Below are 112,477 nucleotides of genomic sequence, written 5' to 3'. Positions count from 1 at the left end.
AGCGATATCCCTACGAGTCTCCGTAGCGCATCCCCTGCCCCGCTTGTCACTGGCGCGCCGTATGCTTACGCGTTGCTCTCGATGAGCCGAACCGACGGGCCGAACCGACGGGCCGAACCGACGGGCCGAACGACGCGCCGAACGACGCGCCGAACGACGGGCCAAGCGATGGCGCGAACGGAGGGTGGGCGGTAAAGACGTTGGGAGGCGTGCGGCATCGCCATTTGGCGACATCGCGTCATCGGGGAAAACCCGATATCGCCCCTGGAGCGCGGGAATGCCAGATCAGGCCGGGGCCCGCGTATTGACTGTGATTTAGTGGTGATCTCAATTTTTTCTTATGAGGACCCAAGCTAAAAAATAGTTGGACGAGGCGCCCGGCTAATTTGAAGAATGCAGATGCCGGGGGACGTCCATCGATGCATGACAGGTTCCCGCAGACCGCCGCGAGTCAAGCGACATCGCCGCGGGCCACCGCGATCGCGCGCCAACTCTCCAGGCGCGCATCGGCACACCGCCGTGCCATCGCGGCCGCCAGTGCGCGGGAACCAGAACAGCGACGACGATCGTCGACCGGCCGGCAGCACCAGCGGTGCCAGCCCGCCCAATCTGCCGAGCTTTGCCGCGCATTGCCGATGCGCATTGCCGAGATTTGCCGCGATGGCCCGATTTGCACGCAATCCGCCTGCAAATGGGGACACGCGTTCTGGCCCGGATCAAGCCTGTACCGACGCACCGCGACGAGACACCACGACGAGGAACGCATGGAAACGCAGATTGGCAGCATCCAGGGGGAGCAGCAAAGCCGACCGTCGACCGGCCTCTTTGCCTGGTATCGCGATATCACGCCGGGCGAGCGCCGCACGTTCTGGAGCTGCAAGGTCGGCTACGCGCTCGACGCGATGGACACGCAGTTCCTCAGCTTCGTCATACCGACACTGATCGCGACATGGGGCATCACGCGCGGCGACGCGGGCTTCATCGGCACCGCCACGCTGCTGACCTCGGCCGCGGGCGGCTGGATCGCCGGCATCCTGTCCGATCGCATCGGCCGCGTGCGTACGCTGCAGCTGACCATCGTCTGGTTTGCCTTCTTCACCTTCCTGTGCGGCCTGGCGCAGAACTACGAGCAGCTGCTGATCGCCCGCGCGCTGATGGGCTTCGGCTTCGGCGGCGAATGGACCGCGGGCGCGGTACTGATGGGCGAGGCGATCCGCTCGCAGGACCGCGGCAAGGCGGTCGGCATGGTGCAGGCCGGATGGGCGCTGGGCTGGGGCATGTCCGCGCTGCTGTATGCGCTGGTGTTCAGCATCCTGCCGCCGGAAACCGCCTGGCGCGCGCTGTTCCTGATCGGCCTGCTGCCGGCGGTGTTCGTGATCTTCCTGCGGCGGCTGGTCAAGGAGCCCGAGGTCTACGCCGAGCACAAGGCCAGGGAAGCCGCCTCCGCCGAGAAGACCTCGTTCGCCGCGATCTTCTCGCCGAAGCTGCTGACCATCACGCTGCGCGCCGCGCTGCTGACCACGGGCGCCCAGGGCGGCTACTACGCGATCACGACTTGGCTGCCGACCTTCCTGAAAACCGAGCGCGGACTCACCGTGCTCGGCACCGGCGGCTATCTGGCGATGGTGATCGTCGGCTCGTATCTGGGCTATATCACCAGCGCGTACCTGACCGACCGCATCGGCCGCAAGCGCAATTTCATGCTGTTCGCACTGTGCTCGATGGCGATCGCGCTGATCTACACGCAGATCCCGGTCAACGACACGGTGATGCTGATCCTCGGTTTCCCGCTGGGCTTCTTCGCTTCCGGCATCTTCGCCGGCATGGGCGCGTTCCTGACCGAGCTGTTCCCCACCAGCGTGCGCGGCTCCGGCCAGGGCTTCTGCTACAACGTGGGCCGCGCCATCGGGGCGCTGTTCCCCTTCCTGATCGGCCATGTCAGCCAGACCATGCCGCTGGGACAGACCATCGGCGTGTTCGCCGCCGGCGCCTATGGCGTGCTGATCATCGCCGCGTTGACGCTGCCGGAAACGCGCGGCAAGACGCTCGAAGCATGAGGGAACAGGCAATCCATGCCGGCGGCGATAACCCTTCAAGATTTAAGGAAAGTGGCGGATATACAACATCATCGCCGCATCGCATCAACCGGCCGCAGGCCTTGCCGCGTCGCGGCCCGCGGGCATCGCGGCGGATGGCAATGCGGCCCCGCATCGCACGGTTGGAATGCGCGCTCGATGTCGTGACATCTTGCCTTGCAATAATTTGGCCGGCGCCGGATGGCAGCAGCCAGCGATGGCGCCATCACGGTATCGCACCACCACAGCATCGATATCGATAGCGATAGCGGCCGCGCAACGCAGGGCAGGCACAACACCGGGCACGCCGCACCGTGGCGCCATCCGGGTTTTCCGACGGGAATGGGTCAGCAGTATGTTGGGCTTCGCCTGAAGGCCGGGCCAGCGAGTGCCATGTCGCTCGCGGATCGGGCCGAGGCAAGCCTTCACGCTGCCGCGTCAACGCGGCGGCCATACGCATTTGTCGGAGGCGATCGATGGAAAAAGAAGTGGAAGCCGGCCTGGGCCGCGACAGCAGCCTGTCGCGGACCCTGAGTGCCGACCTGCCGCGCGCCACAAGCGGCGGCACGTCGGCCCGCGGTCCACGTGGCCTGCCGCCCGTGGTGGGCCCCCACGGCATCAAGGTATTCGGCGAACGGCATATCGTTCCCGTCCAGCGGCGCACGCGCCAGGGCGGCATGCCGGGACTGGTCGAGGCGATGCTGCGCGAAAGTTCGCATGAATCGCGCACCGCGCTGATGCAGTCGGCGATCCGGGGGATCGGTTTCGACTGGCTCGGCTATGGCACCGCCACCACCGTGGGCGGGCAGGTGCAGATGCGCACCTTCCTCGATACCTATTCGCATCCGGGCTGGCGCGATTACTACCTGCGCGAGCGCTATTACGAGGTCGATCCGCGCCAGCCGCGCCCGGGTACTTACGGGCTGCCGCTGGTGTGGGACGTCAGCGACCTGGAGCGCAGCACCTCGGGCGGCACGCAGGCGCTGCGGCTGCGCCGCTTCCTCGACGACCTGCGCGACGCCGGCATCCGCAGCGGCGTGTTTCTCAACCTGCCGATGCCGGGCACCAGCGACTTCGTCGCGATCAGCTTCGCCTCCGGCATCGAAAGCCGCCGCTGGATCGGCGACCCGGTGATCGGCCAGGCGCTGACGGTCGGCTTCGCGCTGCACGAATTCCTGACCTGCCACGCCGATATCCCGGCGCTGGGCGGCACGCAGCGCGACGGCCTGTCCGAGGTCCAGCGCGACATCCTCGCCTGCCTGGCGCAGGGGCTGTCCGACAAGCAGATCGCCAACCGCATGGAGATGTCGATCTTCAACGTCGACTACCACATGCGCCGGCTGCGCAGCCATTTCGGCGTGCGCAATCGCGTGCAGCTGGCGCATGCGGCCACGATGCAGGATCCAACCTTGATCGCCACGGCGGTGGAAAGGATGGATCGGGCCGAACGGATGGAGCGCAGTGGCGGCGGCCTTCGCGAACGGACGGCGGCGCGGTATTGCGCGGAAGAGGCGTTTCTTGACGGCTGAGGGGCTGAGGGTCTGATGCGCTGATGGCGAGGCGCGCGGTGAGTGCAAGCCATCCTCCGCCCTTCATCGCCCTGGGCCTTCTGCCCTTAGCCGCCCTTCGCCCAACGCATCAGGTCCGCCACCCGTTCGAACAGCGAGCGATCGATGAAGCGGTCCAGCGGCACCGTCAGATAGAGCCGCTGCGCCAGGTCCGAATCGAAGGCCGACGGGATCAGGTAGTCGGCCGCGGCCTGGCGGATGCGGGCCGCAACCTGGCCGCCGCCCTTGGCCACCACCTTGGGCAGCGTGCCGGGCCCGTCGTAGCGCAGGGCCACCGCGTACTGCGTGGAATACACGACCGCGGTGGACACCCGCACCCGCTCGCCGACGCCGAAGAACGCCGCCTCGAAGAACGCCGCGCGGCGGCGTCCGGCGATCATCGGGTCGCCCTGCGTGTCCTTGTACTCGCGCCGGTACTCCTCCACGCTCATGCGCTGGCGCTTCATGAACTCGTAGCGCTCGTGCACGTAGTCGATCACCGCCATGATCAGGTAGATCACCGCGGCCCAGCAGCACATCATCAGCAGGATATGGGCGATCAGCAGCAGGATCTCCGCCGGCCGCGCATAGCCGGTGCGTACGCCGTCCTCGATCGCGCGCAGCGCCAGCACATAGATCAGCCCGCCGAGCAGCGCGATCTTGATCACCGTCTTCAGCAGATTGACCAGATTGCGCACGGCGAACATCCGCTTGAGCCCCTCGGCCGGATTCAGGCGCGCCAGTTGCGGCTTGATCTGCTCGAACGCGACCAGCGGCCCGACCTGCACGAAGGCGCCGACGATGCCGCAGACCAGCGCGATCGCCGCGATCGGCAGCACGCCCATCAGCAGGAAGCGCGCCCCGGCCTCGCCAAGCGCCAGCATCTGCTGGTCGGCCAGATGCTGGTCGATCGCGCCCATCGCGCTCAGCCACAGCGCCTGGAACAGCCGCACGAAATAGCGGCCGAGCAGCCATAGCGCGATCAGCACCCCGAGAAAGACGAAGGCCGAGGTGACGTCGCTGCTGCGCGGCACCTCGCCGCGCTTGCGCGCGTCGTCGAGCTTGCGCCGTGTCGCTTCGAGGTTCTTTTCGCTATCGGCCATGGCGTGGCCTCACTGGACGCCCGCGCGTCCGCGCAGCAGGTCGATCAGCGCGTTGTCCGGCCGCAGGAAGCCCTGCAGCGTGTCCACCATCACCGACAGCATCAGCACCAGCATCAGGAAGGCGACCGTGATCTTGACCGGCTGCGCGAACTGGAACACGTCGAACTGCGGCACGAAGCGCGCGATCAGCGCGAAGCCCAACTCGACGATCACCAGCAGCAGCAGGATCGGCGCCGCCAGCTTGACGACCCACGAGAACATCGTGCCCGCATAGATATTGGCGAACTGGAACGACGACAGCGACACATCGGGGCCGAAGGACATCACCGGCCAGAAGGCAAACGATTCAACGATCACGCCGGTCATCGCGAACAGGCCGCCGAACGAGGCAAACAGCGCGATGCCCAGATGGGACAGCAGGTTCTCCATCGGCCCGTCCTCCTGCTGCGTCACCGGATCGAAGAAGGTGGCGTTGCCCGACCCGGTCTGGAAGTCGATCAGCTCGCCGATCATCTGCAGCGCGACGAAGAACAGCCCGAACGCCATGCCCAGCAGCAGGCCGATGAAGGCCTCCTTGAAGATCAGCAGCAGCCAGAGGCCGCCGGCCACCGCGTCGATGTCGACGCGGGCGCCCGGCGAGACGAACAGCGCGATCGCCAGCACGATGCCATTGCGGGCGACACCCGGGATCGACTGGTGCGACAGGAACGGCACCACGGTAAACGCCGTCAGCAGCCGCGGCATCACCATCAGGATGGGCATCACGGTCTCGCGGCCCCACTGGAAAAAGATCGCCGGATCGATCATGCCTTGATGCCTGCCCCCATGCTCCGCTGCCAGACCCGCAGCGCGGCCTCCTCGGCGGCCTCTTCCTCGCGGCGCTCGATGTCGGCGCGTGCCGCGGCCTGTTCGCGGTCGATCAGTTCGCGCGTGCCGGTCAGGCGAGCCTGCGCCTGGGCCCACAGCCGACGGCTCTGCTCGAATTCGGCGCGACGCTGGCCGGCGATATCCAGCGCCTGCGCCAGCGCGGCGTTGGCGCGCGCGATGCGGGCGTCGAACGACGCCTGCCACGCCTGGGCATCGAGCAGCCCCGAGATCGCGACCCCCTCCTGCGCGGCGCTCTCGCGGAGGCGCTGCAGGAAGGCTGCGCGCTCCGACAGCGCCGCGCGTACCGCGCCCTGTGCCGCCTCGGCGGCCCGCATGCCTTCGAGGAAGGCATCGCGCTTCTGCCGCATCTCGCGATGCGCGTCGTCGTGGCGGCGTTCGCGCACGCGTTCGAGCTGGCGCAGCGGTACCGTGGTCGATTGGCCGTTCATCGTTTGGCCTCCTGCTGAGCGGCGGCGCGCCCTGCAGCGGCCATCGTCGCCGTGGCCGCCGTCGCGGGCATCGCCGCCGGGGCCGGCGGCGTGATCGCGCGCTCCAGCGTCCGCAGCGTGGTCTCGTAGTTGTCGAGCCTGCCCGCCGGCTGGGCCAGGAAGGCGCGGATCTGGCCGATCGACGCCACCGCGGCGTCGGCCACCGCATCGGCGCCGGGACGGTACTCGCCGATCTGCAGCAGCAGCTCGAGCTCGCGGTACTTGGCCAGCAGCTCGCGCAGCCGGGCCGCGTGGCGGGCCTGCTGGTCCTCGACCACGTGCGGCATCACGCGGCTGACGCTGGCCAGCACGTCGATCGCCGGATACTGGCCGGCGCTGGCCAGCTTGCGCGACAGCACGATATGGCCGTCGAGGATCGAGCGGACCTCCTCGGCGATCGGATCGCTGTCGTCCTCGCCCTCGGTCAGCACAGTGTAGGCGGCCGTGATCGAACCGCGCGCGGCGGTGCCGGCACGCTCCAGCAATTGCGGCAGCATCGAGAAGACCGACGGCGGATAGCTGCGGCGCGTCGGCGGCTCGCCGCTGGCCAGGCCAATCTCGCGCTGCGCGCGCGCCAGCCGCGTCAGCGAATCGACCAGCAGCAGCACGCGCTTGCCCTGGTCGCGAAAATGCTCGGCGATCGCGGTCGCCGTATACGCGCACTTGACGCGCTCCATCGGCGCGCGATCGGAGGTGGCGACCACCAGCACCGTGCGCGCCAGGCCGGCGTCGCCGAGGCTGTATTCGATGAACTCGCGCACCTCGCGGCCGCGCTCGCCGACCAGCGCCACCACGTTGACATCGCTCTGCGCGCCGCGCGCCAGCATGCCGAGCAGCGTGCTCTTGCCTACGCCCGGCGGCGCGAAGATGCCGACACGCTGGCCTTCGCCCAGCGTCAGCAGGCCGTCGATCGCACGCACGCCCGTCGGCAGCGGCGTGCGGATCAGCGCGCGGGTCAGCGGATCGGGCGGCTCGTTCTCGACCGGCACCTGGCTCACGCCCACCAGCGGACCGCGGCCGTCGATCGGGCTGCCCAGCGCATCGAGTACGCGCCCAAGCAGCGCGGCACCGGCCGGGCAACGATAGCCATGCATCTGCGGCACGACCTCGGTCACCGCCGACACACCGGTGGTGCGCCCCAGCGGCGTCAACAGCGCGGTCTGCTGCTCGAAGCCGACCACCTCGGCCAGCAGCGGCGGCTCGCCCGGCGTGACCAGCTGGCAGATCTCGCCGACATGCGCCTGGATGCCGGTCGCATTGATCAGCATGCCGACCGCCTTCGAGACGCGCCCGCGCATCGCCACCGGCGTGAAGTGGTCGAAGGCGCGTTCGAGATCGAGCGCGGCGTGCTGCAGCGCGGCCTTCAGGTCGGAGGTGGGGAGCGGGTCGGCCATGGGTCGGGGAATAAAAGACGCGGCGTGATGCGATCGGTCGGGCATGGGCAGGGAATCAACCCGCCTGCACACGGCGCGCAAAGGCTTCGAGCTGGGCCTGCAGCCCCACCTCCATCGTGCCGGACGGGGTCAGGATGCGGCAGGCGTCGGGCTCCAGGCTCGGCTCGACCACGACGTTGGCGCGGCGCGGCCAGTCCAGCGTCTCGGCCATCGCGTCGAGCAGGTTGCGCACCGCCTGCTCGCGGCCCAGCGGAATCTGGATGGTGATGAAGGGCTCGCTGCGGACCAGCACGTCGATCCGCTGCAGCGCGACCTCGAGGATGATGTCCGGATCGAGCTCGCCGGCGATCTGCTGGACCGCCTTCATCACGATATTGGCCATGGTCCGCCGCATCGCGCCGAGCTGGCGCTCGGCCTCGGCCGCGGCGCTGACCTGGGCGGCGGCGTGTTCGGCCTGCGCCTTGGCCCACCCCTCGCGGTAGCCGTGCTGGCGCCGCTGCTCGGCGTCACGCTGCGCGTCGGTGGTGATGCGGTGCGCCTCGCGGCGGGCGGCCTCGATGACCTCGGCCGCGTCCATCAGGGCCGCGTACTCCGCCTCCTTGAGGACCTTGCGCTCGGACAGCAGCTGCAGGTTCTCGCTGGTAATCAGAAAAGCCAGTGCCATGTCGGAAACCGTTCGGGAATCAGATTGAGCAGCAGCAGCTCGCGCAGCTGCGCGGCCTGCGGACGGCTCAGCGCGGGCACCGGCAGTGCGGCGAGCCGGCGCGGAAACTTGCGGCGTACCGCGTTCAACAGCGCGGAGGCGACATCGCCCTGGGCCGCACCGCCTTGTACCGCGCCCCCTTGTGCCGGGCCCCTTTGTGTCGCGCCCGCCGCCAGCGGCAGCGTCTGCACCAGGCCGCACAGCAGCCGGTAGCCACGTTCGGCCATCACGCGGGCGGCGGACGACGGCCGCGCGCGGATGGGATCGAGATTCATCGGCAGGTCCGGCAGGTCGGGCACGCGCTTCAGGATGAAGGCCACCGCCTGCGGATCGAAGCGCCGCGCGGCGCGCCGCAGCCGGTAGGGCACGGTGCCGATCAGCGGCTGGGCCAGCGCCCCCAGCCTGCCGTCGAGCTGCTGCGCGAGACGGCTGCGTTCGCTGGCAAAGCCCGGCTTGTGCACGGCCATGCCGCACCAGATGGCGAGCAGCCGCAGCGCGCTGCGATCGAGCAGCACCAGACGCGCCAGCGGGTCGCCGCGTCCATCGAGCAAGGCTTGCAGCAACAGCGCGCGCGCACGCTCGTCGCCGCCGCCAAGCGCCAGCGGCCCAGCCAATACCTGCGCAGCGGCCGCGCCGAAGCGGTCAGCGCTGCGCAGCGGCAGCGGCCATTCGCGCGGCAGCCAGCTCGGATGCTGGTGCGCGAGCGGACGCTGCGCGAAATCCGCGACCGCGCGGGCCAGCGCAAGCGAGCGCACATGCGAGGACGCATGCGCGGCATGCGGCAGACCCGGCGCGGCCAGCGCGGCCATCAGGCACGGCTCCTCATCGATGACCGTGCCCCCAGGCGGCCCAGCGCCTGGCGCAGGCCGCCGCGTTTCCACGCCAGCACGCCGAGGCCGGCCAGCGCCAGCGCGGCGATCACCGCCCCGGCGATCGCGGCGAAGCGGCCCACCGGAAAGCCCTGGCTGGCGGGCGCGCGGGCGACCGGCCCGATCGGCGTAAACGGCCGCGCCTCGACCAGCGACAGCGAAACCTTGTCGTGCGTCACGCCCTCGATGCTGTGGGCGACCATGTCCTTGACCGTCGGCACCAGCAGCCGCAGATCGGTATCGGGACGATGCTTGATGAAGACCGCCGCGGAAGACGGCCGGATCTTGTCCGACAGCGGATCGGTGGCGGGGATCACCACGTGCACCCGCGCCGTGACCACGCCGTCGATATTGCGCAGCGTCTCCGACAGCTCCTGCGACAGCGCGAAGATGTAGCGCATGCGCTCTTCGGTCGGCGTCGCCACCAGGCCCTGCTTCTGGAACACCTGGCCCAGCGACGAAAAACGTTCGCCCGGCAGCCCTTCGCTGCGCAGGATTTCGAGCGCAGCCGGCAGTTGCGCCTCGTCGACGCGCACGCTCCAGCCGGTCTCGCCGGCGCGCACCTTGTCGGCGTCGATGCCCTCGGCGGTCAGCACCGCCAGCATCTGGTTCGCTTCGGCCTCGTTGAGCGAGGCGTACAGGTCGACGCGGCAGGCGGCCAGCAGCAGGGCCAGTGCCAGCGGGGCAGCACGGGCAACACGGCAAACACGGCCGACACCGGCAACATTGGCAAGCCGCGGCCGGCGCGCAGCCGGCATGGACGAAGCCGCAGGGATCGGCGTCATTGCTGGTTCTTGAGCAGGCTGTTGAACAAGTTGGTGCCCGCGCTGCCGATGCTCGACGTGACATGGATCGACGAGAACAGCTCGAGCGATTCGGTCTGAAGCATCATGGCCTGATACACCACGTCGCTGGTGCTGCCCTGCTGGATCGCGGTGAACATGCTCTCGCGCATCTCGTCGAGCCGCGCGGCCTGGCGTGCCGCCTCTTCGCCCGCCGACACATAGGTGGTGCGGATCGCGGCGCCGAGCGAGGACGTGCTCGGCTCGCTGGCCGTGGTGCCGCCGGCGGCGCCATGCTGCACCATCTCGGCGAAGGTGCGCGCATCGGCCGGATCGGCGGCCTGGTTGCCCTGCGGCGCCTGCTGGTGCGCGGACACGGTAGCCGCCTCGGCGGCAGCGCCTTGCGCGGCGATCGCGGTGGGATCCATCGCTGTTCTCCTGGACTGAAATGAGAGACAAGCCGGTCAGGGTGCGCGGCGCGCCGGACCGGCCTCGCGGCCGTCCGGCGACGCGCGCGACCCCGCCGCCGTCAGTTGGTCCTCGACGTCTGCTTGACGTCCTGCATCGCGCCCTGGACCAGGTTGGCCTTCTGGGTGTTGTGCGCCATTTCGCTGCTGACCACGGCGTTCTGACGGGTCAGCGTGTCCTGCAGGGCCATGATGTTCACCGAGAACTCCTGGGCCTTCTGCTGGATTTCCTGCATCTTGGCGTTCAGATCGACTTCACCAGCCATTTCCATCTCCTTCGTCAAGTGGTACTGCCAAACACTCCGCATCGGCGATGCGGAACCGATCTGCCGCGGCCACTTCAAGAAAACAAGGGACCACGGCGAATGCCAGCGGCGCTCAGCGCTGCGGCGGCGGCTCGCCGCCCTTGCCTTCCTTCAGCACCAGACCGTCCGCTTCGATCTTCTCGATCTCGGCGCCGTTCTTCAGCACCGCCCCTTCGAAATACCGGCTGCCGTTCGCGAGCTGCACGTAGCGCGTGCCGTCGCCGTTATCGGTGATGCTGACCACGCGCGCGGGAAACACGCCCTGCCAGTTGTCCCAGCGGCCTTCGCGCAGATGGCGCCGGCGGCTGTCCGCAGTCTCGCGGTAGTCGATGCGATCGGACACCAGCACGCCCGGGTGCAGGTCCTCGATCACGCGCTTGACCTTGTCGCGGCCGGCCACCGGGTCCGCCGTGCCGGTCAGCACCACGCGGCCGTTGCCCTGGTAGGCGATGCCCACACCGGGCTCGTCCACGTAGCGCTGGATATGCTCGATGATGTCGTCGGCCGATCTGACCTGCTGCTGCACGCCGCGCCCGAACGGCGCCAGCGCCTGCGCGATGCGCTGCCGGTCCACCCGCGAATTGACGAAGCCGCGCACGGTGACCGCGCCGTTGGGCAGCGACACCACCTCCAGTTCCGGATAGCCCGCGACGGTCTCGCGCACCGCGGCGGGGTCCACCTGCGCGGTACGGGCAAAGCCGCCGTCTTGCGACAGCGTGGCGGCGAGCCAGCCGGCGCCGATCAGCAGCGCCACCACCAGCACGCCGATGCCGCCCAGCACCCAGCGGCTGGACCGGCGCACCGGCTCGTCGCTGTCGTCGCGCGCGGCGCGGCGGCCCGATTCGGCCCAGGCGAATAGCGTGTCGGTGGTCTCTGACGCCGCCGGCGCGGCGCGCAGCAGCTCCATGTCGAGCGAGCCGACCGTCAGGATGTCGCCGCCGGCCAGCGCGATCACGCGCTGCGTGGTGTCGCGGCCGTTGACCTTGACCTGCGCCTCGCCGATGCGCTCCGCCGAGACCGCCAGCTCGCCGACATTCAGCACCAGATGGCGCGGCTGCACGTCGTCGCCTGGCACGCTGATGTCGACGTCGCTGGCGGCGCCCAGCACATTGGCGCCACGCCGCAGCGAGATCACGCGGCCGTAGACGGCGCCGCCCAGCAGCCGCAGCGTCCAGCCGCCAACGCCGGCGTCATGGTGCGGCCGATCGGCCCGCAAATCGGCGCGCGAATCGGCGCGCGGCTCGCCGTGCGAACCGGCGAGCGGATCGACTTGCGATTCGACGTGCAAGGCGGCGGCCATCAGCTCATCCCCGGCATCACCAGACGCGGTGTCAGCAGGTAGAAGCGCTCCATATTGGCCTGGCGCTTCTCCTGGTACTTGAACAGGTTGCCGATGATCGGCACGTCCTGCAGGAACGGCACGCCCGACGACGCGCGCAGCTTCTCCTCGACGGTATAGCCGGCGATCAGCAGGCTCTTACCCTCATCGACCATCGCCTGCGTGGTGATCGAGCGGCGCCGCACGATCGGGATGTTGTCGACGGTCTCGCCGGACAGGTCGCCGTCGGCGATATCGATGCTGAGCATCACGGCGCGCCCTTCCCGCTCGTCGATCACCAACGGCGTCACGCGCACCGCGGTACCGGCCACCACGTTGAACAGGCCCGCGTCCTGGAAGCCGTCGACGCGCACATAGAACTCGCGCATGTTCTCCAGCGCGGCCTCGGTGTTGTCGAGCGTCAGCACCTTGGGGCGGGCGACGAAGTTCGCCTGGCCGCGCTCGGCCAGCGCCTTGACGCGGGTCAGCAGATAACGGGTGACGTCGTTGCCGATTGCGCCGGTGAACTGCAGGCCCGAGCCGGCGGTATTGCCGGTGGTGCCGCCCTCCGAGCGGGCATTGCCGAAGGTCAGCGGCGAACCGCCGCCACCGCCGAGCTGCAGGTCGACGTGGCGCGTATGCAGGCGCCAGTCCACGCCCAGGCTGTCCAGGTTCTCCTGGCTGATGTCCATGATCGTGACCTCGATCTCGATCAGGCGCGGCTTGATGTCGAGCGACGAGATCAGGCGCTGGTACTGCGCCATCCGTTCCGGCACATCGCGCACGATCACCGCATTCAGGCGCGTGTCGGCCTGGAACTGCGGCAGGCCGCCGAAGCCCCAGTTGCCGAAGCCGGGCTGGCCGATGCCGGTGGAGCTGTCGGCCATCGACTCCAGCACCTGGCGCGGATTGGCCTGCGGCAGCGTCATGTTGTTGGCGCCGCCGCTGCGCAGCTCGGCCATGCGGCTGGCGCCGCGGCTCGGGCCCATGCTGACCGGCGTGGTGGCGGTACCGGCGCGCTGGCGTCCGTACAGGCTGCGCAGCACCGTGACCACGCCCGGCACCGTGATGTCCTTGCCCGAGCGGTTGATGCGGAAGTCCGACGCCCACGAATACTTCAGCGGAAAGATCTGCACCTCGGCGCGGTCGTCGTTGACGGCGCGGTCGTCGAAGGCGCGCACCGCGGAACGCACGGTCTCGACATAGCGCTTCGGCCCCGACACCATCACGGTGCCGTCGTCGTCGTTGATCGTGATCGGATAACGCGAGTCGATGACCTGCATGTGTTCCAGCGCATCCTGCAACCGGTCCCCCGCCCCGCGCGCGAATGGAATGACCTCGCTGCGCGCTTCGCCGGCCGGCTCGATATAGAGCAGCGAGCCGTCGTAGTAGTAGGTCAGGCCATAGCTGGCGCAGACGCTGCGCAGGATCGACAGCGGCGAATCGGAGAAGCGGCCGCTGATGGTGCCGTCCACGCGCGAATCGACCACCGCGGTGGTGCCCTGCGTCGACGCCAGTTCGCGCAGGAAATCGGCCACGCGCTTCTCGCTGGCCGAGATCTGGAACGGCTTGCCGGGCCAGTTCAGGTCGGCGGCGTGCAGCGGCGCGATGGCGCCGAACCACAGGGCCAGCAGCAGCGCCAGCGCCACCACCATGCGCAGACCGACCGCATATCGCGGCGTTAGTGGCTTCTTATCTGTCGACGGACCGCCTTGCATTGCGCCCGCCATGGCCAGACATCGAGGTCCGAACCGTTCGCTTGTCAACATATCCTCCCCGGTTTTCCACTGCATCAGTGTGCGTAACTGCCCTGCGAATCTGTCGTCGAATCTTCGTTATAAAAAGGTCAGCATCGTCTGGATCGCCCGCTGCGAGAACCGCATCACCTCGCCGCCGAGCCAGCCGCCCAGCAGCACCAGCGACACCAGCACCGCGATCAGCCGCGCCGAGGTGCCGATGCTCTGGTCCTGGATCTGGGTGACCGCCTGCAGCACTGCCACCACCAGCGCTACCAGGGTGCCGATCAGCACTACGGGCAGCGTCACCCACAGCACCACCAGCAGCGCCTCGCGCGTGATATCGAGAATGGTGTCGGCGCCCATCGCTTACTCGACCTCGGGATTGCGGATCCAGCCGACCGGCACCAGGCGCACGTCCTCGTCGACTTCCTGATAGGACAGCACCGGCAGGCGCGGCGCGACCGGCTCGATCAACCGCTTGATGTAGCGCCGCACGTCGACGCTGACGACCACCACCACGCGGGCGGCATTGGCCTTCTCCAGCAGCTGGCGCAGCTGCTCGCGGATCTCGCGCGTGACGTCGTGACTCAGCAGCAGCAGGTTGCCGCGCGCGGCCTTCTCGATCGCGCCCTGCACGCGCTGCTCCAGCGCGGGCTCGAACAGCACCGCGTCGATCGCGCGTTCGCCGCCGACATGGCGGCTGGTGATCAGGCGGCCGAGATCGACGCGGACCAGCTCGGTCAGCGCGATCGCATCGGTTTCCTTGGGCGCCCACGTCACCAGGCTCTCGAAGATCGTGCGCAGGTTGCGGATCGGCACGTCTTCCTGCAGCAGGCGCCGCAGCACCTCGGTGACGCGCTGCAGCGGCACCACGCGGGCCAGTTCCATCACCAGGTCCGGGGCCTCGGCCTGCACCACGTGCATCATCTCCTGCACGTCCTGGATGCCGAGCAGCGGCGCGGCATGCTGCTTGATCACGGCGCCGACGTGGACGGCCAGCACTTCCTCGCACGACAGCGTCCGGGGTGCGCCGGGCGCGGGCACATCACTGGCGGTTTCGCGGCCGCCGCGGCCGGCGGGCTTTTCCTGCGGAATCCAGACCGCCTCGGCGAACGGCCCGAACGGCGCGCCGACCACCGCGCGGCCCTGGTCCACCAGCGCCCGCGACCCCGGCTCGACCAGCTCCATGCCGGGCCGCAGCGCGCCGCGCGAGGCCACCACGTCCTGCACGCGGATCGCGTAGGCGTCGGGCTCGCCCAGCGGGCGGTATTCGATCCGCAGGCGCGGAAAGACCATGCCCAGGTCCGACTCGACCTGGCTCTTGGCGATCGTCATGCGCTGCTCGAACTGGCGCATGTCGAGGCGATCGCGCAGCGTCGGGTCCAGGTCCAGCGCCAGCGCGGGCGCCACGGCCGAGCGCGCGTCTTCTTCCTTGCGGTCGTCCGGCATCTCGATCCACGTGACCGTGCCGGCGGTACGCTGGCCCCGGCGCATCAGCCAGTAGCCGCACCCCGCCACCACGAGCGCCATCGTGGCAAAGGTCCATTTGGGGAAGCCCGGTACCACCAGGAACACCGCGATGGCGACGCCCGACACCAGCAGCGCCTTCGGCTGCGCCAGCAGTTGGCGGCCGATCACGGTGCCGAGGTTGGCGGCGCGGCTGTCGCTGTCGTCCGACGACACGCGCGTGATGACGACGCCGGCGGCGATCGAAACCAGCAGCGAAGGAATCTGCGACACCATGCCATCGCCGATGGTGAGGATCGCGTAGCGCTGCAGCGCGTCGCCGATGCTCATGTCCTTCATCAGCGTGCCGATCGTGATGCCGGCCAGGATATTGACCAGCGCGATGACGACGCCGGCGATCGCATCGCCCTTGACGAACTTCATCGCGCCGTCCATGGCCCCGTGCAGCTGGCATTCCTGCTCCAGCTCGCGGCGCCGCTCCTGCGCCTGCGCGGCGCTGATGGTGCCGGCGCGGACATCGGCGTCGATGCTCATCTGCTTGCCGGGCATCGCGTCCAGCGCGAAACGGGCACCGACCTCGGCCACGCGCTCCGAGCCCTTGGCGATCACGATGAACTGCACGATCGCGATGATCAGGAACACCACGCCGCCGACCACGACGTTGTTGCCGACGATCAGCCTGCCGAAGGTCTCGATGATGTGGCCCGCATTGGCGTGCAACAGGATCAGCTTGGTCGACGCGATATTGAGCGAGAGCCGCAGCAGCGTGGTGAACAGCAGCAGCGAAGGGAAGGTCGACAGCGACAGCGGCGACGGAATATAGGTGGCGACGATCAGCAGGGTCAGGCTGATGCCCAGGTTGATCGTCAGCATCAGGTCCAGCAGGAAGGTCGGCAGCGGCAGCACGAACAGCGCGATCACCGCGAACAGCAGCAGCGTCAGCGCGATGTCGGACTGGCGCGAGGCCGCCGCAGCCATCTGCTGCAGGCCTGGCGCGGGGCCGATCCCCTTGGTGAATCCCGACAGTTTTGCCATGACGCGGTATGTGGGCTGCTGCGATGGTTCGATCGGCCGTTCGCCGGGACGGGCCCGGACTGTCCGCGCTCGATGGCGCTACCTGGGTGAAGGCCACGCGGGCCACACGCGCCACGCAGGCCGTGCCGCCGCGGCGCACCCCTGGCGAACGGTGAGCGCAGTGTATGGCGGCTGCGCCACGCGACCAATACCGAGGATTCGTAGCGGCGGGGCTGCGGACGGGGCGGCCGCAGTCCCCACTACCAAGGCTCGTAGTGGACGGGGCTGCACCTGCTTCCGTATCGTTCTTCCCGTATTTCCGTCTTGTTTATTTCGGTCTCGCTTGTTTCGGCCTCACCAACTGGCTGCGACCGCCGCGGGCCTCGCCGCCGCCGGCGGGCCGTGCCATGCCTCTGCCATCCATGACGTCCATTGCGCTCAGCGAACCTCCTGCGTCGGCAGGTCCCATGTCGGCGGGCCGCCGCGGGCCTGCCCGTGCGCGCGTGCGGCTGCATCGCCCAGGCAGCGGCGAGGCGGCGATCCGCGAGCTGGACGCCGCGCCGGAGCTGCCGCACGTCGAGGCGGATGTGGCGGCCCTGGCCAATCGCCTGCTGTGCCGGACCGCGCCGCTGCGGGTACGCGTGGCCGGCGCCGACTGGCTGCTGTATTTCGAGCCGCAGGGGGGCCTGGCGGCGGGCGGGTTGGCCTCGTCCAGCGGCGGCGCCAACCTCAACACCAACGCCTACGCCAACGGCGGGGGCAACGTCAGCGCCAACGCCTACGCCTTCACCCTCGGCGAGACGCGCGGACAGTTGCTGTTCGATGTGCCGAGCGAACGCCGCCTGCTCGGCGTGGAGGGTGCGGCGGAGACGCTGCCGGCCCTGCTGCGTCAAGCCTTGATGGCCGATGCCCTGGCCCCCGTCGCCGACCTGGTGGCGGCCACGGCCCGGCAGCCGTTCGCGTGGCACGGGGACGGCGGCGGCCTCCGCTCTGGCGCGCCGTGCTTTGGGCTGACGCTGCGGCGCGTCGGGGATGGAGCCGGTGGCGCCGATGCGGGCAATGCAGGCAATGGCGGCAACGACCGCCATGTCGCGGCCGCCAGCGAGACGCTGCACGCCACCCTGCAACTGGACGAGCCCGAGCGCCTCGGCGCGCTACCGCTGCTGCAACGCGAGCCCGACGCCTCGCTGCCGCCGTGGCTGGCGCAATTGCAGGTGCCGCTCGCCGTGCGCATCGGCACCACCGCCATCGCGGTCGGCGAGATGCGCGACATCCGTCCGGGCGACATCGTCGGCATCGAACACTGGCAGACGCATGGCGGCGCGCTCGCGGTCCATTGCACGACCGGTGCCGCGGGCCTGGGCTGGCCTGCGCTGGCCGAGGGTCGCCGCATCACGATTCAACGCCCGACCGGCGCCCCCGCCGCGCCGTCGGCTCACGGAGACAGCATGGAAGACCGCAACAACGGGCAGCGCGAGCTGCCCCATCCCGACGCCGCGCCGGCCGCGCTGGACCGGCTGGAAGAACTGGAGGTCTCGCTGCGTTTCGAGGTCGGCGATGTCTCGCTGGCGCTGGCCGACCTGCGCGAGGTGCGGCCCGGCTATGTGTTCGAGCTGCCCCAGCCGCTGAAGCAGAGCGAGGTACGCATCGTCGCCGGCGGCCGCATCCTCGGCACCGGCACGCTGATCGCGGTGGGCAACCGGCTCGGCGTGCGCGTATCGAGCTTCGCCGCGGGCGACGCATGAGCGGCAATCTGTACAACCCGGTACTGATCCTCACCGTCATCCTGGCGTTCGGCATTGCGCCGTTCGTCGCGCTGATGGTGACGAGCTATACCAAGCTGGTGATCGTGTTCGGGCTGCTGCGCGCCGCGCTGGGGCTGCAGCAGGTGCCGCCCAATATGGTGCTCAACGGCATCGCGATCATCCTGACCGCGTACATCATGGCGCCGATCGGCGCCGATGCCTTCGACGCGATCGAGCGGCGCGCGCAGAGCAATGCGCCGTTCAACGTGGGGGATGTGGTCACCGTCTACGACTCGGTCAGCGGGCCGCTGAAGGAATTCCTGATCAAGCATACCGAGGAGCGCAACCGCACCTTCTTCGTGCAATCGGCCAAGCGGATCTGGCCCGAGGGCCGCGCCGACGATCTGCAGCCGGACGACATGATGGTGCTGATCCCGAGCTTCACGCTGTCGGAGCTGACGCGCGCGTTCCAGATCGGCTTCATCATCTATCTGGTCTTCGTCGTGGTCGACCTGATCGTGGCGGCGATCCTGCTGGCGCTGGGGATGTCGATGATCGCGCCAACGACGATCTCGGTGCCATTCAAGCTGCTGCTGTTCGTGATGCTGGAGGGGTGGACGCAGCTGATCCAGGGGCTGGTGCTGTCGTACCGCTAGGGCGCTGCGGCTGCGGCATCGGCGGCGACCTCGCTCTCGGCCTCGGTCGGTCACCGCCGCCTCAGTCAATCACCTCGGCCCCATCACCACCTCGGCCTCAGTCAATCCCCTCAGCCTCAGTCGATCACCTCGGCGCAGGCATCGGTCGGCAGCGCGGCGACATCGCCGATCACGGGCACGATCTTCAGGCCCGCGGAGGCGACCCGACAGGGGGCGGCAAGCACGCCGCAGCCACCCAGCGCAAAGACGGTTGCAAGGACCAGCGGCAACATCATCAGCAATCGTTTCATCGGGCACGGCCTCGTCAGCGGGAACGCGCATTGTGCACGATTCCTTGCCTGCCGGCATCCTGGGCTAGCATATGGACTGGTACGCCATTCCGGATCCCTGATGACTGTTGCCGAAACGTCCCACCTGCACGCCCTGCAATCGCCCTTCCCCGTTCTGCTCGCCCGCTGCCGGCGCTGGTATGCCGGCGCGCTGACCGCCTTGCCGATGGTCCTGCTGGCCGCCCTGCTGGCAAGCTTCGCCACCGGCGCACTGGCCCAGCCCCTGTGGTTAGCCAATGGCAAGCCGACTCCCGCCGCGCAGCAGGCGGTGGCCGCGTTGGTCAATGCACCCGCCGACGGCCTCGATGCCGAGGACTACGATGCCAACATGCTGCGCGACGCCGTCGCCAAGGCCGCCAATGGGCCCGCGCTGGCACCCGAGGCGGCCGATCGCCTCGATGGCGCCCTGACCGCGGCGATGCAGCGCTACCTGTCCGATCTGCACCGCGGCCGCGTCGACCCGCGCAAGGTCCATGCGAACTTCAATATCGCCGAGGAAAAGCCGTTCGACCCGGACAGCTATCTGCGCGCGGCGTTGGCGGCGAACCGCCTGCCGGCCGCGATCCGCGAAGCCGCGCCGACGTTCCCCCTGTATGGCACCTTGCGCGATGCGCTGGCCCGCTACCGCCAGCTCGCCACGCTGCCCCACTGGAAAACCCCGCTGCCCGCGCTGCCCGAAGGCAAGCTGACCGAGGGCAAGAGCTACGAGGGACTGGCCGCAATGGCCCAGCGCCTGACCGCGCTCGGCGATCTGCCCACGGGCACACCGGTTCCGGCGACCTATACCGGACCGCTGGTGGCCGCGGTCAAGGCGTTCCAGGGCCGTCACGGCCTCGAAGCGGACGGCGTGATCGGCCCGGCCACGCTGGCCCAGCTCAATACGCCGCCGTCGGCGCGCGTGCGGCAGATCGTGCTGACGATGGAGCGGCTGCGCTGGACCCCGCTGGCGGAGGGCTCGCGCATGATCGTCGTCAATATCCCCGAGTTCATGCTGCGCGCCTACGAGTTCCACGAGGGCAAGCTCGATATCCGGCTGGAAATGAAGGTGATCGTCGGCAAGGCGCTCGACACGCGCACGCCGCTGTTCAAGGAGGACATGCGCTATATCGAGTTCAGCCCGTACTGGAACGTGCCGCGCTCGATCGCGCAGAAGGAAATCATTCCGCGGCTGCAGCGCGATCCGGCCTATTTCAAGCGCCAGGGCTTCGAGTTCGTGGCCGGCAACGAGGTCATCAAGCAGCTGAACGCGGCCAATATGCAGGCCGTGCTGGACGGGCAGATGCGCATCCGCCAGCGGCCAGGGCCGCTGAATGCGCTCGGCGACATCAAGTTCGTGTTCCCGAACAACCAGGCCATCTACCTGCACCACACGCCGGCGCCGCAGCTGTTCAAGCGTGGCCGGCGCGACCTGAGCCATGGCTGCATCCGGGTCGAGGATCCGGTCGCGCTTGCGAAGTTCGTGCTCAAGGACATGCCGGAATGGACCGAGGAGCGGATCCGGCAGGCGATGGGCGCCGGCAAGGCCAGCACCGTCTCGCTGGTCAATCCCTTGCCGGTAACGTTGGCTTATGGCACGGCCATCGCAAGAGCCGATGGACGGGTATACTTCCTCGCTGACATTTACGGCCAGGATAAAGTGCTCGGCCAGGCGCTGCAGCAGCGCGCCGCGCGCCGAGCCTCGCATACGCCGGCCGTCAGGGCCACGCCGCCGGCCAACCGCGCGGCCAGCGCCCCACCCTCCTGAGCTCCTGAGACAAGCAACATCGAGCCAAACGAGCTAGAACATCACATCATGACGTATTCACGTGATCCGGCACGGCGCCGCTTCCTGCAACGCACTGGCGGCCTGGCGCTGAGCGCCGGCCTGACGGCCCTGGCGCCCAAATTGGCGCTGGCCAATGTGCCGGGCGCGCGCGCGCTGGCCTTCGACCACACCCACACCGGCGAGCATCTGTCGCTGGTCTACGCGATGGGCGAACAGGTCCTGCCGCAGGCCCACCTGAAGCTCAATCGCTTCCTGCGCGACCACTATTCGGGCGACGTCGGCACGATTGATCCGGAGCTGTTCGGCGTGCTGTACCAGCTGCGCACGGTGCTGGGCAGCGACAACCCGTTCCAGGTCATCTCCGGCTATCGCAGCCCCAATACCAATTCGCGCCTGCGCAAGACGCGCGGCGGCGGCGTGGCGAAGCACAGCCTGCATATGGACGGCAAGGCGATCGACATCCGCCTGCCCGGCGTGGCCCTCGACGACCTGCGCGACGCGGCCGTATCGCTGCAGGCCGGCGGCGTCGGCTTCTACCGCAGCGAGAACTTCATCCACATCGACACCGGCCGCGTGCGCCGCTGGGGTTGAACGTTACGCGGCCTTCAGCGCGGTGGTCCCGGCCCTGAAGGTTCGCTTCAGCGATCAAGACGCTGCGCCGCCTTGGCGGGCGCAACGGATCCTGGCGCGGCGGTTGAATCCCCCGTCTCCGGGAACGCCGGGACCGAGCGACCTTCCGCCTCGATCCCGACTCCCAACATCCGATCGGCAATCCGATACGCCGTATTGACCGAGTCCGTCACGCCCAGGTGGCCGTGCCCGACTGCCAGCCACAGTCCGGGGTGGCCATCCGCCGGCCCGACGATGGGCACCGAGTCCGGCATGCAGGGCCGATGGCCCATCCAGCGGGCCGGCGCCGGATCGTCCAGCCCGTCGAATGTCTCGCGCGCGATGCGCTCCAGCATCGCCGCGCGGCGCATGTCGGGCGGCCGCGACCGCCCGCCGATCTCCACCGTGCCGCCGACGCGCAGTCCCTCCTCCATCGGCGTCACGAAGACCTTGCGGTCCGCCAGCACCACCGTGCGCGTTACGGCGCGCGCGGCGTCGCGAAACTGCACGTGATAGCCGCGCTGGCTTTCCAGCCGAATTTCGAGCCCCAGCGGCGCCGTCAGCTTGCGCGACCACGCGCCCGCGGCCACCACGACCTCGTCGAAGCATTCGTCCTCGCGGCCATCCGCCTCCACCACGCACCAGCGCGGCCGGCCCGCGAAGTCCGCGCGCCGCAGCGCGCGAACCTCGGTCCTGCGCCACTGGCCGCCGCGTTGCTCGAACGCCCGCACGATGGCCTTCACATAGCGCCCCGGATTGACGATGGTCGCGTGATCCTGCAGAAAGACGCCGACCTGATAGCGCTTGCCGACATTGGGCTCCAGCGCCTCGATGCCGGCGCGGTCCAGCGTCTCGAACTCGTAGCCGAATGCCTTGCGCATGCGCCAGGAGGTGACGTCCTTGTCCAGCGCCCCGGCATCGGGGTACAGATGCAGATGCCCGCGCTGCATCAGCAGTTCGGGCGCGCCGATCTCCTGCGTCAGCTGCCGATGCCGCTGCACCGCGTTGACGTGGATGGCATGCAGCCGCTCGGCCGCTTGCTCGACGCGACGCGGCGACGCCGACGCGATAAAACGCAGCAGCCAAGGCAAGGCCCGCGGCAAATACGACAACGGCAGATACAGCGGACTGCGTTCGTCCAGCAGCATCTTCGGCAACGAGGCGAGCACGCCCGGCATCGCCAGCGGCGCGACCGAGCCCGGGCTGATCGCCCCGGAATTGCCGTAGCTGCAGGCTTGCCCCGGCTCGTCACGATCGATCAGCGTGACCTCGGCCCCGCGCTTCTGCAGTTCGTACGCGATCGCCGACCCGACGATGCCGGCTCCCACCACGGCAACGCGTGGCGGGCGGGACGGTGGGATCGGCGCGTTCTGATGTTCCATGGGAATCGGTGTATGGGTGGATGTCTTGACGGCTTCGAATGTAAGTGGCTCACTATCGCGGGCGCAATAGCGGATATCGGTATGCGATATTTGCGGCGAATCACCGCGGGAGAATGGGGAAATGGGGACGGCGAAGGCAGTGCGGGGATCGAAAGCCCGGATCGCGGCGGCGAACGGCGGTGGCAGGCATCGCGATCAGCGCAGCAATGAGCGAGGCGATGAGCGAGGCGATGAGCGGGGCAACGACAGCCGCTTCGCCAATCCGCTCTTTATCGCCTCGATCGGCAAGGCCTTCGAAGTGCTCGAGCGCCTGGCCGACATCGGCCGCCCGGTCGGCCTGACCGAGCTCTGCCAACACGCGTCGCTGAGCCGCAGCGCGTTGCAGCGCATCACCCATACGCTGACCGCGCTCGGCTACCTGCGCCAGGACCCGAAAACCCGGGCGTTTACGCTATCGGGCAAGGTGCTGCACCTGAGCCACGCGATGCTGTCCAGCGATTCGCTGCGCGACCGCGCCCTGCCCCATCTGGAAGACCTGAATCGCCGCACCGCCGAGACGGTCAACCTGATGGAGATGGAAGGCGACGAGATCGTCTATGTGGTGCGCTTTCCGGGCTTTCGTGCCGTCAGCGTCGATCTGCACGTCGGCTCCCGTCTGCCGATCCACTGCTCCGCCGCTGGGCGCGCCATCCTTGCCGAAATGGACATCGAAGACGCGATGCGGCTGCTCGCACGCGTGCCGCGCCGCGCGATGACGCCGCATACGCGCACCGAGCTGTCCGACTTGCGCACGGCCCTGCAGACCGCGCGCAAGCGCGGCTATGCGTTGAACGATCAGGAGTCCTTCATCGGCGATATCTCGATCGCCAAGGCGATCCTGAACCGGCAGCGCGAGCCGATCGGCGCGGTGAACATCGCGGTGTCGACATCGCGCTGGACGGTCGAGGAAACGCTGCGGCAATTGCTGCCGCAGTTGCTGGTCACGGCACGCGCGATCGAGCGGGACGTCAATGCGCGCTGAGGACGTTGAGGGGCACTGCCGGCGCTGAGAGCGCGTTGCGGCCGCTGCCGCCGCTGCCGCCGCTGAGGACGCTGAGGGCGCTGAGGACGCTGAGGGCACGGAGGCCACCGAGGGCACCGCGCGGGCCGAAGGCCATCCACCCCGCTGTCAAAAAACTGTCATCAACGCTGCCTACCATCCCGACTGCGCTCCGAAGAGCGGTCCCACTCGATGCCCGGCCACCCGCCGGGCATCGTCGTTTGCAGCGTCGAACTTTCAGATTGCTTTCAACAACATGAAGCCAACACCGAATCCATCTCGCCGCACCATTCTCAAATTCCTCGCCACCTCCCCGATGCTGCCGCTGGGCTCGGCCTCGGCCGCACTGCTGGCCGGCTGCGGCGGCGACGACGACGCGGACACCGCGCCGAACCCCGGCACGCCGACCGCCACCTTCACCACCGCCGAATTCATCGGCATGAGCGCCCCGACGCTGGCCGCGCCGGCGGCCATGGCCACCACCACGGTCGGCTCCGAACTGAAGGTCTCGTTCAGCGACGGCAGCAGCCAGACCTACAAGCTCGCCTATCAGCCCTTCTTCATCACCGGCGATAAGGTGCCCGACGGCAAGGGCGGCACCGTCGTGGCCGGCGGCTACTTCGACATCCACAACCAGCCGATCGTCGACCGCTCGGTGCCCGGCAGCGAGCGCCAGTTCTTCTCCGACTGCGTCGACGGAAGCTCGCTGCTGACGCTGGCGGACGCCAACGTGCCGGGCGTCAAGGGCAAACCGGTGTTCGCGGTCGTGCAGTTCGAATACACCACGCGCGACCAGGCCGGCGCCTCCACCTACGGCATGCTGCCCTCGCCGATCGCGATCCTGACGCTCGACCAGGACCCGGCCACCGGCAAGCTGACGCTCGTCAAGTACCACAACGTCGATACGTCGTCGGCGCGCGGGCTGTGGATCACCTGCGGCGCCAGCCTGTCGCCGTGGAACACGCACCTGTCGAGCGAGGAATACGAACCGGACGCCTTCACGATCGCGTCGAACACGCAGTTCCAGCGCTTCAGCAGCTACACCTTCGGCGACCCGACCGCGGCCTCGCCGTACGACTACGGCCATCTGCCCGAGGTCACGGTGAACCCCGACGGCACCGGCTCCATCGTCAAGCACTACTGCCTGGGCCGGATCTCGCATGAGCTGGTCTGCGTCGCGCCCGACGAGCGCACCGTGCTGATGGGCGACGACGCCACCAACGGCGGCGCCTTCATGTTCATCGCCGACCGCGCGCGTGACCTGTCGTCCGGCACGCTGTACGTCGGCAAGTGGAATCAAACCTCGGGCACCGGCCCGGGCTCGGCCACGCTGAGCTGGATTCCGCTGGGCCACGCCACCAGCGACGAAATCCGCGCGCTGGTGCGCGGCGGCATCCAGGCCACCGACATCTTCGACGTCAAGACCACCGATCCGGGCGATACCAGCTATACCCGCATCCCGTTCAATGGCGGCTTCCAGTGGGTCAAGCTGATGCCCGGCATGGAAAAGGCCGCGGCCTTCCTCGAGACGCACCGCTACGCGGCGCTCAAGGGCGGCAGCCTGGGATTCACCAAGTGGGAAGGCACGACGATCAACGCCCGCGACAAGGTCGCCTATATCGCGATGTCCCGCATCGAATCGTCCATGCTGAACGGCTCGGGCGGCGTCAAGGTCGAAGGCCCCTACTCCGGCGCGGTCTATGCGCAAAACTTGCGCGGCGGCCAGGCGGATACCACCGGTGCGCCCATCAATTCGGAATGGGTGCCGGTCGATATGGCCGCCGTCCCCGAACTGATCGCCGAAGACTTTGGCGGCGGCAAGCTCAAGCAGCAGGACGCGCTGGGCAATTTCGCCAACCCGGACAAGATCGCGACGCCAGACAACCTCAAGTTCTCGGAAAAGCTGCGCACGCTGTTTATCGGCGAGGACAGCAATACCCACGTCAACAACTTCCTGTGGGCTTACAACGTCGATACGAAGAAGCTGTCGCGCGTGTTGTCGACGCCGGCCGGCGCGGAATCGACCGGCCTGCATGCGGTCGACGAGATCAATGGATGGACTTACGTCATGAGTTCGTTCCAGCATCCGGGGGATTGGGAATCGCCATTGCATGACATCGTCAAGCCGACGCTCGATCCGCTGGTTCGGGCCAATTACAAGGATCGGTTCGGGGCGGCAGTGGGATACATCACGGGCGATGCCACTTCGGTGAAGTTGGCGAAGGGATAAGCCTCAGACGCGTCAAAAGAAGCCCGGGCGAGAGAAATCGCCCGGGCTTTTTTATTGACGTCCGGGTCTCACGCCGACCGCGAAGCGGATGTTGAAAGGAAAGACGACTAGACTGTCGCCCTCGGCTGCATCCCGCATGCCGTGCCCCCCGAGGGGGCCGGCCCTTTCACCTATCCCTCAATGACTGACAAGACCCGACAAATCGCCATTGCCCTGATCCTATTGGCGGTCATCGCCATGCTGTGGCTGGTGGGCAACGAGCAGAACAATGCCAGCGACACCGCCTCCTCTTCCGTTGCGGAGGCGTCGCAGGTTCCATCCGCCAGCGCGGCGGGCGGCATTTACCGCGGCGGCACACTCGAACCGTTCAGCATCGACCCAACGCGATCCGCCGATCGCCTGCAGGTGTACCAGGCGGCCGCGATCCTGCAAGACTATCGCGAAGATCGCGACAGCGCCGATCAACGTTATCGCGGGGCGTACTTCATCGTCGAGGGCGTGGCCAGCGGGATTCGACGCGAGGGCGATACGCGGGTCTATCTCGATATCCGCACCACCGACCCCGATCAGCCGGTACGCGCGAACCTGCTGGAACAGCAGAACTGCGGCGCCGCGCGGCCGGTCTGCGAAGTGGAAGCGCGCGCCACGATGGTCCGGCGCGGACAGAAGGTCGCGGTCGAGTGCTCCGGTGCGGGCATCGTGGGTACCACGCCGGTGCTCGACGGCTGTCTGCTGCGGGGCGGCGCCAATTGAGCTGAAGAGATCCGGGGCCGGCCGCCTTCCCGAACGCCTTCCTGCTGGGCCTTCCCCCAGTTTCATCCTGCTGTCATTTGCGCCGCGCACAATCGCCCCTGTTCGGCCACCGATGCCGATCGCATGACCGCGCCGGCTTTTTTGCGGCGCACCGCACCACCGGTTGTCCTTGACACCGGTTTTTTTGCGGCTTGAATGAAAACGTTTTCATTTAACCCCCCACCCCGGTTCCAGCCGAATGCCTCGTAAACCCGCAGCCCTCGCCACGTCGTCCGCGTCGCCCACGCCGTCCAATGGCGCGACCCTGATGAACGTTGCGCAGGCGGCGAGCGTGTCGCTGGCCACGGCATCGCGCGTGTTCAGCAATCCGGAACTGGTCCGCCAGGACACCGCCGAGCGCGTGTTGCGGGCGGCGGGCGAACTTGGCTTCCGCCCCAACCTGTTGGGTGCCAAGCTGCGGGCGCAGCGCACGCGCATCGTCGGCGTCATGCTGCCGACGCTGGAAAATGCGGTATTTGCCGAATGCTGGCGCGGCATCGAGGAGGCAGCGCTCGCGCAAGGCTATTCGCTGATGCTGGTGACCAGCCGCTACGACCCCGCGCGCGAACGCGAGCGGATCGAATATCTGCTGCGCCATCGGGTCGACGGCATGGTGCTGACGGTGGCCGATGCAGCCCGCAGCGCGGTGCTGGACCAACTGGATGCGGAGCGCGTGCCGTATGTGCTCGCGTACAACCAGGGGACGCGCCGCGGCAAACACTACTGGGTATCGGTGGACAACCGCGTCAGCGCACGCGCCGGCGTGGAGACGCTGATCGCCGCCGGGCATCGGCGCATCGCGGTGGTATCGGGCGCCTTCGCCGCATCGGACCGCGCCAAGCAACGCTATGCGGGGTATCAGGACGCGATGCGCGCGCATGGCCTGGAACCGCTGCCACCGCTGTCGCTGCCGGCACACACCCCCACGCATACGCCGGAGGAGGCCGAGCACATTCGGCGCCTCGTCACCGCGCCGCGCGGATCCACGGCGCTGTTCTGCACCAACGACATGCTGGCGATCGGCGTGATATCCATTCTGAAGCGCCTGGGACTGTCCGTACCCGGCGATATCTCCGTGCTCGGCTACGACGGCATCGAACTGGGCCAGCTGCTGGAGCCGCCGCTGTCCACGGTCGTGCAGCCCAACAACGAGATCGGTGCCCGCGCGCTGGCTTGCCTGCTGGCACGGCTGAACGCCGCCGGCGCCGACGCCGCACCGGACCGTGGCCCGCCACGGGCAACGCTGCTGCCGCACGCGATCCGCGCGGGCGCCACCGTCGGACCACCCGCCTAGCACCCGGCGCAGCCGAACCGGCGCGCTTCACTCGCATCGACTTATGCCGTTTTCCACCACCGTCGTACCTAGAAAAGGAGTGCATCATGCAATCGACTTCGTCCTGGCTGCGCCGCTTGCGCTGGGTGCTGCCCACGCTCGGCGCGGTCGTATTCAGCCACGCCGCGGCCGCGCAAACCGCCATCTGCTACAACTGCCCGCCGGAATGGGCGGACTGGGCTGCGCAGATCCGCGCGATCAAGGAAAAGACCGGCGTCACGGTGCCGCACGACAACAAGAACTCGGGTCAGTCGCTGGCCCAGATCGTCGCGGAAAAGGCCAACCCGGTGGCCGACGTGGTGTATTACGGCGTGACGTTCGGCATCCAGGCGCAGAAGGAAGGCGTGACGGCGCCCTACAAGCCGGCCAACTGGAATGACATCCCGGACGGCCTCAAGGACCCGCAAGGCCACTGGTTTGCGATCCATTCGGGCACGCTGGGCCTGATGGTCAACGTCGATGCGCTGCGCGGCAAGCCGGTGCCGCAATCGTGGGCCGACCTGCAGAAGCCCGAGTACAAGGGCATGGTGGGCTATCTCGATCCGGCCAGCGCCTTCGTCGGCTATGTGGGCGCGGTGGCGATCAACCAGGCCCTGGGCGGCTCGCTCGACAATTTCGGCCCGGCGCTGAAGTTCTTCAAGGACCTGCAGAAGAACCAGCCCATCGTGCCGAAGCAGACGGCGTATGCGCGCGTGCTGTCCGGTGAAATTCCCATCCTGCTGGACTACGACTTCAACGCCTATCGCGCCCGCTACAAGGATCGCGCCAATGTCGCCTTCGTGATTCCCAAGGAAGGCACGCTGGTGGTGCCCTACGTCATGAGCATGGTCAACAAGGCGCCGCATCCGGCCGAAGCGCGCAAGGTGCTGGACTTCGTGCTGTCCGACGCCGGGCAGGCGCTGTGGGCGAATGCCTATCTGCGGCCGGTACGGGCCAAGGCGGTGTCCAAGGAGGTCGAGGCGCGCTTCCTGCCCGCTTCGGACTACGCCCGCGCCAAGACCATCGACTACGGCAAGATGGCCGAAGTCCAGAAGGCCTTCAGCGACCAATACCTGAAGGAAGTGCGCTGACGCAGCGCCGGGGCGCACGTCGCTCCGGCCCGCCCTTTTTCCGGCTCACTTCGGATGGAGACACCCTCACCATGCGCCGTCGCCCCTCTTCACCCAACGCCCGCACGCTGATCGTCTTTGCATTGCCGGCGCTCATCGTTTTCCTGGCGTTCTTCTGCCTTCCAATGGCCAAGCTGCTGGCGGTCAGCGTGGCGGGCGACGACGGCGCCGGCGTCTATTGGACCGTGCTGTCCAGCCCGCGCTATCTGCACAGCCTGCTGTCCACGGTGCTGCTGTCGGCATCGGTGACGCTGGTCACGCTGGCGATTGCCGGCGTGGCAGGGACCTTCCTGCAGCGGCATCCGGTGCCCGGCAAGTCGGTACTGGTTGCCATGCTGACCTTTCCGCTGGCATTCCCCGGCGTGGTGATCGGCTTCATGGTCATCATGCTGGGCGGCCGCAACGGCCTGCTCGCTTCGATCGGCGATCTGCTTGCCGGCGAGCGCTGGACGTTCGCCTATGGCATGGCGGGACTGTTCGTCGGCTACCTGTATTTCTCCATTCCCCGCGTGATCCTGACCGTGATGGCGGCCGTGGAGAAGCTTGACGCCTCGCTGGAGGAAGCGGCCCGCTCGCTCGGTGCCAACCGGTGGCGCGTGGTGCGCGACGTGATGCTGCCCGCGCTGATGCCCGCCCTGATCTCCAGCGGCGCGATCTGTTTTGCCACCAGCATGGGCGCGTTCGGCACCGCGTTCACGCTGGCGACGCAGCTCGACGTGCTGCCGCTGACCATCTACAACGAGTTCACGAACTACGCCAACTTCGGCATGGCCGCCGCGCTGTCGATCCTGCTCGGTGCCGTGACATGGGCCCTGCTGGCGGTGGCTCGGCATCTGTCCGGCAACGCGGTTGCCGCCACCGCATAGGAGCGCCCGCATGAATTCCGTCCGTCGTGGCTACGCCTATTGGGCGCAATTGGCACTGACGCTCGCCGTTTGCGCCTTCATGACCGTACCCGTGGCGCTCTCCGTGCTGGCGGGCCTGACCAACAATATCTTCGTCGGGCTGGAGAGCGGCCTGACCACGCGGTGGGTCCAGGAGGTGTGGGGCCTGTACCGCAACACCATCTTCCTGTCGCTCGGCATTGCGCTGGCGTGCCTGGGCTGCACGCTGGTGCTCGGCGTTCCGGCCGCCTACTACATGGCGCTGCGCCGCAGCCGCCTGACCCGGCTGATCGAAGAGTTGCTGATGTTGCCGGTGGCGATCCCCGGCCTGGCGACGGCGCTCGGCCTGATCCTGCTGTATGGCGGACTGCCTTGGTTGCGCACCAGTTGGGTCTTTATCCTGATCGGGCATGTCCTGTTCACCCTGCCCTTCATGGTCCGGTCGGTATTGGCCATCATGTCCGCCATCGACATCCGCACGCTGGAAGACGCGGCCGCAAGCCTTGGCGCCACGCGCATGCAGCGATTCTTCACGGTGGTGCTGCCCAATTGCCGGCAAGGCATTCTCGCCGGCGCACTGATGGTCGTGACGCTGTCGGTCGGCGAGTTCAACCTGACCTGGATGCTCCATACCCCGACCACGCAGACGCTGCCGGTCGGACTCGCCGACAGCTATGCCTCGATGCGGCTGGAGATCGGCTCCGCCTACACCATCGTGTTTTTCCTGATGATCATCCCGCTGCTGGTGGTGATGCAAATGGTGTCCGCAATGGGTGCGCGCGCCCGGCGACATCCGGAGCAGGACACGCCCGTGCCGTTCGCCGGCACGGTCACCACTTCGCTGAATCCACCTGTCGGCCCGGATAGCGCGCCGCAGTCCCAGCCCCAGCCCCAAACGGAGGCCCCCCGCCATGCATGAGCCCACCACCATCGCACTGCGCCACTGCGGCAAGACGTTCCCCGACGGCACGCGTGCGCTCGAACCGCTGGACCTGGACATCGGCGCCGGCGAAACCGTCGTACTGCTCGGCCCATCGGGCTGCGGCAAGACCACCACGCTTCGCATGATCGCGGGCCTGGAATTTCCCGATGCGGGTGGCGAGGTGCTGTTCGGCGGTGCCCCGGTCACGCATCTGCCGATCGAGCAGCGTGGCGTCGGCATGGTGTTCCAGAACTATGCCCTCTTCCCCAATATGACAGTCGCCGAGAACATCGGCTACGGCCTGCGCGTGCGCAAGGTCGATGCGCAGACCCGCCGACGGCGCGTCGACGACATGCTGGCCATGATGCAGTTGGGCGCCTTCGCCAATCGGCGGGTCGACCAGCTTTCCGGGGGCCAGCGCCAACGCGTGGCCCTGGCGCGCGCCATTGCCGTGCAGCCGCGCGTATTGCTGCTGGACGAACCGCTGACCGCGCTCGATGCCAAGCTGCGCGACGCACTGCGCGCCGATATCAACCGCTTGCTGCGCAGCCTGCGCATCACGACCGTCTATGTCACGCACGACCAGGCGGAGGCGATGGCGCTGGGCGATCGCATCATCGTGATGGACAAGGGACGCATCGCGCAAAGCGGCACGCCGCAGGAGGTCTACCGGAATCCGGCCAACGCCTTCGTCGCGGACTTCATCGGCACCATGAACCGCTTGCCGGCAGCTGCGGCCGACCACGTGTGGCGCGTGCCGGGAGGCGCGCTGCCGCGTGAGGCGAAACACATCGAGATCGCACAGGCCGAGCTGATGTTCCGGCCGGAAGACGTGTCGCTGACCGACGCGCCCGGCGCGCCCGATGTCCATGTGACCGGCAGCGTCGTCACCGCCCTGTTCCTGGGCCATGCGACCAGGCTGCTGGTCGACGTGGGCGCCCCTGCGCCGATCGTGCTCGATACCGCGCGACGCGACCGCTGGGCGGCCGGCGACCGCGTCGGCCTGCGCATCGATACCAGCCATCTGGTGACGGTTCCCGCTGAGGCGGCACGGAGCGCGGCATGATGCAGACCGCTTCCCAGGCCACGCCCTACCTCGTCGCCCACATCACGGACCTGCATATCAAGGCCGGCGGCAAGCTGTCCTACCGCCGCGTCGATACCGCGGACGCGCTGCGCCAATGCATCGATACGCTGTTGGCGCTGCCCCAACGTCCCGACATTGCGGTGGTGACCGGAGACCTGGTCGACTTCGGCAGCGAGGACGAATATCGCTTCCTGCGGGGGATTCTGGAAGCCCTGCCAATCCCGGTGCGGCTGATGCCCGGTAACCACGACAGCCGGGACGCACTGCGTCGCGTATTCGCCGATCATGCCTATCTATTTGCTGCCGGCGATGGCGACTCACCCGTGCACTACCGCATCGACGCCGGGCCGCTGACGCTGATCGCCTTCGACTGCACCGTGCCGCGCCACAGCGGCGGACGCGTGGACCCGGATGCGCTGCCATGGCTGGAAGCCGCGCTGGCTGTCGCCCCGGAACGCCCTACGCTGCTGATGCTGCATCACCCCCCCTTCCACACGGGCATCGGCCATATGGACCAGCAGGGCCTGGAGAACGCCGCGCTGCTCGAAGCCGTGGTCCGGCGCCATCCGCAGATCGAGCGCGTGCTATGCGGCCATCTGCATCGGCATATCACCCGGCGCTTTGGCGGCACCATCGCCATGACCGCGCCCGGCCCGGCGCATCAGGTGGCACTGGACCTCGATCCGCAGGCGGCTTCGCGGTTTCGGATGGAACCGCCGGGGTTTCTGCTGCACTGGTGGCATCCGGTGCATGGGCTGGTTACCCATGCGGCGCCGATTGGGGATCATGGGCCGGTGTATCCGTTTTTTGATGAGGGGGGGAGGTTGATTGATTGAGGGGATAGGGGCAACGGAGGCGATCGGTGCAAGCGGTTTGCGGCTTCTCGGAACAACTTTTCAGGTCGCGAGCAGTACTTGGTTTGCACGGGACATTGCCCGCTATCGGCCATCAGCAGACATGGCATCCCTCTCTGTCACATTGCCGCCCTTTGCCTCGCAATCATGAGACATTACGACACTATTGAATTTATGACAAACGCACTCTCATGATCGCCGCATGCGGAATCCAGCCCTCCGAAAGTGGGGAATGCTGCTGAGACACAACATGCAGCTCGACCCTCTCGGCATAGGTCCGAGGCTTTAGGCCTGGGATTTCGCGAGAGTACAATAGCCCCGAACCAATCATGCTGGCGGTAATGGCAAAAAATTGTGCATAGAATGGAGGAGCTCGTCATCGCGCTCGCACGAGATACGCACGATCAGCAGGACCTGAGACCCTTTTCTCGTTTGTAAACTGCGACAGCACGCCTGACACGGCATTCATGTACAAAGACGCACTAACGATCCTTGTGGCCGAACGGGATATTGTCGTGCGATCGCTCGACGGCAAGGGGCGGTGCCGATCGCGGTACATCTCTGATACCGATTTGGTGTGCACACCAAATCTGTTCCACCTACACCTAAGGTGCGGTTGTGCGCAGACCGCACGGATTCAAGCCTCTACCAGCAGTAACGGACTTACAAGGCACCATGACGATCGCAGACTCCCTTTCGCAGTTGCTCAAATCACACAGTTCAGGCCCCTTTCTCTTCGCGGGCTCCGGCCTATCGCGGCGCTATCTTGGTTTGGAAGACTGGGATGGACTGCTGCGCAGGTTCTGTCAACATATCAAACCCTACGAGTATTACCTGTCTTCCGCCGACGGCAATCTCGCAACAGTGGCGGGCTTGATGGCCGATGACTTCCATGAGGTCTGGTGGAGTCATCCAGACTATCAACAGAGCCGGGAAAGGCACCAAACTAAAATTGCCGATCGTACTGGACCGCTACGCGTAGAGATTTGCGACTATCTAAAGAGCGTCAAGCTTGCTGATCACGCCAAAGGTCAGTATGGAGATGAAGTAGCAGCTCTAAGTCGCCTGAACGTAGATGGGATCATCACCACGAATTGGGATACGTTTCTGCAGTCACTATTTCCGGACTATAGGGTGTATGTCGGCCAGGACGAATTACTCTTTTCCAACCCGCAGTCGATCGGCGAAATTTACAAGATTCATGGTTGCGTCAATACGCCTCGCAGTCTAGTTCTCACGCAGCACGACTATCATGATTTCAACGAGCGAAATGCGTATCTCGCGGCGAAACTGATCACCATTTTTGTCGAGCATCCCGTGATCTTCATGGGCTACTCTCTGAACGACGACAACATCATCGCTTTGCTTCGCGCGATCTGCGCCTGCATCGGCCAGGACAAGCTCCAGCAACTTAACAACAACCTAATCTTCGTACAGCGCTCGAAAGATGGCAAGGACACGATGTCTCCGACGATGATCGCCCTGGACAAGGTACAGATACCCATCACGCTGATCCGGGCGACATCGTTCGTAGGGGTGTACGAAGCAATCGAGTCAACCAAACGGAAGATCCCGGCGCGCGTCCTGAGATATTGCAAGGAGCAGCTCTACGAACTGGTGAAGACCACCGACCCTCATGGAAAACTCGTCGTGGTGGACGTGGATAGCGTCGAAGGCAAGGAAGACATCGAATTCGTGGTCGGCATCGGAGTGGCCGCCGAAAGGCAAGAACAGGAACGTGTTCAACTGGGCGACGTCGGTTATACAGCAATTTCCACCGTCGACATCTACAGCGACTTGATACACCGGGATAAGGGGTACGAGGCAGAACGCGTATTGCGCGAAACACTGCCGCGACTTTCCAGAAGCCTAAAATTCCTGCCGATATTCTTCTTACTGCGAGCAGCCGGCGTCAACAATTCTGAACAGTATCGGGCATCGGGCTTTGATGCCGACAAGTATGTCAACCTGTCGCCGATCGACTTTCAAACCAAAGCACTGAGCAAGGGATTTCGCCGGAACTATCGCGGCCTATCTGTTCCCGAGATGATCGGAAGGCTTACGCCGGAAATCGTCGCGCAATATTTGCCTTTCGTACAATGGACACGCGACGACTATCCGGAAATTCAGAAGTTCCTGGCGGAACATTCGGACCGATTCGCCACGGGCGCCTACTCTACGGCGTTTCGCAAGCTGGCTTGTCTCTACGATCGTGCGATGTATGGTTGGGAATGAACGCTTTGCGGAAGCGCTCGACGAAGGCTTCCGCGGCGCGAATAACAGTAGCGGGAAGGGATTGGCTTCAGCGCATTGAACGACCAGATCAAATGCACGTCACCGGAGCTTGAAACACAATTCGCGCCGGCGTGCCGGAAGCATTCCTTTGTATCAAGACGCAAATGGCGAAGTACCGTCGCACGTCTATGATATTTGCTGAACGCGGTTTGCTTTTTTGGAACATCAAGCGCCCTGCCAGTTGCTCGCAGGCTCGGTCGAACTCTGGATGCGCATGGCAAAAGATGGGACGAATACAGTTCCGCCCTTGGCTGCGAAAGCCATTGACGGTCGATTGCACAAACGCTCAGTACGATGGGGTTTCCAGAAAGATCGCACTTTCTCCTGCTCTAATTGGCGTAATAATTTACTAGACAACGAGTTTTTCCCATGATCCAAAGTATAAGATGTGCTGTCGATTTTGATCGACAGACAGGTGACGCTCATTATCGTAGAGTCGGATGGGAAGAACAAAGGAAAATATTCCTGCAAATAATGCAGGACGCACTGAAAAGTCTCCATCAGACGATGCAACAAAATGAAGGAAGTGCTTCGGGTCAGGAGTCGCCGCTGACTCTGGTAGGATCAGCGGATAGTGTTGGGGTCCGCCACCAGCGTTTGCATTACCTAGAGTCTGAGAGCGACCTCGCAGCCCTCAAGATCTTGGTAGTGGTGTAACACGCGTGGGCTGAAACAGGCAATCCCGTCCGATAAGTCCAGCAGTCCCTGGTCATAGAGTGTGTGCAAGTCTCGTCGAAGCAAGATGCCGTCCGCGGCCCTATTATGCCCCGCCCGCCAATCACGGCCGACCAGGTGGGCAGCTTCAAGGGCCTCGGGAACGTCGCAACGTGAAACCGCACACCGCCCCCGAAAGGCCAAAAATACCGCCTTCCGGAATGCCGCTTGCTGTTGCCGAACCTCGACGCTCATGAACCGAGCGACACCTTCTTCAAGCCCATCGTCGTTGACTTCACCAGCTCGCAGCATGATGCCATTGTCCGCTTCGCCCTGCGGTACGGCGGGCACGGCTTTGGGCTCGGTGGACGACCAGTATGCGTAGCAGCGCTCGCGCTCGGCCTCATCGTCCGTGATACCGAAGACCTCCTTGAATTCCTTGGAGCATCGTCCGGTATCCTTGTCTACGACCAGTGCAGTGATCACCGGCTCGTTTGTGGCAACGCACGCTTGACCGAGCTTCTTCAGGCTCGTGAACAGTGTTCCGTACCACAAATCGAATCGCTGCATCAACTCGGCATATTTCACCGGCTTGCGACTCCTGGCAACGTTGATCAGCCACTCCCTCATGCACGGAAGTTTTTCGCTGACTGTGGCGGATGACAGCCCCGACTCCAGTTGCTTGTCTATGGGGAACGGGCCGCTGCACGGAGTGGTCCGGTGGGTTGCTGCATCGATCTGGAAATCGCGAGCGTCCAGAACCCTCGAGTAGCGGGCATAGAATGTACCCTCGTCATCCACCTCGAGGGAGGCGATGGCAAATAGAGCATCCCTGTACGACTTGATGGACCGATCTGGCGAACTTGGATCAACGGCTGTCGCTATCACCGTGTAGGCCGCAACATCGCCACGCCATATCGCCTTTAGATGCTGTACGCGTTCATCAAGGCCTGCCGATACGCTCTCCACTAATGTCCTTTGATGGAGCACGGCGACGCGCCGCTCACGAACGTTACACTGGTCTGCCCAAGTTCGAAGGACGATCTTGTGGTCCTTTTCAGCGCCCCATGACCAGCGTCCGTTGTAGAGAGGCATGCCGATCTCTTCGAAAAAGCGATTGATTGATCTGTTCATTCACTAGGATCCGCAGCGTGTAATCACATCGAGTAGTGCGCCTTGAGATGCGCAGGCAGATGCACAAAGTTCGCGGCCGGCCGGGGCTAGCAAACGAGACTGATGTGCTCAAATACGTCGGCCGGAGGGTAGACCGACTATGGGCTCATTACCATTGAATCGACCTCTGCGTTCCCCAACAAGCACCAACGCCTCGCCCGGCGTTTGCCGGCCAATAGCAGTAGTTTGCATACGCCAGAAGCGGAAATTCAACCATCGACCCTCCAACCTAGAAGTCATGACGGTTTTGCGACTTTTTAGCGCGATTGAGGGCTCCGTATACTTCGCGGCCGTAAATTCGGCAACTCACCAACGCATCGGAGAATCCCGCCGCCGCGCACAGCCGGCCGCGGCATTGCTTGGGGGGCTACTCGTGCGATGGCTTTTTCCAGGCCGCCCAAGAACCTGCCCTCGTCCCAGGAGTCGGAGCTCCAACGTGCTAACATCACCGCCGCGCGAAGCTTGACCCCGTATGGCCGCCCCCCAATGATCACCATGACTGCCAATTCCGTGTCGCCGCATCCGCGCGAAACCGTTCGCGCCACCGCCCTGATTGCGCCGAGGCCAGCATCGGTGACTCCGCCCCCCCTGGTGCTTCGCGACCGCGAGATTCGGGAAGCGTTGCGTCTGCACTTGGCGCGTCGCATACCCGCCCCGGCTCGGGTGATCGAAGAACTTGGCGTGCATAATGGCAACGCCAAGGCCGATCTGGTGGCCATCTATCGAGAAATGCATTGCTTTGAAATCAAAGGTGCGACCGACAGCATACGGCGCCTGATTCGGCAGGCCAGCTATTTCGATCAGACCTTTCCCAAGGTGACCCTCGTCACGACTGAGAACCACCTGACTTGGTGTCTACGTTACCTGCCGGTCTACTGGGGCATCATGGTAGCCACGCGCAAGCAGCAGGGCATCGCACTACGATATGTCCGAGCCGCACTGAGCAGCCCCCGTTTCGCGAAGCAGAAGGCGCTGATGATGCTGTGGAAGGCAGAATTGACCAGCATTGCTACGGACACCGCGAAGATCCCGGTGAAGCGCGCCTACACGCGCGAGGATCTAGCCATCCATTTAAGCCGGGCGCTAGACAAACGCCTCACTCTCGCATCAATCCAAGACGCGATCCGGAGCCGCTCAGGGGAGGAGTACATCACCGAGGTAGGTGATATGACTGGCGAGCGTTGACTTCACCCACGAGCCGGCATTGCCGGCCTTGGCTGGTCGCTTCGCACTGCTGGCGCTGCGATCGTAAATGTACTGGTCGCCAAAGGAATAAGACGCACCCCGAAAGAAGGGTTGCCGCTGGATCAGGTCGGCGATCTCGAAATACTGTCCATTCCCCAACGGATGAGCCTTGAATGAGATGCCTCGTACTGCAAGCATACTGTCGCCATGCGGATAGAAGGCGCGAGGTGTAGAGATAGTCCGCAGCAGTTCCGGCTGCAGTTCGACGTCCGAATACTCAGGACTGACGACACCGTAGTCGCCAAATCGAACGTCATGCATGGCTGCCTCCGCCACGAGATGGCGCCACAGATGGTATTCAAGCCGAGGAACCATCTTCGCACCGCCTGTTTCAATTAGCTCACTAATATTCGACGGGATTGAAGAGCCTGTTACCACAAAGGTGTGCGCGTAAAATTCGGCGCGGAAATTCTTGAGGAACTCTGCTATACGCGTCGCGGCCGTTGCATAGTCCGTCAGTACGCGCGCATCGACAATAACGTCAATACGCTGTGCTTTACAGCGCGTCAGTTCGCCCCACAAGCCCACAAGCTTTCGCTTGAGCAGAGTCCAGCTTTCGATATCCTCCAGTTGGAGGCGTACGCCGACCGGCCCTCCGACTTCCAGGAGATACTCAAAAGCGGCGGGGTTATGATCTACGTGGCGATCCAGCGCGATAATTGGTATCGCTCGAAAGGGCTTGAACGTCGCGAGGATATAGCGATACTGCGGTGTACCTTCCAACTCCAGATCATCGTCAAGATCAAAATTATCGATGTAGAATGGGAATGTACCAATGCGCTCGCATAGACTCGTCATCTTGGTCAACCCAATTCGAACGCGGTCTAGAATCTCGTCCGCATTCTGGTTCTTGCTAGTGCGCGGCACATCAAAACAAGGACAAATCTTCGCTCGCGTGTCGTCAGAGAGCGTCCCCACGCCGAGGATTTCGTTCTGTTTAAGTTTGAGGAACGGAAAATAGACACTCATCCTTGGAGCCCCAGTTCATGGGCGACGTCGATCGATTGGACCAAGTCGCTGTACATGGTGTAATTTTTTTCGCGGTACCGCAGTAGTCCCGCCGCAACCGCGACATGAACGTCGGCTTGCCTTGCGTATTCCACTAAGTGGCTACGCGAATCTCGCTGCAACACCATCTTTCGCCAGATGTTGCGCGGCACCAGAGTATCCATGGCCAGCCGATTGGCCGCGACTTCCACTTCCCCATCATCCTCTTCCTCCAAATCGTCCAGGATCGGCGTCGACAGATGATCGTAGTGCAGGCAGATGTGGGCCATCTCATGCATCAACGTGAACCAAAAGTTGTCGTAGCGGTTATAGCGCAGACTCAGGCCGATCACGGGAGTGCCGCTGTTGAGCGTCAGTACGCAGCCATCCGTACGCATCGCCGGAAACGCTCGCTCTACTACGAGGATGACCCCATATTGCTCGGCGAGAATGGTAGGCAAGCGGCGCAGATTGCGCACATCAGTGCTATAGGTAGCGAGCCGACGAAGGTCGTCGTCGCTGGGTGGACGAAATGGCTCGACCGTTCGCGTCAACGCCGCCGCGCGGGCCGTGTTCTTGACGATAGACAGCCAGGCGGCAGTGAGGAAAGGATTGGCGCGCGGATTCTGGCGAAACAGCGCGGGGCTTTCTTCGCCCGCCGTGATAGCCGTTCTTAGCAAAAAGGCCGACTCCGATTCGCTAGCGCCCTTCCGCGCGGCAATGTCCTTCGACTTGAGATGGCGTTTGAGTTGACCGTAGAGTTCAAAGATTCGATACGTTGAAGATGCGGCTGCCGGGTAAACCGAGAAATCGTCGTCAAGCATAAGCACGCTCCAGCACCGCCCTGGCGCAGACTTCGCTGGCTTCAAAATAGCGAAGTCCCTCCTTATTAGCGTCGCAATCGTATGGCGTCATGCCGAGCCGCGAATAGTAACTCTCGGCGGTGGGTAGAGCGTGCAGCGAAAAACCGGGGCGGTAACCCAATACGCGCACGGCATGGTCAACCGCATAGGTGATCAGGATGTGGCCGATGTTCGAAAACCGGCGTTTGTACCCGGGACGATTTCGGTTCCAGTACGCCGCGGCGATATAGTCAATGTAGAATATCTTTTCGCCATCTTCGCGACTAGGCTTCGGGTGAAAAATGATGCAGACACCTTGGACCTTGTCCTCGGCCATCAGATAGAACCACTGGTAATCGTTCGTCGCAGCGTGGTGGGCCTTGTTGAGCCAATTCCAGTGCAAGTCTACGAGGTTGTATTCCGCCACTGCCGAATCAAACTCGTCTTGACTGGTGAATCCGGTCGGAAAGCGCTCACACAATACGTTAAAGGCTTCAGCCTTGGCGGCCGACCAGTCCGCTTCCAGCGTCAACGTGAGCATGCGATCCAAGCCTGTCCGGATGACATAGGGCACGTTGTTGGCCGTATGGTTGCACAGTAGCTGACCGTTCCCCGAGCAAATTGGCGTCATTCGCGTGTTTTCATTCCTGCATTGCGTTCTTCAAGCACAGACATCGCCGCAGGTTTTATGGACTATTAGCGATGCCGAGCATCGCATAAAATTATGGGCAGCCGTACCCTACTTCTGTAGGAGAATAGCCTCACTGCCTTTCTCGCGGGAACCGACCACAGCGGGACCCCGCATCTGCTACTTCGCCGTCCCGCAAACATGACAGCGCCAATCGAAAACCTTAGCCTTGCGCCTTGCACCGCAGTTCGAATGTATGTAACGACAACTCCGCTAAGAAGCTGTGGTGGAGTTTGCGAGCGATGCCATGACGCGATGCGCCTGCGCAGAATTCCATGGGCCGCATGACTGCCCTTTTTGATACACGCGCAGCCGGTCATGCTCGCCTCTTGCAATGCCTCATATTTCCCCCACCCTCCCCGGCACCACCCCCACATACCGCCCCCGCGGCCGTATCACCTGCCCCACTCCCAATTGCTCCAGGCTATGCGCCAGCAGTCCAATGCTGCGCGCCGTAGCAAACATCGCGAAAGCAGCATCTTCCGGCAACCCGTAATGAATAACCATCGCCGCCAACGCGACGTCGATATTGGGCTGCAGCCCCGTCAGCCTAGTCGCCTTCTCGATAAAGCGCGCTATCGCTTCCGGCGGCTCGAACATTGCCAACAACGCTGCGGCCCGCGGATCGCCATCGGGATACAAGTGATGACCGAAACCGGGCAGAGGCAATCCCGTAGACAGATGATGTGCAATCACCTGTTCCTCGCCCTGCCGCTCCACTTCATCGAATAGCGCCTTGACGCGGCCCGAGGCGTCGCCGTGCAAGGGGCCGGAGAGCGTCGCAAGTCCCCCGAGCAGGCAGGCCGGCAGGGATGCGCCGGTGGATGCCGTGATACGGGCGGCAAAGGCCGAGCTCGTCAGCTCGTGGTCGATCAGAAGGACCATGGCCGTCCGCAAAAGCTCGGCCACGTGCGCCGGCTGTTTCCACCCTTGTGCAAAGCGCAGGTGCAACGGTTGCTGCCCCGGTTGCGCGCCGAACGCGTTGGCGAGTTGGCCGACCAGGCTTTGGCATTCGACATGCAGGACCCTTGTCATGCGCCCATGCGTGGAGTGGCCGGTGGCGGCCAGCGTGGCGAGGGTCTTGAATGCCGCTACACGTCCGGGATTGGCGACTCGGGCCGAGCATGAGAAGTCCACCGGCTGCTGCGCGTCCCACAGCAATTGCGCCACGTCCTCAAGCGTGGCCGAGCCAGCGAGGGTCACCGCGTCCTGCCCTCGGTAGTACAGCCGCTCGCGCACGAAGGTGGAAAGCGCGGTCGGGATGCTGGGTTCCGCGCCGAACAGCGTATTGGTTGCGAGGGTCTCGTGCTTGCGGCCGGCCTGCTTGCGTTTGGCAAGCCCGGCGACGTCCTCCGCGCGGTACAGGCTGCGGCGCGTGTCGGCCGGGTCGGTCATGACTTCGAGCTTGCCGCGGCTGACGTAGGCGTAGATCGTCTGCGGTCGCACGCCGAGCTGTCGGCATGCCTCGTCCATCGAAATCCAGGAGCTCATGGTCGTGGTGGGAATGTTATATGTTGATTTTATAGATCAATATTGCCATCACGATCAAGTATTACCTACTATGCCGTCAACGTTCAACGCCTCGCTCAAACACCAACACGCTGACGCACATGAAGCCGCAGATCCTGCAACTGAATCCGATCCTGATCCCCGCGATCAATGACGAGCTCGCCTCGCTATACACCGTCCACAAGTACTTCGAGATCGCCGATCAGGCGGCGTGGTTGCGGGAGTACGGGCCTTCCATTCAGGCCGTCATCACCGGCGGGCACACCGGGATTTCGCGGGCGATGCTGGAGCAGTTGCCTGCGCTGAAGGTGGTGGCCATCAATGGCGTGGGCACCGATGCGGTGGACCTCGAATATTGTCGTGGCCGCAATCTGCCCGTTACCGCGACCCTCGGTGCGCTGACCGAGGATGTCGCCGATCTCGCGATCGGTTTGCTGATCGCGGCCTGTCGCAATATCTGCGCGGGGGACCGTTTCGTGCGCGATGGCCAGTGGGAGCTGTATCCGCAGCCCAGCGCGATTCCGCTTGCCCGCCGCTTCAGCGGCATGAATGTCGGCATCGTCGGCATGGGGCGTGTCGGCCGGGCGGTGGCGACGCGGGCGGCGGCCTTTGGCTGTCCGATCCGCTACACCGACCTGCGGCGCATGGAGGACGTGCCCCACGAGTTCGTGGCGGATCTTCGCGAGCTGGCGCGCCGCAGCGATGCGCTGGTGCTTTGCGCAGCGGCGGACAAGGCGGAGGGCATTGTCGATGCCGCAGTGCTCGATGCGCTGGGACCGCGCGGCTATCTCGTCAACGTGGCGCGTGGTCGGCTGGTCAATGAAGCCGACTTGGCCGAGGCCGTGGCGGCCGGCCGCATCGCGGGCGCGGGCCTGGATGTGTTCGTCGACGAGCCGCGCGTACCGCTGGCCTTGCGGGAATCCGATCGCACGACGCTGCAAGCCCATCGCGCGAGCGCGACCTGGGAGACCCGGACCGCGATGGCGCACATGGTGCTCGAAAGCGTGGCGCAGGCGCTGGCCGGCGGCCGGCCTACGATGAGCCTGACCACCTGAGCGCGAGGCAATCGGTCCCATGCCCCACCGCCCGGGCGCAGGGGCTCACGGGCTCACGGGCTCACGGGCTCACGGGCTCACGGGCTCACGGGCTCACGGGCGCATGGGCACATGGGCGCACGAACGAACGAACGCACGAGCACGCACGAGCACGCACGAGCACGCATGAGCACGCACGAGCACGCATGAGCACGCATGAGCCTTCCAGCCTCACACCCCATTAAGGAGACCCACCCTTGAACCCTTCACGAAAAATCGCCCTCGTCACCGGTGCCGGCAGCGGCGTTGGCCGCCTCAGCGCGATGGCATTGCTGGAGGACGGATGGACGGTGGTGCTGGCCGGCCGCCGCGCCGAACCGCTGCAAGCGCTGGCCGCCGAGGCTTCCGCGCGTGGACAGCATGCGATGCCCGTGCCTGCCGATGTCACCGACCCCGCCAGCGTGCAGGCCCTGTTCGACACCATCGAACAGGAATTCGGGCGGCTGGACCTGCTGTTCAACAACGCCGGCGTCAATGCCCCTGCCGTGCCGATGGACGAGCTGCCGCTAGACGCATGGTTCAACGTGATCAACACCAACGTCACCGGCGTCTACCTTTGCGCGCGAGCCGCCTTCGGATTGATGCGCCGGCAGTCGCCGCAGGGCGGACGCATCATCAATAACGGCTCCATCTCGGCGCACACACCGCGCCCCTACACGGCGCCCTACACCGCGAGCAAGCACGCCGTCACCGGCCTGACCAAGGCACTGGCGCTGGACGGCCGCGCGTTCAACATCGTGGCTGGCCAGATCGACATCGGCAACGCGCTGACGGAACTGTCCGAGCGGATGACGCGGGGCGTGCTGCAGGCCAATGGCACGACAGCGCCTGAGCCGATGATGGACGCCACGCACGTCGCCAATGCCGTGCGTCATATGGCATCGCTGCCGCTGGAGGCTAACGTGCTGACCATGACCGTCATGGCCAGTGCCATGCCTTTCGTCGGGCGCGGCTGATATCGATTAATCCGCCCCGGCTTCCCGGCTTCCCGGCTTCCCGGCTTCCCGGCTTCCCGACTTCCCGGCTTCCCGGCTTCCCGGCTTCCCCGCGCCCCGGCGTAACTGCGCCCCCGGCGTACCGGCATTCCGGCATTCCGGACGCCGCCCCAGAGTTGACACAACAGTTGACCAGAAACAGAGGAGACAACCATGCCTTTCACCAAGCTGATCACGACGGTAGCGATCCCTGCCGCGCTGATCATGGCCCCCAGCCTGTCGTCGGCAGAGACGCCGAAATACCCGACCCGCCCCGTCACCATCATCGTGCCCGCGCCGGCCGGCGGCGGCATCGATCTGATCGCCCGCGTGGTCGGAGAAAAGCTGGCGGTCAAGCTGGGGCAGCCCTTTATCGTCGAGAACCGTCCGGGTGCATCGAACAATCTCGGCACCGCGGTGCTGGCCAATGCGAAGCCGGATGGCTACACGATCGGCATCGTCGGTGGCAGCCACAACATCAATAAATACCTCTTCAAGAATCTCGGCTGGGATCCGGAAAAGAGCTTCGAGCCGATCGTCTATACCCACGTGATTCCGCTGGTGTTCGCGGTCAATTCGAAAATCCCCGCCAAGTCGATCCCGGAACTGGTCAATTGGATGAAGGCCAATCCGGGCGAGGCGAAGATCGCGACTTCAGGACGTGGCAGCGCCCAGGAGATGGCCGCGGAAATGTTCCGCATGGTCAGCGGGGCCAACATGCTGCTGATTCCGTACAAGGGCTCGTCCGCCGCGCACCCCGACCTGGTGGCCGGGCGCACCGTCCTCTTCATCGACACGATCAGCGCGATCCAGGAGCAGGTCAAGGCCGGTAACGTCCGCGCCCTCGCCGTTTCGACGCGGAACCGTTCCAAGGCCCTGCCCAATGTCCCGACCGCGGAAGAGCAAGGACTGAAGGGCTACGACGCCAACACCAATGGCGGCTTCCTGGCGCCCGCCGGCACGCCAAAAGAAATCGTTGCCAGGCTCAATACCGAGATCAATGCAGCATTGAAGCTGCCGGAGGTACGCGCCAAGCTCGAGGCGGCCGGGATCGAGGTCCAGGGCGGCACGCCGCAGGATTACGCCGCGCTGATCAAGTCCGACCTGGCGAAATGGGGGAAGGTGGTCAAGGAGGCCGGCATCCAGCAGGAATAGCGGCCATTAAAAAATTGGGCAATTCTTTGCCCGCCGGCCCTAAAGTTTTCCACCCCTCTGCCGTCAATCCGCGTTGAGCACAAAAAACCGGACCACGCAGTCCGGCCCGGCGAAGGCGTCCGCCTTTGGGCGCCAACCCACACCAAAGGGGAGCGGAGGCAGAAATGCATATCGGAAACTGGACCATCCGAGCGCGGCTCGGGGCATGTTTTGGCGCGGTGCTGCTGGTGCTGGCAATCGCGCTGGGAATGGGTGTCACGCAGTTGCGCGCCATCGGCGAGGCGGCCCATGCGGCCGATACCGCGGCCAGGGGCGCGGCCTCCCTGACCCAGCTGGATCAACAAATCACCACTACCACCGAATGGATGGCCGGCCTGGGCATCGCCGCCCTGCTGCTGGCGGTGGCAAGCGTCCATGCACTGTCCAAGGGCATTCAGCAGCCGCTGGCCGAAGCCGAGCTGATCGCCGAAACGGTGGCGGCGGGCGACCTCAGCCAGGAATTCGAGACCGAGCGCACCGGCCCCTTCGGCGCCCTGCTCGGCGGGCTCGGCCGGATGGAGGACATGCTGACCGACCTGATTACACGGATCAAGACGTCCACCGACTCGATCACCGAGGCGTCGCACCGGATCGCGGCCGGCAACACCGACCTGTCGCAGCGCACCGAGCAGCAGGCCGCGACGCTGCAGGAAACGGCGTCCAGCATGAGCGAGCTGACCGCGATGGTGCAGCAGAACACCGAGCGCGCCCGCGAGGCGAACCGCTTTGCGCAGTCGGCGTCGGGCATCGCCGAGCGCGGCGGCGAGGTGATGACCGCCGTGGTCGACACGATGCAGGCGATCGATACCAGCTCGAAGAAGGTCGCCGACATCGTCGACGTGATCCAGGGCATCGCCTTCCAGACCAATATCCTCGCGCTCAATGCCGCGGTCGAAGCGGCGCGCGCCGGCGAGCAGGGTCGCGGCTTCGCGGTGGTGGCCGGTGAAGTCCGCACGCTGGCCCAGCGCAGCGCCGCGGCGGCCCGCGAGATCAAGGACCTGATCGACGATTCCGTGCAGCAGGTCGGCAGCGGTTCGACGCTGGTCGGCAAGGCCGGTCAGACGATGCAGGAAATCGTCGGGGCCGTCCGTCATGTGACGACGCTGCTGGGCGAGATCGGTACCGCGTCCGAGCACCAGAGCAGCGGCATTGCCCAGGTCGCCGAGGCGGTCACGCAGATGGATACCGTGACGCAGCAGAATGCCGCGCTGGTCGAACAGGCCGCCGCCGCGTCGAACGCGCTGGCCGACGAGGCGCGCGAGCTGCAAAGCGTGGTGGCGCGATTCCGGCTGGAGGCCGGCCCTGCCCCGATGCCGGCGTCGCGCGAGCCCTCCCTGCAATTGGCGGCGGCTCGGTAACCGGCGACGTCACGCTATTGGGCCAGGCCCGGGTCCGCATTGCCGACCCGGACGGCCGATAACACGCAACGTCCGGCGCGGCCCCCGGTGCCGCCGTCAGTTCAGCCGCTGGCCCGACGCCGCATCGAACAGGTGGACATGCTCGACCCGAGGCGTCAGCTTCAGCGCGGTGCCGGGGCGAGCGTCCACGCGCTCCCGGAATGCCGCCACCACCTGATGGCGTCCGAGCCTGGCAGCGATCAGCGTTTCGGCGCCGGTCGGTTCGACCACCACGACCCCGGCTTCCAGCGTGCCGCCCGCCTCGAGCGCGAAATGCTCGGGCCGCACGCCATACAGGACCTCATGGCCATCCACTGCCTCCGGCAGACGATGGAGCGGCAGCCGCAGGCCATCGTCCGTCAGCACCGCCGGCGCGCCATGGCGTTGCACGCGCCCGCGGAAGAAGTTCATGGCCGGCGAGCCGATGAAGCCCGCGACAAAGGCATTGCGCGGGCGATCGTAGAGCTCCAGCGGCACGCCGGATTGTTCGACCACCCCATCCTTGAGCACGACGATGCGATCGGCCATCGTCATCGCCTCTACCTGATCGTGCGTGACGTACAGCGTGGTGGTCCCCAGCCGCTGGTGCAGCGCCTTGATCTCGGTGCGCATCTGCACGCGCAGCTTGGCGTCGAGGTTCGACAGCGGCTCGTCGAACAGGAAGGCTTCCGGCTGGCGCACGATCGCACGACCCATGGCCACGCGCTGGCGCTGCCCACCCGACAGGCGACGCGGCGTGCGGTCGAGTACGGCGGAAAGGCCAAGCGTTTCCGCCACGGCCTGCACGCGCCGCTCGATCTCCGCCTTGGGAAGACCCTGCAGCTTCAGCGAAAAGCCCAGGTTCTGCGCCACCGTCATATGCGGATACAGCGCGTAGTTCTGGAACACCATCGCGATATTGCGGTCGCGCGGCGCCACGTCGTTGATCAGCCGGTCGCCCAGCCGGATCTCGCCCGCCGTGATCGGCTCGAGGCCTGCCACCATACGCAGCAGCGTGGATTTTCCGCAGCCCGACGGGCCAACCAGCGCGACGAACTCGCCGTCGCGGATATCGATCGACAGGTTGTGGATGACCTCGGTGCTGCCGTATGCCTTGCGCACATGTCGGAGAGAGATGGAAGCCATGAGTCCTTCGGAATGGGAATTGCGGGCCCGCCGTCAGTCCTTGACGCCGCCGGCGGTCAGCCCCCGCACCAGGTATTTGCGCACCAGCAGCGTGAACGCCACCACCGGCAGCATCACCAGCGTGCCGCCCGCCGCGATCTTGGTCCATTCCCAGCCTTCGTATTGCAGGAAATTGACGATCGCGACCGGCGCGGTGACGGCATGGGTGCGGGTCAGGATCAGCGCATAGAAGAAGTCGTTCCACGAGAAGATGAAGCACAGCACGGCGGTGGCGGCCACGCCCGGCGCCGCGAGCGGCAGCGTGACGCGCCAGAACGCACTCCAGACACCGCAGCCATCGATCCACGCGGCCTCTTCCAGTGCGGCCGGTACCGCCTCGAAGAACCCCTGCATCAGCCAGATCACCACGGCCAGGTTGAAGGTCAGATAGACCAGGGCCAGTCCCCAGACGGTGTCGAGCAAGCCGATCCAGCGGTAGGCAAGAAAGAACGGGATCGTGAAGGCGATCGGCGGCGCCATCCGCGTGATCAGGATCCACAGCGCCACCCGGCCGCGCGCGCGGAAATGCCACCGCGTCAGCGCGTAGGCGGCCGGCACGCCGATCGCCAGCGACAGCACCGTGGACAGCGAGCTGACCAGCAGGCTGTTGGCGAACGAGCGGGCGAAGTTGCCTTGCAGCAGCGCGCGGAACGCCTCGAGCGTGGGCGTAAACAGCAGGCTGTCGTCGAACGCGCCCTCGGCCGGCCTGAACGCGATCTGCACCAGCCACAGGAACGGGAACATCAGCACCAGCAGCAACACGACTGCCAGCGCGACGCGGCCGTGGCGACGCAGCCAGGCCAACGGCCTTGCCCCCGATCGCCGCAACGCCGGCATATCGTGATCGCCGGCGCTGTCGCGGGACGGCAATCGCAGCGTGTCAGTCGTGGCGTTCATTCCCATCGCTCCCCTTGAACCGGCTAATCGACCAGCTGATGGCCAACACCGCCAGCAGCATCACCACGGCAATCGCGCTCGCATAACCCCAATACGAGAAATTGAACGCCTGGATAAAGCCGTAGAAATTGGTGACCTCCGTTACCGTGCCGGGTCCGCCATTGGTCAGCACATAGATCAGCGGAAACGCCTTGAAGCTGTCGATCAACCGGAACAGCGCGCACACCACCAGCACCGGCCGGATATAGGGCAGCACGATGTAGCGGAACAACTGCCAGCGGTTCGCGCCATCGATGCGCGCCGCTTCCAGCGGCTCGTCGGGGATCATCTGCAATGCCGCCAGCACCATCAGCATCGTGAACGGGAACCACTGCCAGGTCTCGGCAATGCTGATCGCCCACAGCGCGGTATCGGGATTGGCGATCAGCGATCGCAGCGGCAGGCCGATCTGCTCCAGCGCGCGATGCAGCGGACTGACGTCGGGCGTGTACAGGATCTTCCAGATCAGCGCGACGACGATCGGGGGCAGCACCATGGGGATCAGGAAGACCGAGCGAATCGCCGCCAGCACGCGGGAGTTCGCGTTCAGCAGCAGTGCGATGGCCAGGCCCAGGGCGAGCTGCAACGTCACGCTGGACAGCGACAGCCGCACCTGCACCCACAACGAGCCGATAAAGCGTGGATCGTCCAGCAGTTGCCTGTAGTTGACGAGGGGATCGTCGAAGCGGAACGTCCCTGCCGGGTCCACCAGGTTCAGCGGCGTCAGGCTGATCAGCAGCAATGCCGCGGCGGGCACGAGCGTGATGGCGCCCAGTATCAGCAGCGAAGGCGCGAGGCCGAACAGGAAGGCGCGCCGCCGTTCGGCTTCCCAGCCGCGTGGCGACGCGGCGTGCCGGATCGAAACGGAGCCCGCCATCAGACCGCCACACCCGCCCGCTTGAGCTCGGCGATGGCCGCTGCCTGCGCCTGCTTCATCGCGCCGGCCGCACTCTGCTGACCGGAAACGATCAGCTCGATCGCCTTGTTCAGCTGCTGATCGACCTGCGGATAGACCGAGACGGTGCGGTATTTCATATGCCCCTGCTTGCCGGACAGCTCGATGGAATCGGTGCACAGCTTCGCGATGTCATAGCCGTTGACGACCTGCCGCTTGCGGAACACGTCGGCGTCGATGTCCGAGCGGCGCGACGGCGAGCCATAGCCGGCGGCGACCGCCCGCCGCGTAATCGTCTTCGAGGTGGCCCAGACGATGAACTGCCAGGCCGCATCCTTGTTCTTGCTGCCGACCGGTATGCCATAGCCGTGCACCGCCGTCCCCGGGAAACGGCCCGCCGGCCCCTTCGGCACCAGGCCCCACGCGGCCGTTTGCGCGGCCTTGCTCGAGGCAGGATCGCCTACCTGCGACAGATATATCTGGCCCAGCGTGCTGAAATTGCTGCGGCCCGCCTTGAGCGCCTGCACGGCCTGGTCCGGCGTATACGAGACGGCGCCGTCGGGGCCGAACTCGCGCAGCAGGCGCGCGAAATAATCGGCCGCGGCAATCGCCTCCGGTGTATCCAGTGTGGGATACAGGTCGTCCGGCGCCTTGCGGAAGACGTCGCCGCCAAAGGCATGCAGATACGGCGGAAAGGTCCAGCCGTAGTGGTTGTCGGTGACGAAGCCGGCGACGCGCTCCTTGCGATTGACGGCTTTCAGCGTCCTGACCAGATCGTCGGTGGTATCCGGATAGGCGAGTCCCGCTGCCCTCACCAGATCGAAGCGCGACGAGGCGCTGATGGTCACCTCGGCGGTCCACGGCACGCCGTAGAGCTTGCCATCGCGGCCCGTCTCGGGCGCGCGGGCGCCGGGCAGGAAATCGTTGATATCGAAGTCGGCTGGCGTGCGGCCGGGATCCTTGATGAAATCGTCGAGCGGCGTCAGCCAACCCGATTGGATCCAGCGGCTCGAATAGATGAACGTCACGTTCACCACGTCGAAGCCCGAGCCCTTGGTCGACAGTTCCAGATCGACGCGCTGGTTGTAGACCGGAAACGACGGCGTGTCGAAGTTGACCTTGATGCCGGTCTGCGCCTCGAACTCGGGCAGCCATTGCCGCAGCAGCTTCTGGTATGGCGCGCTGAATGCGGAAACGTTGAGCACGACGCCGGCGTACTTCTTCGCGCCTTGCGCGAATGCCGGCGCCCCAAGCACGGCACCGGCACCCAGTGCCGCGCCGGCGCGCAGCACGCGGCGGCGGCCGATGTCAGGCGCCGTCGACGGCCGGTGGTCGGTGCGCAAGACAGGCGCAGTGGCGGAATCGTCAGACTCGATTGCAGTGGTCATGTCATGTCCTGATGCATTGGCATGAATCACTGCTGCGCGGCGGCAGTCAGGTCGACACTGCTGCGGCCGTCGACCCCGACCGGCACGTCGCCGCTGACGGTCACGCGCCGCACCACGCGGTGCTGGTCGCCGTAATCGTTGAGCGCATAGTGCTGCGTGGCGCGGTTGTCCCAGATCGCCACGTCGCCGGGCGACCAGCGCCAGCGCACGGTGTTCTCCAGCCGGACCACGCGCTGTTGCAGCACCTCGAGCAGATGGCGGGATTCGCTGGTGGAAAGCCGCGACAGCCGCTTGATGAAATGGCCCAGCAGCAGCGCGCGCTCGCCGGTTTCCGGGTGGACCCGCACGACGGGATGCTCGGCCTCGATGACCGTGCGCGTGAAGACGGCACGATACTTCTTGCGCCCCTCCGCCTCCTGCTCGCTCGCGCCGTGGTCGACGCGAGTCTCGGCGTAGTCGAAGTCGTTGCCGTGGACGGCCCACAGACGATCGGCGATCGCCTTCAGTTCTTCCGGCAGCGCGTCATAGGCGGCCACCGTGTTGGCCCACACGGTATCGCCGCCTACCGGCGGCAAAACCACGGCCCGCAGGATGCAGACCTTGGGCGGCGCGACCTTGAAGGTCACGTCGGTATGCCAGGAATCGGCGCGGCCGCCATGGCGCGAGTCGAGTTCGAGGAAGGTGGTGCCGTCGGGCGCGGGCACGGTGGGGTGCGATTCGATCTCGCCCCACAGCCGGCCGAACGCCTGGTGCGTGGCGTCGTCCAGATGCTGCTGCCCGCGCAGGAACAGCACGCGATGCCGCAGCAAGGCGGCCTTCAGCGCCTCCAGCGTGCTCGGGTCGAGCGAGCCGGACAGGCGCAATCCGCGCACTTCGGCCCCGATGCGGGGCGAAACCGGAACGATGTCCAGCTCGCTGGACGTGATGGCAGGACGATCCTGGATGACGGCGCTCATCGCTTCTCCGTGGCATGAATGGGACCAGACAATGGTATGGGTCCCATTCCGCCAGGAGAACGAAGCAAAACGTATGTCGATATGCGCGCGAACTACTTCACCGGCGTCAGAATCGGCGCGCCCTGCTTCTTGATCAGGAACACCACGAACTTGGCCGGCTGCGTCTTGCTGGCGTTGCGCCCGACGGTGTGGATGTCGTTCGGGCCCTCGTGGAAGGTGTCGCCGGCCTTGAGCGTGACCTCCTTGCCGCCCTTGACGCCCATCACGATGCTGCCCTCCAGCACATAGACGAAGCCGTGTGCGTCATGGCGATGCACGGGATCGGCGCCGCCCGGCGCGTAGTCGACGACGATCATCTCGACTTCCTTGCCGGGGTACTCGGGCAACGGCTGCGTCAGCAGCGGCTTGACCGAGACGCCTTCTCCGGCCGCGGTGGCGGGCTGCCCCATCATCATGGAGGACAGCAGCAGCGTTGCGGCAAAAGCAGTGACTGGCTTCATCGCATTACTCCAGGTTGGCCTTGTCGAGGCCGAACGCCTTGTCGGACGAGCCCGGCACGGTGCGGAACGCGACGTTCAGGCGGTTCCAGGAATTGATCGTGCCGACCAGGAAGGTCAGGTCCGACAGCTCCTTCTCGCTGTACTGGGTCCGCACGCGTTCGTAGATGTCGTCGGGCACGCCGTGGGCCGGGATATGGGTCAGCACCTCGGCCCACGCCAGCGCGGCGCGCTCGCGCGGCGAGAACAGCGTCGATTCGCGCCAGACGGCCAGATGATGCAGGCGCAGTTCGCGCTCGCCGTGGATCTTCGCCATCTTGATGTGCATGTCGACGCAGAAGCCGCAGCCGTTGAGCTGCGACGTGCGGATCTCGACGAGTTCGCGGATATGGGGCTCGATCGTCGTCTTCTGGAACATCGTGCCGAGTTCGATCAGCTTCCTGGACAGTTCCGGCGATTGCTGGAAATAGTTGAGGCGTTGGGTCATGGTGGCTCCTGGTGAGCGGAAATCAGTGTTGTCTTCACCGAGGCCGCATCGCGAATCGATGCGGCTCGGCTTGGATGGCATCGTAGGGTTGGGGCCGTTACCCCGGTAGTACCGCCAAGGTGCGCACGCTGTTGCCGCTTCGGCACCAATCGCGGATTCCCGTTCTCAAACCGACACGGTAATGACGGTGCGAATGCCTTCGCGCGCCATCTTGGCGTAGGGACAGAAGCGCTCGGTATGGCGAACGAGTTCTTCGGCGACCGGCTTGTCGACCCCCGGCATGCGGATATGGATCTCGGCAATCAAGGCGTAGCCGCCGTCGCTGGGATCGCGGCCGAACGAGACCTTGGCCGCGACCGTCATCGTGGGGACATCGATCTGCTCGCGCTGCGCCAGCAGGCTCAAGGCCCCGTGGAAGCACGCCGCGAAGCCAGCGGCAAAGAGTTGCTCGGGATTGGTGCCGCCGCCCGGGCCGCCGAGCGCCGCCGGCAACCTCAGTTCGAGATGCAGGTTGCCGTCATCGGACCGCGCGATACCGGAGGCGCGGCCGTGCCCGGACTCGCCTCCCGATACCGTCACGGTGGTCGTGTACAGCGTGGCAAAGTCGCGTCCGCGATATCGGTCGAGCAGCGTCAGCGGTGGCGGTTTGAGCCCCTTGTTTTCCATCGGGCCGCCGCGCCTAGTGGGCTCGAGATTGGCGCATCCAGTCTTCGAAGCCCACGCGTCCGAGATGCGCTTCGCCCTCCGGCACCAGCGTGCCCGTCTGCAGCTCGGCGCCGAAGTAGCGCGCGGCGGGATCGACCTGCACGGTCCGTGCATCGCCGATCGCCTTCAGATAGCGCTGCACGAGGTCGCTCATCTTGAACTGCTCCGGACCGGCAATCTCGACGATGCCGTTCGCCGGCGCGGCCAGCGCGCGCTCGGCCACGGCCTGCGCGACGTCGTCCGACGAAATCGGCTGGATCAGCGCCGACGACAGCCGGATCGCGTCGCCCTGCGCCGCGGATTGCACGATGCCGCCGAGAAACTCCATGAACTGGGTCGAGCGGACGATCGTGTAAGGCACGCCGGACTGGCGGATCAGCGCCTCCTGCGCGATCTTGGCGCGGAAGTAGCCGCTCTGCTGCAGCTTGTCGGTGCCCACCACCGACAGCGCGACGTGGTGCGCCACGCCCGCTTCCTTCTCGGCAACGGCGAGATTACGCCCCGAGGTCTCGAAGAAATGCAGGACCGCCGCGTCCTCGAACGACGGCGAATTGGCGAGATCGACTACCACCTTCGCGCCCGCCAGGGCCTCCGCCAGGCCTTCGCCGGTCAGCGCGTTGACGCCGGTCTGCGGTGCGGCGGCAATCACGTCATGGCCCTGCGCCGACAGTCTCGCCACGACCTTCTTGCCGATCAGGCCGGTCCCGCCAATGACAACGATCTTCATGATGCGTCTCCCTGCTGTGTGTGGAGTGAGTGGAAATGGAACAGCTCCACCTCATGCTAGGGGTCGCGGGAGTTGAGCACCAGACCGAAGCGCGGACCACGGTGTTTCCCGTTTGGCACCAATCGCGCGGGCAGCAGGCATCCCGACCGCACTGCCTGTCGCGGCGGCGGGACGCGGGACGGAAATCGCAGGATGGCTCGAAGGCGATGCGCGGATCAGCGATTGACCCGCAGCCGGTATTCGCTGGGCGAGAGCCCGAAGTGCCTCTGGAAGGCGACCCGCATGCGCTCCTCGCTGCCGAAGCCGCATTCGCGCGCGATCTGGTCGACCGGCTTGTCCATGTCCTGCAGCAGGCCGCGCGCTGCTTCCATGCGGAAGTGCTCGACCCCCTTGGCGGGCGTGCGTCCGGTCTTTTCCTTGTAGACCCGCGCGAAGTTGCGCGGACTCATGCCGACGCGATCGGCCAGTTGCTCGACGGACAGGTCTTCGCGGGACAGATTCTGGACGATCCACAAATGCAGCGTCTCGAACAGCGGTACCTGGCGGCTCTGCGTGATCAGGATCTCGCTGAGCTGTGGCTGTGCGCCTGGGCGCTTCATATAGACCGCGAGTTCCTTGGCGACATTGAGGGCGACCTCGTGGCCGCAATCGGCCTCCACCATGGCGAGCGCCAGATCGATGCCGGTGGTGACGCCGGCCGAGGTCCACAGATTCTGCTGCTGCACGAAGATCGCATCGGCATCCAGGTCGACCGTCGGGAACATCTCGTGAAACCGCTGCAGCATCGCCCAATGCGTGGTGGCCCGCTTGCCATCGAGCAGCCCGGCGTGGGCCAGCAGGAACGCCCCGCTGCAGACAGAGGCCGTGCGACGGACCCTGGCGGAGGCCATGCCCAGCCATTCGATCAGCGATCCGGAGTCGATGGCGACCTGGAGAATGTACGGCGAGCCCGGCACGATCACGGTGTCGACCTCGCGCAGGTCCAGGGTATCGAGCGCCACGGTCTGCATCGCCGTGCCCTCCACCGCCGCGACCGCCCCGCCGGACTCGCTGGCGACATGGCAGCGATAGCCCGGCATGCCGCGCTCGTGGGCGTAATGGGATGCGGCCCAGAACACCGTCTGCGGGCCGGCGAAATCGAGCAGGCTGACCTCGGGATACAGCACGAACACGACATTGCGCGGCATGGGTTCAATGGGCGCGGAGGCGGAGGGCGAGGGATTCAATTCCATGGCAGCCGAGAAGAGGACACCGGATGTTATGTCGTGCCGGCGATGGCGTGCAAGCGCGCGCAAGCGTGTGCAACGACATGCAAGGGCGTGCGAGCAGCGTATCCATGCGGCGCCCCATGCGGCAATGCGGCAATGCGACGCCGTTTCCATTTCTGCACCAATCTCGATCGCACATGGCAAAGCGCGCGGAAACCCGATGGCAGCCTGGCAGAAAATCAGGGAACGCTGTCATTTACCGTACACCGGCGCCTGATTAGCATCCAGGCACGCCTCATTTCTTGCGGCGATGCATTCAGGGAGTGCTGAAATGAACGAACCGGAAACAGCGGAACGCGCCTTCCGCCTCAGCCTGCCCAATCGCGCCGACGCGCTTTCCGCCAGCTTTGCGGCGAGCTATGCCGGCATCATGGCGTTCATGGCCGTCGCCAGCGAGGGCAGCTTTGCCAAGGCCGGCGAGCGCCTTGGCATCGGCCGCTCCGCGGTCAGCCGCAACGTGCAGAAGCTGGAGACCCAGCTCAGTACGCGGCTGTTCCTCCGTACCACGCGCACCACGCAGCTGACGCGCGAAGGTCAGCGTTTCTTCGAAAACTGCCACCAGGGCGTGACGCATATCGTCGAGGCGATGAACGACATGCTGGAGCTCCGGGAAGGTCCGCCGCGCGGCCTGATCCGCATCAGCTCGACGGTCGGCTTCGGCAGGAAGATCGTCGCGCCGCTGCTGGAACGCTTCATGAAGGCCTATCCGGATATCGCCATCGACCTGCTGCTCGACGACCGGCCCACCGACTTCGCCTCCGAGCAAATTGACGTGGCATTCCGCAACGGTCGCATCGAAGATTCGAGCATCATCGCCAAGCGGCTGATTCCCATGCAGATGGCGTTGTGCGCATCGCCCGCTTATGTGGCCGCGCACGGATTGCCGCAGACGCTGGAACAACTCGCCGAGCACGATTGCATCAATTTCCGCTTTGCCAGCGGGCGGATATTCGAATGGGAATTCAAGGTCGATGGCGCCGTGCGCAAATACATGCCCACGGCCCGGCTGACCTTCAACGACGCCGACCTGGTGCTCGAAGCGGTGCTGCAGGGATGGGGCATCGCGCAAATGGCGGGATACCAGATCTGCGATCACATTGCGGCCAACGAGCTCGTCGTGGCGCTGGCCCGGCACGCACCGGACGATCGCGGCCACTTTATCTGCTATCTCAGCCGCCAGCACCTGCCCACCCGCATTCGCGTCTTTATCGACTTCATGACCGATCAGATCCGCGCGCTGGATCTCGATTGCCTGACGGGATTCAACGCGAAAACGCTGGAACGCCAAATGGCGGCTTGAGATCGGAGGCGGCGCGCTGAAGATCCGACGATCTGACGACCTGGCGCCCCGACGAACTTGACGGCCTACGGGCCTACCGGCCTGGCCGCCGACCGTACTATCGCCCGACAAACCTCGGCACCCGCTTTTCCTTCCAGGCGATGGCCCCCTCCTTGATGTCCTCCGATTGCACCGAGCGCTGCATATCGGCGGCCAATGCTTCGACGTCCAGCACGCCGCGCGCAATCGCATTCAGATGCTTCTTCATGCCGAACACCGAAATCGGCGCCAGCGACGCGATGGTGGACGACAGTTGCTCGACGCGTTCGCGCAGCGCCGAAGCCGGCAGCAATTCGGTCAGGAAGCCACAACGGAACATCGCCTCGGCATCGATCTTCTCGGCCGTCAGGAACAGATGCTTGGCGGCATTCAAACCCAGCCGCGAGACATAGCGCTCCATGCCGCCCTGATAGAAATGCAGGCCCAGCCGAGCGGCCGGCATGAACATCTCGGTGGCGAGTGTCCCGATGCGGAAGTCGCATGCCAGCGCGAGATCGGTGCCGCCGCCGTAGACCCCGCCGTGAATCTCGGCAATCGTCACGGGGCGGCAATCTTCCAGCGCATTGACCAGCGGCTCGAACCCGGCGCCGCGCTGACCCGCGGCCAGCTTGCCGATATCGAAGCCGCTGCAGAAATACTTGCCGCTGCCGCGGATGCGCAGCACCAGCACGTCGGCCTCATTGACCGTGTCGACATGCTGGCGCAGCGCGGCCAGGTCGTCCGGCCCCAGCCGGTTGGCAACTTCGGGCCGGCTCAGCGTGATGGTGGCGATGCGGTCTTCGATTTCCAGAATGGGGAGCGATCCGGTGTCTGACATGGGCTGGCCTTGCAATGAGAGGGAGTGGTCGAATCAAGGGGAAAGCAATCCGGCTTACGCGCTTGCCACGGCGGCATCGAAGCGATCGATCCGTGCTTCGGCAAAGGCGGGACGGGCCTGCACCCGCCGCCACCAGTCGGCCACGGCGGGCGCGGCATCCGGCGACAGCGCGTCGGCATCGAGTTCGGCCAGGCGCGCCACGAACGGCACGGCGGCGATATCGGCGAGCGTGTAGCGATCGCCGAGCAGCCATGGGCCCTCCTCCAGCATCGCCTCCATCTTCGGCACGATGGCCTTCAACTGGTCCAGCGCGGCGCGCTTCTCGTCGTCGGTATAGGGCCGTCGCGCGACGCGCAGCCACGCCTCGCGCCGCTGCGCGGTCGGCACGCGGGCCAGCCGTTCGGCCAGCTCCGCGTCGGTCCATTGCGACGCCTGCGCCTGGAATACCAGGCTCCAGTTCAGGATCAGCAGATTCGGCAGCGCGCGCTCGTCGGTCCAGCGAATGAAATTGCGCATCTCGGCGCGCCGATAGGGATCGGCCGGCCGCAGCGGCGGCTCCGGATGCGTGTCGTCGAGGTATTCGCAGATGGTGCTGCTTTCATGCAGCGCCCGGCCGTCGTCCAGCACCAGCCCGGGCACCACGCCGTTGGGATTGACGGCCAGATAGGCCGCGGAGTGATGCTCCTGCCGGCGCATGTCGACCGGCACGCTGTCATAGCAGATGCCCTTCTCGGCCAGGCACAGGCGCACGCGGCGCGACGCGCTGGACAGCCAGCTGTGATAGAGCTTCATGCCGCTTCTCCTGGTGATACGGTTTCCATCGCCGGCGGGACTACGGAATCAGCACCACGGCGCCGCTGGTCTGCCGGGCTTCGAGCTGCCGGTGGGCCTCGCGCGCGTCGGCAAAGGCAAAGCGCTGGCCGACTTCGAGCCGCACATGACCGGCACCGACCGCCTCGGACAGCGCGGCCATGCCTTGGCGCAGCGAGGCGGCATCGGCAATGAAGGTGCGCAGCGTGGGACGGCAGACCATCAGCGACTTCGCGTGCAGCAGCTGCAGGTCGAACGCCTCGACGTCGCCGGACGCGGTGCCATAGTTGATCGCCATGCCCAGCGGACGCAGGCACGACAGCGACGGCACGAACACATCCTTGCCGACGGCATCGTAGACCACCGCGACACCGCGGCCGTCCGTCAGTTCAAGCGTGCGGGCGACGAAGTCCTCGCGCCGATAGTCGATGACGTGATGGCAGCCATGGGCCAGCGCGATCTCTCGCTTGGCCTCCGAGCCGACCGTGCCGATCACCGTCGCGCCCAAGGCACGCGCCCATTGGCACAGGATCACGCCCATGCCGCCGGCCGCCGCATGTACCAGCACCGCATCGCCGGGTTGGACCGGGGAAATCCGGCGCAGCAGATATTCCGCGGTCAGGCCGCGCAGCAGCGTGGCGCCTGCCACGTCTTCGGGGATCTGCGCGGGCAATGGCACCACGCGTGCCGCGGGGACGTTGCGCACGACCTGATAGGCCCCCGGCTGGAAGCAGCCGACCGATTGCCCGACCTCCAATCCGCTGACGCCGGGCCCCACCGCTTCGATGCGGCCCGCCCCCTGCGAGCCGAGCACGATCGGGAACGAGGTCGGCTGATGCGGCCCATGGCTGCCGCGCCGTTGATAGATGTCCGCGAAATTGACGCCGATCGCGCTCTGCCGGATCTGGACCTCGCCCTCGCCAGGCGGCGGCACGGCGACTTCGATGAACTCCAGTTCGTCCGGCCCGCCGTTTTTCTGTATTTGTATTGCCGCCGATTGCATACGATTCCTTGAAGGGGGACGCACGTTCGTCGCCTGGAGGTCACTTATTGGTGCCGCACCCTGGTCGTGCGAGCGATCACGGGCGACCGCGGGCAACCGCACAGCGCAAAGTCTAGGACACAGAGCGACTCTCCGCATCCATACAACCCCCTATTCGTATACATACGATTGTTGTGCGTATACTCGACGCACCCAATCATCCTTCCCCTGCCATGGCCCAATCCGAACCCCAACTTCCATTGCACGGCATCAACGTCCTCGACCTGACCGTCGCCCGCGCCGGCCCGGCCGCGGTACGGCTGCTCTCCGACTGGGGCGCCAATGTCATCCGGCTCGAGCCGCCGCCGCCAAAGGACCACGGCTCGGTGACGGGCCAACGCCGCGGCTCGGATGAGCAGAACCTGCACCGCAACAAGCGCAGCATGTGCGTGGACCTGAAGACGCCGGAGGGCGCGCAGATCCTGGCGCGGCTGCTGGAGAACACCGACGTGGTGGTCGAGAACTTCCGCTCGGTGGTCAAGGCCAGGCTCGGGCTGACATACGAGGCGCTGAGCGCCCGCAATCCGCGCGTGATCCTCGCCAGCATCTCGGGCTTCGGCCAGGATGGCCCCTACAGCGAACGGCCCGGCGTCGACCAGATCGTGCAGGGGATGTGCGGGCTGAGCTCGGTCACCGGCGAGCCGGGGCGCGGCCCGGTCCGCGTCGGCATCGCGATCTCGGACACCACGGCGGGCATGTTCCTGGGCCAGGGGATTCTGCTGGCGCTGTTCCACCGCGAACGGACCGGTCGCGGCCAATGGGTCCATACCTCGCTGATCGAGTCGATGCTCAACAAGCTCGATTTCCAGGCGGCGCGCTACACGGTCGACGGCGAAGTGCCGACGCAGCAAGGCAACGCCCATCCGACGCTGGTGCCGATGGGCACCTATCGCGCCAGCGATGGCCTGGTCAATATCGCGGCCAGCACGCAACGGATGTGGGCCAACTTCTGCCAGGCGCTGGAGGCGCACGATCTGATCGACCACGCCGACTATCGCGACGCGCGTTCGCGTGCCCGCAATCGGGCCGCGCTCGACGAAGCGATCCAGGCCCACACCTCGCGCTTTACCTGCGCGGAATTGATGACGCGGCTCAATCCCGCTGGCGTGCCTTGCGGCCCCGTGCTCGATATCGGGCAGGCCTTCGAGGATCCGCAGGTCCGCCACCTCGGCATGACCCGTACCGCGCGCCACCCTGTTTTGGGCGAACTCGACCTGCTGCGCTCGCCGATCAACCTGTCCGCCGCGCCCCACCCCGAGCGCTTTGCGCGCGCGGCGCCGGACCCCGGCGAGCAGACCGACGAACTGCTCGGCGAGCTGGGCTTTGCGCCGGAGCTGATCGCGCAGTGGCGCGACAAGGGCGCCATCGCCTGACGATCGACGAGGAGCCGCAGAGCCCCATCGACCCATACAACATGACAAGGAGACACCGATGCACAGCCATTCCACAGCGACCTCCGCGAGCTCCGCGACCTCCGCGGCCTTCAGGGCCTCTGCCACTGTCGCGGCCCTGGCGGCCGTGGGTCTGATCGCCGCCATCGCGCCCGGCGCCGCGATGGCCGAAGGCTATCCGAACAAGCCGATCCGGCTGGTGATCGGCTACACGCCGGCCGGCGCGGCCGATTTCGTTGCGCGCGTGGTCGGCGAGGCCATGTCCAAGGAGCTGGGACAGCCGGTGGTGGTCGAGAACAAGCCCGGTGCCGGCAGCACGCTCGCATCGGCATGGCTGGCGCAGGCGCCGGCGGACGGCTATACGCTGGGGCTGGCCACGGCGACGATCTATGGCATGGACCAGCACCTGTACAAGGTCAAGTACAAGGCCGACAGCTTCACGCCGATTACGCGGCTGACCATCTCGCCGCTGATCCTGGCCGTCAACAAGGACCTCGGCATCGCCGACGTGAAAACGCTTGCGGCGAAGGCCAAGGCGAATCCCGGCAAGTTCAACTACTCGTCTTCGGGCATCGGCGGATCGCCGCATGTCGCCGGGCTGTCGTTTGCGAACGCGGTCGGTGTCGACATGACACACGTGCCGTACAAGGGCGGCGCGCCGGCCTTGCAGGCGGTGGCGGCGGGCGAAGTGGAGTTTTCCTTCGGCACGGCATCGTCGGTGCTGCCGCTCGGCACGCAGGGCGTGGTCAAGATGATCGGCGTCACGACGCCGCAGCGCTCCGCCGTGGCGCCGGGGCTGCCGACCATTGCCGAGCTCGGTTTGCCGGGCTTCGACTACACGTTCTGGTTCGGGCTGTTCGGACCGGCGGGGCTGCCGAAGGAGGTCACGGACAAGCTCTATGCCGTCGCCACCAAGGTGCTGGCCGATCCGGCCATTCGCACGCGTCTGGTCGACAACGGCAGCGAACCGGCACCGTCGCGCTCGCCGGCCGAGTTCAAGCAATGGGCGCAGCAGGATGGCAAGAACGCGCTGCAACGCACGGTGCAGGCGGGCGTGAAGATCGATTGAAACGCGCGGCGCCGGCTGGCGCGGTTGTTGGTGCGCAGGCTGGCGTGTCTTCTGTCGCGATTGCTGACTCGCTCGCTGCCGTGCTTTCTCGCGCTTGCCGGGGCGCCCCGGCTCAGCGCGCCCCCTTGGCGCCGACGGCGTCGTCCGGCATCGACGCGATCATGTCCGCATAGACGTTCCCGCCGGTCGAGATGTGCTCGACCATCGCCCGCGCCGCTGCCTCTTCATCGCCGCGCAGGATCGCCTCCATCACCGCGCCATGTTCCTCGAGCGAGGCGCGAATGCGCGCGGGCTTCTCGAAGCGGTAGTCGCGCATGCCACGCATGCGGGCCCGCATCGTGCGAATCTGCGCGCTCAGGATCTCGTTGCGGCAGGCCTCGTAGATGACCGCGTGGAAACGATCGTTGGCCTCGCGATAACGGTCGGCGCTGGCCTGCGCCGCAGCCTGCTGGCAAGCCGCATAGGCCTCCCGCAGCGCCCCCCGTTCGGCCTCGGTGATACGCCGCGCCGCCAGCTGGGCCGCCAATGCCTCGAGCTGTACCAGGATCTCGCTCATGGCAACGTATTCGCGCAGCGTGATGGCGGACACAATCGCGCCGCGGCGCGGCACCAGATCGACCAGCCCGGCCGACGCCAGCCGGATCAACGCCTCCCGCACCGGCGTACGCGATACCGAGAAACGCGACAGCAATTGCTGCTCGTCGAGTTGGGCGCCGCTGGCCAGCTTGCCGGACAGAATCTCCTGTTCGATGGTGGCGCGGATCGTTTCCGCCAGACTCGTTCGCTCTTCGGGCATGCGGCAGGGACATCGGTTTAAGTGGGGGCAATTCTACTACGGGGGCCACTCGAAACGCCGTTTTTGCATGCACTGCGCGGCGTTATGTGTACGGAGACGTGGCCGGACGTTGAACTGCCTGCCAAGCCGGCCACCGGGCCGAGCGTTTTTACCGTCGCATGCAATTTTTTCGCCGGCCTTGTCGCCGCCCTGGTCGCCGGCCATACGCCGACCGATATGCGGCGGTGTCATTGCGATGGCGCACGACATCCCAACGCCAGCCTTGTGCAGGCCCTGCACAAGCCCCAGCAAGCCCTGCGCGAGCCACGGGGCGAAGGCGGTGATCGGCGAGGCCGGCGTTGGGCGCGGATATTGCTGATTGGTCGAACCCATCCACCTTCAAGGGAGAACACGCCATGCCTATCCGTACCGCAGCACTCAGTGTCTTCAGTACCGCCGCCTGTTCCCTGCTGCTGTCCACCGCGGTGATGGCGCAAGGCACCAGCACCGCGCCGAAGAACACGGCGCCCGGCAATATGCCCGCCACGACCGCAACGGATCAGACCACCACGCGAGGCACCGCGGGCGACACCAGCAAGCTGGTGCGCGCCGACCGCAGCTTCCTGGAAAACGCCGCGCAGGGCGGCCTGGCCGAGGTCGAGGGCAGCAAGCTGGCCGAACAGAAGGCTTCCAATGCCGACGTCAAATCGTTTGCGGCCCGCATGATCAAGGACCACACCGCGGTCAACGAGGAGCTGACCAAGCTGGCCTCGAGCAAGGGCTATACCCCGCCGACCGAGCCTTCGGTCGTGCAGCGCACCGAGCTGAAGGGGCTCAGCGCGCTCGATGGCGAGCGCTTCGACAAGATGTACGCCAGCCGGATCGGCGTCGCCGCGCATGAAAAGACCGTGAAGCTGTTCCAGGAAGCCGCGAAGAACGCGAAGGACCCGGACATCAAGGCCTTCGCCGCCAAGCACGTGCCCGATCTGGAGCAGCATCTGCAGATGGCGCGCGACCTGAACAAGAAGGTCGGCAACGACAAGTAAGGGCCGCCGCGTGGCCGGGAAAGACCGCAGGGCAATGCCCGCGGTCTTTCGCCGGCTACAGCATATGCGCCAGAAACTCCCGCGTGCGCGGATGCTGCGGCGCGCGGAAGAATTCCTCGGACGGCGCGCTCTCGACGATGCGGCCCTGGTCCATGAAGACGACCCGGTGCGCGACTTCGCGCGCGAAGCCCATTTCGTGCGTGACCACCAGCATGGTCATGTGGTCATCCGCCAGCTGCCGCATCGTGCGCAGCACCTCGCCGGTCAGCTCGGGATCGAGCGCCGAGGTCGGTTCGTCGAACAGCATGATGTCCGGCTCCATCGCCAGCGCGCGGGCGATCGCCACGCGCTGCTTCTGCCCGCCCGACAGGCGCGACGGATAGTTGTCGCGCTTCTCCAGCAGGCCGACCTTGCGCAGCAGCGCATCGGCGATCGGCACGGCCGCCTCGCGCGCCATGCCCTTGACCGTCATCGGCGCCTCGATGATGTTCTGCAGCACCGTCATGTGCGGGAACAGATTGAAGGACTGGAACACCATGCCCATCTTGCGGCAGATGCGGCGTACCTCGGCGTCCGGCACGTAGCGGCTGCGCTGGTCCGCGCCGGGCTCGGCCAGCGTCTCGCCCTCGATCTCGATGCTGCCGCCGTCGATCGTCTCGAGATGGTTCAGGCAGCGCAGCAGCGTGCTTTTTCCCGAACCGGACGGCCCGATGACCGCCACCACCTCGCCCTTGCGCAGCGTCAGCGAGACGCCGTGCAGCACGCGGTTCGTGCCGAACGACTTGACGATATCGCGGGCGCGGATCATCACCGGGCGCTCCTGCCCTTCGCCGCCGCGGGCCTGCGGCTCATTGATCGTGTGCGGCATAGCGTTTTTCCAGGCTTTGGAACATCCAGGTCAGCAGCAGCGTCATTAGCAGATAGAACGCCGCGGCGACCAGGAAAGGCGTGGTGGTGAAGTCGCGCTGCACGATGCCGCGCGCGGTGCGCAGGATGTCGTTCAGCGCCAGCACGTAGATCAGCGAGGTGTCCTTGACCAGCGTGATGGTCTCGTTGCTGACCGGCGGCAGCACGCGCCGCACCATCTGCGGCAGCACCACGCGGCGCATCGTCTGCAGGTAGGTCATGCCGAGCGCCTTGCTGGCTTCGTACTGGCCGCGGTCGACGGACTGGATGCCGGCGCGGAAGATCTCGGCGAAATACGCCGCGTAGTTCAACGCGAAGGCGACCACCGCCGCGGGGAAGTCCGGCAGGCGCACGCCCACCACCGGCAGCAACGGCAGCGCGAAATAGACGAACAGCAGCTGCAGCATCAGCGGCGTGCCGCGCATCAGCCAGATATAGCCGTTGACGGCCACGCTCAGCGGCCGCCATGCCGACAGCCGCGCCAACGCGAGCGCCAGGCCCAGCGGCACCGACAGCGCCAGCGTGATGAAGAACAGCGAGAGCGTGATCCGCGCGCCCTGCGCCATCGGTCCCAGCAGGGAGAGAACGTAGTCCATGGATCGAAACCCGGCGCGCGGGATCCAGAAAAAAGCGGCGCCCCGTGAAGGGGCGCGGCGGGCTTACTTGATCAGATTCGCGCCGAACCACTGCTGCGCGATGCGGGAGGCCGTGCCGTCCTGCTTCATCTCGGCCAGCGTCTTGTCCAGCTGCGCCAGCAGTTCGGTGTCGTCCTTGCGCAGGCCGACGCCGTAGTCCTCGGTGCCGAAGTTCTCGTCGAGCACGCGGTACTCGCCGGCGCGCTTGCTGACCAGATAGCGGCCCACGACCTCATCGACCACGATGGCGTCGAGGCGGCCGGCGGCCAGGTCCATCAGCGCCGTCACGTTGTCGCCAAAGGCCTTCAGCTCCTTGATGCTGGCGGCCACCTGCGCCTCCTTGCGGATCGCGTCGACCGCGCTGCTGCCGTCCTGCGCGCCGACGATGCGGCCGGCCAGGTCGGCCTTGGCCTTGATCGGCGAGGCGCTGCCCACCACGATGATCTGGTGGTTGCTCATGTAGGGCGCGGTGAAGCTGATGTTCTTCTTGCGCTCGTCGGTGATGGTCAGGCCGTTCCACAGCACGTCGACGCGCTTGCCGTTCAGTTCGGCCTCCTTGGCGCTCCAGTCGATGGGCTTGAACTCGACCGTCATGCCGAGGCGGCGCGCGGCTTCCTTGGCCATGTCGATATCGAAGCCGACCAGTTCATTGTTGGCATCGCGAAAGCCCATCGGCGGGAAGTTGTCGTCCAGGCCGACCACGACGGTCTTGGCGGCCGCGGCCGGCGCACCGGCGGCGGGGGCTTGTTCGGACTTGCCGCAGGCGGCGAACAGGGCCACGGCGGAGACGATCAGGAGGGCTTTCAGAGTTTTCATGGTGGGAGAGGCGCAGAGGGAGATCAGGGCGTCGGAGCAGAGGGCGGGCGGTGCCCGGCAGCCGTCCGCATCCCGCGTTGGCGCGGTGACATGGCGGCAAACCCGCCATTATACGAAAGCCTGAGGCAGGCGTGCAGACGAAGCGTCGACTATTCTTTAGCAATACGCCAACCCGAAAGGTGACGACATGGCCGCACGCTCCATTGCCTCCCTCTCGCTGAGCTTCGGCTTGGTTTCCATTCCGGTCCGGGTCTTTTCCGCGACCGAAAGCAAGTCCAGCATCGGTTTCAACCTGCTGCACAAGGGCTGCGGCTCCCGGCTGCGGCAGCAGTACATCTGCCAGCGCGAGGGCGTGGTGGTCGAGCGCGCCGACATGGTCAAGGGCTACGAGTTCGAGAAGGACCGGTACGTGGTATTCACGCCCGACGAGCTCGACGCGCTGGAGACCGGCGCGCGCCACACCATCGACATCGTCGCCTTCATGCCGATGGGCGCCATCGACCCGATCTATTTCGACAAGGCCTACTATCTGGCGCCCGACAAGCGCGGCGCCAAGCCATACAGCCTGCTGACCGAGGCGATGCGCAAGACCGGCACCTGCGCGTTGGCCACCTGGGTGTGGAAGGGCAAGCAGTACATGGTGCAGGTGCGTGCCAACGACGAGGGCCTGGTGCTGCAGCAATTGCTCTATGCGGACGAGGTCCGCTCGATGGCCGACCTGAACGTCGAGCGCACCGATATCCGCCCCGCCGAACTGACGCTGGCCGAGCAGCTGATCGAGCAGAGCACCGTGGAGGCCTACGACCCGGCCGCCTATCAGGATGAGGAAAAGCAGCGTGTGCTGGCCGAGATCGACAAGAAGATCGAGGGCAAGAAGATCACGGTATCGGCGACGGCGGAGCGGCCCAGCGAGGGCGGCGAGGTGATCGACCTGATGGCGGCGCTCAAGGCGAGCCTGAGCAAGTCGCAGGCCGCCGCGAAGAAGCCTGCGCGCGAGGCGGCGCCGCGCAAGGGCGCCAAGCGCGCCACGGAGGCCGCGACCCCGATCCGACGTACTGCCAGGAAATGAGCGCGGTCGGCAAGGACAGCTTCACGCTGAAGGACATCGAAGGCACGTTCGGCGTCTCGCGCGGGACGGTGGCGAGCCTGACGCGAGCGGGTTTGCTCGAACCGATCAAGGGCAGCCGCGGCGAGCGCCAGTTCTCGTTCCAGGACGTGGTGCTGATCCGCACCGCCGATTCGCTGAAGAAGGCCAATGTGCCGCCGCGGCGCGTCACGCGGGCCTTGCAGCGATTGAAGGCGTGGTCGCAGGACCGGCCGCTGTCGGGTGTGCGGATCGCGGCGGTCGGCAATGGCGTGGTCGTCTCCGAGGCGCATCGCCAGTGGGAGGTCGAGACCGGCCAGCTGGTGATGGAATTGCAGCCGAGCCGGTCGCAGCCGGGCGCGGTGCTGTCGATCCAGTCGGCAAGGAAGGCCGACAACCGGGCCGAAAACAGCGCTGATAACTGCGCTGGCAACCGCGCTGACAACCGCGCTGACAACCGCACCGACCCCACCGAGCACCGCGCGGAGGAGCATACCGGCCACGGCCCCGACGCCGGTACATGGTTCCAGCTCGGCTGCCAGCTCGAAGCACAGGACATGCGCAAGGCCGAACAGGCCTACCGCCGCGCGATCGCGATCGCCCCCGACTACGCCGATCCCTATCTGAACCTCGGCTGCCTGCTGACCGAGGCGGGGCGCGTGCAGGAGGCCGAATCGCTGTATCGGGACGCGCTCACCGCGATCGGCGACGAACCGCTGCTCCACTTCAATCTCGGCGTCACGCTCGAAGATCTGGAGCGATACGAGGACGCGCTGCGCAGCTATCACCGCTGCATCGACATCGCGCCGGACATGGCGGATGCGCATTTCAATGCGGCCCGGCTGCATGAGCAGCTGGGCGACGCGCATCGCGCGATTCGGCATTTCAACCAGTATCGGAAGTACTGTCGCTGAGGGCTGCCGATGAGGGGCTGCCGATGAGGGGCTCCCGATGAGGGGCTGCCGATGAGGCTCGGCCGTTGAGCGTCTGCCGCTGGGGGGCTGTGGCACGGGCTCTGTCGAGGACGCATGGTGCGCCGCAGGGTTGAGACTTCTCAACGGCTATGGGATACTCGGCCTGCTTTCAGCCGTTTTTTCCCGGTTTTCCGGGCCGATGGAGCAAACGCTCCACCGAAAACACCGGCTCACTCTTCCTCTTCTTCGCGACCGAATGCAACTCGTCCTGCGCCGCTCCGCCCTTTTCCAGCATGCCCTGCATGCTGTGGCGGCACGCGCGTACGGCGACGCTTGCGGCTTTGCCGCGCGCCAGGCCATGGTCGCCCGCACATCCCATATTCCCGCCGTGCTTCTCTCAGCCGTGCGGGGAGTCCGGGACTAGCACCAACAGTCCCACACCGGTCTCCCTGGCACGGCACATTGCCCGGGGATCGCCATCGACGATCGGCGATCCACTGTTCAACGTGCAATTGGGAGAGCGCATGTCCGCCAAGACCAGAAAATCCGCCGTCGTCTATCGCCGCGCCCTGCTCGCCATGGCCGGCATTGCCGCGCTTTATCTCGCGGTTGAATTCATCGTGATGAATCCGCTGTAGGCGGTTTGAACGCGGTTTCCCTCCGCGCCTCCCTCTCCCGCGTGGGGAGAGGGAGCGCGGCATCGCGCTTGCATTCGTGCGTGCCACCGCCCAAGGCACGACAGCCCCACCCTTCACCGACTACCGAGGTCCCGATGTCCATGGAACTCACCCAGAATTTCGTCAAGGCGAAACGCCCCTGCGCGGACGGCTACAAATGGTTCCTGCGCAACCGGCATGACGGCAGCGACTACCAGCGGCTGCTCGATGCGCTGGTCGATGCCGGCCGCGTCGGCGATGCGTGCTGGCTGCTGGACCAGTTCGGCCCCACCGATGCCGTGCTGACGCTCGATGCGCTGAACGCCGGCGCGCTGGTGTTCGCCGGCACGCTGGTCGTGCGCGGCGCCATCGATGTCGATTCGGTGGTCCGGGCCGGCCGCACGATCCGCGTCGGCGGCGGCATCCGCGCGGGCACGGCGATCATCGCCGGCGAAGATATCGACTGCGCCGGCAATCTCTACAGCGGCGGCGCCATCGAGGCCGGCGGCGACATCAAGGCCGCGTGGGGCATCGACGTCGCAACCTTCCTCGATGCCAAGGGCAGCGTGCGCGCGGGCTGGGACATCAGCGCGGGCGAGCACATCCACGTCGGCCGCAATCTGCGCGCGGGCGACAGCATCGCCGCGCAGCACGCGATCCGCTGCGGCGGGACGCTGAAGGCCGACGGCGATCTGCAGGGCCACGGCATCAGCGCCGGCCAGGGCATCGAGGCCGGCGGCGCGATCCGCAGCAGCCACCATATCGAAGCCGGCTGGGGCATCAAGGCAACGGGATCCATCGTGGCGGAGAGCGCGATCAAGGCCGGCGAAGGCGTGCAGACCGACGAGGACATCGTCACCGGGCCGGGATATGGCATTCATGCGGGACTGAACGTGCGGATCGACATCTGGGACGTCAGCGCGCGCATCGTTGCCCGCCGCAAACCCGAGAACCTGGTCAGCGGCGCCTGGCAGAGCGGTTGACGACGGCCATGTCGCTCCTGCTCGCCCATGCGGCCGCCGGCCCCGCTTCATGGATGGACTCGCCGCGACAGCGGCATACAAGCCGCTCCACCCTCGCCCGCCTGCTGCGCGCCATCGAACTGCGCATCGATGTCGATCACGCCCCCGACGCGCTCGAGGCCGAATTGCAGGCGCTGTACGACCGGCTCTACCAGCCCGGCGACTGCCTGCATGGCATCGCGGCCACGCCCTCGGCCCTGCCGGGGCTGGTGGTGCGCTACCGCGAGGCGGATGGGGAGTATTACTTCTATGTCGAAGACACCGTGCGGCGCCGGCTTGCCGGCTATACCGTCTTCAACCGGCTGGTTGAACTGGACCGCCGCGCCGACCGCCATCTGCGCGCCCCGCATTCGAAGTTCGCCCCGCCCTACCAGCGCCGTGGCCTCACCTCGGCGATCTATCGCCGGTATCTCGATGCGGGACACTGCCTGATCACCGGCGCACGCCAGTCGCCGGGCGCGCATGCGCTATGGCATGCCCTGGCGACGGACTACGAACGCGGTTATGTGGAACTACGCGACAAGGCGCTGCGCGACCTGGGGCCGCAGGTTTCCGAGACCGTGCGGGACGACCTGCATACCCGCATGGTGCTGCTGGGACGGGGATGGACGATGGCGGCGCTGGGGGCCGCGACGGGAATGGTGGTGTAGATGGAACAAGGGCCCGCGCCTTGCCGTGCGCGGGCCCTTCGTTTTACTGCGCTACGCGATCAGCCCTTCGCGCTCATCACGCCGGCGATCGCCTTCGCGACCACCGCCACATTGCCGTGGTTCAGGCCGGCCACGCACATGCGGCCCGAGCGGACCAGATAGACGCCGTGCTCGGTGCGCAGCGTATCGACCTGCTCGGCGGACAGGCCGGTATAGGTGAACATGCCCCGCTGCGCCAGATAGCGCGACAGGTCCGCATCGCCGACCACGCGCTGCAGATTGTCGTGGATCGCCGTGCGCATCGCCGCGATGCGCTCGCGCATGGCGGCCAGTTCGGCCTCCCACGACTGGCGCAGCGCCGGCGTGGTCAGCACCTTGCCGACGATGCGGGCGCCGTGCGTCGGCGGGTTGCTGTAGTTGGCGCGCACCGCGCCGGTCAGCTGGCCCAGCACGCGGCCGGCTTCCTCGGCGTTCGCGCAGACCACCGACAGGCCGCCGCAGCGCTCGCCGTACAGCGAGAAGTTCTTCGAGAACGAATTGGCGACCAGGCACGGCACGCCTTCGCGCACGAGCTCGTGGATCACGAAGGCATCGTCCTGCAGGCCGGTGCCGAAGCCCTGATAGGCCATGTCGACGAAGGGCAGCAGCCCGCGCGACTTGACCACGGCGATGACTTCGCGCCATTGCGCCTCATTCAGGTCCACACCGGTCGGGTTGTGGCAGCAGGCGTGCAGCAGCACCACATGGCGCTTCGGCACCTGGCGCAGCGCGTCGATCATCGCGTCGAAGCGCAGGCCGCCGGTGGCGTCGTCATAGTACGGATAGCTGTTGACCTGGAAGCCGGCGCGCTCGAACACCACGCGATGGTTGTCCCAGCTCGGATCGCTGATCCACAGCTGCGCCTCGGGGAAATAGCGCTTAAGGAAATCGGCGCCGACGCGCAGCGCGCCCGAACCGCCCAGTGTCTGGATGGTGGCGACGCGGCCCTCGGCCAGCGCGGGGCTGTTCTCGCCGAACACCAGCTGCTGCACGGCCTGGCGATAGCCGGCGATACCGGCCATCGGCAGATACGGGCGCGGACCCTGGTCGGCGACCAGCGCGGCTTCTGCTTCGCGCACCGCGGCCATCAGTGGCAGGCGGCCTTCGTCGTCGAAGCAGACGCCGATCGTCAGATTGACCTTGTCCTGACGCGGGTCTTGCGCGAAGTTCTCGTTCAGGGACAGGATGGGGTCGCCGGGGTAGGCGTCGATATGAGCAAACATGAAAACCTCAAGCCAGATTGAGACCGATGCAAGATCGGAGATGACGCGCGGCGTCGCGGGCGGCGCCGGGCGCCGCCTCGCATTGCCGTCACTGCCTCAGCGCACCGGTGCGCCCTGCGGCAGCGCCTGCGCCGCGTCCTTGTTCCGCAGCCGGTAGCACACGGCCAGCACGCCCAGCCACACCGGGATCAGATAGACCGAGAGGCGCAGGTCCGGCGTCAGGTACATGATCACCAGGATGCCGGCCATGAAGACCAGGCACAGGTAATTGGTCAGCGGGTAGCCGAAGCTCTGGAAGCGCGTGGTCAGGCCGGCGCTGCGCTTGTGGGCGCGGAACTTCAGATGGATCACGCTGATCATCGCCCAGTTGATGATCAGGGCCGACACCACCAGGCCCATCAGCAGCTGGAAGGCCTTGCCCGGGATCAGGTAGTTGATCAGCACGCAAACCGCGGTGGCGGCGGCCGATGCGCCCAGGGCCACGACCGGGATGCCGCGCCGGTTGACCTTCAGCAGCGCCTTGGGGGCGTTGCCCTGGCGTGCCAGGCCGAACAGCATGCGGCTGTTGCAGTAAACCCCGCTATTGTAGACCGACAGCGCCGCGGTCAGCACCACCACGTTCAGCACGTTGGCGACCCAGTTGCTGTTCAGCGCGTGGAAGATCAGCACGAAGGGGCTGCCGCCGCTGGCGACGTTCTCCCACGGGTACAGCGACAGCAGCACGCCGAGCGCGCCGACATAGAAGATCAGGATGCGATAGATGACCTGGTTGGTCGCCTTGGGGATGGTCTTCTCGGGCGAATCGGCCTCGGCCGCGGTGATGCCCACCAGCTCCAGGCCGCCGAACGAGAACATGATCACCGCCATCGCCATCACCAGGCCGGACACGCCGTTCGGGAAGAAGCCGCCGTGCTGCCACAGGTTGGCGACCGAGGCCTGCGGGCCTGCCTCGCCGGACACCAGCAGATAGCCGCCGAAGCCGATCATGCCGATGATCGCCGCGACCTTGACGATCGAGAACCAGAACTCGGTCTCGCCGAAGGACTTGACGCTGGCCAGGTTGACCGCGTTGATGATCAGGAAGAAGGCCAATGCCGACACCCAGGTCGGAATCTCCGGCCACCAGTACTGGACGTAGATGCCGACCGCCGACAGCTCGGCCATGCTGACCAGGATATAGAGCACCCAGTAGTTCCAGCCCGACATGAAGCCGGCGAAATGGCCGTAGTACTTGTCGGCGAAGTAGCTGAAGGAGCCGGCCACCGGCTCGTCGACCACCATCTCGCCGAGCTGGCGCATGATGAAAAAGGCGACGATGCCGGCGACGGCATAGCCCAGCAATACCGAGGGGCCCGCCATCTTGATGGTCTGGGCAATGCCCAGGAACAGGCCCGTGCCAATGGCACCGCCCAGCGCGATCAGCTGGATGTGCCGGTTCTTCAGGCCGCGCTTGAGCGAGCGGTCCGATTGATCTGCATGCATGAAGTGTTTCCTCTACCCATTCTTTTGGAATGATAGCCGGGCGCCTCTATGGGGGCGGGCGCTTATGGCTGTGCGCTGCCGCGGCGCGGGTAGCGCCGGGCAGTCGGTGGATATGACCCTGTGAACAATCCCGACGCGAGCGGCCGGGGTCGCCGACGAGCTGACGGATCAGACGTTCAGCACGCCCCGCTCGATCTGGTCACGCTCAAGCGATTCGAACAGCGCCTTGAAGTTGCCTTCGCCGAAGCCTTCATCGCCTTCGCGCTGGATGAACTCGAAGAACACGGGACCCAGCAGCGGCTTCGAGAAGATCTGCAGCAGCAGGCGGCGCTGGCCGCCCTCGGTGGTGCCGTCGAGCAGGATGCCGCGGGCCTGCAGCTGGTCGACCGGCTGGCCATGGCCGGGCAGGCGCTTGGCCAGGTTGTCGTAGTAGTACTGGTTCGGCGCGGTGGCCAGCGGCACGCCCGACAGCTGCAGGTTGTCGATGACCTCGATCAGGTTGTCGCACAGGAAGGCGATGTGCTGGATGCCTTCGCCGTTGAACTGCATCAGGAATTCCTCGATCTGGCCGCCGCCCTTCTGCGATTCCTCGTTCAGCGGAATGCGGATCTTGCCGTCCGGCGCGGTCATCGCCTTCGAGGTCAGGCCGGTGTATTCGCCCTTGATGTCGAAGTAGCGGATCTCGCGGAAGTTGAACAGCTTCTCGTAGAAGTCCGCCCAGTACGCCATCCGGCCACGGTAGACGTTGTGCGTCAGGTGGTCGATCAGCTTCAGGCCATGGCCCACCGGGCGGCGGTCCACGCCTTCGATGAATTCGAAGTCGATGTCGTAGATGCTCTTGCCGTCCTCGAAACGGTCGATCAGGTACAGCGGCGCGCCGCCGATCCCCTTGATCGCCGGCAGGCGCAGTTCCATCGGGCCGGTCGGAATCTCGACCGGTTGCGCGCCGAGCTCGAGCGCGCGGGCATAGGCCTTGTGCGAGTCCTTGACGCGGAACGCCATGCCGCAGGCGCTGGGGCCGTGCTCGGCGGCGAAGTACGCGGCCAGGCTGTTCGGCTCGCGATTGACGATGAAATTGACGTCGCCCTGGCGATACAGCACCACGTCCTTGGAGCGGTGGCGGGCCACCAGCGTGAAGCCCATCTGTTCGAACAGGGGCTCCAGCACATTCGGCGTCGGCGAGGCGAATTCGACGAATTCAAAGCCCATCAGCTGCATCGGGTTGTCAAAGAGATCGCTCATATCGTCTTCTGGCAAGTGGGTTGTGGGTCCGGGATGCCGGGGCATCCCCCGGGAAATATTATTTCTGCTGCTCATGCGTCGAACGGCGCCGGCGGATGTCGGGTCCCAGCAGGGCCCCGGCATGTCGCCTGATGGTCGAACGCATGCAGCGATGCGATGCAGTTTATATTTCGCGGCGCCAAATTGGATTTCGTTAAAACCACAGGGAAACCCTAGGATGTGAGATAACATTTCGTCCATCCGCTCCCTGGAGAAATAAAGATGCATTCGATCGAACTGGACCGTACCGACCGCCGCCTGCTGGACGTCCTGCAGGAGCACGGCCGCGCCTCCAACCTGGAACTGGCCGAGGCCATCAACCTGTCGCCGGCCCAGACATTGCGGCGTCACCGCCGCCTGGAGGAAAGCGGCATCATCAAGCGCTACGAGGCCCGGCTCGACGGCGCCATGCTCGGCTTCGGCGTGGTGGCCTTCATCCATGTGACGATGGAGCGCGGGCATATCCGCGACCTGTCCAAGTTCAAGGGCCTGGTGACCGAGCTGGCCCAGATCCAGGAGTGCTTCTCCGTGACGGGCGATATCGACTATGTATTGAAGGTGGTCGCGCGGGACCTGAAGTCGCTGTCGGACTTCCTGCTCGATACGCTGATGCGGATTCCGGGCGTCAGCGGCGTGCGCTCCAGCGTCTGCCTCGACGAAATCAAGTGCACCAGTGCGATGCCGCTGGATTTGTAGACGACTTTTTTAGACAACTCGGGGACGCCGCCGAGGCCTCTCACGCCAGGACCGGCGCGGTGCCGCAATTTTCTGCCGCGACACAGGGTTAGCCCGAGCCGCAATCGCAACATCCTGTTGGGCGCGTCGCCATACACTGGGCGCCGGCCGCATCGGCCGACATACATCGGGACGCCGGCCGCATCCGCCGACGTCAACGGCGCGATGCAATGCATTCCAGGAGACCTGACATGGCATTCGACTTCCACGACAAGACCGTCCTCATCACCGGCGCGGCCGGCAACCTCGGCCGTGCCGTCGCCGACGCCTTCGCGCGTGCCGGCGCCCGCCTGGTGCTGGTGGACCGCCCGGGCGTCAGCCCTGCCCTTCCGGCCGGCGCGCATCTCGCGGTGGAAGCCGACCTGCTCGACGCCGGCGCGGTAAAGCGCGCGATCGAACAGGCGATCGGCAGTTGCCAGCGCATCGACGTGGTCTGCAATCTGGCGGGGGGCTTCGGCATGGGTCCGGTCGTCGGCGAAGGCGCCGATGCCCAGTGGGAGCGGATGTTCGACCTGAACCTGCGCACGGTGCTGAACGTGTCGCGCGCGGTGGTGCCGCACATGATCGCGGCCGGCGGCGGCAGGATCGTCAATGTCGGCGCGAACTCGGCCGCGCGCGGACTGGCGCAGATGGGTGCCTACTGCGCGTCGAAGGACGCGCTGGCGCGGCTGACAGAGGCGCTGTCGGCGGAGGTGCGCGACCAGGGCGTGCACGTCAATGCCGTGCTGCCCAGCGTGCTGGATACCCCGGAAAACCGCGCGGCGATGCCCGACGCTGATGCCTCGCGCTGGGTCGATCCCGCGGCGCTGGCCGACGCGATCCTGTTCCTGGCCTCGGATGCGGCCCGCGCCATTCACGGCGCGCTGCTGCCGGTGGTTAACCGGGCCTGAAGGCGGCATGGGCGGCATGGGGGGCCTCGCGCCGCCCGCCGCGCTCGCCTGGGCCGACTTCGGCTCGTCGGCTCGTCGGCTCCTCGGCCCCTCGGCCCTCGGTTGACCTCGGCCGACCTCGAATGAACTCGGCTCCCCTCAGCCCACCCGCGTGCCGGTGAGCGCGACCACCTTCGCCCAGCGGGCGATCTCGCTCTGCAGGAAGCGCGTGAATTCGGCGGCATCGCTGCCGACCGGCACCAGCCCCTCGCCCTGCAGACGCTTGCGCATTGCGGGCGAGGCCACCGCGGTGCGCACGGCCTTGCCCAGCTGCCCCACGGTATCGGCGGGCATGCCGGCAGGCCCGAGCAGGCCGTACCACGAGCTGTAGTCGAAGTTCGGCACCACCTCGGCGATCGGCGCCAACTCCGGCATCGACGGCAGGCGCTGCGCGGTACTGACGCCCAGCCCCTTGATCTTGCCGGCCTGCAGCAGCGGCTGCACCGTCGCCACATTGCCGAGCAGCAGATCGGCCTGGCAGGCGACCACGTCGGCCACCGCCGGCGCGGCGCCCTTGTACGGCACGCTGATCATCTCGATCCCAGCCTCGCGCTTGAACATCTCGCCGGCAAGATGGTTGGCGCTGCCGACGCCGGCCACCGCCAGGCTCAGCTTGCCGGGCCGCGACTTGGCCAGCGCGATCAGCTCGCGCACATTGCCGACGCCGAGGTCCGGACGGGACACCAGCACCAGCGGCGAGCTGGCGATCAACGAGATCGGCGTGAAGTCCTTCAGCGGATCGAACGGCTTCTTGTCGAACAGCGCGGGGTTGATCGCGTGGCTGGTATAGCTGAGCAGCAGCGTGCCGCCGTCGGGATCGGCCTTGGCCACCGCCATCGCGGCGATATTGCCGGCGGCGCCGCCGCGATTCTCCACGATGAACGATTGCTTGAGCCGCTGCTCCAGTTCGGCGGCCAGCGCGCGGGCCACCAGATCGGTACCGCCGCCCGGTGTCGCGCCGACCATCATCCTGGTAACGGCGGCCGCCTGTGCCGCGCGGGGCCATATCGCGGCCGCAGCGAGCAGCCCGAGGAAATCGCGTCGTTGCATGGTTGTCTCCCCCTGGGGGTTTTTATATAGGTCTGTCGATCGATGGGCGCGCTAGTGGACGGGAATTGGCGCTCAGTCGTCGCCGGCATACCGCCTGGCGGTGTCGAGCAGCTCGGGCGTGCCGAGCAGCGCGTTCAGCGCATCGAAATCGTTCATCTCGCCGGCGAAGGCGCGCGTGGTGCCCGCCGCCTTGAGGCCCGCGAAATAGCGTTGCAACTGGCGCGAGGCGAAGCGTACCGTGCCGCCGGGATAGATGACGATGCGATAGCCGCGCCGGCCCAGTTCGGGCGCGCTCTGGATCGGCGTCTTGCCGCCTTCGACCATATTGGCCAGCAAGGGAATGCGCGCGGCGAAACGGCCGCAGACGCGGTCCATGTCCTCGGCCGACACCACCGCCTCGATGAACAGCGCATCGACGCCGCAGGCCAGATAGGCCTCGGCGCGCTCGATCGCGGCGTCCAGACCCTCCACCGCGACGGCATCGGTGCGCGCGAGGATCAGCGTGTCGGCATCGTGCCGGGCATCCAGCGCGGCCCGCAGCTTGCCGCACATCTCGGCGGTCGACACCAGCGACTTGCCGGCCAGATGCCCGCAGCGCTTCGGAAAGCCCTGGTCCTCCAGCTGGATCATCGCGGCGCCGGCGCGCTCGAACGCACGCACCGTGCGCTGCGTGTTCAGCGCGTTGCCGTAGCCGGTATCGCCATCGACGATGATCGGCAGCGAGACGCGGTCGGCGATGCGCGCCAGCACGTCGGCGGTCTCGGTCGCCGTGGTCAGGCCCACGTCGGAGCGCCCCAGCAGCGTGTAGGCGACTGCGCCGCCGGACAGATACAGCGCCTCGAAGCCGGCCTGCTCGGCCAGCAGCGCGGACAGCGCATCGTAGACACCCGGCGCCAGCACCGGCTCCGCCTGCGCCTGCATCAGCCGCGCCTTCAGCGAGCGGGACCGTCCCGCTTCCCCCGCGGCGCCGCTCATGCGATGGCCACCGTGTTGGCGTAATTGGCCAGGATGCGTGCCATGTCCTCCTGCCGAACCTGCGGGCGCCAGGGCTCGAACAGCATGTTCAGCGCCGCGGCCTGCCGCTTCTCGTAGTCCAGGAAGGCTTGCGTGATCGCGCTGCCGCGCACGCCGCCGCGCACCGAGCCGGCGCGCACGTCGCCGTAGTACTCCTTCCAGTCGTCGGGCAGCGGCTGCGAGCCGGGCACCGCCAGCCACAGCCGGAACAGGTGGCGCTTGCGGTCCGGCTCGTCATGGTCCTCGAACGGCGTGCGCGAATGCAACGTGACGTAGTTGTTCAGCAGCTGCATGTCGCCCTGCTCCAGCTCCATCGTGTAGCACAGCAGCTCGCTTGGCATCAGCTCGTCCAGCAGATCGAGCGCCTCGATCTGCTGCGGGCTCAGCCGTGGCAGTTCGGGAAAGTCACGCTGCGCGGCCACGGTGTTCTTGCGGTTGGTGCGCGCGGCGAAGTACTCGGGATGGCTGCCAAAGATCGGGCAGCGGTAATACGGCGGCTGGCTCGGGTCCTGCGTGCCCTGGTAGCTATGGAAGAAGGTGCCCTTGAGCACCGGGATCAGGTCCGGGCGGCGGCGCTGGACCTCGTCGTACAGCGCGATCGAGCTGATCACCTTGCTGGTGCCGCCCGCCTTGGCCGTGCGGCGGCACAGCAGGCCGACCACATCGCAGGAATCCTGGTGGAAGTCGAGTCCCGCATTGGTGTTGTAGCCGCGGCCGCCCTTGACCTTGTACTCGCCGCCTTCGTTGCGCACGTCGTTCATGATCTCGCTGGCGCGGTTCTGCGTGCGGGCCACACCCATATGCAGGCTCATGCCCCAGTAAGCGAGCCTTGCCTCCTGCTCGGTCCACTCGTCGACCGGGAAGCCCTTGAGCAGGCACATGCCCCAGCGGCCCTGCGTGGTCTCGATGGCTTGCCGCAGCACGTCGCGCGCGGCGTCGTTCAGCGGGAAATCGGCCTGCTCCATCTCCAGCAGCGGCTTGTTGACGGCCTTGGCATGGGCCAGTGCCTCGCGCATGCCCTGGACCTGCGCAGCGTTCAATCGCAGGACCCAGGAGCGGTCCTCGCTGGCCTGCCGCGCCGTCCAGGGCTGCGGACGTTGCGCGCGTTGCGCGGGTTCGGTTGCGGCGGTGACTGCCATCGGGACTCCTCCACATGTTGTTCGATACGTTGGGAACAAGTCTAGCGAGCCGGCGTATGATGAGAAAAGCGAACTTATTTGAGATGCTTCATAAGGATTTTTGATGAAGATCGAGACCTTCCATACGCTTGCCGCCGTGCTGGAGACGGGCACCTTCGCCGCCGCGGCGCGGCAGGCCAACGTGACCCCGAGCGCCGTCAGCATGCAGATGAAGCAGCTGGAGCAGTATCTGGGCAGGCCGCTGTTCGACCGCTCGGGACTGCAGGCGCGCCCCAATCGCCTGGCTCATCAGGTTTCGGAGACCATGCAGCAGGCACTGCAGAACCTGGAGGCCCTGCGCGCGGGCAACAGCATTGCGGTGGAAGGCGTGGTGCGTCTGGGGATCATCGAATCGTTGCAGCCGGTGCTGCTGCCTGGCATCGTGCGCTTCGTGCGGGAGCGCCATCCTCGGCTCGAATTGCGGCTGGAGCGCGGCCGCAGCAGTACCCTGACCGCCTCGGTCAAGGCCGGCGAGCTCGATGCCGCGCTGGTCGCGCAACCGCCCTCGGGCGGAACCGCGCGCTTGCGCTGGACGCCGATGCTGCGCCGCGAACTGGTGCTGATCGCTCCGCCGGGCGCGATGGAAAGCAATGTGGCGTCGCTGTTCCGCCTGTACGACTGGATCCGCTACGACCGCAATACCGTGTCGGGCGCGCTGGCGGCGCAGTATGTCGGCAACCATGTGCCGGAGATCCGTGGCACCGTGGAATTCGACAGCGCGCCAGCCATCGTGGCCATGGTCAGCGCGGGACTGGGCGTGTCGATCGTGCAGTCACCGGACCCCGTGGTGCTGCAGGGATATCCGGTACGCATCGTCCGGCTCGGCCGCGCGGCGCCGGTGCTGACGCTGTCGATGGTGACCCGCAAGGCCGATGACGACAACCGCTCGGTCGCCGCCGTGCGCGACGCGATGCGGCATACCGCGGTGTCGTTTCAGCGTGCCGTGGCGGCGGCGCATTGACGCGGAGGGTCGTCAAGGGCGGTCCTTCGGGACGGTCGATCAGTACGGTCGATCAGTACGGTCGTTTCGGGATGGTCGTTTCAGGAAGGTCGTGCCGGACAGTCAGGACGGTCATCCAGCGCCATCGTCATGACGCCCGCCGCCGCGACGATGCGCCGGCCCGCACCGGCCCGAAGCGCTCTTCATACAGCGCCGACACCCAGTCGACAAAGACCCGCACCCGCGGCGCCAACTGGCGCTGCGAGGTGTACATGACCGACACCGGCAGCTCCGGACACGGCCAATCGGCCAGCACCTGCACCAGCCGGCCCGTGCGCAGATGGTCCTCGATGCGGAAGCGCGGCACCTGGATCAAACCGCAGCCGGCCAGCCCGGCCTGCGTATAGCACTCGGCGTCGCTGACGGTGATCCAGCCGCGTGGCTGGTATTCGACCACCTCGCCATCAACGCGCACGGTGAACGGATAGCGGTAATCGTGATTGCGGGCGAAGAACCCCACGCCCTGATGCTGCGCCAGTTCGCCCGGATGGCGGAGCATGCCGTGCCGGTCCAGATAGGACGGGCTGGCGCAGATCACCTCGGCCAGGTTGGCGAGCCGTCGCGCCACCAGCGAGGACTCGCGCGGCACGCCGGCCCGGACCACGCAATCGATGCCCTCGCCGATCAGATCGACCAGCCGGTCGCCGCTGCTGATCGCCAGCTCGATATGCGGATAGCGTTGGTGGAATTCGCCGATGCGCGGCAGGATGATCATCGCCGCGTGCGTGCCATGCAGATCGAGCCGCAGCGTGCCGCGCGGATCGGTGGCGTGGCTGCTCAGCGAGGTCTCGGCATTCTCGAGTTCGGCGAGCACGCGCTTGCTGCGCTCGTAGAACGCCTGGCCGTCGAGCGTGGGGCGGACCTGGCGTGTGGTGCGTTCCAGCAGCCGGGCGCCGAGCCGCGCCTCCAGTTCCTTGATCGCATGCGTGGCCGTGGCGCGCGGGATATTGAGCGCATTGGCGGCACCGGAGAAGCTGCCGAGCTCCACGATGCGAGTAAACAGTTGCAAGGCGTCGAAGCGGTCCATGCCGTTGGGATCGATCTGCATTGAAGGTCCGGCAGAATTAACAGATCGATCGGGCGGCGGTCAATCCTTTCCTTTCCTTGCCGTGGCGGCGCGCTGCCGCCGGGCCGCGCCGGGCCGTGCCGGCCTGCTCTAGGCCCGCCGGCGCGCCTGCAGCGCGGCATCGACCGACCACGCTCCGCCGCCTCGCGCCGCGATCAGCAGCACCACGGCCAGCAGCACCAGCAGATATTCCATGCCCCGGTCGATCCACGCGAAGTGCTGCCGGTGGATATAGCAGATCGCGATCATCTGCACCGTCATCAGCGCGGCCAGCGGCCGGGTCCATGCCCCGGCCGCCAGCATCGCACCGCCGAAGGTCTCAAGCACGGCCACCAGCCAGGCGAGCACCGGCGCGCCGGGCAGATGCAGGACCTCGGCAATCAGCCGCGTCGCGCCCGCCATCGGGTCGGCCATCGAGCCGTGACTGGTGCCCAGCAGCTTGGGAAGGCCGTGGGTCATCATCACGATGCCGAAGACGATGCGGAGCAGCAGATAGGCGACGGGTTCAAATCGCGAACTAACGGCATGCCAGTTCCACACTGATTCATCTGGCATCCCGGCAACGGCGCGGTCCGGCTGCCCCTTATTGAAGATTCGCCTCATCATGTCGCTCTCCGCCACTGCGGCACCCCGGCCGCGATGGAGCCCATTCTGTCGATGGGCGCCGGGGCGGACAATCCGGCCGCCATTGGCTTGTGTTTCCAATGGACTCCAACAATCAGGCGGAGTGCGGCACGGCAGCGGCCGGCACCACCGCATCGCGCCGATGCGCGAGCCGATACAGCACCGGCAGCACCAGCAACGTCAGCGCCGTCGATGACAGGATGCCGCCGATCACCACGGTGGCGAGCGGCCGTTGCACCTCGGCGCCGGTGCCGGTGGCGATTGCCATCGGCACGAAGCCCAGCGAGGCGACCAGCGCCGTCATCAGTACCGGCCGCAGCCGCGTCAGCGCGCCGAGCCGGATCGCCTCGTCGAGCGGCTTGCCTTCGTCGCGCAGCGTGCGGATGAACGACAGCATCACCAGGCCGTTGAGCACCGCGACGCCCGACAGCGCGATAAAGCCGACCGCCGCCGTGATCGACAGCGGCAAGCCGCGCAGCCACAACGCCAGGATGCCGCCGGTCAGCGCGAACGGAATGCCGGTAAACACCAGCATGCCGTCCTTGATGTTGTTGAACATCGCGAACAGCAGCACGAAGACCAGCAGCAAGGCGACCGGCACGACGATCTGCAGCCGGGCCGTGGCCGAGCGCAACTGCTCGTAGGTGCCACCCCAGCCCAGCCAGTAGCCGGCCGGCACGCTGACCGCCTTGTCGATCGCGGCCCGCGCTTCGGGCACGAAGCTGCCGATATCGCGGCCGCGGACATTGGCGCTGACGACGACGCGCCGCTTGCCGTTCTCGCGCGAGATCTGGTTCGGGCCGGGCGCGATCTCGATCGTCGCGACCTCGGCCAGCGGGATATAGCTGACTCGAGCATCGGCCCCTCCGCCCTTGGGCAATGCGATCGGCAGCCGGCGCAGCGCCTCGATGTCCTGCCGGACCGTATCGGGCAGTCTTACGATGATGTCGAAGCGCCGATCGCCCTGGTAGAACATGCCCGCCTCCTTGCCGCCGATGGCGATCGCCACGGCGTCCTGGATATCGGCCAGATTGAGCCCATAGCGCGCCGCCTTGTGCCGGTCGATGCCGACGGTCAGCATCGGCAGGCCGGTAGTCTGCTCGACCTTGACCTCGGACGCGCCGGGCACGTCCCGCAGCACCGCCGCAATGCGTTCGGCGGTCCGGTCGAGCACCGCCTGATCGTCGCCGAAGACCTTGACCGCGACGTCGGACCGAACGCCCGAGATCAGCTCGTTGAAGCGCAGCTGGATCGGCTGCGAGAACTCGTAGCGATTGCCTGGCAGCCTGGCGACCTCATCCTGCATCGCTTCGAGCAGCGCCTCGCGTGTCCTGGCCGGCTGCGGCCATTCGGATCGCGGCTTCAGCATGATGTAGCCGTCGGAGATATTGGGCGGCATCGGGTCGGACGCCACCTCCGCGGTGCCGGTACGCGCAAACACGCGCTCGATCTCGGGGAATTTCGCCATCAGCGTCGTTTCGAGCTGCTTCTGCATCTCGACCGACTGCGACAGACTCGTGCCGGGAATGCGCAGGGCCTGGATCGCGATATCGCCCTCGTTCAGATTGGGAATGAACTCGCTGCCGAGTCGGGACGCCATGGCCAGCGAAAGCACGACGGCGACGCCGGCAAAGGTCAGCACGACCGGCGCATTCGCCAGCGACCGCTCCAGCCAGACCGCATAGCGCCGCTTCGCCCATGCCATCAGCCGGTTCTCCTTCTCGGCGACGCGCTCGCCGATGAACAGCGCGACGGCGGCCGGCACGAACGTCACCGACAGCAGCATCGCGCCCAGCAAGGCCAGCACCACGGTGAACGCCATCGGGTGGAACATCTTGCCTTCCACGCCGGTCAGCGCAAAGATCGGCAGATAGACGATCATGATGATCAGCTGGCCGAACAGCAGCGGCCGCCGCGCCTCGCGCGCGGCGGCGAACACCTCTTCGAAGCGCTCCGACCGGGTCAGCGGCCTGCCGCGATGCGCCTGCGCATGGGCCAGTCGCCGCACGCAGTTCTCGACGATCACCACCGCGCCGTCGACGATGATGCCGAAGTCCAGCGCGCCCAGGCTCATCAGGTTCGCGCTGATCCGATAGCTGACCATGCCGGTAAAGGTAAACAGCATCGACAGCGGAATCACCAGCGCCGTGATGATGGCCGCGCGGATATTCCCGAGAAACAGGAACAGTACCGCGATCACCAGCACCGCGCCCTCGAGCAGGTTCTTCTTGACGGTGGCGATCGCCTTGTCGACCAGCCGGGTCCGATCGTAGACCGGCACGATGCGGACGCCCTTCGGCAAGGTGCGGTTGATCGCATCGACCCGCTCGCCGACGGCCTGGGCCACCGCGCGGCTGTTCTCGCCCATCAGCATGAAGACGGTACCCAGCACCACCTCCTTGCCGTTCTCGGTGGCGGCGCCGCTGCGCAGTTCCCTGCCGATGCCGACCTCGGCGATATCGCGCACGCGGATCGGTTGCCCTTGTGCGCTGCCGACGATCACGTCGCCGATGTCGGCCTCGCTGCGGACCTGGCCTGGCGCCCGCACCAGATACTGTTCGCCGCTGCGCTCGATATAGCCGGCGCCGACATTGTCATTGTTGCGGTAGAGCGCGCTGACGACATCGGCCAGCGTCAGTCCATACGAGGCCAGCTTTTCCAGGCTCGGCGCGACCAGGTATTCCTTGTCGAAGCCGCCGATCGAATTGACCTCCGTGACGCCCGGCACATTGCGCAATTGCGGCTTGACGACCCAGTCCTGCAGCTCGCGCAGATCGGTCGGCGTGTAGGGCGAGCCATCCGGCTTGCGCGCGCCCTCCTCGGCCTCGACGGTCCACAGATAGATTTCGCCCAGTCCCGTCGAGATCGGCCCCATGGCCGGCGACACGCCGGCCGGCAGCCTCTCCCTGGCCTCCTGGATGCGCTGGTTCACGAGCTGGCGTGCGAAATGAATGTCCGTGCCTTCGTGGAAAATCACGGTGACCTGCGACAGCCCGTAGCGCGAGAGCGAACGGGTCTGCTCGAGGCCCGGCAGGCCCGCCATCGCGGTTTCGATCGGATAGGTGATCCGCTGCTCCGTCTCCAGCGGCGAATAGCCCGGCGCCGAGGTATTGATCTGGACCTGGACGTTGGTGATGTCGGGCACGGCGTCGATCGGCAGGCGCGTGTAGCTGAGCGCGCCCAATACCGCCATGCCGAGCACGGCGAGCAGCACCAGCCAGCGCTGCACGATGGCGAAACGGATGACACGTTCGAACATGGCGACCTCCCGTGTCAGTGCTCGTGCCCGGCAGCGTCCTTGCCGAGGTCGGACTTCAGCACGAAGCTGTTGCGGGCGGCATAGCGCACGCCCGGGCGAAGCCCCTCGCGGATCTCGACCAGCTGGCCGTCGCTGCGTCCCGGCACGACGCGTTGCGCGACAAAGCCCTTCGGGCCGGCGACGAACACCACGCGCTTGCCGTCGACTTCCTGGATCGCATCGGCCTGCACCGCGACGGGAACTGCCGCCTTGGCGGTCAGCACCTCGACCGTGACGAACAGGCCGGGCCGCCAGGCCAGATTCGGATTCGTCAGCGTCACGCGCGCCTTGGCCGTGCGGGTTTGCTCGCCCAGCAGCGAGCCGACATACGAGATCTTCCCTTCGGCCTTGCCGTCGGACGCGGCCGAACGGATCCGCGCCGTCTCACCGACGCGCACGTGTTCCAGATCCTTGGCGGCAACGACGAATTCGGCCCAGACGGTCGACAGGTCCGAGATCGTGAAGATATTGGCGTTGTCCGCCACGGCCTCGCCCAGGGCCAGGTGTTTCTCGACGATGACGCCGTCGAATGGCGCGCGCAGCTCGAACTGGTTGAGCCGCGCCGCCGAAGGCGTGGCACCGACCGCGGTCAGCTTCTGCTGCGCGTTCTGCACGGCGATGCGGGCCTCCTCCAGCGCCGCCCTGGCCTGCAGATAGTCCTGCTCGGCGGAAATCTTTTCTTCCCACAGCTTGCGTTCGCGCTGGTAGGTCGCGCGGGCAAGCTCCATGCGGCGTTGCGCGGCAAGCAGCTCGCTGCGCTGATCCGACAGCGCGGTGCTGGCGATCACCGCCAGCAACTGCCCCTTCCTGACCTGCTCGCCCAGCGTGGCCGGCACGCTTTCGGCGACGCCCGCCAGACGCGGCACCACGTGCGCGGTGCGGTCCTCGTTGAAGCGGATTTCGCCGGGAAACTGCAGTCCGGACTGGATCGTCGCGGGGCCGGCGGTCTCGATCGCGATGCCGGCGCGCTGGATCTGTTCGTCGGTCAGCGCAATGGGCGCGTCGGCGTCGGCATGCTTGTCCGCGGCCGGCGTCGCGGCGGAAGCGGATGCCTGCCCGGCGCCATGCGCGTGCGCGTCGCCGTGGTCCCCATGCGGGTCCGCCGAGCCTGAGCGGCCGGTCAGCAGCACGGCCGCGGTCGCCAGCGTGCCGGCCGCGAGAATGGCCGCGATGGCGGCCCTTTGCTTCGGTGTGATTGCCATGATTGAAATCGGTCCTGATCAGCGTCCGACGATGCGGTCGATGGTGGTGGCCGCCTGATAGGCGCGGGCCAGCACGCCGAGGTAGCGGATGCGCGCCTGGAACAGCGTGCGCTGGGCGTCGAGCACGTTCAGGAAGTCGAACTTGCCGGCCTCGAAGCCGCGCGTGGCGGCCTCGTAGGCGCGCTCGGCCGCGGGCAGCACGGTGGTCTTGAGCGTCTGCGCGGAGCTGCGCGATACCGTCAGCTGGTTGCTCGCCTGTTGCAGCTCGTTGGTCAGCCGGATGCGGTTGGCGAGAAATTCGTCCGCGGCCTTGTCGGCGCGCCGGATCGATTCGTACAGATTGCCCTGGTTGCGGTCGAACAGCGGCAGCGGTATCGCCACGCCGAGCACCGGCATGGTGCGATTGGCCTCGTTGTCCCGCTTGGTGCCCACGCTGACCGTGATATCGGGATAGCGGCGGCTGCGTTCGACATCGACCAGCGCCTGCCGGCGTCCCACTTCGAGACGGCTGCTCTGCAGCAGCGGCGAGTCCTCCAGCGCGGCCAGCAGCTGCTCGGGCGCGGGACGGGACGGCAGCGCATCGAGGTCGCCGCGGACTTCGGTGAATTGCGGCGAGGCATTGCCCCACAGCGCGGTCAGCGCCTGCCGGGCCGACTGCAGTTCGGCCGTGGCGTCGGCCAGTTCCAGTTCGGCATTGGCCTGCTCCACCGCGGCCCGGGTCTCCTCCAGCGGCGAGACCTTGCCCGCGGCGACGCGTCTTGCCGCCGCATCGGTGCCCTTGCGCGCGATGTCGACCGAGGCGGCGGCCAGCCTGACGCGCTCCTGGGCCACCGCCACGCCGAAGAAGGCGGCGATCACCGTGGCGCGCAAGTCGGCCTGGGTGCTGCGCCATTGCGCCTGGGCGACGTCGCGGCCCAGCTCGGCGGCGGAGATGCGGGCCGCGCGCTTGCCGCCCAGTTCGATCGGCAGATTGAGCTGCGCCGTGGTGGCGCGGGTCTCGCGCCGCGTGTCCTCCATGGCGAGCGCCACTTCGGGATTGCGCAGCGTGCGGGCCTGGCGAATCGCGCCTTCGGTGGCGTCGAGCTCCCTGGCCGCGGCCGAAAGAGAGAAATTGCCCGCGGCGGCCAGCGCCAGCGCCGTGTCGACCGTCAGCGGTTCAGCGGCCTCCCGTGGCCATGCGGAGGCCCCGGGCGCGACTGGCTGTGCTTGTGGGTATGGCTGAAGGTATGGCTGAGCGTATGGCTGAGAGGCTGACTGCGGGGATGGCTGTGCCCCAGCCCGGCCCGGACCAACAAGAATCGCCGCCATGCACAGCGGCACCATGAATCGTCGCATCGAATTGCACCTGGAAAAGACACCAAGGGAATCCGGCGAGACGGGAATTCAGCAGGAAATCGAACCGTTCGTCTCGCCGCTCAAGCGAGACGACGCCACTGCGGGCGATCGGGGGCGCGGGGATGGAGAGAGGTGTAGTGGAAATCGTGCGTCACCAGCACGGTCCGCGGCAGGCGCAGCGCCGGCAGGACGGCCGGCTCGGGGCAGGCGAACGGCAGCGAAGCGAGATGGCAGATGCCGCAGTCGGGATCGAACAGGCCCTTGGCATCGGTGCCGTGATTGGCGTCGGCCCTGGGGGTGGCGTTGTGATCGGCGTTGTGATCGGCCGCGTTGTCGGCACCGAGATTAGCTCGGTTATCGGCCTTGCCGTACGTCCCGGCCTCGGCGTTGCCGTCGCCCCGATGCTCGTGCTGATGATGGCCCAGATGCCATTTGGCCGCCGGCCGCTGTTCGTGCTGGCAATACGCGGTGGCCGCGGCCCAGGCGGACTGGAGCGGCAACAGCAATACCAGAAGGATCAGGAAGAACCGGCGCATCGACGATCGGGACAAGGGCTGCGGGCGGCGCAGGGCTTGATGCCCCCGTGGTGCCTCCGCGAGCGGCACAGTGTACCGCAAACATCCCCTGCCCTTCAGACCGATGCGAAGCGCCGGCTGGCGATGTCAGTCCCGCGCGTCGGGATCGCCGTGTGTCGCCAGCGCGCGCAGCCTGTCGAGAAAGATGTCGACGACCCGGGCTGCGTTGCCATCGGAAAAACCGGCGCTGTGCGGCGTCACGATGACGTTGGGCATGTCCCACAGCGGCGATTCGGCCGGCAAGGGCTCGTGGGCAAACACATCCAGATAGGCGCCGGCGAGCCTGCCCTCGCTTAGCGCGGCGATCAGGGCCGGCTCGTCGACGACTTCGCCGCGGGCGACGTTGATCAGGTGCGCCCCTTCCGGCAAGCGCGCCAGCGCATCGGCGCCGACCAGCCCACGGGTTTCGTCGGTCAGCGGGCAGGCCAGCACCAGCCAGTCCGTGTGCGGCAGCACCTCGGGCAGCGTCCGGTATGTCACGGTCTGATAGTCCGGGCCGGCTGAGTCGGGACGTTGCCGCACCGCCACCACACGCATGCCGAGGGCGTGCAGGACAGCGCCGATCTGCTGGCCGATCGGTCCCCAGCCGACGACGGTCGCGGTCTGTCCGTGCAGGTCGCGCGGCATGCCGGTGGCGATCAGCGGCGCCCATTGGCGTTCCCGCTGCGCAGCCAGCATCCGGGGAAACTGGCGCGCCAGCGTCAGCAGACCGGCCAACGCCGTTTGCGCCACCACGCTGGCATTGGCACCGGACGAGGTGGTCACCTTGACGCCGCGCTCCCGCAACTGGATGTAGACCGGCCGGTCGGCACCGGCGGAATGCACATGGGTCCAGCGCAGCGACGGCGCCTCGAGCAGCGCGGTGTAGAAGCGCTGCGTCGACGGCAATACCTCATGCTTGGTCGACAGGCCGGTGACATCGCGCGAGACAAAGGCGATATCGGCGTCGACGGCGCGCGGGTCATCGATGGCGGGCGCGAGCACCGCGGCCCACGGACGGTCCTGCAGCACCGCGGCGATGGCATCGCCATGGGCCTGCAGGGCCGGCTCGGACAACAGGATGCGCAATGGCGCGGGACGCGGAGAAGCGGTCATGGTGTCGGCGTATCGGATGCGGGGCTTCAGTCTACCGAAGCGCCCGAGGCGCGCACGACGAGCTTCCACTTCTCGTATTCGGCGCGGGTGAACTTGCCGAACTGCTGCGGCGTGCCGCCGACCGGATCGGCGCCCTCGCGGATCATCTGCGCCTGCAGCGACGGCAGCACCTCGTTGACGGCGCGGTTGATCTTCATCACGACGGCCTCGGGCGTGCCCTTGGGCGCGAAGAAGCCGAACCACGAACCGGCCTCGAAGCCGGGGAAGCCCTTCTCGGCGACCGTCGGCAGATCGGGCAGCGAACGCGAGCGTTTGGCGCTGGTCACGGCCAGCGCGCGCAGCTTGCCGCCCTGGATGTGGGAGATCACCGACGGAATGGTGGCGAACATGAATTGCACGCGGCCGGACAACAGGTCGTTCAGCGCGTCGGCGCCCTTGTAGGGTATATGCGTGGCGGATGCCCCGATCCGCTCGGTCAGCATGAAGCCGGACAGGTGCGAGGAGGTGCCCACGCCCGTCGAGCTGTAGTTCAGCTTGCCGGGGTTGGCCTTCAGATAGGCGACGAACTCGTCCAGGTTCTTGACGGGCAACGAGGGATGGACCACCAGCACGTTCGGCACATCGGCGATCTGCACGACCGGCACCAGATCCGTCAGCGGGTCGTAGCTCAGCCGCTTGTACAGCGTCTGGTTGATCGAGATCGGCCCGACCGAATTGACCAGCAGCGTATAGCCGTCGGCCGGCGCGCGGACGACGAACTCCGTGCCGATATTGCCACCGGCGCCGGGACGATTGTCGACGACGAACGACTGCTTGAAGCGCTGCGCCAGCTGCTGGCTGACATTGCGCGCCAGGATGTCGGTGGTGCCGCCAGGGGTGAAGGCCACCACCACGCGTACCGGCTTGGTGGGATAGTCGGCCGCATGGACCTGCGGTGTCAAAGCCGCGGTGGCGGCGATCATCGCCGGCGCGATGGCGCGGACGATCGGTTTGGTGAAACGGAACATCGTTGTCTCCTCGTTGCTTGTTGTGTATGGCCGACCGCCGTGTGTCACGGACCTAAAAGCCGTAGAGCCGCGCCGGATTGGTGACCAGCACGCGTTCGCGCGCCTCCGCGTCGGGCAGCCAGCGCGCCAGCAGGTTGAACAGCACGCCGTCGTCGGGCATCAGGTGCGGCTCGAAGTAATTGATATGCGGCCAGTCGGAGCCCCAGACCACCTGGTCGGGATTGGCTTTCAGCAGCGCCGTGGCGAACGGGTCCACCTCGTAGTAAGGCGCGCCGCCGGGATTCAGGCGATCGGCCCCGGATATCTTGGTCCAGGCCACGCCCTCGGCCAGCATCGCGCACAGCGTCTGGAAGCCGGGGTCGCCAACCCCGCGTGCGGTCGACATCCGGCCCATGTGGTCGACCACCAGCGGCAAGCCAAGCGCCTTCAGGCGCGGACCCAGTTCGACCAGGTCCGGCGCGTGAATCCAGATCTGCGCGTGCCAGCCGCGTTCGCGCAGGCGCGGTGCCATCGCTTCGAGCACGTCGATGCCGACGCCGTTGCGGTAGACCGCATGGCCGTCGACCCGATACAGGTTGATGCGCACGCCCCGCACGCCGGCTTCGTGCCAGGCATCGAGCTCGGCGTCGGTGGTATCGGCGCACGGCACGGCAATGCCGCGCAGCCGCGTCGGATAGCGCCGCAGCGCATCGACGACCACGGCGTTGCCCGCGCCGGTGCCGCTGGCGCTGGCGGTCACCAGCACGCCGCGCGTCAGGCCGAGCGCGTCGAGATGCGCGATGAACGCCTCGGCGGGATAGGCCGCCGGCGTATAGCTGCGATCGCCGGCGAGCGGAAATCGCTCGAACGGGCCGAACACATGGGCGTGGCTGTCGCACGCGCCCGGCGGCGCGCGAAAGGCCGGCGGCGTGATGTGCTCGCGGGCAGGCAGGCAGGGGCGCGTCATCGCGGCAGCTCGCAAGCGGGTTTCATGCCGGCGCTCATTCCGCGGCCTTCAGCCGGCCTGCGGACGCCAGCGTCTGCGCGCGCGCATCCTCGCGCTGCAGCAGCGTCGACAGCTCCTGCGGCGACGATGGATGCGCGACGCTGCCGACCGTCAGCAGCCGGCTCTTCACCGCCCCTTCGGCCAGCGCCTTGCGCAGCGCGGCGTTGATGGTGTCCACCACCGCGGCCGGCGTGCCGGCCGGCGCCAGCAGGCCGGTCGCGGTGGTCGCCTCGAAGTTGGCCAGGCCGGCCTCGCGCAGCGTCGGCACCCTGGGCAAGGCCGCATCGCGCTCGCGCGACATCACCGCCAATGCGCGCAGCGCGCCGGACTGGATATGCGGGGCCGAGCTGGTCAGCTGGTCCACCACCATGTCGATCTGGCCGCCCATCAGGTCGACCAGCGCGGGCGCCGAGCCCTTGTAAGGCACCTGATTGAGCCGGATTCCGGCCGCGTCTTCCAGCTGCAGCATCGCCATATGGTTGGTCGTGCCCGGGCCGGCATGGCCGGCGGCGAGCTTGCCCGCGTTGCTCTTCGCGTACGCCAGCAGCGACCGGATATCGCGGAAGCGCTTGTCGTCGCCCTTGACCACCACCACCAGCGCGGTGGTCGACACCAGGCCGACCGGATGGAAGCTGGCCAGCTTGAAGTTGGTCTTCGTCATGCGCGGCAGCACCACGATCGCGTTGGGCGTGGTGACCAGCAGCGTGCTGCCGTCCGGCTCGGCCCGCGACACCAGCGTGGCGCCGATCACGCCGCCGGCGCCGGGCCGGTTGTCGACGATCACGTTGCGGCCCAGGCCCTGCTCCAGCGCCGGCGCGATCGCGCGGGCGACCACGTCGAGGTTGCCGCCGGGCGCAAACGGCACCACCAGCGTCACCGGCTTGTTGGGCAGCGACTGCGCACGCGCGGCGGTCATCACCATGTGGGCGGCGCCAAGCGTCAGCATCTGCGCCAGCAGGCGTCTGCGGTTCATCGTGGTCTCCATCCTGCAAACTTGTTCTTGTTCGGCGGGGGCGCCGCGCTCAATCCCGATAGCTCGGATCGATCCGGTCCAGCTTGCGCAGCAGCGCCGGCCACTCCATCACGCCGTAGGGGCGCCGCGTGCCGGGCTGGTAGTTGTTCCAGGTTTCCTCGAGCACCTGCTGGCCGACCTGCTGCAGCGGCGTGTTGCACGACATCGCGCCGATCTGGGCGCGGCAGGCCAGTTCGAGCCGGTGCATCCAGTTGAAGGCCTCGCCGACGGTGTTGCCGACCGTCAGCGCACCGTGATTGCGCAGGATCAGCGCCTCGCTCTTGCCCAGGTCCTCGATCAGCGAGGCCTGTTCCGCGGTATCGAGCACCACGCCCTGATAGTCGTGGTAGCCGATCTTCAGGAAGCGCATCGCGGTCTGCGTGATGGGCAGCAGCCCGCATTCCAGCGCGGACACCGCCATCGAGGCCCAGCTGTGGGTGTGGATGACGCAGGCCACTTCGGGGCGCGCCGCGTGCACGGCGCTGTGGATCACGTAGCCGGCCTTGTTGATGCCGTAGTTCAGCGCGCCGAAGTCGGGCTTGGCGAGGATGTTGCCGTCGTGATCGACCTTGATCAGGCTCGATGCGGTGATCTCCTCGTACATCATGCCGTAGGCGTTGATCAGGAAGGCGCCCTCCTCGTCCGGCACGCGCACCGAGATATGGTTGGCCATCATGTCGGCCATGCCATAGAGCTCCACCAGCCGGTAGCAGGCCGCCAGATCGACGCGCGCCTGCCATTCGGCTTCGCTGCAACGGTCGCGCATCGAGGGGATGTTCAACACGCCTGGTTTGGTCATGGTCTCTCTCTCCTTGTGTTCGTTCGATCGATCGTTCGATCGCCGGACTCAGTCCGACCCCAGCGCCAGATCGCTGGGCCGGCGTTTTTCGATATGCCATTTCAGCAGCGCGGCGCTGCGATAGATGCCGTGCGCGAACTTGCCGTAGGGCAGCGTCAGGAACAGCGCCATCACGATGCCCAGATGCACCGCCAGCAGTGCCGCCATTGCGCCCGTATCGCGCCAGGCCAGCAGCGCCAGGCCGCTCGCGCTGGTCAGGAACAGCAGCGCGATGAAGCCGCGGTCCATCGGACGCTGGTCCGGGTCGCCGATGCGCGGATCGCGGCGCAGATTCAACCACAACAGTCCCGCCGGACCGATCAGCAGGCCGATGCCGCCCAGCGTGCCGAGCACCACCGGCAGGCTGGTATACGCATACGGCGCGTGCAGGCCCAGCGCATAGTGGTAGAACGTCGCCACCGTCGTCGCGGCGAAGCACAGCATGAAGCCGTAGAAGGTGAAATGGTGGAAGCGCCGGCGCGCCAGCGTGAAGGCGTCGTCCTCGTTGTTGCAGCCCTCGCCGTGGCCGCCGTCGAGATAGCGCAGGCGCAGCGCGTCATTGGCGGCGCCGGTCGCGGCCGCGGCGCGCGATTCGCCCGGCCGCGCGCCGGGTGAGACCTGCCGCCAGAAGCGCGTCACGCCCACGCCGAGCGCCACGATCGCGAACAGGAAGACGACGCCGAACATCGTCGCCAGCAGGTTATGCGGGAAGATCGCGTAGAAATTGCCGGCCATCGGCTCGTGCCACAGGCCGCCGCCCATCGCCACCGCCATCAGCAGGAACAGCGCGAGACCCGCGGCCAGCGCCAGCGCGGTCGCCAGCCCGGCGCGCCGGTACAGGCCGCCCAGCGCGGCGGGAAACGCGTAATCGCCATAGGTCTGCACGCGGACCTTGGCCATCGCCTGCGGAATATTGACCGCGAACTCGTGCGGCGGCGCGTACTGGCACGCATGAAAGCAGGCGCCGCAGTTGTGGCACAGGTTCGACAGGTAGTGGATATCGGCCTTGCCGAATTCGAGCCGGCGCGTCATCGCCGGGAACACCGCGCAGAAGCCCTCGCAATAGCGGCAGGCATTGCAGATCTGCAGCGTTCGCGCGACTTCGCTTTCGTCGCCGGTCAGCGGCAGCGCCGACTGCGCCAGCGCCGCCGCTTCGCGCGTCAGGGCTTCAAGATGTTGCATGTTGCTGTTCCAGAGATTCGGTGCGGGGCGCCGCGGCGGCGCCCCGTTGTGCGGCGGCGGCCCGCGCCGCCTGCGTGCCGGCGATGCGGCCGAACGCCGTGCCGATCGACATGCCGACGCCCGCCGTATAGCCCTTGCCCAGCACGTTGCCCGCCATCATTTCGCCGGCCACGAACAGGTTGGCGCTCGGCTTGCCGCCGAAATGCACGGCGGCCTTGTCGTCGACCTTCAGGCCGAGATAGGTGAACGTGATGCCCGGGCGCAGGGCATAGCCGTAGAACGGCGGCGTGTCGATCGGGCGGGCCCAGTGCGTCTTCGCGGGCGCCAGGCCCTCGGTATGGCAGTCGTCGAGCACCGTATGGTCGAAGGTGCCGACGCGGCAAGCCGCGTTGTAGTCGCCGACGGTGCGCATGAAGGTGGCCTCGTCGAGGCCCAGCTTGCGCGCCAGCTCGGGCAGCGTGCGGGCCGTGACGCCGGGAAAGACCGGCGGCATGAAGCGGCCGATCGCCTTCGCGTCGATGATCGAGTAGCCGATCTGGCCGGGCTGCTGCGCCACCAGCCGGCCCCAGATCGCATAGCGCTTGGGCCAGAAGTCCTCGCCCTCGTCGTAGAAGCGCTCGGCGTTGGCATTGAGCACCACGCCCAGCGAGACGCAGTCGATGCGGGTGCAGATGCCGCCGTCGTACAGCGGCGCGCGGGCGTCGATCGCCACGCAGTGCGATTGGGACGGATCGCCGATCGCGTCCGCGCCGGCGTCGATCATGTACTTGAGCAGCACGCCCTGATTGAAGCGCGTGCCGCGGATCAGGAAATTGTCGGCGGGCCATTCGCCGCGCTCGTTCTGGCCCCAGGCCTCGCGCAGCCATTCGCGGTTCGATTCGAAGCCGCCGGCCGCCAGCACGCAGGCGCGCGCCTCGATGCGCTCGCCGCCGACGCGCGCGGCCACGAAGCGGTCGCCGTCAAGCTCGATCGCATCGACCGGCGCCTCATAGCGGATCTGCACGCCCAGCTTCTCGGCGCTGCGGTAGTAGGCATTGACCAGCGCCTTGCCGCCGCCCATGAAGAAGGCGTTGGTGCGCGCGACATGCAGCGCGCCCGACAGCGGCGACTGGAAGCGGACACCATGGCGGCGCATCCAGTCCCGGCAGTTCGACGACGCGCGGATGACCAGGCGGGCCAGGTGCTCGTCGGTGATGCCGCCGGTCACCTTCAGCAGGTCCTGCCAGTATTCCTCTTCGGGATAGGCGTCGACCAGCACGTCCTGCGGCGCGTCGTGCATGCAGCGCAGGTTGCGGGTGTGCTGCGAATTGCCGCCACGCCATTCGCGCGGCGCGGCCTCGAGCAGCAGCACGGAGGCACCGGCTTCGCGCGCCATCAGCGCGGCGCACAGGGCGGCGTTGCCGCCGCCAATGACCAGGACGTCGATCATGCGGCGTCCTCGGATGAGGGCATGGGGAAGAAAGGCACGGTTCGGTCTTGTCGATGTTTGACGCGACTCTACCGATACCTGGGGGCCCTGCTAAGGCGCCGGACGGAATGGGGGCTTCACGATTTGTGAAGAGTACGGCGGGGAGGCGCCGCCGGGCGTTTCTGCGCTGGGCTCGGCACACCTGGAGCGCGCGATGTACCGTCCCCGATATCCGCTTCTGGTCAGCCTCCTGGTCAGCTTTCCTCGACATTGTATTTGGCAGGACCGGACACTAAGCTCGTCGTACGCATGCATGTCGGCGCAAGCCCGGAGCGGCTTGCAACCCACCACGACTCACTACGGAAGAGGAGTCGACGACATGAACATCCTACGGCGATGGCCCAGGATGGCGCTCGCATGCGCCATGCTTGCGGCCCTGACAGCATGCGGCGGCGGCCACGACGATGACGACGGCCCCGAAGCGGCACCCACCATCCAGCTGCTTTCCTCCTCACCCGATCACGTGACCGGCGGCAACGCGTTGATCGACATCACCGTGCCGCGGCAGATCAAGCTGGACCGCCGCCCGCTGCGGATCGAGCTCAACGGCAACGACGTGACGCGGGAATTCCGCCCGCTGCTGGACGATCTTCGCCATCTACAGGCCGTCGTGACCGGTCTGCGCGATGGCGAGAATACGCTGACGGCCAAGATCGGCCGCGAAACGGCCACGCTGAGAATGACCAACTACCCGATCACCGGCCCGGTGATTTCGGGGCCGTGGCAAACGCCGTTCATCTGCCAGACCGAGAGCTTCGTGCTGCCGGACGGCTCGCGTCTCGGTCCGCCGCTCGATGCCAATTGCAGCGTGGCCACGCGCGTGCACTACGTCTATCAGAAGAACACCGGCGGCGCGCTGGTGCCGATGCCGAGCACGACTTCCCTGCCCGCCGATGTCGCCAGCACGACGACGCTCGACGGCCGCACCGTGCCCTTCGTGGTGCGCGTGGAAACCGGTACGGTCAATCGCGGCATCTACCAGAACGCGGTGCTGCACGACCCCACCAGGGAGTCGGCCCCCACGCCGCTGAAACCGCCAAAGGCATGGAACAAACGGCTGATCGCGGTCGAGGGCTTCGGCTGCCCGGGCGGCTGGTACATCCAGGGCGCGGCGCAGGGCAACATCTCGGTCGCCGGGTTCGACTTCACGCTGCTCAATGTCAGGCGGCTCGGCGAGGGCTACGCTACCTTCGCCAATACGCTGCAGCACGCGTCGAACAACTGCAACGCGGTGCTGGCCAGCGAGGCGGCGATGATGTCCAAGGAGGCGGTAATCGAGACCTTCGGCGTGCCGGTCTTTACCGTCAGCGCCGGCTGCTCGGGCGGGTCCTATGGCAGCGCCCAGCCCGCCGACCGCATTCCCGCCTGTTCGACGGCGTGCTGATCGCCTGCACCTTCCCCGACCCGCTGTCGATCGCACTGTCGGGCTCGGATGGGCACCTGATCACGCACTACATCATGGGGAATCCCAACGCGCTGACCGATGCGCAGATCGCCGCGGTGACCGGCTACAAGAGCCGCAAGGCCTTCGAGGACGCCGCCAATCAGGCGGGACGTACCGATCCGGTCCCCGCGCGCCAGGATTATCCGGGCTATGTGTCGGGCGTGTTCAACGCCGCCGTGCCGCAGGAGGTGCGCTATCACCCGGTCAATAACCGGACCGGTGCACGGCCGACCGTGTACGACGCCGCCAGGAATATCTATGGCATCGACAAGGCCACCGGCTTCGCGCTGCGCCCGTTCGACAACGTCGGCGTGCAATACGGACTGGCGGCGCTGAACGGCGGAGGGATCACCGTCGATCAGTTCCTCGACCTGAACGAGAAGGTGGGCGGCTACGACCAGGACGCGAACTACGTCCCGGCGCGCTCGCCAGGCGACCTCGGCGCGATCCTGCGCGCGCAGCAGTCGGGCCTGCAACTGGGCGGCAACGGCGGACTGGCGACGATCCCCGTGGTGGACGTGACGGGCGTCTATAACGAGGACACGGCCTACCACTACCAGTGGTTCCATTTCGCGCTGCGCGAACGGATGCTCGCCGCCAACGGCGATACCGCCAACCACGTGATGTGGCGCGGCAATCCGGTGCCGGCCGATACCGCCTGGGACATGTTCATCCGGTGGGTGGCTGCCTACAAGGACGACAAATCGCAGGCGCCGCAGAGGCAGCGGGTGGTCACGCACAAGCCGCGGGATGCGGTGGACGGTTGCTGGCGTTCGCAGACCGATTTCGTCGCGGAACCGCAGACCCTGAGCAGCACGCCGGACACGACCTGCAATTCGCTGTTCCCCTCGTGGACCGCGCCCCGCATCGCAGCCGGCGGCCCGATCGCCGGGGACGTAATGAAATGCACGTTGAAGCCGGTCAATCCCGCCGACTACAGCGTGCCGTTCACCCCCGATCAGCTGAACCGCCTGCGCGCGATCTTCCCGACCGGCGTCTGCGACTGGACCCAGCGCGGGGTCAACCAAACGGGCGTGGTGCCGAATGGATCGTTCGGCCCGTCGCCGGTGAATCTGGTGTTTGATATTACGAAGTCGTAGGCCTGCCAGAGGTCTTGTGGCTCATGTTGGTGCTTTCCATGGTGAAAAGCGGCACGGGGTGCTATCGTCGGCACTTGGCATCCCGTGCCACACCCAGACATTGTTGGAAGGAGACAACCTTGAAGCCACGCATCACGTGCCTGGCGGCGATTGCCTTGATGGCGAGCGCCGCGGCACACGCCGCCTATCCCGAACGCCCCATCAAACTGATCGTGCCCTTCCCGCCCGGGCAGGCGACCGACATCTTTGCGCGCGCGCTCGGCGAGCGGCTCGGCAAGCAGCTGGGGCAATCGGTGGTAGTCGAGAACCGCGCGGGCGCCGGCAGCAATATCGGCATGGAACTGGCCGCTCGCGCCGCGCCGGATGGCTATACGCTGGTGATGGCCGGCAGTGCGATGGCGATCAACCAGACGCTGTACGCATCGATCGGCTACGATCCGCGCCGCGATTTCCAGGCGATCTCGGGCGTGTTCTCGGTGCCGCTGGTGTTCCTGTCGACGCCCGCGTCCGGCATCACGTCGCTGCGCGATCTGGTGAACAAGGCCAAGGCGGCGCCGGGCAAGCTGAGCTACGCGAGCGCCGGCATCGGCGGCACGCAGCATCTGTCGGCCGAGATGCTGAAGGCGCGCGCCGGCATCTTCATGGTCCATATCCCGTACAAGGGCAGCGGCCCCGCGCAGGCGGACTTCCTCGGCAATCAGATTCCGGTGATGGTCGACTCGATCACCGCGGCCTTGCCGTTGATCCAGTCGAAGAAGGCGGTGCCGCTGGCCGTGACCGCGGGCAAGCGCGTGCCGCAGCTGCCGAACGTGCCGACCGTGCAGGAGCAGGGCGTGCCCGACTTCGAGGCACTGGGATGGGCGGTGCTGATGGCGCCGGCCGGCACGCCGCCGGCCATCGTGTCGCAGCTCAATGCCGAAACGGTGAAGGCGCTGCAATCGCCGGAGCTGCAGAAGTTCATCGTCGACCGCGGCTCGGAGCCGATGCCAATGTCGCCGGAGCAGACCGCGCGCTTTGTCGACAGCGAGATCCGCAAATGGTCGACGGTGGTCAAGCGTTCGGGCGCGAAGGTCGATTGAGTTGGTCGTCTCCCGTGCGCAGGCAGGGGGGACGGCTGCACGGACGCGTCGTCCCGCCTGCGCGGGGGACGACGTGGCGTCGTTACCGAGGCCTCTGCCCTGGCCTTCCGGCGCAAGTCAGAGGAACCACGACCACCTGGGCTTTCAGGCGCCAGTCAGAAAATCGACGACCGCCTGCGTGAACCGCTCCACCTGCTGCAGATTCGACAGGTGGGCCGCCTCCAGTTCTACATAGGACGCGCCCGGAATCGTCTCGGCCATATAGCGGCCGTCGGACGGCGGCGTCGGAATATCGCCCGAGCCCGCGATTACCAGCGTCGGCACCGCGATCCGATGGATGTCGGCGCGCAGATCGTTGTCGCGAATCGCGCGGCAATTGGCCGCGTAGCCGGCGGCATCGGTCGCGCTCAGCATCGCGCGCAACTGCTGCACCCGTTCCGGATGCGCGGCGGCGAAGTCCGGCGTCAGCCATCTGTCGACGACCGCGGCCGCGATCGACCCCACCCCATCGCGCTCGACCGCCGCGGCGCGGTTGGTCCAGTTCTCCGGCGGGCCGATGTAGGCCGCGGTATTGCACAGCACCAGCTTGTTCAGCCGCGCTGCGTGGTTCAGGCCCAGCCACATGCCGGTGATGCCGCCCATCGACAGCCCACAGAAATGCGCGCGCTCGATCTGCAGCGTATCGAGCAGGGCAATCACGTCGCCGCCGAGTTGCGCGACGGTATAGGGTCCGGCGGGCACGGACGAGCGGCCGTGGCCGCGCGTGTCGTAGCGCAGCACATGGAAATGCTGCGTGAAGGCCGCGATCTGCGGCTGCCACATGTCGAAGTTGGTGCCCAGCGAATTGGACAGCACGAGCACCGGCAGGCTCGGGTCGCCATCGAGCTGGTAGTGGAGGCGAACGTCGGAAAGGTCGGCGAAGGGCATGGCGGAAGCGGTTCTCAGCGGTTCTCAGCAGTTGTCGGCGGTACCCAGCGATTCTCGGTGATGCTCGGTAATGCTCGGCGATTCGCGGCGGTACTCGGGACGACGATCGATCGATGCCCCGCGCGGCGCGGGAAAGCGCCCGCGCGGAGCGACACAGACATCAGTTCTGCGCGATCGCGGAACCGTGTTGCGCCAGCGGCGTGACCTTCATCTCCATATACGGATACAGCGGCAGCGAGGTCAGCAGCGTATGCAGCTCGTCGTTGTCCTTGACGTCGAAGATGCTGACGTTGGCGTACTGGCCCACCACGCGCCACAGGTGGCGCCACTTGCCTTCGCGCTGCAGCTGCTGCGAAAACGCCTTCTCGTCGGCCTTCAGCTTGTCGACGGCCTGCGGGTCGGCCGAATGGGGAATGCGGACGGTCATTTCAACCATGAACAGCATGGCGATCTCCTTGTTGTAGCGGTACGGTGAAGAGAGTAAGCGAGGTCATACCGTGGCGATCGGCGTCACGGGCGAGCCCATCGCGCCGGGCAGGCGCAGCGGCGGCGCGGTCAGGAAAAAGCGCGAACGCCTTTCTGCGCGCAGGCACGCGGCGAGATCGCGCAGATACCACAGCTCGCCCAGTGGCAGACCCAGCTTGAACAGGCAGTGATGATGCAGCGGCAGCATCGGCACCGCGCCCTGCCCCGGCGCCGGTGGCCGGGCCGGAAAGCGTTCGACCGCGTAGTTGTCGGCGGCCAGCGCGGCGATGCCCGCATCGGTGATCCATTGCAGCAGCCGCTCGTCGCGGCCATCGAGCGCGCAGCAGCTGTGATGCAGCGCGTGCGCATCGGGCCTGCCGCCCATCTCGAGCACCATCTCGGCGAAGCCGGTGCGCAGCACCAGGATGTCGCCGGTCTCGACGGCGACCTGATCGGCGTCCATCACGCGCATCAGGTCGTCGTAGCCGACGGTGCGGAAATCGCGGCCAAAATGCTCCGCCAGATCGACCAGCACGCCCCGCCCCTGCGCGCCATGCACGGCCAGCGTCTCGATGCCCAGCGCATCGGCGTGGCTATGGTCATGCCCGCAGGGATGCGCGGCGAAATCATCGGCCTCGGCATAGTCGACCGGCCCGACGATCTCCGCATTGGGCCGGAAGCCGTTGTAATAGACGCGTTCGGCCACACCATCGCCGTCGGCATCGAACAGCGCGCCGACGTGGGCCAGCGAGTCCCACTGCGTCGAATACTGCAGCGACAGCAGGACCTGGTCGTCGCTGAGCACGTCGAGCGCATTGGCATCGACCCTGGCCAGCGGGAAATTGACGTACGGAATGTCGTCGCGATAGGTGGGCCGCAGCACCGGCGGATGCCGGCGCACGTTCAGCGCATTGCCACCCGGCAGATCGAGCGGCAGCGACAGGCAGAACGTGCGGCCGCTGCGGATCTCCTGCGCGGCGGCGCGGATCTTGTCCGCGGTGATCAGGTTCAGACGGCCGAGCTGGTCGTCGGCGCCGAAATCGCCCCAGTTGGAGCCTTCCGGCCGTTGTTTCCATCGCATCGGGGATAGCCTCCGGCACGGACGCGCCGCGGTGCCAGCGCCGATGCGCCGGCCCGCGCGGTCCGATCGATCGGGATGTCAGTCAGAGACAGCAGACGCCATCGAGATAGGCCTTGCGCCAGCGCGTGATCCGCACTTCGGCGAACAGGCCCGCCTGATGGAAGGGATCGGCTTCGATCAGCGCCTGCGCGGCCTCGCGGGTCTCGACATCGACGATATAGACACCACCGCCCGCATCGCTGCCATCGTCGTTCAGCTTGGCACCGCAGGCCAGCAGCAGCGACTTGTTGGCTTCGAGGAAGTCCAGATGCGCCGGCCGCTGGGCCTTGCGTACGTGCTGGTGGTCGGGCTTGTCGAAGGTCTCGATGATGTACGGCATGGTGTCTCCTGTGTTGTCGTTGGCAAAGCGCGGTGACCGATGGCCAGACCCGGATCGTCAGATCTGCGCGCCCCACGCCAGCATGGCGACGATGTAGATCAGGCCGACCCAGAACATCATGATCACGGTGTAGCCCATCACGTCCTTGAGCTTCAGCTTCGACAGCGCCAGCGCCGGCAGGATCCAGAACGGCTGCACCAGGTCGTTCCAGGCATTGCCGAGCATCACCGACATCGAGGTCTGCGCGACCGAGCTGCCGATTGCCTTGGCCGCATCGATCATGAACGGTCCCTGGATGACCCAGTGGCCGCCGCCGGAGGGCGCGAAGAAGTTGATGAAGAACGAGCTGACCAGCCCCCAGAACGGCAGCGTCTGCGGCGTCGCGATATCGACGAACACGCGCGAGATGGTGTCGACCAGGCCCGATCCGGCCATCACCGCCATGATGCCCGCATAAAACGGATACTGCAGGATGATGCCCGAAATCGTCTTGATGCCCTCGTTCAGCTTGGCCACGTAGTTGGCCGGCGTGCCGAGCAGCAGCACGCCGATGAACAGGATCAGGAAGTTGATCAGGTTCAGGTCGAGCGTGCCGCCCTGCGTGAAGTACAGCCCCACGTAGGCCAGCCCGCAGACACCGATCACCAGGCTGAGCAGCCGGCTGTTGTTCATCCGCGTGGCCAGCGTGTTCTCCAGCCCCATGCTGTGGCCGCCGGCCGCACTGCCCTGCTCCGCGCGCGTTTCGGCTTGCGCATTGATTTCGGTCACGTCCTTCGGATCGCGCGGATGCAGCATCGCGTTGAGCAGTGGCAGCGTGATGATCACCGCCAGGCTGGTCAGCAGCATTGGCGTCGAGAAGATCGTGTCCTTCAGCGCGATCACGCCCATCAGCTTTTCCATCGGATGACCCGGCGTCGAAATCAGCACCGGGATGCTGGCCGACAGGCCGAGGCCGTACAGCGTGAAGCCGCTGTAGGCCGCGGCGATGATCAGCGGATAGTGGACGCCCTTGACCCTCAGCGCCAGCTTGCGCGCGACGATACCGCCGATCACCAGCCCGAAGCCCCAGTTCAGATAGCTGCCGATGCCGCCGACCAGCGTGGCGACGATCACCGCGCCGCGCGGCGTGGCCACGCGTTCGACGATGCGGTCGAGGAAACGGTCGACCAGCGGCGCGGTCGCCAGCACGTAGCCCATCGCGAGGATCACGGCCATCTGCGTGGTGAACGCCAGCAGGTTCCAGAAGCCCTTGCCCCATTCCAGGATCACGGCGGGCGCGGCCTGTCCCTGCACCAGCATGGCCATCACCATGCTCAGCAGCGTCAGTCCGATGGCAAAAACGAAGGGGTCCGGCAAATACCGGCGCATCAGTTCAGTAAAGAACCCGGCGACCTTGCTCAAGATCTGTCTCCAAAAACGTGCCGAAAGGCGTCGTGTGTTGCTGCGCGAGTGCCGCATTTCGAACTAGCGTTCTATATACGAACACATTGGCTATAGGACGGGGATCGTAGAGGCGTGTTTACGCAAGGTCAAGTCAATGAAGAGCAGGATTGAATCGGATTTCGCAATAACGGAAGCGGGTCAGTGACGAACGGGCCATTGCTGCGATGCGGAATAACGGCACGGTGACCGGCACTTCGGTCTAGCTCTTCTCCAGGCCGGCCCTTGTCGCATCGCAGCATGCCGGAGCACGAAGCCGGGTTACCGGCGCGCTATCGCAACCCCAGCATCCTCTCGATATCGAGCATCAGCGCGCGCAACTGCGGCCCGGCCTGCTTCTCGATCGCCGCGAAACTGCCCTGCGCGGCCGGCACGCCGCAGTTCAGCACGAACAATTGCGAGCCGACCGGCTGGCACATTGGCACCGCGAAGCCGTAGACCTCGGGACGCCATTCGGCGCGGTTGGCGCAGTAGCCTTGCCGCTCCAGGTCGCGGCGGGCATCGGCCAGGCGCGGCTGGGCGCGGGCGAAGGCGTCGGGGTCCTGCAGCCGCAGCTGGTTCAGCACCGCCTCGCGTTCGTGCGCCGGGGCGTGGCTGAGCCAGGCGCGGCCGATGGCGGTGGACAGCATCGGCAGCGCGGCGCCGATCTCCGGCGTCACGATCAGGCTGTCGGTCGAGCGCGCGGTCTCGACATAGATCATCTGCGTGCGATCGCGGATACCGAGCGATACCGCGCCGCACAGCCGGTCCGCCAGCGCCTTCATCAGCGGCCGCGCCAGCTGGCGCAGATGCATGCTGGCCAGCAGCGGATAGCCCATCGACAGCACCGCCGCGCCGAGCCGGTATTTGCGCAGCACCGTGTCGTGGCGCAGATAGCCCAACGCGGTCAGCGTGTGCGTCAACCGGGCAACGGTGGTCTTCGACAGTCCGGTACGCTCGGCGAAATCGCGATTGCCGAGCATCGCGTCGCCGCTGTCGAAGGCCAGCAGGATGTCGATGCCGTTCGCCAGCGTGGCGGCGAACTGCCGGTCCTTGTCGGCCGGCTCGTTGGAGCGCGGCAGGGGCTGCGCCGCGCTGGCGCGGGAACCGGGCCGCGAGCCGGCGCGCACATCGGAACGCTTGCCCGAGCGCGCGTCGGACGGCGAGTCGGACCGCGAGTCGGAGCGCGAGTCGGAGCGCGAGTCTTGGCGCGACTCCGAGCGCGAGCCGGAGCGCAATCCAGGGCGCGAGTCAGAGCGCGAGCCAGGCCGCGTCATCGGCTCCTCCTCAGCGCGGCCTCGACCTTCGCGACCATCCTCAGCAGCCGCGGGCCCATCTGCCGCTCGAGCTTGCGCGGGGTCATCCGCACGCCGAGCACGCCGCAGTTGAACACCATGACTTCCCCATCGATACGCGTCGGCAGCGGCGCCGCCACGGCATGGATGTCGCTCTGCCATTCGCCGCGCGAGGTACAGAAGCCGAACTCGGCCATCTCTTCCCGGGCGCGCTCGAGCGCGGACGCCTGCCGCCGGAATTCCGCCGGATCGGCCTTGCGCAATGCCGCCAGCACCGGCGCGCTTTCCCGCGGCAACGCCGTGCACAGCCAGGCGCGCCCGATCGCGGTCGGCAGCATCGGCAGCGTCGCGCCGATATCGGGCCGGAACGCCATCGCGTCGTGGCCGCGGCTCGTCTCCACGTAGACCATCTGCGTGCGGTCGCGCAGGCCCAGCGACACGGAACCGTCGATCTCGTCGGCCAGCTGCTTCATCAGCGGCCGCGCCAATTGCCGGATGCGCAGCGTGGCCAGCAGCGGGTAGCCGAGCGCCAGCGTGGTCGATCCCAGCCGATAGCGGCGCAATTGCGCGTCGTAGCGCAGCAGGCCGCGTGCCGCCAGCGTGTAGGTCAGGCGGCTGACGGTCGCCGGCGACAGGCCGGTGCGCTCGGCCAGTTCCTTGTTGCTGAGCACGCTGTCGCCGATGCCGAAGCACTGCAGCAGCGACAGGCCGTGCGCCAGCGTGGTGGCGAAGGCGGGATCGGGATGATGGGGGCGTGGAGCCATCGGCGGCGCTTCGGGAGGTACGGCGACAAGAGGCGGCACGCCGCGCGCATCGCCCCACTGCCTCGATCATAGCGCGCCGGGCCAGCCTGGCAATGGCGAGTTGTTCAAGATAGCGAAACAACGATCCACTATTTCCGCCCGCATTGCTACGCTGCCTTCCACTCCGATGTCGGACCGCGGGGCATGTCCCGCGCTCCACCGCCAACCCAAACAGGAAGCCATCACGATGATCCGAGACCCCGAGACCTACCCCGCATTCCTGGCGCAGCTGCGCCGCTTCGTGCAGCAGCGCCTGGTGCCGCGCGAGGCCGAGGTGGCATCGCGCGACGAGGTGCCGGCCGACCTGGTCAAGGAGATGGCCGACATCGGATTGTTCGGCTTCTCGATTCCGGAGACCTACGGCGGTGCGGGCATGACGACCGAGGAACTGGTGCTGGCCGCGATCGAACTGTCGCAGTGCTCGGTGGCCTTCCGCGCGCGCGTCGGCACCAATACCGGCATCGGCTCGGAAGCGCTGGTTGCCGATGGCACGCCAGAGCAGAAGCAGCGCTATCTGCCGCGCCTGGCGAGCGGCGAGATCACCGGCTCGTTCGCGCTGACCGAGCCCGAGGCCGGCTCGGATGCAACGGCGCTGACCACGTCGGCGCGCCGCGATGGCGACCACTATGTGCTCAACGGCACCAAATGCTTCATCACCAATGCGCCGATCGCCGGGCTGTTCACGGTGATGGCGCGCACGGATCCCGAGACCACCGGCGCCTCCGGCATCTCGGCCTTCCTGGTCGAGCGCGGCACGCCGGGCCTGAGCACCGGGTCGGCCTACCGCAAGATGGGGCAGGAAGGCTCGCCGGTGTCGGAGGTCCATTTCGACGATTGCCGCGTGCCCGCCGCCAACCTGATCGGCGGCGTCGAGGGCCAGGGCTTCCGTACGGCGATGAAGGTGCTGAACAAGCAGCGCATCCATCTGTCGGCGCTGTGCATCGGCCCGGCCATCCGCATGCTCGACGATGCGATCCGCTTCGTCCGCACGCGCAAGCAGTTCGGCGAGCCGCTGTCGAGCTTCCAGCTGGTGCAGGCGATGATCGCCGACTGCCAGACCGAAATCCACGCGGCCCGCGCGCTGGTGCTCGAGACCGCGCGCCAGCGCGACCGCGGCGAGGACGTGACGATGCAGGCGTCGATCTGCAAGTACTTCGCCTCGGAGATGTGCGGGCGCGTCGCCGACCGCTGCGTGCAGATGTTCGGCGGCTACGGATATATCGCCGACTACGGCATCGAGCGCTTCTATCGCGATGTGCGGCTGTTCCGCCTGTACGAGGGCACCAGCCAGATCCACCAGCTCAATATCGCCAAGCGCACGCTGGCGCAGGCCGGCGCTTGATCGGCGCTTGATCGGCGCTTGATCGGCGCTTGATCGGCGCTTGATCGGACGCTTGATCGGACGCTTGATCGGACGCTTGATCGGACGCTTGATCGGACATTGGATCCAGCGGCCCGGCCGATAAAACACAACAGGAGACACCATGTTCAAGACCCTTGTCGCCACCATCGCCCTGGCGATCGGCACCGCCACGCTGAGCGGCGCGGCCCGCGCCGACGCGGCCTATCCCGGCAAGCCGATCCGCCTGGTGGTGCCGTTCGCGCCCGGCGGTTCGTCCGATATCCTGGCGCGCCTGCTCGCCGATCGCCTGAAGACAGAGCTGGGCCAGGTGGTAGTGGTCGAGAACAAGCCCGGCGCGGGCGGCAATATCGCCGGCGAAAGCGTGGCGCGCGCCGCGCCCGATGGCTAGACGCTGCTGCTCGCCGCGGCAGGCCCTACCGTGATCAATCCGAGCCTGTACAGCAAGATGCCGTTCGATCCCGCGCGCGACCTGGCGCCCGTCACGGTGCTGGCGCGCGAGCACAACCTGATGGCGGTGAAGGCCCAGCTGCCGGTACGCAACCTGTCCGAGTTCCTCGCCCATGCGCGCAGCCATCCGGGCAAGCTGTCGTTCGGCTCGCCCGGCAACGGCACCGTCGCCCATCTCGGCGGCGAGCTGCTGAACCGCACCGCCGGCCTGAAGATGCAGCACGTCCCCTACAAGGGCAGCGGCCCGGCCGTCGCCGACCTGATGGCGGGGCATATCGATCTGATGATCGACAACATGCCGGCGCTGCTGGCCCAGGTGCAGGCGGGCAAGCTGCGGCCGATCGCGGTCGCCAGCGACAAGCGCGCCGCCGCGCTGCCCGATGTGCCGACCTTCGACGAGGCGGGCGTCAAGGGCTATCTGGTCACCGCTTGGAAGGGCCTGATGGCGCCGGCCGGCACGCCCAAGCCCGTCATCGACAAGCTGCATCAAGCCTGCGCCCGCATCCTGGCCACGCCGGAGATGCGCAAGCGGGTGATCGAACTGGGCGCCGAGCCCGTCGGCAACAGCCCCGAAGCGTTCGCCGCGCAGATCCGCAGCGAGACAGCCTGGTGGGCCGCTCAGGTCGAGGCGACCGGCACGCGCCTCGATTGAGGCCCCTTCGCTGACAACGCCAGAACCCCCCCGCCACGCAACTGGCCGCGTTTTGCGCGGCCAGGGTGATCTAGCGGGGACTGCCTGCAACGTGGGGCGCGCCGCCTGCGGCCACGTCGCCCATTGCGGAATTACATGCCGCTGTAAGAACGACGCGCCCGCATGGAAGGCATGCGGTGCGCGCCGCCGATATCACAGCGTGCCGCCGCCGGACAGCCAATACGGCTCGCGCTCGTAGTACTGGTGCAGCTGCGTTCCCCATTGCGGGTCCGCCATGCGCGGCCACTGGTCCTTGTTGAAGCCGGGCGCCGACTTGATGCGGTCGGCCGTGATGCCGAGGCGGAAGCATTTCTGGTCGGTATCCATGACCAGCGCGTTCCACGGAATCGCGTGCAGCGTGTCGCCCATGCCCAGAAAGCCGCCGGTGGTCAGCACGGCATAGGCAATGCGGCCGCGCGGTACGTCGAGCATGATTTCGCTGATCTCGCCGACGTGCTCGCCGTCGGACGAATAGACCTTGGTGTCCTCGAGGCTGGAGGCCGCCATCACTTCCGGGCCGGGGCCTTCACCGACGCCCGATCCTACGATGCTGGCACCGCCCTGATTCGTGCCGGGTTGCGAGGGATTCATCGCCATCTCCTTGATTGTTGGTACGCAGGAACCGGTGTTCCGCAACGACCATGCCATCCCGCTTGCCTCGCGTCTGCCGCGCGTCCGCCGCACGCCTGTCCCGGCCGGCGCCGGCTTTCATCATTCTTTCGCAATCGCCAGCTAAGGTCCTGCCTTTCCCTTCCCCACACCCGAGAGGCAGGACATGACCCGATCCCCCTACCCCCGTCGACGTTTCCTGATCCACACCGGCGCGCTCGGCCTCGGCACCAGCCTCGGCCTGACCGCCTGCGGCTCCGACGACTCGCCCGAGGCGCCGGCGGTCATCGTGCCCGACAGCGAGCGGCCCAAGCTGCCGTACGGCATCCAGATCGGCGATGTGGGCGATGGACGCGCGGTGGTCTGGGCGCGCGCCGACCGCGCCGCGCAGCTGCGCGTGGAGTACGACACCACCGACAGCTTCCGCAATCCGCGCAAGGTGCTCGGCCCCACCGTCAGCGCCGCGTCCGATTTCACCGGCCGCGTGGAGCTGTCGGGCCTGCCGGCCGGCGAATCGATCTTCCTGCGCGTCGCCTGTGACAGCATCGACAATCCGCGCGCGACCGGCGTGGTGGTGCCGGGCCAGTTCCGCACGATCCCGCGCACCGACGCCAATCGCCCCGTGCGCTTCGTCTGGGGTGGCGACGTCGCGGGCCAGGGCTGGGGCATCAATACCGAGTTCGGCGGCATGAAGATCTTCGAGGCGATGCGCCGCCGCGAGCCGGACTTCTTCCTGCACAGCGGCGACACGATCTACGCGGACGGCCCGATCCTGGCCGAGGCCACCGCCGAGAACGGCCGCGTGTGGAAGAACCTGGTGACGCCGGAGGTCTCCAAGGTCGCCGAAACGCTGGACGAATACCGCGGCCGCTATCGCTACAACCTGATGGACGAGAACGTGCGCCGCTTCTCGGCCGAGGTGCCGCAGATCTGGCAATGGGACGACCATGAGGTCACCAACAACTGGTCGCCCACCAAGGACCTGAGCGCCGACGCGCGCTACACCGAGAAGAACATCGCCACGCTGGTCGCCCGCGCCACCCAGGCCTTCCGCGAATATGCGCCGATGCGGATCGGCAGCACCGCGTCAGAGCAAACGCTCTATCGCAAGGTTTCCTACGGCCCGCTGCTGGACGTGTTCGTCCTCGACATGCGCACGTATCGTGGCGGCAATACCGCCAACCTGCAGACCACCGAGAACGGCGACACGGTGTTCCTCGGCAACGAGCAGCTGGAATGGCTGGTCAACGGCGTGAAGCAATCGCAGGCCACGTGGAAGATCATCGCCGCCGACATGCCGATCGGCCTGTGGGTGCCGGACGGCAAGGACGCGGCCGGCAACGCCCGCTGGGAAGCGATCGCCAACGGCAACGACGGCGCGGCGCTGGGCCGCGAGCTGGAAACCGCGCGGCTGCTGCGCGCCATCAAGGGCGTGCCCAATGTGGTCTGGCTGACCGCCGACGTGCACTATTGCGCCGCGCACTACTACGATCCGTCGAAGGCACAGTTCACCGATTTCTCGCCGTTCTGGGAGTTCGTGGCCGGCCCGCTGAACGCCGGGACCTTCGGCCCCAACCAGCTCGACGCCACCTTCGGCCCGCAGCTGGTCTTCCAGAAGGCGCCGCCCGCGGGCCAGGCGAACCTGTCGCCCTATTCGGGCTTCCAGTTCTTCGGCGAGGTCAATATCGATCCGTCGACGAAGGCACTGACGGTGGACCTGCGCGACCTCGATGGCGTCAGCGTGTTCAGCAAGACGTTGCCGGTGGCTTGAGGTTGGGCGCCGGCGGGCCGGCACTGATTCTTGTCGGCGGAATTCTCCCTCCCCCTCACGGGGGCGAGGGTTGGGGAGAAGGAGGTGGTTTCAAACTGCAGCGACATAGCGGCTGCCATTTGCCTTCTCTCCCGCCCCTCTCCCGCAAGCGGGAGAGGGGAGAAAACCCACGCTGCCCCATTCGCGGCTACCGCAGCATGAACGACATCGCCGACAGGCAGTTCAGCATGCGCACCGCGTCGGTCACGCTGGGCGCATCGAAACTCAGCGTGACGCCATCGAGCCGCCGCAGCGTGGGCCATTGGCAGAACAGGTCGGCGTGCGCGGGCGTCAGGGTGCGCAATTGGCACGTGACGGGGCCAGGAATGGTGAAGGGCCGGGCCCCGGCCGGATCGGTCCGCAGCGCGCGGACCGCGGCTTGCGCGGCCGCGCCGATCGCCTCGCACGCAGCCGCCGGCGTCATCGAATCCCCGCTGCCCTGCCCCTGCGCGCGCTTGGTGGCCACGTAGCGCACCCACGGCATCAGCGCCGACGTTTCCTCGACGAAGACATCGTCGCCGCTCGCCATCAGCACCGGCACATCGGCCTCGCCCGCCAGCGCGGCGTACAGCCCCGCTTCGCCGAGTTCGATGCCGCCGATCGTCACGCTGGCGAACGCGCTGCTGTTGATCGTATGCGCCAGGATGCCGCGGCCTTGCGCGCGGCCGTGATAGCCGATCATCAGCACGCCGTCGCAATCCTGCTCGATCCCGCTCATCATGCCGGCGTAGCGCGGCTTGCCTAGCACGATGCGCACACGGGGGTCCAGCAGGTCCGGCAGCAGGTTGCGGAAGCCCCCATGCGAGTCGTTGACCCAGACGGCCTCGGCCCCGGCCGCGAAGGCGCCCCGCGCCGCGGCGTCGGCTTCGCGCGTCATCCAGGCGCGGGCGCGCTCGTACTCGCCATTGCCCGGGCGCGTCTGTTCGGGATGGAAGACGCCGGCGACGCCCTCGATATCGGTGGAGATCAGGATCTTCATGGGAATGGCGCGCGCAAAACGCAGCGGCGACGCACGCGGGAATGGCG

General features: G+C 66.6%; 105 protein-coding genes and 1 pseudogene. 38 read left to right on the top strand and 68 right to left on the bottom strand.

Annotated elements, in window-relative coordinates:
- The first annotated feature begins 764 nt into the window (after positions 1-764).
- Both F1599_RS14825 and F1599_RS14820 read left to right on the top strand, forming a co-directional pair.
- A complete protein-coding gene (locus tag F1599_RS14825; RefSeq protein WP_149318291.1) occupies positions 765-2,057 on the top strand; it encodes an MFS transporter in 1,293 nt (430 codons plus the stop codon).
- Between the two features lie 494 nt (positions 2,058-2,551).
- A complete protein-coding gene (locus F1599_RS14820) occupies positions 2,552-3,604 on the top strand; it encodes a helix-turn-helix transcriptional regulator (protein WP_223819652.1) in 1,053 nt (350 codons plus the stop codon).
- Between the two features lie 86 nt (positions 3,605-3,690).
- Here the strand turns inward: F1599_RS14820 and F1599_RS14815 are convergent, their stop codons facing one another.
- From F1599_RS14815 to sctV, 13 genes are all read right to left on the bottom strand, one after another.
- Positions 3,691-4,725 (bottom strand): EscU/YscU/HrcU family type III secretion system export apparatus switch protein, encoded by a 1,035-nt coding sequence (locus F1599_RS14815; RefSeq protein WP_023264257.1) that lies wholly within the window; start codon positions 4,723-4,725, stop codon positions 3,691-3,693.
- Positions 4,726-4,734: 9 nt separating this feature from the next.
- Positions 4,735-5,532 (bottom strand): type III secretion system export apparatus subunit SctT, encoded by a 798-nt coding sequence (gene sctT / locus F1599_RS14810; protein ID WP_043439419.1) that lies wholly within the window; start codon positions 5,530-5,532, stop codon positions 4,735-4,737.
- Complete coding sequence (locus F1599_RS14805; protein ID WP_150083554.1) at positions 5,529-6,041, bottom strand: type III secretion protein HrpD; 513 nt, start codon at positions 6,039-6,041, stop codon at positions 5,529-5,531. The genes sctT and F1599_RS14805 overlap by 4 nt, the downstream gene beginning before the upstream one ends.
- Entirely contained in the window at positions 6,038-7,474 is a 1,437-nt protein-coding gene (locus tag F1599_RS14800) for a FliI/YscN family ATPase (protein WP_150083553.1), read from the bottom strand. Before F1599_RS14800 ends, F1599_RS14805 begins: the two co-directional genes overlap by 4 nt.
- Positions 7,475-7,529: 55 nt before the next feature.
- On the bottom strand, positions 7,530-8,138 hold the full coding sequence (gene sctL, locus F1599_RS14795; protein WP_023264256.1) for a type III secretion system stator protein SctL: 609 nt from the start codon (positions 8,136-8,138) through the stop codon (positions 7,530-7,532).
- On the bottom strand, positions 8,120-8,986 hold the full coding sequence (locus tag F1599_RS14790; RefSeq protein WP_150083552.1) for a type III secretion system protein SctK: 867 nt from the start codon (positions 8,984-8,986) through the stop codon (positions 8,120-8,122). Before F1599_RS14790 ends, sctL begins: the two co-directional genes overlap by 19 nt.
- Positions 8,986-9,831, bottom strand: coding sequence for a type III secretion system inner membrane ring lipoprotein SctJ (sctJ, locus tag F1599_RS14785; protein WP_223819651.1), 846 nt, complete (start codon positions 9,829-9,831; stop codon positions 8,986-8,988). The genes F1599_RS14790 and sctJ overlap by 1 nt, the downstream gene beginning before the upstream one ends.
- Positions 9,828-10,256 carry a hypothetical protein gene (locus F1599_RS14780; RefSeq protein ID WP_150083551.1) on the bottom strand — a complete coding sequence of 143 codons (429 nt, stop codon included), beginning with the start codon at positions 10,254-10,256 and terminating at the stop codon, positions 9,828-9,830. Before F1599_RS14780 ends, sctJ begins: the two co-directional genes overlap by 4 nt.
- A gap of 101 nt (positions 10,257-10,357) precedes the next feature.
- Positions 10,358-10,561: a hypothetical protein gene (locus tag F1599_RS14775; RefSeq protein WP_006580119.1), complete on the bottom strand. Its 204-nt coding sequence runs from the start codon at positions 10,559-10,561 to the stop codon at positions 10,358-10,360.
- 112 nt (positions 10,562-10,673) lie between these two features.
- Complete coding sequence (locus F1599_RS14770; RefSeq protein ID WP_223819650.1) at positions 10,674-11,900, bottom strand: FHA domain-containing protein; 1,227 nt, start codon at positions 11,898-11,900, stop codon at positions 10,674-10,676.
- Positions 11,900-13,573 (bottom strand): type III secretion system outer membrane ring subunit SctC, encoded by a 1,674-nt coding sequence (sctC, locus tag F1599_RS14765; RefSeq protein ID WP_150083550.1) that lies wholly within the window; start codon positions 13,571-13,573, stop codon positions 11,900-11,902. Before sctC ends, F1599_RS14770 begins: the two co-directional genes overlap by 1 nt.
- A gap of 180 nt (positions 13,574-13,753) precedes the next feature.
- Positions 13,754-14,020, bottom strand: a complete 267-nt coding sequence (locus tag F1599_RS14760; RefSeq protein ID WP_149318284.1) for an EscS/YscS/HrcS family type III secretion system export apparatus protein — start codon at positions 14,018-14,020, stop codon at positions 13,754-13,756.
- A gap of 3 nt (positions 14,021-14,023) precedes the next feature.
- Positions 14,024-16,159 carry a type III secretion system export apparatus subunit SctV gene (gene sctV, locus F1599_RS14755; RefSeq protein WP_150083549.1) on the bottom strand — a complete coding sequence of 712 codons (2,136 nt, stop codon included), beginning with the start codon at positions 16,157-16,159 and terminating at the stop codon, positions 14,024-14,026.
- 482 nt (positions 16,160-16,641) lie between these two features.
- Between sctV and sctQ the strand changes: the two genes are divergently transcribed.
- Together sctQ and sctR are read left to right on the top strand one after the other, a co-directional pair.
- Positions 16,642-17,883, top strand: coding sequence for a type III secretion system cytoplasmic ring protein SctQ (gene sctQ / locus F1599_RS14750; protein ID WP_223819649.1), 1,242 nt, complete (start codon positions 16,642-16,644; stop codon positions 17,881-17,883).
- Positions 17,880-18,539 carry a type III secretion system export apparatus subunit SctR gene (gene sctR / locus F1599_RS14745; protein ID WP_006576043.1) on the top strand — a complete coding sequence of 220 codons (660 nt, stop codon included), beginning with the start codon at positions 17,880-17,882 and terminating at the stop codon, positions 18,537-18,539. The genes sctQ and sctR overlap by 4 nt, the downstream gene beginning before the upstream one ends.
- Before the next feature lie 116 nt (positions 18,540-18,655).
- Here sctR and F1599_RS25860 read toward each other — a convergent pair whose 3' ends face one another.
- Positions 18,656-18,814, bottom strand: a complete 159-nt coding sequence (locus tag F1599_RS25860) for a DUF6726 family protein (protein WP_265635469.1) — start codon at positions 18,812-18,814, stop codon at positions 18,656-18,658.
- 220 nt (positions 18,815-19,034) lie between these two features.
- Between F1599_RS25860 and F1599_RS14740 the strand changes: the two genes are divergently transcribed.
- The gene (locus tag F1599_RS14740; protein ID WP_150083583.1) at positions 19,035-20,612 is read left to right on the top strand and encodes a L,D-transpeptidase family protein; all 1,578 of its coding nucleotides are present in this window, start codon (positions 19,035-19,037) and stop codon (positions 20,610-20,612) included.
- Positions 20,613-20,660: 48 nt separating this feature from the next.
- Positions 20,661-21,224 (top strand): YcbK family protein, encoded by a 564-nt coding sequence (locus tag F1599_RS14735; protein WP_150083548.1) that lies wholly within the window; start codon positions 20,661-20,663, stop codon positions 21,222-21,224.
- Positions 21,225-21,271: 47 nt separating this feature from the next.
- Here F1599_RS14735 and F1599_RS14730 read toward each other — a convergent pair whose 3' ends face one another.
- Positions 21,272-22,624, bottom strand: coding sequence for an NAD(P)/FAD-dependent oxidoreductase (locus F1599_RS14730; RefSeq protein ID WP_150083547.1), 1,353 nt, complete (start codon positions 22,622-22,624; stop codon positions 21,272-21,274).
- A 139-nt stretch (positions 22,625-22,763) separates the two neighbouring features.
- Between F1599_RS14730 and F1599_RS14725 the strand changes: the two genes are divergently transcribed.
- The 10 genes from F1599_RS14725 (at position 22,764) to F1599_RS14680 (ending at position 35,109) form a co-directional block, all read left to right on the top strand.
- The gene (locus F1599_RS14725) at positions 22,764-23,645 is read left to right on the top strand and encodes an IclR family transcriptional regulator (RefSeq protein WP_190286360.1); all 882 of its coding nucleotides are present in this window, start codon (positions 22,764-22,766) and stop codon (positions 23,643-23,645) included.
- Positions 23,646-23,919: 274 nt separating this feature from the next.
- Entirely contained in the window at positions 23,920-25,893 is a 1,974-nt protein-coding gene (locus F1599_RS14720; RefSeq protein WP_150083545.1) for a PhoX family protein, read from the top strand.
- 180 nt (positions 25,894-26,073) lie between these two features.
- Positions 26,074-26,646, top strand: coding sequence for an OB-fold protein (locus F1599_RS14715; protein ID WP_150083544.1), 573 nt, complete (start codon positions 26,074-26,076; stop codon positions 26,644-26,646).
- Between the two features lie 307 nt (positions 26,647-26,953).
- Positions 26,954-27,979, top strand: a complete 1,026-nt coding sequence (locus F1599_RS14710; protein ID WP_263364044.1) for a LacI family DNA-binding transcriptional regulator — start codon at positions 26,954-26,956, stop codon at positions 27,977-27,979.
- An 86-nt stretch (positions 27,980-28,065) separates the two neighbouring features.
- The gene (locus F1599_RS14705; RefSeq protein ID WP_150083542.1) at positions 28,066-29,088 is read left to right on the top strand and encodes an ABC transporter substrate-binding protein; all 1,023 of its coding nucleotides are present in this window, start codon (positions 28,066-28,068) and stop codon (positions 29,086-29,088) included.
- 71 nt (positions 29,089-29,159) lie between these two features.
- The gene (locus F1599_RS14700; protein ID WP_150083541.1) at positions 29,160-29,993 is read left to right on the top strand and encodes an ABC transporter permease; all 834 of its coding nucleotides are present in this window, start codon (positions 29,160-29,162) and stop codon (positions 29,991-29,993) included.
- Between the two features lie 10 nt (positions 29,994-30,003).
- Positions 30,004-30,930, top strand: coding sequence for an ABC transporter permease (locus F1599_RS14695; protein WP_150083540.1), 927 nt, complete (start codon positions 30,004-30,006; stop codon positions 30,928-30,930).
- Positions 30,923-31,999 carry an ABC transporter ATP-binding protein gene (locus F1599_RS14690; protein WP_150083539.1) on the top strand — a complete coding sequence of 359 codons (1,077 nt, stop codon included), beginning with the start codon at positions 30,923-30,925 and terminating at the stop codon, positions 31,997-31,999. Before F1599_RS14695 ends, F1599_RS14690 begins: the two co-directional genes overlap by 8 nt.
- Positions 31,996-32,856, top strand: coding sequence for a phosphodiesterase (locus F1599_RS14685; protein ID WP_150083538.1), 861 nt, complete (start codon positions 31,996-31,998; stop codon positions 32,854-32,856). The genes F1599_RS14690 and F1599_RS14685 overlap by 4 nt, the downstream gene beginning before the upstream one ends.
- Before the next feature lie 693 nt (positions 32,857-33,549).
- On the top strand, positions 33,550-35,109 hold the full coding sequence (locus F1599_RS14680; RefSeq protein WP_150083537.1) for an SIR2 family protein: 1,560 nt from the start codon (positions 33,550-33,552) through the stop codon (positions 35,107-35,109).
- 225 nt (positions 35,110-35,334) lie between these two features.
- Here the strand turns inward: F1599_RS14680 and F1599_RS14675 are convergent, their stop codons facing one another.
- Positions 35,335-35,670, bottom strand: coding sequence for a hypothetical protein (locus F1599_RS14675; RefSeq protein ID WP_150083536.1), 336 nt, complete (start codon positions 35,668-35,670; stop codon positions 35,335-35,337).
- 105 nt (positions 35,671-35,775) lie between these two features.
- Entirely contained in the window at positions 35,776-36,957 is a 1,182-nt protein-coding gene (locus F1599_RS26255) for an HNH endonuclease signature motif containing protein (protein WP_223819648.1), read from the bottom strand.
- Positions 36,958-37,491: 534 nt separating this feature from the next.
- Here F1599_RS26255 and F1599_RS14665 point away from each other — a divergent pair.
- Positions 37,492-38,181, top strand: a complete 690-nt coding sequence (locus tag F1599_RS14665; protein ID WP_223819647.1) for a sce7726 family protein — start codon at positions 37,492-37,494, stop codon at positions 38,179-38,181.
- Here the strand turns inward: F1599_RS14665 and F1599_RS14660 are convergent.
- The 4 genes from F1599_RS14660 to F1599_RS14645 form a co-directional block, all read right to left on the bottom strand.
- A complete protein-coding gene (locus F1599_RS14660) occupies positions 38,131-39,210 on the bottom strand; it encodes a beta family protein (protein ID WP_150083535.1) in 1,080 nt (359 codons plus the stop codon). The two genes, F1599_RS14665 and F1599_RS14660, sit on opposite strands and share 51 nt — an antisense overlap.
- A complete protein-coding gene (locus F1599_RS14655; protein WP_150083534.1) occupies positions 39,207-40,052 on the bottom strand; it encodes an ImmA/IrrE family metallo-endopeptidase in 846 nt (281 codons plus the stop codon). The genes F1599_RS14660 and F1599_RS14655 overlap by 4 nt, the downstream gene beginning before the upstream one ends.
- On the bottom strand, positions 40,045-40,611 hold the full coding sequence (locus F1599_RS14650) for a GNAT family protein (RefSeq protein ID WP_150083533.1): 567 nt from the start codon (positions 40,609-40,611) through the stop codon (positions 40,045-40,047). The genes F1599_RS14655 and F1599_RS14650 overlap by 8 nt, the downstream gene beginning before the upstream one ends.
- Positions 40,612-41,097: 486 nt before the next feature.
- On the bottom strand, positions 41,098-42,249 hold the full coding sequence (locus F1599_RS14645) for a citrate/2-methylcitrate synthase (protein WP_150083532.1): 1,152 nt from the start codon (positions 42,247-42,249) through the stop codon (positions 41,098-41,100).
- Positions 42,250-42,368: 119 nt separating this feature from the next.
- Here F1599_RS14645 and F1599_RS14640 point away from each other — a divergent pair, with 119 nt between their 5' ends.
- The 4 genes from F1599_RS14640 to F1599_RS14625 all read left to right on the top strand — a co-directional run bounded on the left by F1599_RS14640 (position 42,369) and on the right by F1599_RS14625 (position 46,887).
- Positions 42,369-43,322 (top strand): 2-hydroxyacid dehydrogenase, encoded by a 954-nt coding sequence (locus F1599_RS14640; RefSeq protein ID WP_150083531.1) that lies wholly within the window; start codon positions 42,369-42,371, stop codon positions 43,320-43,322.
- Between the two features lie 236 nt (positions 43,323-43,558).
- A complete protein-coding gene (locus F1599_RS14635) occupies positions 43,559-44,317 on the top strand; it encodes an SDR family oxidoreductase (RefSeq protein ID WP_150083530.1) in 759 nt (252 codons plus the stop codon).
- A 192-nt stretch (positions 44,318-44,509) separates the two neighbouring features.
- A complete protein-coding gene (locus tag F1599_RS14630; RefSeq protein ID WP_150083529.1) occupies positions 44,510-45,490 on the top strand; it encodes a Bug family tripartite tricarboxylate transporter substrate binding protein in 981 nt (326 codons plus the stop codon).
- 164 nt (positions 45,491-45,654) lie between these two features.
- Positions 45,655-46,887: a methyl-accepting chemotaxis protein gene (locus tag F1599_RS14625; protein WP_190286359.1), complete on the top strand. Its 1,233-nt coding sequence runs from the start codon at positions 45,655-45,657 to the stop codon at positions 46,885-46,887.
- A gap of 96 nt (positions 46,888-46,983) precedes the next feature.
- On the opposite strand, the gene F1599_RS14620 is transcribed toward F1599_RS14625, so the two are convergent.
- From F1599_RS14620 to F1599_RS14575, 10 genes are all read right to left on the bottom strand, one after another.
- Positions 46,984-48,051 (bottom strand): ABC transporter ATP-binding protein, encoded by a 1,068-nt coding sequence (locus F1599_RS14620; protein ID WP_150083528.1) that lies wholly within the window; start codon positions 48,049-48,051, stop codon positions 46,984-46,986.
- A 33-nt stretch (positions 48,052-48,084) separates the two neighbouring features.
- Positions 48,085-48,987 (bottom strand): carbohydrate ABC transporter permease, encoded by a 903-nt coding sequence (locus F1599_RS14615; protein ID WP_150083527.1) that lies wholly within the window; start codon positions 48,985-48,987, stop codon positions 48,085-48,087.
- On the bottom strand, positions 48,971-49,903 hold the full coding sequence (locus tag F1599_RS14610) for a carbohydrate ABC transporter permease (RefSeq protein ID WP_150083526.1): 933 nt from the start codon (positions 49,901-49,903) through the stop codon (positions 48,971-48,973). The genes F1599_RS14615 and F1599_RS14610 overlap by 17 nt, the downstream gene beginning before the upstream one ends.
- Positions 49,903-51,309 (bottom strand): ABC transporter substrate-binding protein, encoded by a 1,407-nt coding sequence (locus tag F1599_RS14605; protein WP_223819646.1) that lies wholly within the window; start codon positions 51,307-51,309, stop codon positions 49,903-49,905. Before F1599_RS14605 ends, F1599_RS14610 begins: the two co-directional genes overlap by 1 nt.
- Before the next feature lie 26 nt (positions 51,310-51,335).
- A complete protein-coding gene (locus F1599_RS14600; RefSeq protein WP_150083525.1) occupies positions 51,336-52,265 on the bottom strand; it encodes a TauD/TfdA dioxygenase family protein in 930 nt (309 codons plus the stop codon).
- Between the two features lie 92 nt (positions 52,266-52,357).
- Positions 52,358-52,765, bottom strand: coding sequence for a cupin domain-containing protein (locus F1599_RS14595; RefSeq protein WP_150083524.1), 408 nt, complete (start codon positions 52,763-52,765; stop codon positions 52,358-52,360).
- Between the two features lie 4 nt (positions 52,766-52,769).
- Complete coding sequence (locus F1599_RS14590; protein ID WP_150083523.1) at positions 52,770-53,249, bottom strand: carboxymuconolactone decarboxylase family protein; 480 nt, start codon at positions 53,247-53,249, stop codon at positions 52,770-52,772.
- A gap of 165 nt (positions 53,250-53,414) precedes the next feature.
- Entirely contained in the window at positions 53,415-53,915 is a 501-nt protein-coding gene (locus F1599_RS14585) for an Ohr family peroxiredoxin (protein WP_150083522.1), read from the bottom strand.
- Between the two features lie 13 nt (positions 53,916-53,928).
- Positions 53,929-54,681 (bottom strand): SDR family oxidoreductase, encoded by a 753-nt coding sequence (locus F1599_RS14580; RefSeq protein WP_149318252.1) that lies wholly within the window; start codon positions 54,679-54,681, stop codon positions 53,929-53,931.
- Between the two features lie 215 nt (positions 54,682-54,896).
- Complete coding sequence (locus F1599_RS14575; RefSeq protein WP_223819645.1) at positions 54,897-55,868, bottom strand: GlxA family transcriptional regulator; 972 nt, start codon at positions 55,866-55,868, stop codon at positions 54,897-54,899.
- 352 nt (positions 55,869-56,220) lie between these two features.
- Here F1599_RS14575 and F1599_RS14570 point away from each other — a divergent pair, with 352 nt between their 5' ends.
- A complete protein-coding gene (locus tag F1599_RS14570) occupies positions 56,221-57,249 on the top strand; it encodes a LysR family transcriptional regulator (RefSeq protein WP_150083520.1) in 1,029 nt (342 codons plus the stop codon).
- A 97-nt stretch (positions 57,250-57,346) separates the two neighbouring features.
- On the opposite strand, the gene F1599_RS14565 is transcribed toward F1599_RS14570, so the two are convergent.
- Genes F1599_RS14565 through F1599_RS14555 form a run of 3 tightly spaced genes read right to left on the bottom strand, consistent with a single transcriptional unit; the run spans position 57,347 to position 59,918 of the window.
- Positions 57,347-58,105: an enoyl-CoA hydratase/isomerase family protein gene (locus F1599_RS14565; RefSeq protein WP_150083519.1), complete on the bottom strand. Its 759-nt coding sequence runs from the start codon at positions 58,103-58,105 to the stop codon at positions 57,347-57,349.
- Between the two features lie 54 nt (positions 58,106-58,159).
- On the bottom strand, positions 58,160-58,897 hold the full coding sequence (locus F1599_RS14560; RefSeq protein WP_150083518.1) for a glutathione S-transferase family protein: 738 nt from the start codon (positions 58,895-58,897) through the stop codon (positions 58,160-58,162).
- Positions 58,898-58,937: 40 nt separating this feature from the next.
- Complete coding sequence (locus F1599_RS14555) at positions 58,938-59,918, bottom strand: quinone oxidoreductase family protein (protein ID WP_150083517.1); 981 nt, start codon at positions 59,916-59,918, stop codon at positions 58,938-58,940.
- Positions 59,919-60,130: 212 nt separating this feature from the next.
- On the opposite strand from F1599_RS14555, the gene F1599_RS14550 reads away from it, so the two are divergent.
- Complete coding sequence (locus F1599_RS14550; protein WP_150083516.1) at positions 60,131-61,330, top strand: CaiB/BaiF CoA transferase family protein; 1,200 nt, start codon at positions 60,131-60,133, stop codon at positions 61,328-61,330.
- Between the two features lie 58 nt (positions 61,331-61,388).
- On the top strand, positions 61,389-62,417 hold the full coding sequence (locus F1599_RS14545; RefSeq protein ID WP_395895873.1) for a Bug family tripartite tricarboxylate transporter substrate binding protein: 1,029 nt from the start codon (positions 61,389-61,391) through the stop codon (positions 62,415-62,417).
- 112 nt (positions 62,418-62,529) lie between these two features.
- On the opposite strand, the gene F1599_RS14540 is transcribed toward F1599_RS14545, so the two are convergent.
- Together F1599_RS14540 and F1599_RS14535 are read right to left on the bottom strand one after the other, a co-directional pair.
- The gene (locus F1599_RS14540; protein ID WP_150083515.1) at positions 62,530-63,213 is read right to left on the bottom strand and encodes a GntR family transcriptional regulator; all 684 of its coding nucleotides are present in this window, start codon (positions 63,211-63,213) and stop codon (positions 62,530-62,532) included.
- A gap of 36 nt (positions 63,214-63,249) precedes the next feature.
- Entirely contained in the window at positions 63,250-63,585 is a 336-nt protein-coding gene (locus F1599_RS14535) for a hypothetical protein (protein WP_150083514.1), read from the bottom strand.
- Positions 63,586-63,608: 23 nt separating this feature from the next.
- Between F1599_RS14535 and F1599_RS14530 the strand changes: the two genes are divergently transcribed.
- Entirely contained in the window at positions 63,609-64,238 is a 630-nt protein-coding gene (locus F1599_RS14530) for a DUF4142 domain-containing protein (protein ID WP_223819644.1), read from the top strand.
- Between the two features lie 55 nt (positions 64,239-64,293).
- On the opposite strand, the gene F1599_RS14525 is transcribed toward F1599_RS14530, so the two are convergent.
- The 3 genes from F1599_RS14525 to F1599_RS14515 form a co-directional block, all read right to left on the bottom strand.
- On the bottom strand, positions 64,294-65,046 hold the full coding sequence (locus F1599_RS14525) for an amino acid ABC transporter ATP-binding protein (RefSeq protein WP_150083577.1): 753 nt from the start codon (positions 65,044-65,046) through the stop codon (positions 64,294-64,296).
- Between the two features lie 40 nt (positions 65,047-65,086).
- Positions 65,087-65,740, bottom strand: a complete 654-nt coding sequence (locus F1599_RS14520; RefSeq protein WP_006576339.1) for an amino acid ABC transporter permease — start codon at positions 65,738-65,740, stop codon at positions 65,087-65,089.
- Between the two features lie 63 nt (positions 65,741-65,803).
- Positions 65,804-66,595, bottom strand: coding sequence for an amino acid ABC transporter substrate-binding protein (locus tag F1599_RS14515; protein ID WP_149318243.1), 792 nt, complete (start codon positions 66,593-66,595; stop codon positions 65,804-65,806).
- 187 nt (positions 66,596-66,782) lie between these two features.
- On the opposite strand from F1599_RS14515, the gene ku reads away from it, so the two are divergent.
- Positions 66,783-67,664 (top strand): non-homologous end joining protein Ku, encoded by an 882-nt coding sequence (ku, locus tag F1599_RS14510; protein ID WP_150083513.1) that lies wholly within the window; start codon positions 66,783-66,785, stop codon positions 67,662-67,664.
- Positions 67,661-68,593, top strand: a complete 933-nt coding sequence (locus F1599_RS14505; protein WP_150083512.1) for a tetratricopeptide repeat protein — start codon at positions 67,661-67,663, stop codon at positions 68,591-68,593. Before ku ends, F1599_RS14505 begins: the two co-directional genes overlap by 4 nt.
- A gap of 169 nt (positions 68,594-68,762) precedes the next feature.
- On the opposite strand, the gene F1599_RS26465 is transcribed toward F1599_RS14505, so the two are convergent.
- Positions 68,763-68,897 carry a hypothetical protein gene (locus tag F1599_RS26465; protein WP_263364043.1) on the bottom strand — a complete coding sequence of 45 codons (135 nt, stop codon included), beginning with the start codon at positions 68,895-68,897 and terminating at the stop codon, positions 68,763-68,765.
- Between the two features lie 474 nt (positions 68,898-69,371).
- Here F1599_RS26465 and F1599_RS14495 point away from each other — a divergent pair, with 474 nt between their 5' ends.
- Both F1599_RS14495 and F1599_RS14490 read left to right on the top strand, forming a co-directional pair.
- On the top strand, positions 69,372-70,232 hold the full coding sequence (locus F1599_RS14495) for a DUF342 domain-containing protein (protein ID WP_149318239.1): 861 nt from the start codon (positions 69,372-69,374) through the stop codon (positions 70,230-70,232).
- 53 nt (positions 70,233-70,285) lie between these two features.
- A complete protein-coding gene (locus F1599_RS14490) occupies positions 70,286-70,921 on the top strand; it encodes an N-acetyltransferase (protein WP_150083576.1) in 636 nt (211 codons plus the stop codon).
- 59 nt (positions 70,922-70,980) lie between these two features.
- On the opposite strand, the gene F1599_RS14485 is transcribed toward F1599_RS14490, so the two are convergent.
- From F1599_RS14485 to hppD, 3 genes are all read right to left on the bottom strand, one after another.
- Entirely contained in the window at positions 70,981-72,183 is a 1,203-nt protein-coding gene (locus F1599_RS14485) for an amino acid aminotransferase (protein ID WP_150083510.1), read from the bottom strand.
- 96 nt (positions 72,184-72,279) lie between these two features.
- On the bottom strand, positions 72,280-73,665 hold the full coding sequence (locus F1599_RS14480; protein WP_149318237.1) for an amino acid permease: 1,386 nt from the start codon (positions 73,663-73,665) through the stop codon (positions 72,280-72,282).
- Between the two features lie 168 nt (positions 73,666-73,833).
- Positions 73,834-74,907 (bottom strand): 4-hydroxyphenylpyruvate dioxygenase, encoded by a 1,074-nt coding sequence (gene hppD / locus F1599_RS14475; protein ID WP_149318236.1) that lies wholly within the window; start codon positions 74,905-74,907, stop codon positions 73,834-73,836.
- A gap of 261 nt (positions 74,908-75,168) precedes the next feature.
- Here hppD and F1599_RS14470 point away from each other — a divergent pair, with 261 nt between their 5' ends.
- A complete protein-coding gene (locus tag F1599_RS14470; RefSeq protein ID WP_149318235.1) occupies positions 75,169-75,642 on the top strand; it encodes an Lrp/AsnC family transcriptional regulator in 474 nt (157 codons plus the stop codon).
- Positions 75,643-75,872: 230 nt separating this feature from the next.
- Positions 75,873-76,571, top strand: coding sequence for an SDR family NAD(P)-dependent oxidoreductase (locus F1599_RS14465; protein WP_150083509.1), 699 nt, complete (start codon positions 75,873-75,875; stop codon positions 76,569-76,571).
- A gap of 138 nt (positions 76,572-76,709) precedes the next feature.
- On the opposite strand, the gene F1599_RS14460 is transcribed toward F1599_RS14465, so the two are convergent.
- The 3 genes from F1599_RS14460 to F1599_RS14450 all read right to left on the bottom strand — a co-directional run bounded on the left by F1599_RS14460 (position 76,710) and on the right by F1599_RS14450 (position 79,813).
- Positions 76,710-77,660, bottom strand: coding sequence for a tripartite tricarboxylate transporter substrate binding protein (locus tag F1599_RS14460; RefSeq protein ID WP_150083508.1), 951 nt, complete (start codon positions 77,658-77,660; stop codon positions 76,710-76,712).
- A gap of 72 nt (positions 77,661-77,732) precedes the next feature.
- Positions 77,733-78,635 carry an isocitrate lyase/PEP mutase family protein gene (locus F1599_RS14455; protein ID WP_150083507.1) on the bottom strand — a complete coding sequence of 301 codons (903 nt, stop codon included), beginning with the start codon at positions 78,633-78,635 and terminating at the stop codon, positions 77,733-77,735.
- Positions 78,632-79,813, bottom strand: a complete 1,182-nt coding sequence (locus tag F1599_RS14450) for a TauD/TfdA family dioxygenase (protein ID WP_150083506.1) — start codon at positions 79,811-79,813, stop codon at positions 78,632-78,634. The genes F1599_RS14455 and F1599_RS14450 overlap by 4 nt, the downstream gene beginning before the upstream one ends.
- 103 nt (positions 79,814-79,916) lie before the next feature.
- On the opposite strand from F1599_RS14450, the gene F1599_RS14445 reads away from it, so the two are divergent.
- Complete coding sequence (locus tag F1599_RS14445; RefSeq protein WP_149318230.1) at positions 79,917-80,813, top strand: LysR family transcriptional regulator; 897 nt, start codon at positions 79,917-79,919, stop codon at positions 80,811-80,813.
- A 127-nt stretch (positions 80,814-80,940) separates the two neighbouring features.
- On the opposite strand, the gene F1599_RS14440 is transcribed toward F1599_RS14445, so the two are convergent.
- From F1599_RS14440 to tcuA, 13 genes are all read right to left on the bottom strand, one after another.
- Entirely contained in the window at positions 80,941-81,879 is a 939-nt protein-coding gene (locus F1599_RS14440; protein ID WP_150083575.1) for a LysR family transcriptional regulator, read from the bottom strand.
- 129 nt (positions 81,880-82,008) lie between these two features.
- Positions 82,009-82,524 carry a DoxX family protein gene (locus F1599_RS14435; protein ID WP_223819643.1) on the bottom strand — a complete coding sequence of 172 codons (516 nt, stop codon included), beginning with the start codon at positions 82,522-82,524 and terminating at the stop codon, positions 82,009-82,011.
- Between the two features lie 112 nt (positions 82,525-82,636).
- A complete protein-coding gene (locus tag F1599_RS14430) occupies positions 82,637-85,801 on the bottom strand; it encodes a CusA/CzcA family heavy metal efflux RND transporter (RefSeq protein ID WP_150083505.1) in 3,165 nt (1,054 codons plus the stop codon).
- Between the two features lie 14 nt (positions 85,802-85,815).
- Complete coding sequence (locus F1599_RS14425) at positions 85,816-87,042, bottom strand: efflux RND transporter periplasmic adaptor subunit (RefSeq protein WP_150083504.1); 1,227 nt, start codon at positions 87,040-87,042, stop codon at positions 85,816-85,818.
- 18 nt (positions 87,043-87,060) lie between these two features.
- Positions 87,061-88,377 (bottom strand): TolC family protein, encoded by a 1,317-nt coding sequence (locus tag F1599_RS14420; protein ID WP_150083503.1) that lies wholly within the window; start codon positions 88,375-88,377, stop codon positions 87,061-87,063.
- 80 nt (positions 88,378-88,457) lie between these two features.
- Positions 88,458-88,913 (bottom strand): cobalt-zinc-cadmium resistance protein, encoded by a 456-nt coding sequence (locus tag F1599_RS26535; protein WP_150083502.1) that lies wholly within the window; start codon positions 88,911-88,913, stop codon positions 88,458-88,460.
- A gap of 126 nt (positions 88,914-89,039) precedes the next feature.
- Entirely contained in the window at positions 89,040-90,047 is a 1,008-nt protein-coding gene (locus F1599_RS14410) for a D-2-hydroxyacid dehydrogenase (RefSeq protein WP_150083501.1), read from the bottom strand.
- A gap of 26 nt (positions 90,048-90,073) precedes the next feature.
- Complete coding sequence (locus F1599_RS14405; protein WP_395895916.1) at positions 90,074-91,009, bottom strand: Bug family tripartite tricarboxylate transporter substrate binding protein; 936 nt, start codon at positions 91,007-91,009, stop codon at positions 90,074-90,076.
- 97 nt (positions 91,010-91,106) lie between these two features.
- Positions 91,107-92,000 (bottom strand): amidohydrolase family protein, encoded by an 894-nt coding sequence (locus F1599_RS14400; RefSeq protein ID WP_150083499.1) that lies wholly within the window; start codon positions 91,998-92,000, stop codon positions 91,107-91,109.
- Positions 92,001-92,034: 34 nt separating this feature from the next.
- Complete coding sequence (locus F1599_RS14395; protein WP_223819642.1) at positions 92,035-93,012, bottom strand: Bug family tripartite tricarboxylate transporter substrate binding protein; 978 nt, start codon at positions 93,010-93,012, stop codon at positions 92,035-92,037.
- A 49-nt stretch (positions 93,013-93,061) separates the two neighbouring features.
- Positions 93,062-93,850 carry a class II aldolase/adducin family protein gene (locus F1599_RS14390; RefSeq protein ID WP_150083497.1) on the bottom strand — a complete coding sequence of 263 codons (789 nt, stop codon included), beginning with the start codon at positions 93,848-93,850 and terminating at the stop codon, positions 93,062-93,064.
- Between the two features lie 48 nt (positions 93,851-93,898).
- On the bottom strand, positions 93,899-95,071 hold the full coding sequence (gene tcuB / locus F1599_RS14385; protein WP_150083496.1) for a tricarballylate utilization 4Fe-4S protein TcuB: 1,173 nt from the start codon (positions 95,069-95,071) through the stop codon (positions 93,899-93,901).
- Positions 95,058-96,500, bottom strand: coding sequence for an FAD-dependent tricarballylate dehydrogenase TcuA (gene tcuA, locus F1599_RS14380; protein ID WP_150083495.1), 1,443 nt, complete (start codon positions 96,498-96,500; stop codon positions 95,058-95,060). The genes tcuB and tcuA overlap by 14 nt, the downstream gene beginning before the upstream one ends.
- A 403-nt stretch (positions 96,501-96,903) precedes the next feature.
- On the opposite strand from tcuA, the gene F1599_RS26460 reads away from it, so the two are divergent.
- From F1599_RS26460 to F1599_RS14365, 3 genes are all read left to right on the top strand, one after another.
- Entirely contained in the window at positions 96,904-97,923 is a 1,020-nt protein-coding gene (locus F1599_RS26460) for a DUF6351 family protein (protein WP_150083494.1), read from the top strand.
- Positions 97,917-99,083 carry a DUF6351 family protein gene (locus F1599_RS26455; RefSeq protein WP_150083493.1) on the top strand — a complete coding sequence of 389 codons (1,167 nt, stop codon included), beginning with the start codon at positions 97,917-97,919 and terminating at the stop codon, positions 99,081-99,083. The genes F1599_RS26460 and F1599_RS26455 overlap by 7 nt, the downstream gene beginning before the upstream one ends.
- A gap of 158 nt (positions 99,084-99,241) precedes the next feature.
- Entirely contained in the window at positions 99,242-100,162 is a 921-nt protein-coding gene (locus F1599_RS14365; protein ID WP_149318392.1) for a tripartite tricarboxylate transporter substrate binding protein, read from the top strand.
- Between the two features lie 144 nt (positions 100,163-100,306).
- Here the strand turns inward: F1599_RS14365 and pcaD are convergent, their stop codons facing one another.
- The 7 genes from pcaD to F1599_RS14330 form a co-directional block, all read right to left on the bottom strand.
- Positions 100,307-101,089, bottom strand: coding sequence for a 3-oxoadipate enol-lactonase (gene pcaD / locus F1599_RS14360; RefSeq protein WP_149318217.1), 783 nt, complete (start codon positions 101,087-101,089; stop codon positions 100,307-100,309).
- Between the two features lie 160 nt (positions 101,090-101,249).
- On the bottom strand, positions 101,250-101,534 hold the full coding sequence (catC, locus tag F1599_RS14355; RefSeq protein WP_149318216.1) for a muconolactone Delta-isomerase: 285 nt from the start codon (positions 101,532-101,534) through the stop codon (positions 101,250-101,252).
- 45 nt (positions 101,535-101,579) lie between these two features.
- Complete coding sequence (locus F1599_RS14350; RefSeq protein WP_150083492.1) at positions 101,580-102,635, bottom strand: cyclase family protein; 1,056 nt, start codon at positions 102,633-102,635, stop codon at positions 101,580-101,582.
- Positions 102,636-102,717: 82 nt separating this feature from the next.
- On the bottom strand, positions 102,718-103,014 hold the full coding sequence (locus tag F1599_RS14345) for a YciI family protein (RefSeq protein WP_150083491.1): 297 nt from the start codon (positions 103,012-103,014) through the stop codon (positions 102,718-102,720).
- 57 nt (positions 103,015-103,071) lie between these two features.
- Complete coding sequence (locus F1599_RS14340) at positions 103,072-104,415, bottom strand: short-chain fatty acid transporter (RefSeq protein WP_149318213.1); 1,344 nt, start codon at positions 104,413-104,415, stop codon at positions 103,072-103,074.
- A gap of 311 nt (positions 104,416-104,726) precedes the next feature.
- Entirely contained in the window at positions 104,727-105,515 is a 789-nt protein-coding gene (locus F1599_RS14335) for an IclR family transcriptional regulator (protein WP_150083573.1), read from the bottom strand.
- A 191-nt stretch (positions 105,516-105,706) separates the two neighbouring features.
- The gene (locus F1599_RS14330) at positions 105,707-106,492 is read right to left on the bottom strand and encodes an IclR family transcriptional regulator (RefSeq protein ID WP_150083490.1); all 786 of its coding nucleotides are present in this window, start codon (positions 106,490-106,492) and stop codon (positions 105,707-105,709) included.
- Between the two features lie 226 nt (positions 106,493-106,718).
- Here F1599_RS14330 and F1599_RS14325 point away from each other — a divergent pair, with 226 nt between their 5' ends.
- Both F1599_RS14325 and F1599_RS14320 read left to right on the top strand, forming a co-directional pair.
- Positions 106,719-107,873, top strand: coding sequence for an acyl-CoA dehydrogenase family protein (locus F1599_RS14325; protein ID WP_150083489.1), 1,155 nt, complete (start codon positions 106,719-106,721; stop codon positions 107,871-107,873).
- A 142-nt stretch (positions 107,874-108,015) separates the two neighbouring features.
- Positions 108,016-108,993 (top strand): annotated as a pseudogene (locus tag F1599_RS14320) (Bug family tripartite tricarboxylate transporter substrate binding protein).
- Between the two features lie 192 nt (positions 108,994-109,185).
- Here F1599_RS14320 and F1599_RS14315 read toward each other — a convergent pair.
- Positions 109,186-109,623 carry a PRC-barrel domain-containing protein gene (locus tag F1599_RS14315; RefSeq protein WP_149318210.1) on the bottom strand — a complete coding sequence of 146 codons (438 nt, stop codon included), beginning with the start codon at positions 109,621-109,623 and terminating at the stop codon, positions 109,186-109,188.
- Between the two features lie 184 nt (positions 109,624-109,807).
- Between F1599_RS14315 and F1599_RS14310 the strand changes: the two genes are divergently transcribed.
- Positions 109,808-111,412 carry an alkaline phosphatase D family protein gene (locus F1599_RS14310; protein WP_150083488.1) on the top strand — a complete coding sequence of 535 codons (1,605 nt, stop codon included), beginning with the start codon at positions 109,808-109,810 and terminating at the stop codon, positions 111,410-111,412.
- Between the two features lie 187 nt (positions 111,413-111,599).
- Here the strand turns inward: F1599_RS14310 and F1599_RS14305 are convergent, their stop codons facing one another.
- Positions 111,600-112,430: a M55 family metallopeptidase gene (locus F1599_RS14305; RefSeq protein WP_149318208.1), complete on the bottom strand. Its 831-nt coding sequence runs from the start codon at positions 112,428-112,430 to the stop codon at positions 111,600-111,602.
- Between the last annotated feature and the right edge of the window lie 47 nt (positions 112,431-112,477).

It is taken from the genome of Cupriavidus cauae (genome assembly GCF_008632125.1).
Taxonomy (GTDB): Bacteria; Pseudomonadota; Gammaproteobacteria; order Burkholderiales; family Burkholderiaceae; genus Cupriavidus; species Cupriavidus cauae.
This window is presented reverse-complemented; position numbering and strand designations above follow the sequence as displayed.

What these genes read in the sequence shown, in the direction of transcription:
- F1599_RS14825 (WP_149318291.1), top strand. Translation starts at nt 765, where the DNA reads ATGGAAACGCAGATTGGCAGCATCCAGGGGGAGCAGCAAAGCCGACCG.
- F1599_RS14820 (WP_223819652.1), top strand. Translation starts at nt 2,552, where the DNA reads ATGGAAAAAGAAGTGGAAGCCGGCCTGGGCCGCGACAGCAGCCTGTCG.
- F1599_RS14815 (WP_023264257.1), bottom strand. Translation starts at nt 4,725, where the DNA reads ATGGCCGATAGCGAAAAGAACCTCGAAGCGACACGGCGCAAGCTCGAC.
- sctT (WP_043439419.1), bottom strand. Translation starts at nt 5,532, where the DNA reads ATGATCGATCCGGCGATCTTTTTCCAGTGGGGCCGCGAGACCGTGATG.
- F1599_RS14805 (WP_150083554.1), bottom strand. Translation starts at nt 6,041, where the DNA reads ATGAACGGCCAATCGACCACGGTACCGCTGCGCCAGCTCGAACGCGTG.
- F1599_RS14800 (WP_150083553.1), bottom strand. Translation starts at nt 7,474, where the DNA reads ATGGCCGACCCGCTCCCCACCTCCGACCTGAAGGCCGCGCTGCAGCAC.
- sctL (WP_023264256.1), bottom strand. Translation starts at nt 8,138, where the DNA reads ATGGCACTGGCTTTTCTGATTACCAGCGAGAACCTGCAGCTGCTGTCC.
- F1599_RS14790 (WP_150083552.1), bottom strand. Translation starts at nt 8,986, where the DNA reads ATGGCCGCGCTGGCCGCGCCGGGTCTGCCGCATGCCGCGCATGCGTCC.
- sctJ (WP_223819651.1), bottom strand. Translation starts at nt 9,831, where the DNA reads ATGACGCCGATCCCTGCGGCTTCGTCCATGCCGGCTGCGCGCCGGCCG.
- F1599_RS14780 (WP_150083551.1), bottom strand. Translation starts at nt 10,256, where the DNA reads ATGGATCCCACCGCGATCGCCGCGCAAGGCGCTGCCGCCGAGGCGGCT.
- F1599_RS14775 (WP_006580119.1), bottom strand. Translation starts at nt 10,561, where the DNA reads ATGGCTGGTGAAGTCGATCTGAACGCCAAGATGCAGGAAATCCAGCAG.
- F1599_RS14770 (WP_223819650.1), bottom strand. Translation starts at nt 11,900, where the DNA reads ATGGCCGCCGCCTTGCACGTCGAATCGCAAGTCGATCCGCTCGCCGGT.
- sctC (WP_150083550.1), bottom strand. Translation starts at nt 13,573, where the DNA reads ATGGTGGTGGCGCTGGCGCTGCTGCTGGCCCTGTGGTTCGGCGCCATC.
- F1599_RS14760 (WP_149318284.1), bottom strand. Translation starts at nt 14,020, where the DNA reads ATGGGCGCCGACACCATTCTCGATATCACGCGCGAGGCGCTGCTGGTG.
- sctV (WP_150083549.1), bottom strand. Translation starts at nt 16,159, where the DNA reads ATGGCAAAACTGTCGGGATTCACCAAGGGGATCGGCCCCGCGCCAGGC.
- sctR (WP_006576043.1), top strand. Translation starts at nt 17,880, where the DNA reads ATGAGCGGCAATCTGTACAACCCGGTACTGATCCTCACCGTCATCCTG.
- F1599_RS25860 (WP_265635469.1), bottom strand. Translation starts at nt 18,814, where the DNA reads ATGATGTTGCCGCTGGTCCTTGCAACCGTCTTTGCGCTGGGTGGCTGC.
- F1599_RS14740 (WP_150083583.1), top strand. Translation starts at nt 19,035, where the DNA reads ATGGTCCTGCTGGCCGCCCTGCTGGCAAGCTTCGCCACCGGCGCACTG.
- F1599_RS14735 (WP_150083548.1), top strand. Translation starts at nt 20,661, where the DNA reads ATGACGTATTCACGTGATCCGGCACGGCGCCGCTTCCTGCAACGCACT.
- F1599_RS14730 (WP_150083547.1), bottom strand. Translation starts at nt 22,624, where the DNA reads ATGGAACATCAGAACGCGCCGATCCCACCGTCCCGCCCGCCACGCGTT.
- F1599_RS14720 (WP_150083545.1), top strand. Translation starts at nt 23,920, where the DNA reads ATGAAGCCAACACCGAATCCATCTCGCCGCACCATTCTCAAATTCCTC.
- F1599_RS14715 (WP_150083544.1), top strand. Translation starts at nt 26,074, where the DNA reads ATGACTGACAAGACCCGACAAATCGCCATTGCCCTGATCCTATTGGCG.
- F1599_RS14710 (WP_263364044.1), top strand. Translation starts at nt 26,954, where the DNA reads ATGAACGTTGCGCAGGCGGCGAGCGTGTCGCTGGCCACGGCATCGCGC.
- F1599_RS14705 (WP_150083542.1), top strand. Translation starts at nt 28,066, where the DNA reads ATGCAATCGACTTCGTCCTGGCTGCGCCGCTTGCGCTGGGTGCTGCCC.
- F1599_RS14700 (WP_150083541.1), top strand. Translation starts at nt 29,160, where the DNA reads ATGCGCCGTCGCCCCTCTTCACCCAACGCCCGCACGCTGATCGTCTTT.
- F1599_RS14695 (WP_150083540.1), top strand. Translation starts at nt 30,004, where the DNA reads ATGAATTCCGTCCGTCGTGGCTACGCCTATTGGGCGCAATTGGCACTG.
- F1599_RS14690 (WP_150083539.1), top strand. Translation starts at nt 30,923, where the DNA reads ATGCATGAGCCCACCACCATCGCACTGCGCCACTGCGGCAAGACGTTC.
- F1599_RS14685 (WP_150083538.1), top strand. Translation starts at nt 31,996, where the DNA reads ATGATGCAGACCGCTTCCCAGGCCACGCCCTACCTCGTCGCCCACATC.
- F1599_RS14680 (WP_150083537.1), top strand. Translation starts at nt 33,550, where the DNA reads ATGACGATCGCAGACTCCCTTTCGCAGTTGCTCAAATCACACAGTTCA.
- F1599_RS14675 (WP_150083536.1), bottom strand. Translation starts at nt 35,670, where the DNA reads ATGGAGACTTTTCAGTGCGTCCTGCATTATTTGCAGGAATATTTTCCT.
- F1599_RS26255 (WP_223819648.1), bottom strand. Translation starts at nt 36,957, where the DNA reads ATGAACAGATCAATCAATCGCTTTTTCGAAGAGATCGGCATGCCTCTC.
- F1599_RS14665 (WP_223819647.1), top strand. Translation starts at nt 37,492, where the DNA reads ATGACTGCCAATTCCGTGTCGCCGCATCCGCGCGAAACCGTTCGCGCC.
- F1599_RS14660 (WP_150083535.1), bottom strand. Translation starts at nt 39,210, where the DNA reads ATGAGTGTCTATTTTCCGTTCCTCAAACTTAAACAGAACGAAATCCTC.
- F1599_RS14655 (WP_150083534.1), bottom strand. Translation starts at nt 40,052, where the DNA reads ATGCTTGACGACGATTTCTCGGTTTACCCGGCAGCCGCATCTTCAACG.
- F1599_RS14650 (WP_150083533.1), bottom strand. Translation starts at nt 40,611, where the DNA reads ATGCTCACGTTGACGCTGGAAGCGGACTGGTCGGCCGCCAAGGCTGAA.
- F1599_RS14645 (WP_150083532.1), bottom strand. Translation starts at nt 42,249, where the DNA reads ATGAGCTCCTGGATTTCGATGGACGAGGCATGCCGACAGCTCGGCGTG.
- F1599_RS14640 (WP_150083531.1), top strand. Translation starts at nt 42,369, where the DNA reads ATGAAGCCGCAGATCCTGCAACTGAATCCGATCCTGATCCCCGCGATC.
- F1599_RS14630 (WP_150083529.1), top strand. Translation starts at nt 44,510, where the DNA reads ATGCCTTTCACCAAGCTGATCACGACGGTAGCGATCCCTGCCGCGCTG.
- F1599_RS14625 (WP_190286359.1), top strand. Translation starts at nt 45,655, where the DNA reads ATGCATATCGGAAACTGGACCATCCGAGCGCGGCTCGGGGCATGTTTT.
- F1599_RS14620 (WP_150083528.1), bottom strand. Translation starts at nt 48,051, where the DNA reads ATGGCTTCCATCTCTCTCCGACATGTGCGCAAGGCATACGGCAGCACC.
- F1599_RS14615 (WP_150083527.1), bottom strand. Translation starts at nt 48,987, where the DNA reads ATGAACGCCACGACTGACACGCTGCGATTGCCGTCCCGCGACAGCGCC.
- F1599_RS14610 (WP_150083526.1), bottom strand. Translation starts at nt 49,903, where the DNA reads ATGGCGGGCTCCGTTTCGATCCGGCACGCCGCGTCGCCACGCGGCTGG.
- F1599_RS14605 (WP_223819646.1), bottom strand. Translation starts at nt 51,309, where the DNA reads ATGACCACTGCAATCGAGTCTGACGATTCCGCCACTGCGCCTGTCTTG.
- F1599_RS14600 (WP_150083525.1), bottom strand. Translation starts at nt 52,265, where the DNA reads ATGAGCGCCGTCATCCAGGATCGTCCTGCCATCACGTCCAGCGAGCTG.
- F1599_RS14595 (WP_150083524.1), bottom strand. Translation starts at nt 52,765, where the DNA reads ATGAAGCCAGTCACTGCTTTTGCCGCAACGCTGCTGCTGTCCTCCATG.
- F1599_RS14590 (WP_150083523.1), bottom strand. Translation starts at nt 53,249, where the DNA reads ATGACCCAACGCCTCAACTATTTCCAGCAATCGCCGGAACTGTCCAGG.
- F1599_RS14585 (WP_150083522.1), bottom strand. Translation starts at nt 53,915, where the DNA reads ATGGAAAACAAGGGGCTCAAACCGCCACCGCTGACGCTGCTCGACCGA.
- F1599_RS14580 (WP_149318252.1), bottom strand. Translation starts at nt 54,681, where the DNA reads ATGAAGATCGTTGTCATTGGCGGGACCGGCCTGATCGGCAAGAAGGTC.
- F1599_RS14575 (WP_223819645.1), bottom strand. Translation starts at nt 55,868, where the DNA reads ATGCCGCGCAATGTCGTGTTCGTGCTGTATCCCGAGGTCAGCCTGCTC.
- F1599_RS14570 (WP_150083520.1), top strand. Translation starts at nt 56,221, where the DNA reads ATGAACGAACCGGAAACAGCGGAACGCGCCTTCCGCCTCAGCCTGCCC.
- F1599_RS14565 (WP_150083519.1), bottom strand. Translation starts at nt 58,105, where the DNA reads ATGTCAGACACCGGATCGCTCCCCATTCTGGAAATCGAAGACCGCATC.
- F1599_RS14560 (WP_150083518.1), bottom strand. Translation starts at nt 58,897, where the DNA reads ATGAAGCTCTATCACAGCTGGCTGTCCAGCGCGTCGCGCCGCGTGCGC.
- F1599_RS14555 (WP_150083517.1), bottom strand. Translation starts at nt 59,918, where the DNA reads ATGCAATCGGCGGCAATACAAATACAGAAAAACGGCGGGCCGGACGAA.
- F1599_RS14550 (WP_150083516.1), top strand. Translation starts at nt 60,131, where the DNA reads ATGGCCCAATCCGAACCCCAACTTCCATTGCACGGCATCAACGTCCTC.
- F1599_RS14545 (WP_395895873.1), top strand. Translation starts at nt 61,389, where the DNA reads ATGCACAGCCATTCCACAGCGACCTCCGCGAGCTCCGCGACCTCCGCG.
- F1599_RS14540 (WP_150083515.1), bottom strand. Translation starts at nt 63,213, where the DNA reads ATGCCCGAAGAGCGAACGAGTCTGGCGGAAACGATCCGCGCCACCATC.
- F1599_RS14535 (WP_150083514.1), bottom strand. Translation starts at nt 63,585, where the DNA reads ATGGGTTCGACCAATCAGCAATATCCGCGCCCAACGCCGGCCTCGCCG.
- F1599_RS14530 (WP_223819644.1), top strand. Translation starts at nt 63,609, where the DNA reads ATGCCTATCCGTACCGCAGCACTCAGTGTCTTCAGTACCGCCGCCTGT.
- F1599_RS14525 (WP_150083577.1), bottom strand. Translation starts at nt 65,046, where the DNA reads ATGATCCGCGCCCGCGATATCGTCAAGTCGTTCGGCACGAACCGCGTG.
- F1599_RS14520 (WP_006576339.1), bottom strand. Translation starts at nt 65,740, where the DNA reads ATGGACTACGTTCTCTCCCTGCTGGGACCGATGGCGCAGGGCGCGCGG.
- F1599_RS14515 (WP_149318243.1), bottom strand. Translation starts at nt 66,595, where the DNA reads ATGAAAACTCTGAAAGCCCTCCTGATCGTCTCCGCCGTGGCCCTGTTC.
- ku (WP_150083513.1), top strand. Translation starts at nt 66,783, where the DNA reads ATGGCCGCACGCTCCATTGCCTCCCTCTCGCTGAGCTTCGGCTTGGTT.
- F1599_RS14505 (WP_150083512.1), top strand. Translation starts at nt 67,661, where the DNA reads ATGAGCGCGGTCGGCAAGGACAGCTTCACGCTGAAGGACATCGAAGGC.
- F1599_RS26465 (WP_263364043.1), bottom strand. Translation starts at nt 68,897, where the DNA reads ATGCAGGGCATGCTGGAAAAGGGCGGAGCGGCGCAGGACGAGTTGCAT.
- F1599_RS14495 (WP_149318239.1), top strand. Translation starts at nt 69,372, where the DNA reads ATGGAACTCACCCAGAATTTCGTCAAGGCGAAACGCCCCTGCGCGGAC.
- F1599_RS14490 (WP_150083576.1), top strand. Translation starts at nt 70,286, where the DNA reads ATGGACTCGCCGCGACAGCGGCATACAAGCCGCTCCACCCTCGCCCGC.
- F1599_RS14485 (WP_150083510.1), bottom strand. Translation starts at nt 72,183, where the DNA reads ATGTTTGCTCATATCGACGCCTACCCCGGCGACCCCATCCTGTCCCTG.
- F1599_RS14480 (WP_149318237.1), bottom strand. Translation starts at nt 73,665, where the DNA reads ATGCATGCAGATCAATCGGACCGCTCGCTCAAGCGCGGCCTGAAGAAC.
- hppD (WP_149318236.1), bottom strand. Translation starts at nt 74,907, where the DNA reads ATGAGCGATCTCTTTGACAACCCGATGCAGCTGATGGGCTTTGAATTC.
- F1599_RS14470 (WP_149318235.1), top strand. Translation starts at nt 75,169, where the DNA reads ATGCATTCGATCGAACTGGACCGTACCGACCGCCGCCTGCTGGACGTC.
- F1599_RS14465 (WP_150083509.1), top strand. Translation starts at nt 75,873, where the DNA reads ATGGCATTCGACTTCCACGACAAGACCGTCCTCATCACCGGCGCGGCC.
- F1599_RS14460 (WP_150083508.1), bottom strand. Translation starts at nt 77,660, where the DNA reads ATGCAACGACGCGATTTCCTCGGGCTGCTCGCTGCGGCCGCGATATGG.
- F1599_RS14455 (WP_150083507.1), bottom strand. Translation starts at nt 78,635, where the DNA reads ATGAGCGGCGCCGCGGGGGAAGCGGGACGGTCCCGCTCGCTGAAGGCG.
- F1599_RS14450 (WP_150083506.1), bottom strand. Translation starts at nt 79,813, where the DNA reads ATGGCAGTCACCGCCGCAACCGAACCCGCGCAACGCGCGCAACGTCCG.
- F1599_RS14445 (WP_149318230.1), top strand. Translation starts at nt 79,917, where the DNA reads ATGAAGATCGAGACCTTCCATACGCTTGCCGCCGTGCTGGAGACGGGC.
- F1599_RS14440 (WP_150083575.1), bottom strand. Translation starts at nt 81,879, where the DNA reads ATGGACCGCTTCGACGCCTTGCAACTGTTTACTCGCATCGTGGAGCTC.
- F1599_RS14435 (WP_223819643.1), bottom strand. Translation starts at nt 82,524, where the DNA reads ATGATGAGGCGAATCTTCAATAAGGGGCAGCCGGACCGCGCCGTTGCC.
- F1599_RS14430 (WP_150083505.1), bottom strand. Translation starts at nt 85,801, where the DNA reads ATGTTCGAACGTGTCATCCGTTTCGCCATCGTGCAGCGCTGGCTGGTG.
- F1599_RS14425 (WP_150083504.1), bottom strand. Translation starts at nt 87,042, where the DNA reads ATGGCAATCACACCGAAGCAAAGGGCCGCCATCGCGGCCATTCTCGCG.
- F1599_RS14420 (WP_150083503.1), bottom strand. Translation starts at nt 88,377, where the DNA reads ATGCGACGATTCATGGTGCCGCTGTGCATGGCGGCGATTCTTGTTGGT.
- F1599_RS26535 (WP_150083502.1), bottom strand. Translation starts at nt 88,913, where the DNA reads ATGCGCCGGTTCTTCCTGATCCTTCTGGTATTGCTGTTGCCGCTCCAG.
- F1599_RS14410 (WP_150083501.1), bottom strand. Translation starts at nt 90,047, where the DNA reads ATGACCGCTTCTCCGCGTCCCGCGCCATTGCGCATCCTGTTGTCCGAG.
- F1599_RS14405 (WP_395895916.1), bottom strand. Translation starts at nt 91,009, where the DNA reads ATGATCGCCGCCACCGCGGCTTTGACACCGCAGGTCCATGCGGCCGAC.
- F1599_RS14400 (WP_150083499.1), bottom strand. Translation starts at nt 92,000, where the DNA reads ATGACGCGCCCCTGCCTGCCTGCCCGCGAGCACATCACGCCGCCGGCC.
- F1599_RS14395 (WP_223819642.1), bottom strand. Translation starts at nt 93,012, where the DNA reads ATGAACCGCAGACGCCTGCTGGCGCAGATGCTGACGCTTGGCGCCGCC.
- F1599_RS14390 (WP_150083497.1), bottom strand. Translation starts at nt 93,850, where the DNA reads ATGACCAAACCAGGCGTGTTGAACATCCCCTCGATGCGCGACCGTTGC.
- tcuB (WP_150083496.1), bottom strand. Translation starts at nt 95,071, where the DNA reads ATGCAACATCTTGAAGCCCTGACGCGCGAAGCGGCGGCGCTGGCGCAG.
- tcuA (WP_150083495.1), bottom strand. Translation starts at nt 96,500, where the DNA reads ATGATCGACGTCCTGGTCATTGGCGGCGGCAACGCCGCCCTGTGCGCC.
- F1599_RS26460 (WP_150083494.1), top strand. Translation starts at nt 96,904, where the DNA reads ATGCTTGCGGCCCTGACAGCATGCGGCGGCGGCCACGACGATGACGAC.
- F1599_RS14365 (WP_149318392.1), top strand. Translation starts at nt 99,242, where the DNA reads ATGGCGAGCGCCGCGGCACACGCCGCCTATCCCGAACGCCCCATCAAA.
- pcaD (WP_149318217.1), bottom strand. Translation starts at nt 101,089, where the DNA reads ATGCCCTTCGCCGACCTTTCCGACGTTCGCCTCCACTACCAGCTCGAT.
- catC (WP_149318216.1), bottom strand. Translation starts at nt 101,534, where the DNA reads ATGCTGTTCATGGTTGAAATGACCGTCCGCATTCCCCATTCGGCCGAC.
- F1599_RS14350 (WP_150083492.1), bottom strand. Translation starts at nt 102,635, where the DNA reads ATGCGATGGAAACAACGGCCGGAAGGCTCCAACTGGGGCGATTTCGGC.
- F1599_RS14345 (WP_150083491.1), bottom strand. Translation starts at nt 103,014, where the DNA reads ATGCCGTACATCATCGAGACCTTCGACAAGCCCGACCACCAGCACGTA.
- F1599_RS14330 (WP_150083490.1), bottom strand. Translation starts at nt 106,492, where the DNA reads ATGGCTCCACGCCCCCATCATCCCGATCCCGCCTTCGCCACCACGCTG.
- F1599_RS14325 (WP_150083489.1), top strand. Translation starts at nt 106,719, where the DNA reads ATGATCCGAGACCCCGAGACCTACCCCGCATTCCTGGCGCAGCTGCGC.
- F1599_RS14315 (WP_149318210.1), bottom strand. Translation starts at nt 109,623, where the DNA reads ATGAATCCCTCGCAACCCGGCACGAATCAGGGCGGTGCCAGCATCGTA.
- F1599_RS14310 (WP_150083488.1), top strand. Translation starts at nt 109,808, where the DNA reads ATGACCCGATCCCCCTACCCCCGTCGACGTTTCCTGATCCACACCGGC.
- F1599_RS14305 (WP_149318208.1), bottom strand. Translation starts at nt 112,430, where the DNA reads ATGAAGATCCTGATCTCCACCGATATCGAGGGCGTCGCCGGCGTCTTC.